Annotated in this window: 82 protein-coding genes (1 of these 82 cut by a window edge); 35 read left to right on the top strand and 47 right to left on the bottom strand. The window is 64.8% G+C overall.

Translation table 11 applies throughout. The features are described from left to right. Positions 1 to 471: 471 nt before the first annotated feature. Positions 472 to 1353 (top strand): formate/nitrite transporter family protein, encoded by an 882-nt coding sequence (locus tag L6D77_RS12415; RefSeq protein ID WP_232885303.1) that lies wholly within the window; start codon positions 472 to 474, stop codon positions 1351 to 1353. On the opposite strand, the gene L6D77_RS12410 is transcribed toward L6D77_RS12415, so the two are convergent. Further along, positions 1354 to 2448, bottom strand: a complete 1095-nt coding sequence (locus tag L6D77_RS12410) for an MBL fold metallo-hydrolase (protein ID WP_232885302.1) — start codon at positions 2446 to 2448, stop codon at positions 1354 to 1356. Positions 2449 to 2574: 126 nt separating this feature from the next. Here L6D77_RS12410 and L6D77_RS12405 point away from each other — a divergent pair, with 126 nt between their 5' ends. Further along, the gene (locus L6D77_RS12405) at positions 2575 to 3651 is read left to right on the top strand and encodes a diguanylate cyclase (RefSeq protein ID WP_232885301.1); all 1077 of its coding nucleotides are present in this window, start codon (positions 2575 to 2577) and stop codon (positions 3649 to 3651) included. 52 nt (positions 3652 to 3703) lie between these two features. Further along, a complete protein-coding gene (locus L6D77_RS12400; protein ID WP_232885300.1) occupies positions 3704 to 6286 on the top strand; it encodes a bifunctional diguanylate cyclase/phosphodiesterase in 2583 nt (860 codons plus the stop codon). Positions 6287 to 6293: 7 nt separating this feature from the next. Here L6D77_RS12400 and L6D77_RS12395 read toward each other — a convergent pair whose 3' ends face one another. Beyond that, positions 6294 to 6614, bottom strand: a complete 321-nt coding sequence (locus tag L6D77_RS12395; RefSeq protein WP_232885299.1) for a DUF2025 family protein — start codon at positions 6612 to 6614, stop codon at positions 6294 to 6296. Positions 6615 to 6718: 104 nt separating this feature from the next. Then, a complete protein-coding gene (locus tag L6D77_RS12390; RefSeq protein WP_232885298.1) occupies positions 6719 to 7630 on the bottom strand; it encodes a LysR family transcriptional regulator in 912 nt (303 codons plus the stop codon). Between the two features lie 115 nt (positions 7631 to 7745). Here L6D77_RS12390 and L6D77_RS12385 point away from each other — a divergent pair, with 115 nt between their 5' ends. After that, positions 7746 to 8501 carry an SDR family NAD(P)-dependent oxidoreductase gene (locus L6D77_RS12385; RefSeq protein WP_232885297.1) on the top strand — a complete coding sequence of 252 codons (756 nt, stop codon included), beginning with the start codon at positions 7746 to 7748 and terminating at the stop codon, positions 8499 to 8501. Here the strand turns inward: L6D77_RS12385 and L6D77_RS12380 are convergent. Beyond that, positions 8498 to 9277, bottom strand: coding sequence for a LysR family transcriptional regulator (locus L6D77_RS12380; RefSeq protein WP_232885296.1), 780 nt, complete (start codon positions 9275 to 9277; stop codon positions 8498 to 8500). The two genes, L6D77_RS12385 and L6D77_RS12380, sit on opposite strands and share 4 nt — an antisense overlap. Before the next feature lie 101 nt (positions 9278 to 9378). Between L6D77_RS12380 and L6D77_RS12375 the strand changes: the two genes are divergently transcribed. Next, on the top strand, positions 9379 to 10107 hold the full coding sequence (locus L6D77_RS12375) for an SDR family oxidoreductase (RefSeq protein WP_232885295.1): 729 nt from the start codon (positions 9379 to 9381) through the stop codon (positions 10105 to 10107). Positions 10108 to 10298: 191 nt separating this feature from the next. Here L6D77_RS12375 and L6D77_RS12370 read toward each other — a convergent pair whose 3' ends face one another. The 7 genes from L6D77_RS12370 to L6D77_RS12345 form a co-directional block, all read right to left on the bottom strand. After that, positions 10299 to 11168 (bottom strand): efflux RND transporter periplasmic adaptor subunit, encoded by an 870-nt coding sequence (locus L6D77_RS12370; RefSeq protein ID WP_232885294.1) that lies wholly within the window; start codon positions 11166 to 11168, stop codon positions 10299 to 10301. An 11-nt stretch (positions 11169 to 11179) separates the two neighbouring features. Beyond that, positions 11180 to 11386 carry a DUF1656 domain-containing protein gene (locus tag L6D77_RS12365; RefSeq protein ID WP_232885293.1) on the bottom strand — a complete coding sequence of 69 codons (207 nt, stop codon included), beginning with the start codon at positions 11384 to 11386 and terminating at the stop codon, positions 11180 to 11182. After that, positions 11373 to 13361, bottom strand: a complete 1989-nt coding sequence (locus tag L6D77_RS12360; RefSeq protein WP_232885292.1) for an FUSC family protein — start codon at positions 13359 to 13361, stop codon at positions 11373 to 11375. The genes L6D77_RS12365 and L6D77_RS12360 overlap by 14 nt, the downstream gene beginning before the upstream one ends. 353 nt (positions 13362 to 13714) lie before the next feature. Beyond that, positions 13715 to 13831 carry a cytochrome c oxidase subunit CcoM gene (gene ccoM, locus L6D77_RS27355; RefSeq protein WP_011532604.1) on the bottom strand — a complete coding sequence of 39 codons (117 nt, stop codon included), beginning with the start codon at positions 13829 to 13831 and terminating at the stop codon, positions 13715 to 13717. Positions 13832 to 13966: 135 nt separating this feature from the next. Beyond that, positions 13967 to 14128: a hypothetical protein gene (locus tag L6D77_RS12355; RefSeq protein WP_232885291.1), complete on the bottom strand. Its 162-nt coding sequence runs from the start codon at positions 14126 to 14128 to the stop codon at positions 13967 to 13969. Positions 14129 to 14215: 87 nt separating this feature from the next. Continuing rightward, positions 14216 to 14542, bottom strand: coding sequence for an aspartate-semialdehyde dehydrogenase (locus L6D77_RS12350; RefSeq protein ID WP_232885290.1), 327 nt, complete (start codon positions 14540 to 14542; stop codon positions 14216 to 14218). A 111-nt stretch (positions 14543 to 14653) separates the two neighbouring features. Then, the gene (locus L6D77_RS12345) at positions 14654 to 15349 is read right to left on the bottom strand and encodes a M949_RS01915 family surface polysaccharide biosynthesis protein (protein ID WP_232885289.1); all 696 of its coding nucleotides are present in this window, start codon (positions 15347 to 15349) and stop codon (positions 14654 to 14656) included. A 127-nt stretch (positions 15350 to 15476) separates the two neighbouring features. Here L6D77_RS12345 and rapA point away from each other — a divergent pair, with 127 nt between their 5' ends. Both rapA and L6D77_RS12335 read left to right on the top strand, forming a co-directional pair. After that, a complete protein-coding gene (rapA, locus tag L6D77_RS12340) occupies positions 15477 to 18323 on the top strand; it encodes an RNA polymerase-associated protein RapA (protein WP_232885288.1) in 2847 nt (948 codons plus the stop codon). Between the two features lie 240 nt (positions 18324 to 18563). Then, positions 18564 to 20828: a putative bifunctional diguanylate cyclase/phosphodiesterase gene (locus L6D77_RS12335; protein ID WP_232885287.1), complete on the top strand. Its 2265-nt coding sequence runs from the start codon at positions 18564 to 18566 to the stop codon at positions 20826 to 20828. Here the strand turns inward: L6D77_RS12335 and L6D77_RS12330 are convergent. After that, positions 20728 to 21615 (bottom strand): NAD(P)-dependent oxidoreductase, encoded by an 888-nt coding sequence (locus L6D77_RS12330; protein WP_232885286.1) that lies wholly within the window; start codon positions 21613 to 21615, stop codon positions 20728 to 20730. The two genes, L6D77_RS12335 and L6D77_RS12330, sit on opposite strands and share 101 nt — an antisense overlap. Before the next feature lie 199 nt (positions 21616 to 21814). On the opposite strand from L6D77_RS12330, the gene L6D77_RS12325 reads away from it, so the two are divergent. Then, positions 21815 to 23995 carry a hypothetical protein gene (locus tag L6D77_RS12325; protein WP_232885285.1) on the top strand — a complete coding sequence of 727 codons (2181 nt, stop codon included), beginning with the start codon at positions 21815 to 21817 and terminating at the stop codon, positions 23993 to 23995. Between the two features lie 336 nt (positions 23996 to 24331). Here the strand turns inward: L6D77_RS12325 and L6D77_RS12320 are convergent, their stop codons facing one another. After that, the gene (locus tag L6D77_RS12320) at positions 24332 to 24637 is read right to left on the bottom strand and encodes a DUF2288 domain-containing protein (protein ID WP_232885284.1); all 306 of its coding nucleotides are present in this window, start codon (positions 24635 to 24637) and stop codon (positions 24332 to 24334) included. A 359-nt stretch (positions 24638 to 24996) separates the two neighbouring features. Between L6D77_RS12320 and L6D77_RS12315 the strand changes: the two genes are divergently transcribed. The 8 genes from L6D77_RS12315 to nhaA all read left to right on the top strand — a co-directional run bounded on the left by L6D77_RS12315 (position 24997) and on the right by nhaA (position 34018). Beyond that, entirely contained in the window at positions 24997 to 26112 is a 1116-nt protein-coding gene (locus tag L6D77_RS12315; RefSeq protein WP_232885283.1) for a branched-chain amino acid ABC transporter substrate-binding protein, read from the top strand. 236 nt (positions 26113 to 26348) lie between these two features. After that, on the top strand, positions 26349 to 27272 hold the full coding sequence (gene livH, locus L6D77_RS12310; RefSeq protein WP_232885282.1) for a high-affinity branched-chain amino acid ABC transporter permease LivH: 924 nt from the start codon (positions 26349 to 26351) through the stop codon (positions 27270 to 27272). Continuing rightward, positions 27269 to 28525, top strand: a complete 1257-nt coding sequence (locus tag L6D77_RS12305; RefSeq protein WP_232885281.1) for a high-affinity branched-chain amino acid ABC transporter permease LivM — start codon at positions 27269 to 27271, stop codon at positions 28523 to 28525. The genes livH and L6D77_RS12305 overlap by 4 nt, the downstream gene beginning before the upstream one ends. Then, the gene (gene livG, locus L6D77_RS12300; RefSeq protein ID WP_125462912.1) at positions 28522 to 29289 is read left to right on the top strand and encodes a high-affinity branched-chain amino acid ABC transporter ATP-binding protein LivG; all 768 of its coding nucleotides are present in this window, start codon (positions 28522 to 28524) and stop codon (positions 29287 to 29289) included. The genes L6D77_RS12305 and livG overlap by 4 nt, the downstream gene beginning before the upstream one ends. After that, a complete protein-coding gene (locus L6D77_RS12295; protein WP_232885280.1) occupies positions 29290 to 29991 on the top strand; it encodes an ABC transporter ATP-binding protein in 702 nt (233 codons plus the stop codon). A 226-nt stretch (positions 29992 to 30217) separates the two neighbouring features. Next, complete coding sequence (locus L6D77_RS12290) at positions 30218 to 30892, top strand: COG3650 family protein (protein ID WP_232885279.1); 675 nt, start codon at positions 30218 to 30220, stop codon at positions 30890 to 30892. Between the two features lie 103 nt (positions 30893 to 30995). After that, positions 30996 to 32609 (top strand): NAD(P)/FAD-dependent oxidoreductase, encoded by a 1614-nt coding sequence (locus tag L6D77_RS12285; RefSeq protein ID WP_232885278.1) that lies wholly within the window; start codon positions 30996 to 30998, stop codon positions 32607 to 32609. 233 nt (positions 32610 to 32842) lie between these two features. Then, complete coding sequence (gene nhaA / locus L6D77_RS12280; protein WP_232885277.1) at positions 32843 to 34018, top strand: Na+/H+ antiporter NhaA; 1176 nt, start codon at positions 32843 to 32845, stop codon at positions 34016 to 34018. A gap of 64 nt (positions 34019 to 34082) precedes the next feature. On the opposite strand, the gene L6D77_RS12275 is transcribed toward nhaA, so the two are convergent. Next, on the bottom strand, positions 34083 to 34547 hold the full coding sequence (locus L6D77_RS12275) for an outer membrane lipoprotein (RefSeq protein WP_110996277.1): 465 nt from the start codon (positions 34545 to 34547) through the stop codon (positions 34083 to 34085). A 149-nt stretch (positions 34548 to 34696) separates the two neighbouring features. On the opposite strand from L6D77_RS12275, the gene L6D77_RS12270 reads away from it, so the two are divergent. Continuing rightward, positions 34697 to 34930 (top strand): hypothetical protein, encoded by a 234-nt coding sequence (locus tag L6D77_RS12270; RefSeq protein WP_232885276.1) that lies wholly within the window; start codon positions 34697 to 34699, stop codon positions 34928 to 34930. Here L6D77_RS12270 and pdxH read toward each other — a convergent pair. The 5 genes from pdxH to dinG all read right to left on the bottom strand — a co-directional run bounded on the left by pdxH (position 34927) and on the right by dinG (position 42394). Next, positions 34927 to 35574 carry a pyridoxamine 5'-phosphate oxidase gene (gene pdxH / locus L6D77_RS12265; protein WP_125462906.1) on the bottom strand — a complete coding sequence of 216 codons (648 nt, stop codon included), beginning with the start codon at positions 35572 to 35574 and terminating at the stop codon, positions 34927 to 34929. The two genes, L6D77_RS12270 and pdxH, sit on opposite strands and share 4 nt — an antisense overlap. Positions 35575 to 35593: 19 nt before the next feature. Next, complete coding sequence (locus L6D77_RS12260) at positions 35594 to 36574, bottom strand: OmpA family protein (RefSeq protein ID WP_232885275.1); 981 nt, start codon at positions 36572 to 36574, stop codon at positions 35594 to 35596. A 99-nt stretch (positions 36575 to 36673) separates the two neighbouring features. Continuing rightward, the gene (locus L6D77_RS12255) at positions 36674 to 37819 is read right to left on the bottom strand and encodes a serine hydrolase domain-containing protein (RefSeq protein WP_232885274.1); all 1146 of its coding nucleotides are present in this window, start codon (positions 37817 to 37819) and stop codon (positions 36674 to 36676) included. Between the two features lie 124 nt (positions 37820 to 37943). Further along, the gene (locus tag L6D77_RS12250) at positions 37944 to 40169 is read right to left on the bottom strand and encodes a beta-galactosidase (protein WP_236170058.1); all 2226 of its coding nucleotides are present in this window, start codon (positions 40167 to 40169) and stop codon (positions 37944 to 37946) included. An 80-nt stretch (positions 40170 to 40249) separates the two neighbouring features. After that, on the bottom strand, positions 40250 to 42394 hold the full coding sequence (dinG, locus tag L6D77_RS12245; protein WP_232885272.1) for an ATP-dependent DNA helicase DinG: 2145 nt from the start codon (positions 42392 to 42394) through the stop codon (positions 40250 to 40252). A gap of 98 nt (positions 42395 to 42492) precedes the next feature. Here dinG and L6D77_RS12240 point away from each other — a divergent pair, with 98 nt between their 5' ends. Continuing rightward, positions 42493 to 42957 (top strand): CopD family protein, encoded by a 465-nt coding sequence (locus L6D77_RS12240; protein ID WP_232885271.1) that lies wholly within the window; start codon positions 42493 to 42495, stop codon positions 42955 to 42957. Between the two features lie 846 nt (positions 42958 to 43803). Here L6D77_RS12240 and L6D77_RS12235 read toward each other — a convergent pair. Continuing rightward, positions 43804 to 44586, bottom strand: a complete 783-nt coding sequence (locus L6D77_RS12235; protein WP_232885304.1) for a class I SAM-dependent methyltransferase — start codon at positions 44584 to 44586, stop codon at positions 43804 to 43806. 95 nt (positions 44587 to 44681) lie between these two features. Here L6D77_RS12235 and L6D77_RS12230 point away from each other — a divergent pair, with 95 nt between their 5' ends. Then, the gene (locus tag L6D77_RS12230) at positions 44682 to 45302 is read left to right on the top strand and encodes an energy transducer TonB (RefSeq protein WP_232885305.1); all 621 of its coding nucleotides are present in this window, start codon (positions 44682 to 44684) and stop codon (positions 45300 to 45302) included. Between the two features lie 2 nt (positions 45303 to 45304). On the opposite strand, the gene L6D77_RS12225 is transcribed toward L6D77_RS12230, so the two are convergent. The 7 genes from L6D77_RS12225 to ppc form a co-directional block, all read right to left on the bottom strand. After that, a complete protein-coding gene (locus tag L6D77_RS12225; RefSeq protein WP_232885306.1) occupies positions 45305 to 45994 on the bottom strand; it encodes an extensin-like domain-containing protein in 690 nt (229 codons plus the stop codon). Between the two features lie 6 nt (positions 45995 to 46000). After that, positions 46001 to 46831 (bottom strand): isocitrate lyase/PEP mutase family protein, encoded by an 831-nt coding sequence (locus L6D77_RS12220; protein WP_232885307.1) that lies wholly within the window; start codon positions 46829 to 46831, stop codon positions 46001 to 46003. 31 nt (positions 46832 to 46862) lie between these two features. Continuing rightward, positions 46863 to 47732 carry a DUF72 domain-containing protein gene (locus tag L6D77_RS12215; RefSeq protein WP_232885308.1) on the bottom strand — a complete coding sequence of 290 codons (870 nt, stop codon included), beginning with the start codon at positions 47730 to 47732 and terminating at the stop codon, positions 46863 to 46865. 3 nt (positions 47733 to 47735) lie between these two features. Continuing rightward, positions 47736 to 48023, bottom strand: a complete 288-nt coding sequence (locus L6D77_RS12210) for a hypothetical protein (protein WP_232885334.1) — start codon at positions 48021 to 48023, stop codon at positions 47736 to 47738. Between the two features lie 130 nt (positions 48024 to 48153). Next, positions 48154 to 48828, bottom strand: a complete 675-nt coding sequence (gene tsaB / locus L6D77_RS12205; protein WP_232885309.1) for a tRNA (adenosine(37)-N6)-threonylcarbamoyltransferase complex dimerization subunit type 1 TsaB — start codon at positions 48826 to 48828, stop codon at positions 48154 to 48156. Between the two features lie 90 nt (positions 48829 to 48918). After that, entirely contained in the window at positions 48919 to 49569 is a 651-nt protein-coding gene (gene adk, locus L6D77_RS12200; RefSeq protein WP_186659995.1) for an adenylate kinase, read from the bottom strand. Positions 49570 to 49827: 258 nt separating this feature from the next. Next, positions 49828 to 52455: a phosphoenolpyruvate carboxylase gene (ppc, locus tag L6D77_RS12195; protein ID WP_236170057.1), complete on the bottom strand. Its 2628-nt coding sequence runs from the start codon at positions 52453 to 52455 to the stop codon at positions 49828 to 49830. A 144-nt stretch (positions 52456 to 52599) separates the two neighbouring features. Between ppc and L6D77_RS12190 the strand changes: the two genes are divergently transcribed. From L6D77_RS12190 to lptF, 3 genes are all read left to right on the top strand, one after another. Further along, positions 52600 to 52944 carry a pilin assembly protein gene (locus tag L6D77_RS12190; RefSeq protein WP_232885310.1) on the top strand — a complete coding sequence of 115 codons (345 nt, stop codon included), beginning with the start codon at positions 52600 to 52602 and terminating at the stop codon, positions 52942 to 52944. Between the two features lie 262 nt (positions 52945 to 53206). Further along, the gene (locus tag L6D77_RS12185) at positions 53207 to 53620 is read left to right on the top strand and encodes a DUF4398 domain-containing protein (protein ID WP_232885311.1); all 414 of its coding nucleotides are present in this window, start codon (positions 53207 to 53209) and stop codon (positions 53618 to 53620) included. A gap of 47 nt (positions 53621 to 53667) precedes the next feature. Continuing rightward, complete coding sequence (gene lptF / locus L6D77_RS12180; RefSeq protein WP_232885312.1) at positions 53668 to 54456, top strand: lipotoxin F family OmpA-related lipoprotein LptF; 789 nt, start codon at positions 53668 to 53670, stop codon at positions 54454 to 54456. Between the two features lie 220 nt (positions 54457 to 54676). Here the strand turns inward: lptF and L6D77_RS12175 are convergent, their stop codons facing one another. The 15 genes from L6D77_RS12175 to L6D77_RS12105 all read right to left on the bottom strand — a co-directional run bounded on the left by L6D77_RS12175 (position 54677) and on the right by L6D77_RS12105 (position 70928). Further along, positions 54677 to 55003 (bottom strand): PA3694 family proteiin, encoded by a 327-nt coding sequence (locus tag L6D77_RS12175; protein WP_125857655.1) that lies wholly within the window; start codon positions 55001 to 55003, stop codon positions 54677 to 54679. Then, positions 55000 to 55923 (bottom strand): alpha/beta hydrolase, encoded by a 924-nt coding sequence (locus L6D77_RS12170; RefSeq protein ID WP_232885313.1) that lies wholly within the window; start codon positions 55921 to 55923, stop codon positions 55000 to 55002. The genes L6D77_RS12175 and L6D77_RS12170 overlap by 4 nt, the downstream gene beginning before the upstream one ends. Next, positions 55895 to 57172 (bottom strand): flavohemoglobin expression-modulating QEGLA motif protein, encoded by a 1278-nt coding sequence (locus L6D77_RS12165; protein WP_110995533.1) that lies wholly within the window; start codon positions 57170 to 57172, stop codon positions 55895 to 55897. The genes L6D77_RS12170 and L6D77_RS12165 overlap by 29 nt, the downstream gene beginning before the upstream one ends. A gap of 135 nt (positions 57173 to 57307) precedes the next feature. Next, positions 57308 to 57856, bottom strand: a complete 549-nt coding sequence (locus tag L6D77_RS12160) for a LolA-like protein (protein WP_232885314.1) — start codon at positions 57854 to 57856, stop codon at positions 57308 to 57310. Positions 57857 to 57885: 29 nt separating this feature from the next. Continuing rightward, positions 57886 to 58590, bottom strand: coding sequence for a TetR/AcrR family transcriptional regulator (locus tag L6D77_RS12155; protein ID WP_232885315.1), 705 nt, complete (start codon positions 58588 to 58590; stop codon positions 57886 to 57888). A gap of 208 nt (positions 58591 to 58798) precedes the next feature. After that, positions 58799 to 60301 (bottom strand): lysine--tRNA ligase, encoded by a 1503-nt coding sequence (gene lysS / locus L6D77_RS12150; RefSeq protein WP_232885316.1) that lies wholly within the window; start codon positions 60299 to 60301, stop codon positions 58799 to 58801. Positions 60302 to 60394: 93 nt separating this feature from the next. Then, a protein-coding gene (gene prfB / locus L6D77_RS12145; protein WP_232885317.1) for a peptide chain release factor 2 occupies positions 60395 to 61490 on the bottom strand; the annotation gives its coding sequence in 2 pieces (ribosomal slippage) (positions 60395 to 61417 and positions 61419 to 61490; 1095 coding nt in all). A gap of 209 nt (positions 61491 to 61699) precedes the next feature. Beyond that, complete coding sequence (locus tag L6D77_RS12140; protein ID WP_236170056.1) at positions 61700 to 62704, bottom strand: response regulator; 1005 nt, start codon at positions 62702 to 62704, stop codon at positions 61700 to 61702. Positions 62705 to 62755: 51 nt separating this feature from the next. Beyond that, entirely contained in the window at positions 62756 to 63769 is a 1014-nt protein-coding gene (gene cheB / locus L6D77_RS12135) for a chemotaxis response regulator protein-glutamate methylesterase (RefSeq protein ID WP_232885319.1), read from the bottom strand. Beyond that, the gene (locus tag L6D77_RS12130; protein ID WP_232885320.1) at positions 63766 to 66054 is read right to left on the bottom strand and encodes a hybrid sensor histidine kinase/response regulator; all 2289 of its coding nucleotides are present in this window, start codon (positions 66052 to 66054) and stop codon (positions 63766 to 63768) included. Before L6D77_RS12130 ends, cheB begins: the two co-directional genes overlap by 4 nt. Continuing rightward, the gene (locus L6D77_RS12125; RefSeq protein WP_232885321.1) at positions 66051 to 66719 is read right to left on the bottom strand and encodes a chemotaxis protein CheW; all 669 of its coding nucleotides are present in this window, start codon (positions 66717 to 66719) and stop codon (positions 66051 to 66053) included. The genes L6D77_RS12130 and L6D77_RS12125 overlap by 4 nt, the downstream gene beginning before the upstream one ends. Next, positions 66716 to 67963 carry a CheR family methyltransferase gene (locus L6D77_RS12120; protein WP_236170055.1) on the bottom strand — a complete coding sequence of 416 codons (1248 nt, stop codon included), beginning with the start codon at positions 67961 to 67963 and terminating at the stop codon, positions 66716 to 66718. The genes L6D77_RS12125 and L6D77_RS12120 overlap by 4 nt, the downstream gene beginning before the upstream one ends. Further along, a complete protein-coding gene (locus tag L6D77_RS12115; RefSeq protein WP_232885323.1) occupies positions 67960 to 68481 on the bottom strand; it encodes a chemotaxis protein CheW in 522 nt (173 codons plus the stop codon). The genes L6D77_RS12120 and L6D77_RS12115 overlap by 4 nt, the downstream gene beginning before the upstream one ends. 5 nt (positions 68482 to 68486) lie before the next feature. Further along, positions 68487 to 70109 (bottom strand): methyl-accepting chemotaxis protein, encoded by a 1623-nt coding sequence (locus L6D77_RS12110; protein WP_232885335.1) that lies wholly within the window; start codon positions 70107 to 70109, stop codon positions 68487 to 68489. A gap of 129 nt (positions 70110 to 70238) precedes the next feature. Further along, a complete protein-coding gene (locus L6D77_RS12105; RefSeq protein WP_232885324.1) occupies positions 70239 to 70928 on the bottom strand; it encodes a tellurite resistance TerB family protein in 690 nt (229 codons plus the stop codon). Positions 70929 to 71142: 214 nt separating this feature from the next. Between L6D77_RS12105 and ydcS the strand changes: the two genes are divergently transcribed. From ydcS to L6D77_RS12070, 7 genes are all read left to right on the top strand, one after another. Then, positions 71143 to 72282, top strand: a complete 1140-nt coding sequence (ydcS, locus tag L6D77_RS12100) for a putative ABC transporter substrate-binding protein YdcS (protein WP_110995521.1) — start codon at positions 71143 to 71145, stop codon at positions 72280 to 72282. 176 nt (positions 72283 to 72458) lie between these two features. Further along, the gene (locus tag L6D77_RS12095; RefSeq protein WP_232885325.1) at positions 72459 to 73484 is read left to right on the top strand and encodes an ABC transporter ATP-binding protein; all 1026 of its coding nucleotides are present in this window, start codon (positions 72459 to 72461) and stop codon (positions 73482 to 73484) included. Then, positions 73481 to 74422, top strand: a complete 942-nt coding sequence (locus L6D77_RS12090) for an ABC transporter permease (RefSeq protein ID WP_232885326.1) — start codon at positions 73481 to 73483, stop codon at positions 74420 to 74422. The genes L6D77_RS12095 and L6D77_RS12090 overlap by 4 nt, the downstream gene beginning before the upstream one ends. Continuing rightward, a complete protein-coding gene (locus L6D77_RS12085; protein WP_232885327.1) occupies positions 74412 to 75218 on the top strand; it encodes an ABC transporter permease in 807 nt (268 codons plus the stop codon). The genes L6D77_RS12090 and L6D77_RS12085 overlap by 11 nt, the downstream gene beginning before the upstream one ends. A gap of 17 nt (positions 75219 to 75235) precedes the next feature. Beyond that, positions 75236 to 76660, top strand: a complete 1425-nt coding sequence (locus L6D77_RS12080) for a gamma-aminobutyraldehyde dehydrogenase (RefSeq protein ID WP_232885328.1) — start codon at positions 75236 to 75238, stop codon at positions 76658 to 76660. 143 nt (positions 76661 to 76803) lie between these two features. Further along, the gene (locus tag L6D77_RS12075) at positions 76804 to 77058 is read left to right on the top strand and encodes a type II toxin-antitoxin system HicA family toxin (protein ID WP_232885329.1); all 255 of its coding nucleotides are present in this window, start codon (positions 76804 to 76806) and stop codon (positions 77056 to 77058) included. Then, positions 77055 to 77387 carry a type II toxin-antitoxin system HicB family antitoxin gene (locus L6D77_RS12070; protein WP_232885330.1) on the top strand — a complete coding sequence of 111 codons (333 nt, stop codon included), beginning with the start codon at positions 77055 to 77057 and terminating at the stop codon, positions 77385 to 77387. Before L6D77_RS12075 ends, L6D77_RS12070 begins: the two co-directional genes overlap by 4 nt. Before the next feature lies 1 nt (position 77388). On the opposite strand, the gene L6D77_RS12065 is transcribed toward L6D77_RS12070, so the two are convergent. From L6D77_RS12065 to L6D77_RS12045, 5 genes are all read right to left on the bottom strand, one after another. Next, the gene (locus tag L6D77_RS12065) at positions 77389 to 78495 is read right to left on the bottom strand and encodes an NADH:flavin oxidoreductase/NADH oxidase (RefSeq protein ID WP_232885331.1); all 1107 of its coding nucleotides are present in this window, start codon (positions 78493 to 78495) and stop codon (positions 77389 to 77391) included. 177 nt (positions 78496 to 78672) lie between these two features. After that, positions 78673 to 79431, bottom strand: coding sequence for a collagen-like protein (locus L6D77_RS12060; RefSeq protein WP_232885332.1), 759 nt, complete (start codon positions 79429 to 79431; stop codon positions 78673 to 78675). 4 nt (positions 79432 to 79435) lie between these two features. Further along, positions 79436 to 79699, bottom strand: a complete 264-nt coding sequence (locus L6D77_RS12055) for a DUF1145 domain-containing protein (protein ID WP_232885333.1) — start codon at positions 79697 to 79699, stop codon at positions 79436 to 79438. A 96-nt stretch (positions 79700 to 79795) separates the two neighbouring features. Continuing rightward, a complete protein-coding gene (locus L6D77_RS12050; RefSeq protein ID WP_236170054.1) occupies positions 79796 to 80515 on the bottom strand; it encodes a PA1041 family peptidoglycan-binding anchor lipoprotein in 720 nt (239 codons plus the stop codon). Between the two features lie 89 nt (positions 80516 to 80604). Further along, on the bottom strand, positions 80605 to 81294 hold the full coding sequence (locus L6D77_RS12045) for a PA1041 family peptidoglycan-binding anchor lipoprotein (RefSeq protein WP_236170053.1): 690 nt from the start codon (positions 81292 to 81294) through the stop codon (positions 80605 to 80607). A gap of 160 nt (positions 81295 to 81454) precedes the next feature. On the opposite strand from L6D77_RS12045, the gene L6D77_RS12040 reads away from it, so the two are divergent. The 6 genes from L6D77_RS12040 to L6D77_RS12015 form a co-directional block, all read left to right on the top strand. Beyond that, the gene (locus L6D77_RS12040) at positions 81455 to 81949 is read left to right on the top strand and encodes a DUF6231 family protein (RefSeq protein WP_236170052.1); all 495 of its coding nucleotides are present in this window, start codon (positions 81455 to 81457) and stop codon (positions 81947 to 81949) included. Between the two features lie 4 nt (positions 81950 to 81953). After that, positions 81954 to 82430 (top strand): YchJ family protein, encoded by a 477-nt coding sequence (locus L6D77_RS12035; RefSeq protein WP_236170051.1) that lies wholly within the window; start codon positions 81954 to 81956, stop codon positions 82428 to 82430. A 2-nt stretch (positions 82431 to 82432) separates the two neighbouring features. Continuing rightward, a complete protein-coding gene (locus tag L6D77_RS12030; RefSeq protein WP_232883386.1) occupies positions 82433 to 82909 on the top strand; it encodes an LEA/WHy family protein in 477 nt (158 codons plus the stop codon). A gap of 7 nt (positions 82910 to 82916) precedes the next feature. Next, complete coding sequence (locus L6D77_RS12025) at positions 82917 to 83120, top strand: SEC-C metal-binding domain-containing protein (protein WP_232883385.1); 204 nt, start codon at positions 82917 to 82919, stop codon at positions 83118 to 83120. 188 nt (positions 83121 to 83308) lie between these two features. Further along, a complete protein-coding gene (locus L6D77_RS12020; protein WP_232883384.1) occupies positions 83309 to 85744 on the top strand; it encodes a penicillin acylase family protein in 2436 nt (811 codons plus the stop codon). A 170-nt stretch (positions 85745 to 85914) separates the two neighbouring features. Beyond that, positions 85915 to 86152, top strand: partial view of a ligase-associated DNA damage response exonuclease gene (locus L6D77_RS12015; RefSeq protein ID WP_232883383.1) — the 5' portion only. The gene runs 779 nt beyond the window's last position; 238 of the gene's 1017 nt are visible here — the first part of the coding sequence; its start codon is at positions 85915 to 85917; the stop codon falls past the right edge of the window.

Below are 86152 nucleotides of genomic sequence, written 5' to 3'. Positions count from 1 at the left end.
TAATCTTTTTGACTATCAGTCCGTACTCACAAGCACCCACACGAATTGCTTGATTCAATTTGTTAAAGAGCGTTTGGTTAAGAGCCTTTCGTCTCAACCGAGGCGCGCATTCTACGCTTTCCTCATTTGCTGTCAAGCGTTTATTTTGAAGTTTTTTTCCGAGAAACTCGTTTAGCTTCAACCGCTTAACTCGCCGCGATCTCTCGTAGCGGGAGGCGAATCATACAGCTTTACAACCTGCTGTCAACCACCTCGCTGAAGTTTTTTTTACGAAGCTGCTTATTTCAAAACACCTTCAACTTCAACAACTTACTGCTTGTCTCGCTGCGTTCAACGCTGCAAGGAGGCGAATAATACGCGCTTTGAATTCAGAGTCAACACCTTGATCTTGAAAAACTTTCGGACAGCGCCTGGCAACTATTGCCCGCCCCTTTCGCTCTGTAGATAAACACCCTGCGGAGCCTGGCAATCATGAGCGATGCACAAAGCGACAAGACCCCTGGCCTGTCGGCGGACGAAGAGCAGGAAGCAAGCCACAACCAGCCACCCCGCGCGGCCGTGCTGCACGAGATCATCCGCTCCCAGGGCGACCAGGAACTGGAGCGCACGCTCGCCGCGCTGTGGTGGTCGGCATTGGCAGCCGGTTTGACCATGGGCTTGTCACTGATGGCGATGGGCTTGTTCTATGCCCGGCTGCCCGAGGGCGACAGTGCCCAGGTGATCGCCAGCCTCGGTTACAGCGCAGGCTTCCTGGCAGTGATCCTCGCGCGCCAGCAGCTGTTTACCGAGAACACCCTGACCGCCGTGCTGCCGGTCATGACCACCCCCACCCTGGCCAACCTCGGCCGCCTCTTGCGGCTGTGGACCGTCGTCCTGCTCGGCAACCTGGCCGGCACCCTGCTGGTAGCCTGGGTGATGCTCGAACTGCCGATCTTCGACAGCAAGACCGATATTGCCTTCCTCGACGTGGGCCGCAAGGTCATGGAAAACGACCTCAACCAGATGTTTGCAAAGGGCATTGTCTCGGGCTGGATGATCGCCACCATGGTGTGGATGATCCCGTCCATGGAGCACGCCAAGATCTGGATCATCCTGATGATCACCTACCTGATGGCGCTGGGCGACTTCACCCATATAGTGGTGGGCTCGGTCGAGGTGTCCTACCTGGTCTGGGCCGGCGAAGAAACCTGGCGCACCTTCTGGCTCGACTTCGCCCTGCCCACCCTGGCCGGCAACATCATTGGCGGCAGCTTCATCTTCGCCCTGATCAGCCATGCCCAGGTACGCAGCGACAGTGGCAAGCCGCCCTCGCAGCTATTAAAGAAAGGCAAACCACCGGCGAACGAAAACTAGCTAACGCGCAGCCACCGCCCGCTCGGCAGACCTGCCCTGCCGACGCAACGGCTGCGGTCGCCACCAGTTCTGACCGGCGTGCGGCGAATCGAGGCTGACCCGCTCGCCCATCTGCGGGGTGCTCAGTTGTACCTGCGCGGCATTGGCCAAGGCCAGAATCCGTTCGAACGGTTCCTCCCAAGCGTGAATGGAGAGGTCGAAAGTACCGTTGTGAATCGGCAGCAACCAACGCCCACGCAGATCCAGGTGGGCCTGCAGGCTCTGCTCTGGCTGCATGTGCACATTGGGCCAGGCCAGGTTGTAGGCCCCCGTCTCCATCAACGTCAGATCGAATGGCCCATAGCGCTCGCCGATTTCACGGAAACCTTCGAAATACCCGGTGTCACCGCTGAAGAACAGCCGCAGCCCCTCGTCGATCATCACCCAGGACGCCCACAACCGCCGATTGCTGTCGAACAGCCCGCGCCCGGAAAAGTGCTGTGCAGGCGTAGCAATAAAACGTACCCCTTCGATTTCGGCCTGCTGCCACCAGTCCAACTGCCGCACCTTGGCCGCCGGCACTCCCCATTCGATCAGCAGGTCACCAACGCCCAGCGGCGCGAGGAAGTGCTCGGTGCGTGGCGCCAGGCGGCGAATCGCGTCTTCATCAAGATGATCGAAATGATCATGGGAAAGGATCACCGCGGTCAGCGCTGGCAAGTCATCGAGCGCCAGCGGTGGCGCGTGGAAGCGCAAGGGCCCGGCCCACTGCACCGGCGAGGCGCGCTCGGCAAAGACCGGGTCGGTAATAAAGAAGCGCCCGCGTAGCTTGAGCAGCACCGTGGAGTGGCCCAGCCGCCACAGGCTGTGGTCCGGTGCATCGAGCACCTGCTGGCGGGTCATGGGCTGCAGGCCTGGAGGCAAAGCCGGGCGGGTCTCGGGCGGTTTGCGCAGCAGCAGGTACTTGAAGCCGATGCGCAACTTCTTCCACACACCGTCCTGGGGCAGTTCGGCCTGGTTATGAAAGCGCCCGTCCCGGTGCGGGGCCGGCTCGCCGGCGGATGAAACCATGGGGGCCATGAGCAGGAGCACTCCGAGCAGCAAGAAAGCCTTCATGTTACCCCACGGGGTTTGCATCAACCGTGAATTGGCTTGCAAGGCCATTCTTAGCCCATGAACGATTGTTCAACAATATTCACACCACTTATGCGATAAACGGCGCATCTCAGAAGAACGACAAGCATGATCGACAACCGCAGCGGCAAGGGGCTTTCTTTCGTCAGGCGTATTTACCTGCCGCGCATCATCGGCCTGGGTATTGGCCTGTTCAGTGTCATGGCCGCCGTCGCGCCGTTACAGTTACCGCAATGGGCCTGGGCTTTGCTGCTGTTCAACGGCATCGTCTGGCCGCACCTGGCGTACCAATGGGCACGTCGCTCGGCCACCCCCTACCAGGCCGAACAGCGCAACCTCATGCTCGACTCGATGATGGGCGGCTTCTGGACCGCTGCCATGCAGTTCAACCCGCTGCCCAGTGTCACCATCCTGTCGATGATGACCATGAACAACGTCGCCGCCGGTGGCAAGCGCATGCTGCTGCGCGGCCTGCTGGCCCAGTTGGGCGGCATGGTCCTGGCCAGCGCGCTGCTCGGCACCGGCTTGCAGATGCAGACCACACCGTTGCAGGTCCTGGCCTGCTTGCCGATGCTCACCCTCTATCCGCTGGCATTGGGCTGGGTCTGCTACCAATTGGCAATCAAGCTGGCCGAGCACAAGCGCCGGCTCAGTGCCCTCAGCCGCATCGACAGCCTCACCGGCCTGCTCAACCACGGCTCATGGAAAGACCTGCTCCTGCTCAAGTTCCAGGCCTGCCAACTGCAACAGCTGCCTGCTGTGATTGCCCTGATCGACATCGACCACTTCAAGGCCATCAACGACACCTACGGCCACGTGGTCGGCGACTGCGTGCTGCGCCAGCTGAGCCAGGAGCTCAAGCGCAACCTGCGTGAAGACGACCTGGCCGGGCGCTATGGTGGCGACGAATTCTGCGTGATCCTCCCCGGCGCTCGGCAGGCCCAGGCCTGTCTGGCCATGGAGCGCCTGCGTGAACAGGTAGCAGCCTATCGCAACCCGCAGCTTCCGGACCTGCGTATCAGCCTGAGCATCGGCCTGTCGGCCTTCCACCCAGGCCTGCACACGCCCGAGCACTGGCTGGAAGAGGCCGACAAGGCGCTTTACACCGCCAAGCATCAGGGCCGCGATCAGGTCAATTTCGCCCACGGCGAAGTCACTGCGCTCAGGCTGGCCTATCCTGACTGAACCTTCGTCCAGGCCCTGGGCGTAAGGCTGCAGTTCAAGGAGCCGCACGTGTATGGACAGGAATGTCGACCGCTCTGCCACCCGCCCCACCTCTCACCTGCAGGTACGCCGCCTGGTCGGCGGTTTCTGCGCCCTGTTCAGCCTCGCCTGCCTGATAGCCCTTGGCGCCCTGTTCAACATTGCCGCCACCCTGGACCGCCAGGAGCAGGAGCGCAGCAGCTTCCAAGCCACCCAGGCACTGGAGCAAAGGCTACTGGCCTCACGCCAGTTCCTCTCCAGTTACGCGGTATGGGATGCCGCCTACGAGCATCTGGCCGGCAAGGTCGACTGGCAATGGGCCTATGAAGAGAAGAACGTCGGCGAATCCTTGTTCAGCGCCAGCGGCTACGAAGGGATATTCGTGGTCGAGGATGGCGGCACCACCTACGCCTTGTTCAAGGGCAAACCCACCGACTCACCCGCCACGGCCTACCTCGACACGCCGCTCGCGCCGATCCTCGCACAAGCGCGCAGCGCGGCGCCCGCACGCGAGCAGATCACCCAGTTCGTGCGTTTCAACGGCTGGCCGGCAGTGCTCATCGCCGCAGCCGTTCGCCCAGACAAGGATGTGCGCGAAGACGAGGTCCTTCATGCACCCGTCATGCTCTTCATCGACCAGTTGACCGAGGCCAAGCTCACCCACCTGGGCGAAGGCGCCGGCCTGGCCGGCATGCGCCTGGAGAAAAATGCGGGAACTGCCCGCCAGCAGCCGCATATCGACCTGGGCGATACCGGCTACCACCTGGCCTGGAACAGCCCGCAACCCGGCCACCAGTTGCTCTGGGCCTTCCTGCCACCGCTGCTTGGCGTGCTGCTGGTGATCGGCCTGGTGCTCCTGTACCTGTTCCGCCATGCCCTGCACAGCTCCCAAGCCATCGACCAGAGCCTGTTGCGCCTGCAGCAGAGCAACCAGGCGCTGGAAGCCAGCGAACAGCGTTTTCGCGCCGTCGCCGAAGCGGCATCCGACTGGATCTGGGAAACCGACCGGCATCACCGCCTGACCTATCTGTCGCAACGCTTCGTCAATGTCACCGGCTACCGCATCGAAGACTGGCTCGGCCAGCCCCTCAACCAACTGCTGTCCTGCGACACCACGCCCCTGCTGCCCTGGCTCGACACCCAGACCGACAGCGACCCACAGCAAATGGCCAACCTGCGCTGCAGCTACTGCGACCCCAACGGGCAAAGCCGCTATTGCCGGATCTCGGCGCGCTCGATCCTGTTCGACGGCCGCCTCGCCGGCTTCCGCGGCACCGCCAGCGACATCACCGACGAAGTTGCCGCCCATGCACGCATCCAGCACTTGTCCATGCATGACGCCCTCACCGGCCTGGCCAACCGCAACAAGCTCTCGCGCCACCTGGAGCAAGCCCTGCTGCGTGGCAACGACAGCCCGCCACTGACCCTGCTGCTGCTCGACCTGGACAGTTTCAAGCTGATCAACGACTCCCTCGGCCATACCGCTGGCGACGCGGTATTGCAGGAAGTCGCCGCGCGCTTGCGCGATGCCACCCGCGACGATGACCTGGTGGCGCGCCTGGGCGGTGACGAGTTTGTCCTGGTGCTGCATGGCCTGGACAACCGCAACGAGATCGACCGTTTCTGCGCACGCCTGATCGAACGCCTGCAGCAACCGATCCTGTTCGACGAGCAGCCCTTGCACATCGGCGCCAGCCTGGGGATCGCGCAAACCCGCACCCAGGGCTTCGATGCCGGCGAGCTGATCCGCTGCGCCGACATCGCCCTGTACCAGGCCAAGGCCGACGGCAAGAACACCTGGCGCTACTTCTCACCAGAAATGAACCAGCAGATCCAGTACCGTCGCCAGCTGGAGAACGATCTGCGCCGCGCCATCAAGCAGCACGAATTCGTGTTGCACTACCAACCACGCTATCGCCTGGATGACCTGCGCATCGTCTCGGTGGAGGCGCTGCTGCGCTGGCAGCATCCCCAGGAAGGCCTGCTCGGCCCCGACACCTTCATTCCCTTGGCCGAACAAACCGACCTGATCGTCCCGCTGGGCCGCTGGGTGCTTGGCGAAGCCTGCAGAACCGCCCGCGAGTGGCCCGATGAACTGCTGATCTCGGTCAACCTGTCCCCGGCGCAATTCTTGCGCAGTGACGTGGTGGCCGACGTGCGCGAAGCCCTGCTGGAAACCGGTTTCCCGGCCCAGCGCCTGGAGCTGGAGATCACCGAGAACGTCATGCTCAACGACATCGAAGGCGCCCTGGGCACCATGCTCGCCCTCAAAGAGCTGGGCGTGCGCCTGAACATGGACGACTTCGGCACCGGCTACTCATCGCTGGGCTACCTGCGCACCTACCCCTTCGACAGCATCAAGATCGACAAACGCTTCATCGCCGGCCTGAACAACCAGAGCGGCAATGACCGGGCCGTGGTGCAGGCGATCATCAACCTGGGCAAGGCCATGGGCCTCACCGTGACCGCCGAAGGCGTCGAAACCGAGCAACAGCTCAAGGCGCTGGGCAAGGAAAACTGCCATGAGGTGCAAGGCTACTACCTGAGCCGCCCGGTGGACCGTGAAGGCTTCGAGGCGCTGCTGGCAGGGCATGAGCAGCGCCACGATGCCGGCTGACGGGGGCTCAGCGCAGGCGGCGGTCGGCGACGATTTCCGGCAGGTCGGTGCGCCGCAGGTACAGGCGCAGCGGCTCGCCGATATTCAGCCGGTCATCCACATGCTGGTCGAGCAACAACGCCAGGCGCTCGCGGCACAAAGCCATGCGCTGCTCGGCCTCGGGCCGCCAGACGAACTCGTTGCAGGGGGTGATGCTGTCGTCGGCCACGTCCATGCCGAAGGCGTCTTCAGAAAAACGCACGATATGGGTGCCGCGCTTACCGTGGAAACCGACGAAGCCCTTGAGCTGATCGGCGGCGTTGCAGATGTCCTGGGAACTGATGGCCATGACGTAACCTCACAAAAAATTCGGAAGTGACGCACGCCGGGCGGGAACGGTTGCCTCTGGCGGGCAACGCGCGGATGCCAGCCTACCGCAATTGCCCAGGATTTTCAGCCCAGCGGCGGGTCGACCTGCGACGCGAGCAACGCCGCCAGCCAATTCATGAACGCCTGGACCCGCCGCGGCACATGGCGCTGCCGCGCATACAACAGTGACACCGGCATGGCCGGTGCCTGCCAGGGCTCGAGCAGTGATACCAGCTCGCCACGCTGCAGGTGCTCGGCAACGCCCACCGCCGGTACCTGGATCAGCCCGAGGCCCGCCAGGCAGGCGGCGGAATAGGCCTCGGCGTTGTTGACCGTCACCACCCCGGCCATGGCCTGGAAGCGCAGTTCGCCGTCGTGCAGGTACTCGAAGCCCTGGCTGCGCGCTCCGAGGCTGCGCACGTAGTGCACCAGCTGGTGCTGTGCCAGGTCTTCGAGCCTGCGCGGCACACCGTGGCGCTCCAAGTAGGCGGGGCTCGCGCAGTTACGCATGCTCAGGTACCCCACTGGCCGGGCGACCACGTCCAGGTCGCTCAATGCGCCGATGCGCATCACGCAATCAAAGCCCTCACGCAGCAGATCGACCTGGCGGTCGGTACAACTGATCTCCACTTCAAGCCGTGGAAACCGCTCGAGGAACTGTGGCAGTGCGGGCACGATGACTCGCCGCGCCATCATGGTCGGCAAGTCGATGCGCAGGCAGCCGGCAAGCTGGCTGTCGTCGGCGCGGAACAGGCTCTCGATCTCATCCATCCCCGACAACAGGTCCTTGCTGCGCTCGTACAGCAGCACCCCGTCCTGGGTAGCCTGCACCCGGCGCGTGGTGCGGTTGAACAAGCGCGTGCCAAGCAATTGCTCCAACGCCCGCACCTGCTCGGAGACGGTCGAGCGCGGCAACCCCAGGCTGTCGCCGGCCAGGGTGAAGCTGCTCAGCTCGCTGACCCGAACGAATGTGCGCAAGAGCTCCAGCTTGTTCATCGGCCACCTCGACTGTCCAGAAAAGACGAACAGTATTTCCGGTTTCGCCGGATTTAACAGCCTTCGACCGATCAATAACCTGTTCGCAACAGCCACCGCCCATGAGGTAACCGACATGACTCGCAAGATTGCCCTGATCACTGGCGCCAGCCGCGGCCTGGGCCGCAATACCGCCCAACACCTGGCCGCTCGCGGCATCGACATCATCGGTACCTACCACAGCAAGGCCGACGAGGCCCAGGCCGTGGCCGCCACGCTGCAAGCGGCCGGTATACGCGCCGCCATGCTGCAACTGGATGTCAGCGACAGTTCGAGCTTCGCCGCCTTCATCGAGCGCCTGGGCGACACCCTGCAGCAGTTCGGCCGCCGGCAGCTGGACTTCCTGGTGAACAACGCCGGGATCGGTTTGAACGTCCCGTTCAGCGACACCAGCGAGGCGCAGTTCGACCAGTTGCTGAATATCCAGCTCAAGGGCCCGTTCTTCCTGACCCAGCGTTTGCTGCCATTGCTCGCCGATGGCGGGCGCATCGTCAACATCTCCACCGGCCTGACCCGCTTCGCCCTCCCCGGCTACGCCGCCTATGCGGCGATGAAAGGCGCAATGGAAGTGCTGACCCGCTACCAAGCCAAGGAACTGGGTGCCCGTGGTATTCGCGTCAACATTCTTGCCCCGGGCGCCATCGAGACCGATTTCGGCGGTGGCGTGGTGCGTGACAACCCGCAGGTCAACGACTTCATCGCGGGCAATACCGCCCTGGGTCGGGTCGGCCAGCCCGACGACATTGGCGCGGCCATCGCCCTGCTGCTCGAAGACGGCAACGGCTGGATCACCGGCCAGCGCCTGGAAGTCTCCGGCGGCATGTTCCTCTAATCACCACCCAAGGCCTGGTGCAGGCTGGCCAACGCCGGCAGCGCCAGGGCTTCGCGGGTCAAACACAGGCCGATCCGGCGGCGCAGCGCCAGCCCAGGGCCTGGCTGCCAATACACACCCGGGTGGCGCTCGGCCAACGACTGCGGCAGCCACGCCGTGCCCAGGCCGGCAGCCACCATGGCCAGAGCCTGTTGCAACGAAGCGGCCTGCCCCACCTGCTCACCTTCGCCATAGGCGGCCATCAGGCGCTGGTGCGACGGGTGCTGCGGGCAACTGATCCAACGCCCATCGGGCTGGCTACCGGTGGCCGACACCAGGACGAACGCCTCCTCCCACAACGGCAGGAACAACTCGTCCTCGCAGCGCTGCGCCTCGTCGGCCAGCCGCGCATCACCGGCGCAGCCCTCGAGCAAGGTCAGTTGCAGCCGCTCCACCGCCTGGTTGGCCAGGCGCACACAGGCCTCGACCTGGGCTGGCGCGATATCCGCCTCGACCCCCAGCGTCAGCGGCACCTGTTCGCGGCCCTGGCGAAAACGCAGGCGCAGGGCGTCTGCCTCGGCCACCATCCGACAAGCCTGGGCATAAAGCGCGCGGGCCTGCTCGGTCACCTCGACGCCACGGGCCTGGCGCACGAACAGCTCGGCCCCCAGGTCATCCTCCAGTTGGCGAATGGTCACCGACAGCGTTGGCTGCGCCACACACAGGCGCTGGGCGGCCAGGGTGATGTTGCGCTCCTCGAACACCGCGATGAACGCTTTGAGATGACGAATATCCATAGTTAAAACCGATGCCAACCAAAGAAATAAGCCGTTTTTCAAGGTTTGAAGCACTGCCTAGAATTGCGACCATCGAAAACGATTATGCCTCGGAGACCATCATGCACAAGCCCCTCATCATCATCACCGGCGCCAGTTCCGGCATCGGCGCCGCCACCGCCCGCCTGTTCGCCGCCGCCGGCCACCCGCTGCTGCTGATCGCCCGGCGCATTGAGCGTTTGCAGGCGCTGGCGCTGCCCAACTGCCTGTGCCGTGCGGTGGATATCCGCGACCGCGCGGCGCTGGTTGCCGCCGTACACGAGGCCGAAGCCTTGCATGGCCCGGCCGATGCACTGGTGAACAACGCCGGTGTGATGCTGCTAGGGCAAATGCACGAGCAAGACCCTGAGCAGTGGGAGCGCATGTTCGACATCAACGTCAAAGGCCTGCTCAACGGCGTGCACGCGCTGGTCGGCGGCATGCGTGAGCGTCGCCATGGCACCTTGATCAACGTCAGCTCCGTGGCCGGGCGCAAGACCTTCCCCAACCATGTGGCCTATGTCGGCAGCAAATTTGCCGTGCATGGCCTGTCGGAGAACCTGCGCGAAGAACTGGCGCCGCACAATGTGCGGGTGGTGACCATCGCCCCGGGCGCGGTGGAAACCGAGTTGCTCGGGCATACCACCGATGAAGGCATCAAGCGCGACTATCAGGCATGGAAGGCCAACGACATGGGCGGCGTGGTGCTGGCCGCCGAGGATGTGGCCGGGGCGATCCTGTGGGCGTACCAGCAACCGCAGCAGGTGTGCATTCGCGAGATCGTGCTGGCGGCGACCGCGCAGCAGCCTTGAGACGGGTGCAGATCTAGGACGCACCAAGCTGGCGAATGCGCATGCGCCCTCTCCCTGTAGGAGCGGCCTTGTGCCGCGAAAGGGCTGCGTAGCAGCCCCGGCAATCTCAAGGTGTATTTGAAATCCTGGGGCCGCTACGCAGCCCTTTCGCGACACAAGGCCGCTCCTACAACACAATCAAGCCCGCAGCTTCACCGCGCCACCTGATCCTCACGCACCTGCACGCTCGCCGTCATCCCTGCGCTCAGGTTCACCCCCTCGGGGATCTGATCCAGCTGAATCCGCACCGGGATACGCTGCGCCAGCCTCACCCAGTTGAAGGTCGGCTCCACCTCCGGCAGCAATTGCCCGTCGGGCGTCGAGTTGCGGTCGGTGATGCCCCGGCTGATGCTTTGCACATGCCCGCTCATCGCCTCACCCGCCCCCATCAGCCACACCTTGACCGGGTCACCGACGCGAATGCGCGGGAGCTTGGTCTCTTCGAAATACGCCTGGATGTAGAAAGTGGCATCGTCCACCAGCGCCATTACCGATTGCCCGGTGGTGACGAAGTTGCCCTCGGCCAGGCGCAGGTTGGTGATGTGGCCGCTGCGCGGCGCGCGCACTTCGCTACGGGCCAGGTTGATCTTCGCCACCTTCAACTGGGCCTCGGCCTCGTGCAACTCGCCCCGGGCAACGGCCGCATTGATCTGGGCGTTCTCGCGCAGCTCGGCGCTGATCGCCTCGGGCCCCAGGGCCGTGCGCCGCGCCGCCTCGCGCTCGCGCAACCGCACCTGCTGGGTGCGGGTCTCGACCACCGCGCTGGCCTGGTCGAAGGCAGCCTGGAACCGCTCGCGGTCGATGCTCATCAACAGGTCACCGGCCTTGACCTGCTGGTTGTCGTGCACCTTCAGCGCACTCACCCAGCCGGACACATCAGGGGCGATCACCACCACGTCGGCGCGCACCCGGGCATCCCGGGTCCAGGGGGTGAGCATGTAGTACTGCCAGAGCTTCAAGCCTGCGAAGACGGCGAGGATCACCACACACAAGGTGACCAGGATACGTACGGCTGTACGCATGGACTTACTCCTTACAGAGGACCTAGCGAACGTACCACCAGGTACAGGACACAAACGAACAATGCCGCATCGAACAGCGCTTCGTGCCAGATCCAGCGCCCCAGCGGTGTGGCCTGCACAACAACGCGCAGCAGCCCGGTCAGCAACAGCGCCAGCACTACATAAATCAGAAACGGGCTGAGCAGCACGCCACCCAGCGCCCATTCACGCAACCCCATGGGCATCCTCCTGCCAACGGCACCATTTGCCCCAGCTCTTGCGCAGTTGCAGCACCGCACCCTCGGCCAGGCGCAGCGCATCGCTGGGCGGCTGACCATGCATCGCCTCGACGAACTGCGCGCTGGCAACATCCAGGCGCTGGCCACGGCCCGGTGCCGGGCCGCTGGCCAGCACCGCCTCGAGCTGCTGCAGGTACTGGCGCTCGGCGTTGGCCAAGGGCGCCTGGGCCACGGCCAGGCACATGCGCAGGTGCACCAGTTCGTCACCGATATCCAGGCTGTGCAGGCCCTCGTCCCAACGCTGGCGCTCAGTCTCTGGCACTTCGCTGGCGTGCCGGGCGAGTTGCATCAGGCGGTCGGCCATGCGCCCGCCAAACCAGGTGTCGGCACCGCGCAGGTCGCGCCGGGTCAGGCGCACCAGGTCGCCCAGGGTCGCCGCACGCAAGCGCCGCCCCAGCCAGGCCGGGTGACGCAGCACCACAAGACGGAAAGCCAATACCGCGGCGCTCACGCCAATCAGCATGGCCAGTGCGCTGTTGAGCATGCTCGCCACATCGAAATGCATGGCGTTGAGCGGTGCCACCAACACGATGAAGTGCAGGCAGTAAGACGTGGCGGTAGCGCCGGTGCGCGGATGGGCCATACCCAGGGCGCCGAAGAACAGCGGTACGCCCATGCCCAGGCAGAGCATGGCGAAGCTGCTCCACTGCGGCAGCAGGATCTGCCCGACCAGGAACGCCACGGGTACCGCCAGCAGGATCCCGCGCAAGAAGCTCAGGCCGATCTGCGCGCCGTTCTCGCGGCTGGCGAACAGGCTGCAGACCACACAGGTCAGCACCAGGCCACCCGGCGCCGAGGGCCAGGCGGTGGCCAGCCAGAAACTGCTCATCACCAGGAACGCCAGGGCACTGCGTGAGCCGAACAGCAGGGCCAGGGACAGGTCGCGGTGCACCGCCAGGCCCTGCACCTGTTCTTTGGGTGCCCGGCCCTGCTCCACATCGGCGAGCGCCTGGGTGGCCGCCATGGCGTAGTCCAGCAGCAACGCCAGGCGCGCCAGGCAGTAGTGTTCGGCGGAACTGATGTGCGTGTCCTGGGCGGCATCCCACACCCGTTGGCGCAACACCAGCAGGCTGGCCTGCTCGGGGGTGGCCAGCAACGTACGCACCTCACCCAGCCATGGCGCCAGGTGCCCGGCCTCGGTTTCGTCGAGCTGGCGCCACTGCCGGCGCACCGAGCGCGAGATGCGCAGCAACACCATCAGCTTCTGGCTCAGCCCCTGGATCGCCTTGGCCCGCTGGCGGCCGAGGCTGCCTTCGAACCAGGCATGCTCGCGCTGGGCGTCGATCGCCACGATGCGCCCGAGGCTTTCCAGCAGCCCTTTGCGCGCTTCATCCTCACCGCCCAGCATGGCGCTGGCCGCCTGCAGGCCGTTTTGCCAGGCCTGCCGCGCCTGGCCGGCAAGCTGCTGCTCGACCCGCATCGGCCAGATCAGCGCGCTGGTGGCGGTGGCGCAGCAAATGCCCAGGCAGATCTCGGTACAGCGCGCCACCGCCTGGTCGAACACCTGCAATGGGTGGTCGATCGCCGGCAGGGCGATAATCGCCGCGGTGTAGCCGGCCAACACGAAGGCATAGGCCCAGGCGCTGCGCAGTTGGGTCGAAGCGGCGGTACACAGGGCCAGCCAGAGCGCCAGCGTCAGCAGGAACAGCCAGGGCGTCTGGGCGAACATACCGATGAACACCACCGACATGAAGGTACCGACCAGCGTGCCGGCCAACCGTGCCAGGCCCTTCTGGATCACCATCCCCGACAGCGGCTGGGCAACGATGAACGCGGTCATCAGCGCCCAGGCCGGCTGCTCAAGGCCCCAGCGCATCGCCAGCCACAACGCCAGGCCACCGCCAAGCAGGGTCTTGATGGCGAACTTGAGGGCGAGGCTGCTGGGTGCGAACAGGGCCTGGAAGGTGATGGGCACGAATCGGACCTTGCGGGAGGAGACGGTATGAGAAGAACGATAGACAACTGGGGGGAGGATAAAGTGCGGACGATTAATTAGCTAGCTAATCATCTAGCATTGGCGCACGCCCTTGTAGGACCAACTGTCTTGCCCAGATTCTAAAAAGCCTACGCGATTCCTGTGGGAGCGGCGGTTCGCCGCTGCGACTTGCCCGCGAACACCGGCGCAGCCGGTGCCAGCCAGCGCGGTGGCTGCTTCGCGGGCAAGCCCGCTCCTACACGATGGTTGGCCATTGAGCCAAAAATCCGAGGCAAAAAAATGGGCGACCGAAGTCGCCCTAAATGCCTTGCGTGCTCGTGAATCGGGAAGAATCAGCGCTGCTTGCGCTTGTTCGAATCCTTCCAGATGAAAATGCCCAGACCGGCAAAGAAGGCCAACATCAGCCCGACCGTCACCACACCGGCGATAACCACGTTGTCGAAGAACATGTCGGCCCCTCCCTTGGTGTGCCGTCATCCGATGAGTGCACAGTAACCAAAGGCAGGCGGGGGGAAATTGACCAGAGTCAATGGTGCCCGGGGCCGGGCACGCAAGGCGGGTGCAGGGTTGACCTGCATCAAGTTTCAGCGCTTCTTGGGTTTGCCCTTGGGCTTTTTCTTTTTCCCAGGGGCCAGCGGCATGGCCTGCTCGAAGGCCTGGCGCATGTCGTTCAGGCGCTTGTCTTTGAGGTCGTGGATTCGTTTGGCGCGTTCAGCGCCGAAGTCGATCAGGTTGTCTTGGCTCATGGCGGGCTCGACGGACAGCAGAGGCACTCATGATGAAGGCAAGCATGAGCGCTGACTAGGCTTCGTGGCAAAAGACCTGTGTGCGCCTCAGACTTCGATGTCCACCAGCAGCCCCTGGCGCGTGCGTTCGCCCAGCGGCGCCACGGGTACGGTGTTGTCGGCGTTGAGCTCCTCACCGGCTACGACCACAAGGTGCTCTTCGTCCCCCTGGTTGCGCTGTTGCTGCTGGTGCCGTTGCTCTTCGCGCAACAGCAGGGCGCGCTCTGCGGGGTCACGGTGATGCTTGAGGTCGATGGCCCCTTCGCCGGCGGCAGGCTGTGTCGGTACCACCGGCGGGATGGCGGGCGGCGGCTTGACCGGGTCCTGTTGCGAAGTGACCGGGGCGGCGCTGAGCGGAATGATGGGCGGCAGCATGGAATGTTCTCCTGTAGCCACTGTGTCGGCTGGCACTACACCGCCTTGAACGCCTGTGGGCAAAGGTGAGCGGCGTATCACAACGCCGCACGGGCATGGGTCGGGCTGCGGTTACTGGTCTTCGCCGTCAGGGTCGTCGTCCGGTGGCGCGCTGGTTTCGCTCCAGGGCCGCTTGTAGACCTGCTGCCAGACCGCGTCCATATGCTCGCGCAGCACCTGCGGGGCATTTTTCAGCGAGGCGCTGTCTTCGCGCTCGCCACCAAAGGGTTCTTCACCGGCCGGGGTGATCAGCGACTGGCCGGTGATGCTGTACACCGCCTGGCCTTCGCGCATCTCGATGGCGATATCGTGCGGGTCGATGCCACCGCCGCAGAACGCGTGGCTGGCCACGGTCACTTCGGCGACGCCGTCCTTGTTCAGGTCACTGACATCACTGACATCGGTATAGAAGTCGACATCCAGGTCCAGGCCGGCGCAGGTGGTCTCCTGCTCGATCTGCCAGCGCGGCTTGAATACGTCAGCGCTGGCGGCACGGCCATACAGCGTGGCCTTGAGCACCACCTTGTCGACCTCCTCTTCGGTATCCGGGTCGCTGGCCTGGCCGTCGACCCGGCTCAGCACCAGCAGGCCTTCGCCCTCGCGATCATGGAAATGCACGCTCTTGATCGGGGTCTGCACGCCCAGCACTTCCAGCTGCTCGACCGGAATCGGTGGCAATACTTCGAAGGTTTTCTGTTCACAGGCGGCCAGCAGCGTGAAACTGCCAATGGCCAGGGAGAGGTTCAACCAGCGGTGCTTGGCAGCCATGTTGGCACTTGGCCCTCGTGACGGGACGGTGTTCGTCGATGAAAGCGCTAGACTCTTCACATTCATTGGTCTGGCGCAGCCGATCCGTTAACATACTCGGCTTTTTCATCGCGGGAGTTCAGGCAGTATGGCGCAGCAGTATCAACCGGGGCAACGCTGGATCAGCGACAGCGAAGCCGAGCTCGGTCTTGGGACCATCCTGGCCGAGGATGGTCGCTTGTTGACCGTGCTCTACCCGGCGACGGGGGAAACCCGCCAGTACTCGCTACGCAATGCGCCGCTGACCCGCGTGCGCTTCTCGCCGGGCGACCAGATCATCCACTTCGAAGGCTGGAAGCTGACCGTGCGCGAAGTCGAGGTCATCGACGGCCTGCTGATCTATCACGGCATCGACGCCCAGAACCAGGCCCATGTGCTGCCCGAGACCCAGCTGTCGAACTTCATCCAGTTCCGCCTGGCCAGTGACCGTCTGTTCGCCGGGCAGATCGATCCGCTGTCGTGGTTCTCCCTGCGCTACAACACCCTGCAGCACACCAGCAAGCAGATGCTGTCGTCGCTGTGGGGCCTGGGCGGCGTGCGTGCCCAACCGATCGCCCACCAGCTGCACATCGCCCGCGAAGTGGCCGACCGAATCGCCCCGCGCGTGCTGCTGGCCGACGAAGTGGGCCTGGGCAAGACCATCGAAGCGGGCCTGGTGATCCACCGCCAGCTGTTGTCCGGCCGCGCCAACCGGGTGCTGATCCTGGTGCCGGAGAACCTGCAGCACCAATGGCTGGTGGAGATGCGCCGCCGCTTCAACCTGCAGGTCGCCCTGTTCGACGCCGAGCGCTTCATCGAAAGCGACGCCACCAACCCCTTCGAAGACGCCCAGCTGGCGCTGGTCGCCCTGGAATGGCTGGTCGACGATGAAAAGGCCCAGGACGCGCTTTTCGCCGCCGGTTGGGACCTGATGGTGGTCGACGAGGCCCACCACCTGGTCTGGCACGAAGAACAGGCCAGCGCCGAATACGCCCTGGTCGAGCAACTGGCCGAAGTCGTCCCTGCCGTGCTGCTGCTTACCGCCACCCCTGAACAACTCGGCCAGGACAGCCACTTCGCCCGCCTGCGCCTGCTCGACCCCAACCGTTTCCACGACCTGGCCGCATTCCGCGCCGAAAGCGAAAACTATCGCCCGGTGGCCGAAGCCGTACAGGAGCTGCTCGACGAAGGCCGCCTGTCGCCGAAAGCCCACGCCACCATCCAGGGCTTCCTGGGCGCCGAGGGTGAAGCCCTGCTGGCCGCCGTTACCGATGGCGACAGCCAGGCCAGCGCGCGCCTGATCCGCGAGCTGCTCGACCGTCACGGTACCGGCCGCGTCCTGTTCCGCAACACCCGCGCAGCGATCCAGGGCTTCCCCGAGCGCAAACTGCACCCCTACCCGCTGGCCAACCCCGAGCCGTATGCGGCGCTGCCGGCTGGCGAGCGTGCCGAGCTGTACCCGGAAGTGGCCTTCCAGGCCCAGGGCGAGCCCGGCGACGACGAACGCTGGTGGCGCTTCGACCCGCGCGTCGACTGGCTGATCGACACCCTGAAGATGCTCAAGCGCACCAAGGTCCTGGTGATCTGCGCCCACGCCGAAACCGCCATGGACCTGGAAGACGCCCTGCGCGTACGCTCCGGCATCCCGGCCACGGTGTTCCACGAAGGCATGAGCATCCTTGAGCGCGACCGCGCCGCCGCCTACTTCGCCGACGAAGAGTTCGGCGCCCAGGTGCTGATCTGCTCCGAGATCGGCAGTGAAGGCCGCAACTTCCAGTTCGCCCACCACCTGGTGATGTTCGACCTGCCGGCACACCCGGACCTGCTCGAACAGCGCATCGGCCGCCTCGACCGGATCGGCCAGAAGCACACCATCGAGCTGCACATCCCGTACCTGCAGGACAGCCCGCAGGAGCGTCTGTTCCAGTGGTACCACGAAGGCCTCAACGCCTTCCTCAACACCTGCCCGACCGGCAACGCCCTGCAGCACCAGTTCGGCCCGCGCCTGCTGGCGCAACTGGTCGGTGGCGACGACAAGGGCTGGGCCAAGCTGGTTGCCGAAGCCCGCGCCGAGCGCGAGCGCCTGGAGGCCGAGCTGCACACCGGCCGCGACCGCCTGCTGGAACTCAACTCCGGCGGGGCTGGCGAAGGCCAGGCGCTGGTCGAGGCGATCCTCGAGCAAGACGACCAGTTCGCCCTGCCGATCTACATGGAAACCCTGTTCGACGCCTTTGGCATCGACAGCGAGGACCACTCCGAGAACGCCCTGGTATTGAAGCCGAGCGAGAAAATGCTCGACGCCAGCTTCCCCCTGGGCGACGACGAAGGCGTGACCATCACCTACGACCGCGCCCAGGCGCTGTCGCGCGAAGACATGCAGTTCCTCACCTGGGAACACCCGATGGTGCAGGGCGGCATGGACCTGGTGCTGTCCGGCTCGATGGGCAACACCGCCGTGGCGCTGATCAAGAACAAGGCACTCAAGCCCGGCACCGTGCTGCTCGAGCTGCTCTACGTCAGCGAAGTGGTCGCCCCGCGCAACCTGCAGATGGGCCGCTACCTGCCACCGGCGGCGCTGCGCTGCCTGCTCGATGCCAACGGCAACGACCTGGGCCCGCGCGTCGCCTTCGAAACCCTCAACGACCAGCTTGAAAGCGTGCCCAAGGCCAGCGCCAACAAGTTCGTCCAGGCCCAGCGTGATGTCCTGGCCAAGCGCATCAGCGCGGGTGAAGCCAAGGTCATTCCGGTCCATGAGGAACGGGTTGCCCAGGCCCGCCAACGCCTGGCCGCCGAGGCGGACGAAGAGCTGGCGCGCCTGACCGCGCTCAAGGCGGTCAACCCAAGCGTGCGCGACAGCGAAATCGACGCCCTGCGCCAGCAGCGCGACGACGGCATGGCCGCGCTGAACAAGGCTGCCCTGCGCCTGGAGGCCATCCGGGTTCTGGTCGCCGGCTGATTCGTTCGCCGTCATCGCGGGGCAGGCCCGCTCCCACACGCGTGGGAGCAGGCCTGCCCCGCTTTTTTTGGCGCCCGGAAAACTCGATTAGATCGATACGTTATTGGCGTCATATCCAAATGGTAGAGATCAAAGTGCCATTAATCAGGAAGGCTTAAACACAGCTTTCTATACTCCTGCAGGAACAGTCTCCAGCCGCGCTTCGTGGGGACCAGAGAGCACTCGACGAAGAGGCCTGCAATGGATTGGCTGGGACTGCAATTGTTCTCGGGATTACCGACGACCGGGCAGATCATTCTCGACTGCCGCCACAACCCCTACCTGGTGCTGTTGGCCTTTGCCGTGGCCAGTGCCGCCTGCTTCGCCACCCTGGACATGGCTGAGCGGCAAAGCCATTGCGAAGACCGCCTGGCCCGCCGGCAATGGCGAATACTGGGCGCCTGCTGCCTCGCCGGTGGCATCTGGGCGATGCACTTCATCAGCATGCTGGCCTTCCAGGCACCCCTGGACATTCACTACGACGCCGCCTTGACCGGCCTGTCCCTGCTGATCGCCCTGCTTGCCGCCTGGCTGGCGATGAACGGCCTCGACCGCAGTGAAATGCGCCCGCGCCATTACCTGCAGGCCGCCCTTTTTATCGGCCTCGGCATCAGCACCATGCACTACGTTGGCATGGCCGCCCTGCAGACCAGCGCCCAGCAGCATTACCAGACGCCCCTGTTGCTGGCCTCGATCGCCATCGCCGTGGCCACCAGCCTGGTAGCCCTGCTGATGGCCCGGCACTTTCGCCAGGGCAGTGGCACCTGGCACCTGCTGATGAAGTACGGCGCCAGCCTGCTGATGGCCGGCGGCATCGTCGTCACCCACTTCACCGGCATGGCTGCCATGACCCTGGTGATCCCCAACGAGACCGCCCTGCGCCTGGCCACCGGCGACAACAGCCTGCAACTGGCACTGACCATCGCCTTCATTACCCTGCTGATCAGCGGCAGCAGCATCAGCGCAGCCCTGTCGGACAAGAAGCTGCAAAGCAAGGAGCACGACCTGCGCCGGGTGAATGTGCTGCTCAGCCAGCTCGACCAGGCCCGCGCGTCACTGCAGCAGGCCGCGCACTACGACGCGTTGACCAACCTGGTCAACCGCCGGGGTTTCAACCAGGTGTTCGCCGAACGGCTGGCCGAGCACGCGGCCAGTGAAAGCATGCTCGCGGTGATGTTCCTCGACATCGACCACTTCAAGCGCATCAACGACAGCCTCGGCCATGCTGCCGGCGACGAACTGCTCAAGGTGATTGCCGGGCACATCAAGGCCGCGACCCGTGGCCACGATTTGGTGGCGCGCTTCGGTGGCGACGAGTTCTGCATCGTCACCGCGCTGAAGAACCGCGACGAAGCCCGTCACCTGGCGCAGCGGATCATGTTGCGCATGAAGGAGCCGATCGACCTGGCCGGCCGGCGCATGGTCATGACCACCAGTATCGGCATCAGCATTTTCCCGGACGACGGCCTGAGTACCGAAGAGCTGCTGAAAAATGCCGACCTTGCGCTGTACCAGTCCAAAGGCTGCGGGCGCAACAGCCTGAATTTCTTCAACAATGGCCTTAAGACCCGTGCCACCCTGGAGCTGCAGCTGGAAGAGGAACTGCGTGTGGCACTGTTCGAGGAACGCGGGTTGTGCGTGCACTACCAGCCGATCTACGACCTGCGCAGTGGCCGGGTGGCCAAGCTCGAAGCCCTGGTGCGCTGGCAGCATCCGCAACATGGCCTGCTCAGCCCCGACCGTTTCATCGGCATCGCCGAGGCCAATGGCCTGATCGCCGAGCTCGACCTGTGGGTCCTGCGCCGGGCCTGCGCAGACCTCGCCCTGCTCGGCCGCCAGGGCCATGACGAACTCAAGGTAACGGTGAACTGCTCTGCACTCACCCTCGGCCGCGAAGAGCTCGCCACCGAAGTCGAGTTGGCGTTGTTCCAGTCCGGCCTGGCCGCCCGCCAACTGGAGCTGGAGGTTACCGAGAATGCCCTGATGGGCGACATCCACCATACCGTCAATTTGCTCAAGCGCATTCGCGCCCAGGGCGTGGCCCTGTCGATCGACGATTTCGGCACGGGCTACTCATCGCTGGCCTACCTCAAGCGCCTGCCGCTGGACGTGCTGAAGATCGATCGCTCGTTCGTTCAGGACGTACCGGGCAACCAGAAAGACCGCGAAATCGTCCAGGCCATCATCATGATGGCGCATACCCTGCACCTGGAGGTGGTGACCGAAGGCGTCGAGACGCCAGAGCAGCGCGCCTTCCTTGCCGCCCATGGCTGCGACTACCTGCAGGGTTACCTGCTCAGCCGCCCGGTCCCCCTGGCCGAACTGCGCCCGGTGCTTGAACGGCTCGACCGCCAGGCCTATGTAATCACGCCTTGCTGCGATACAGCTCTACCAGCGTCGCCGGATCTTTTTGCAGATAGCCCTGGCTACCGTGCAGGCGCATCAATTGCGCGGCGAGGCCACTGAGCGGTGTCGCCGAGCCCTGCTCGCGGGAGAATCCAACGGCGGTGTCGAGGTCCTTGAGCAGGGTGCGCACATGCCACTTGATGGGCTCGAAGCGGCTCTCGGCCATTTGTGGCGCCAGGATCTGCAAGGGCTTTGAGTCGGCAAAGCCACCGGCCAGGGCCTCGGCGATCAGGCGCGCCTCGACCCCGGACTGCTCGGCAAGCGCCACCACCTCGGCGATCACCAGCGCATTGCAGGCCACGATCATCTGGTTGCACGCCTTGGTCACCTGACCGGCCCCCACACCGCCCATGTGCGTCACCCGCTGCCCCAGGGTGAGCAGCACCGGCCGGGCCCGCTCCAGGTCATCCGCCTCACCGCCGACCATGATTGCCAGGGTACCGGCTTCGGCCCCCGGTGTGCCGCCGGATACCGGGGCATCCAGCCAGGCCATGCCACACAGCGCGGCCAGCTCAGCGGCCATCTCGCGGGTCGCGGTCGGTTCGAGGCTGGAAAAGTCCACCAGCAGCTGACCGCTGCGCCCGCCCTGGGCGATGCCCTGCTCGCCGAATACGACCTCGCGCACCACCGCCGTGTCGGCCAGGCACAGCAGCAGCATGTCGCTGCCTTGGCAAAGCTCGGCCGGGCTTGCCGCAAGGCGCGCCCCTGCGGCCACCAGGTCGGCGCACTTGTCCGGGCTGCGGTTCCACACCGTCAGCGGGTAGCCGGCAGCCAGCAGTCGGCGGCACATCGGCAGCCCCATCAGGCCGATCCCGGCAAACCCCAGCGAAGGCAATGCAGTACTCATGAGCAACTCCAGCAAGAAGATTAAAGAACCGTGACAAACGGGCGATGCAGTGCGGTCGCGAAGAAAAACCCTTAGCAAGGCTAAGGAGATCCCCTATCGCGTAGGCAAAAGGCGCACTGATACAGTCGCGCAATTTCTCCGTGATGGCGCATTGATATGCCTCACCGGAAAGCTATCCACCCCAGGCAAATGGCGCACTATGACCTCTACCAACAATTCTGCCAATGCGGTCCTCGAGTCGTCGCTGACCCCCACCACGCTGGCCCTCGGCGGCGCGCGTGAGCTACCGGCCGCCCGCAGCCTGCCGGCGCAGTACCTGTATTTCACTGAACAGGACATCCAGCGCATCCTCGACAACCTCGACGGCCTGCGCGACCTGGTGTTCCCGCAGAACCTGCATGTGGAGGACGAGGACCAGCTGCGCCTGGAACAGCAGTTCCCGTCGGTGTGCCTGATCGGCCTGGGCCGCTGCGGCTCGAACATCGCCCTGGACGTGGCCGAGCTGGTCTACAACGCCCGCACCTTCTTCCTCAACGAGTTCAACAACGAGGACCGGGTCAAGGGCGAATCGGGCTACAGCCCGGCGCGCTGGATCCGTCAGAACCTGCGCCTGGTACAGAACAAGGGCGCCAAGCCGGTGTTCCTGGTGGAGCCCCTGGTGATGCTGGGCGACCTGGACAAGGACATTGCCGGGCGCATCCGCTTTTCGCGCAAGGGTGAGCGCGGCGGCTTTTTGCGTGACTACAGCAAGATGAAGATCATGGACCTGTCCGAGGTGCATGCCGGTGGGGCCGGTAACGCGCCGATCCTGGGCCAGTACCTGGCCAAGATCATCCTCAACAAGGACACCCAGCGCTTCTCCAGCGCCGACTGGAAGCTGATCCACTCGTACCTGATCGACTCCTGTGGCATCAAGGCCAACCAGTCGCGCCTGTACTTCTACATCTTCAGTGCCGGCGGCGGTACCGGTTCGGGCATGGCCTCGGAGTTCGGCCTGGCCCAGCAGTACTCGTACATGAACAAGACCTTCGACACCAAGCCGGCCGAGGAAAACGACGGCAAGAGCGGGCACTCGTTCGTGTTCGAGCCGATCTTCACCAGTGGCATCTGTGTGCTGCCGAACGCCTCCGACCACCGCAGTGAAATGTCCGAAGCCCTGCACATCAACGCCGGGCGCCTGCTGTGCAAATACCTTTCGGAAGAATGGGACTTCTCGTACAACTTCGACAACGAAGACAGCAGCGAAGCCAGTGTCCTGGGGCGCATCCGCCCGTGGAACGCCATGATGCTGATCTCCAACGACATCATGCGCTACGCCGAAGAAAGCGATGACGGCACGATCCAGAACATCGACGTCAACGCCATGGAGAAACACGCCAACCAGTACATCTCCCAGCAGATCTTCAACATCCTCACCGCCCAGGCAGTGACCACCGACTACGACCAGAACTACTTCCGCCGCGCCGGCATCGACATTGGCGAAACCATCCGCCTGGATGCCAACGACCTGTTCATGAGCCTGGCCGGCCCCGTGGCCATCGCCTATGCAGAATCCGTGGTGCCGGAAATCCCGCCGGCCGGGTCGGAAAAGTTCAAGGTGTTCGAGCGCGAGCAGCCACGGCTGGACATCGACGACCTGTTCTTCCGCTCCATCGACCTGCCGCACTTCAACAAGCAGACCCAGGCCATCGAAGGCATCAGCCTGCTGCCGATCGAGTCGAGCCGCTACCGCGCGGCGCTGGAGCAGTACCAGGCCTCGGGCTATGACGCCGCGGCGCTGCACGACCTGCACTTCTTCAAGAACTGCTCGTCGGTGGTGTCGATCGTCTCCCTGCCCAAGGACTACAAGCTGTCGTACATGGACCTGAACCGGCTCAAGACCCACCTCAACAGCCTGTTCCCCAACACCACGCTCAAGCGCTACGCACTGGTGATCGGTGCTTCGGCCAACCTGTCGCTGACCACGCTGATCGCCAAGAGCCCGTGCCTGTCGGACGATTTCCTGACCCTGATCGTGGCCTTCATCAAGCGCTGCTTCGCCCGCACGCCCTACCGTTTCGACGACACCCTGGACAACGCCATCCTCGAGTTCATCACCAGCGAGCATTTCGCCGAGGACCGCATCGACGACCTGCTCAACGAGTTCGAGAACCCGGCGAAGATCCTCGACACCAACTGGTACGCGATCAAGCCGATGTATGAGAAGAAGTACCGTGAGCTGATCAACGACAAGAGCCGTTTCGTCTCGATCAACGATATCCGCCTGTCGCGCGAATGCGTGAAGAAGGCGGTGAAGTACCTGCGCGAGATCTACCGCCACCGCATCGGCAAGACCCGGGTGATTTCGTTGAACAACCATACCGGGCGCGTGGACTACTGAAACCGCTGGGGGCGCTTTGCGGGTGGGAGCAGCTGTCTTGTCGTAGGAGCGGCCTCGTGCCGCGAAAGGGCTGCGCAGCAGCCCCGGCGAGTTGTGCATTCACACTGAAACCCTGGGGCCGCTCTGCGGCCCGTTCGCGGCACAAGGCCGCTCCTACAGCTCTTGCGCAATCCTTGCCGGTGATTGGGCTGAGCAGCAGCCCCATTACGCATGCCGTAAACTGTTACCGCCCCGCCGAATCATCCCGCCACTGTTACTTACTTCCACCTTACGTGAGCGTCAACGCGCACCATCGCGAGGCGCCTGTGCGATTTTGCGCACTAAAAAAGCGCGTGCTTATTCCGCTTTCTTTTCCTGAATCACGATGAACGGCGAAACGACCACTGCCCAGATCTCTGGATCGCGGGTTTGCAGGTCAAGCGCCTGCTCTGCCGAAACCGGTCCGACAGTGCCATCACTGCGCCACTTGGCGAAGATCTCGCTGCGATTCTCGGCCATTGCCTCGGCAACGACGATCAGGTCGATGCTCAGGTCGACCCAAATCAGGTCACCCTTGGCCCAGAAACGTTCCAGGGCTTTCCACTCGATGACAGCGGTCTCGCCGAGCAATTTGGCATAGAGGGTGCTTACTTGATCAGTCATGGGTTTACCTGCGCAAAAATCGGCCAAGAAAAAAGGCCGGCATTTTTGCAGAAAAACCCGGTTTCAAATACGTAATTTGGTCGATTCGCCGCGAACTTGTGGGGGCGCGCCGAGAGTGCAGGCAAAGTGATGGCGCTTTTCTGTATCTTTATGTCGATCAGGCGACACCCCAGGAAACAGACGCTTTTCGCCCGCTTTTCAAGCGCTCGGACGGCGCTCTACACTGTACCGGTACAGTTCCGGGACATGTTCCGGGGGAAGGTGGGGTTGCGGTTAGGCGTGGCCAACTGCGATTCCCGCCCGGTCTGTAGGCCTGGCCTCCAGGACTATAAGAATTACAACAGAATGAGTGGAGCACTATGATCAAGATTTCCAAGCTGTTCGCCGCAATGGTTCTGGCCGGGGTTGCCAGCCATTCGTTTGCCGCCGATACCATCAAGATCGGCATCGCCGGCCCCAAGACAGGTCCGGTCACCCAATACGGCGACATGCAGTTCATCGGCGCCAAACAGGCCATCAAGGACATCAACGCCAAGGGCGGCGTCGATGGCAAGATGCTCGAAGCCAAGGAATACGACGACGCGTGCGACCCTAAACAGGCCGTTGCAGTCGCCAACAAAGTGGTCAACGACGGCGTCAAGTTCGTGATCGGCCACCTGTGCTCCAGCTCCACCCAGCCTGCGTCCGACATCTACGAAGACGAAGGCGTGATCATGATCACCCCGGCCGCCACTTCGCCGGAAATCACCGCCCGTGGCTACAAGCTGATCTTCCGCACCATCGGCCTGGACAGCGCCCAGGGCCCGGCCGCCGGCAACTACATCGCCGACCACGTCAAACCGAAAGTGGTCGCGGTACTGCACGACAAGCAGCAGTACGGTGAAGGCATCGCCACCGCGGTCAAGCAGACCCTCGAGAAGAAAGGCACCAAGGTTGCCGTCTTCGAAGGCCTGAACGCCGGTGACAAGGACTTCTCCTCGATCATCCAGAAGCTCAAGCAGAACAACGTCGACTTCGTCTACTACGGCGGCTACCACCCAGAGCTGGGCCTGATCCTGCGCCAGGCGCAAGAGAAGGGCCTGAAAGCCAAGTTCATGGGCCCGGAAGGCGTGGGTAACGACTCCATCTCGCAGATCGCCCAGAACGCCTCCGAAGGCCTGCTGGTGACCCTGCCGAAGTCCTTCGACCAGGACCCGGAGAACAAGGCCATCGTCGACGCCATCAAGGCTGACGGCAAAGACCCAAGCGGCCCGTTCGTGTTCCCGGCCTACTCGGCCGTCGAGCTGATCGCCGAAGGCATCAAGGCCGCCAAGTCCGAAGACACCGACAAAGTGGCAGCCGCCATCCACGCCGGTTCCTTCAAGACCCCAACCGGCACCCTGTCCTACGACGAGAAAGGCGACCTGAAAGACTTCAAGTTCGTGGTCTACGAATGGCACTTCGGCAAGCCGAAGACCGAAGTCTCTCCTCAGTAACTGCGTGACTAATAGCTGACCGAGAAGCCCACTGTGCGAGCAGTGGGCTTTGTTTTACGAGGTTCTATGGGCCTGATCCCCGCGATCCGGGGGCCGGCCCACCTGAAAATCTTAAAACCGTCACCCGCGGTTTCCTGGCAGTGCCCGCAAAAGATCACGTGGCGAAGACCACGAGAACATGGGCCGGGGTCATCCCCCACCAGTGAAATGCAAATCAGGTTTTTAGGAGCGCTGTAATGCCTGAGATCTACCATTTCCTACAACAACTGGTTAACGGACTGACCATCGGCAGTACCTATGCCCTGATCGCCATCGGTTACACGATGGTGTACGGCATCATCGGCATGATCAACTTCGCCCACGGCGAGGTGTACATGATCGGTTCCTACGTGGCCTTCATCGCCCTCGCCGGGCTGGCCATGATGGGCATCCATTCGTTGCCGATCCTGATGACCGTGGCCTTCGTCGCCACCATCTGCGTCACCAGTGCCTACGGCTACAGCATCGAGCGGGTCGCCTACCGGCCGCTGCGCAACAGCAACCGGCTGATCCCGCTGATCTCCGCCATCGGCATGTCGATCTTCCTGCAGAACACCGTGTTGCTGTCCCAGGACTCCAAGGACAAATCCATCCCCAACCTGATCCCCGGGAACATTTCCTTCGGGCCGGGCGGCGCGGAGGAAGTCCTGATCAGCTACATGCAGATCCTGGTCTTCGTGGTGACGCTGATCGCCATGACCTGCCTCACCCTGTTCATCTCCCGTTCCCGCCTGGGCCGCGCCTGCCGCGCCTGCGCCGAGGACATCAAGATGGCCAACCTGCTGGGTATCAACACCAACAACATCATCGCCCTGACCTTCGTCATCGGTGCCGCGCTGGCGGCGGTGGCGGCCGTGCTGCTGAGCATGCAGTACGGGGTGATCAACCCCAACGCCGGTTTCCTGGTGGGCCTTAAGGCCTTCACCGCGGCGGTACTGGGCGGCATCGGCAGCATTCCGGGCGCCATGCTCGGCGGGCTGGTGCTGGGCGTGGCCGAAGCGTTCGGCGCCGACATCTTCGGCGACCAGTACAAGGACGTGGTGGCATTCGGTCTTTTGGTTCTTGTCCTGCTGTTCCGGCCGACCGGCATCCTGGGCCGCCCGGAGGTTGAAAAAGTATGAACAGAAATCTTAAACAGGCGTTCTTCAGCGCCTTGCTGGTCTGGGCCGTGGCCTTCCCGGTGCTGGGCCTGAAACTCAGCATCGACGGCATCAGCCTGATCGTTCACAGCCAGGGCTCGTTCACCATCAGCATCATCGCCGTGTGCTCGGTGCTGATGTTCCTGCGCGTGCTATTCGACAAGCAGTGGAGTGCGGTGATGGGCCGCCGCTCGGACCGCAAGCTGGTACCGCCGTCGGTGAGCAACTTCCTCACCCTGCCGAAAACCCAGCGCTGGGTGATCATGGGCCTGATCGTCGCCGCCCTGATCTGGCCGTTCTTCGGCTCGCGCGGCGCGGTCGACATCGCCACCCTGATCCTGATCTACGTGTTGCTGGGCCTGGGCCTGAACATCGTGGTCGGCCTGGCGGGCCTGCTCGACCTGGGTTATGTCGGCTTCTACGCCGTCGGCGCCTACAGCTACGCGATGCTCTCGCACTACCTGGGCTGGAGCTTCTGGGTGTGCCTGCCGATCGCCGGCCTGATGGCCGCCACCTTCGGCTTCCTGCTCGGTTTCCCGGTGCTGCGCCTGCGCGGCGACTACCTGGCAATCGTCACGCTGGGCTTCGGCGAGATCATTCGCCTGTTCCTGCGTAACCTCACCGACTGGACCGGCGGCCCCAACGGCATCAGCAACATCCCCAAGCCGGAGTTCTTCGGCCTGACCTTCGAACGCAAGGCTGCCGAAGGGATGCAGACCTTCCACGAGTTCTTCGGGCTGGAATACAACTCGATCAACAAGGTCATCTTCCTCTACCTGGTCGCCCTGCTGCTGGCCCTGCTGGCGCTGTTCGTCATCAACCGCCTGCTGCGCATGCCGATCGGCCGTGCGTGGGAAGCGCTGCGTGAAGACGAGATCGCCTGCCGTGCGCTGGGCCTGAACCCCACCGTGATCAAGCTCTCGGCCTTCACCCTGGGTGCCTGCTTCGCCGGATTCGCCGGCAGCTTCTTCGCCGCCCGCCAAGGGCTGGTGACACCGGAGTCGTTCACCTTCATCGAGTCGGCGATCATCCTCGCCATCGTCGTGCTGGGTGGCATGGGTTCACAGTTGGGCGTGATTCTCGCGGCCATCGTGATGATCCTGCTGCCGGAGATGATGCGTGAGTTCAGCGAATACCGGATGCTGATGTTCGGTGCGCTGATGGTGTTGATGATGATCTGGCGTCCGCAGGGCCTGCTGCCCATGCAACGTCCGCACATGGAGCTGCCTCGATGAGCCGCGAAATTCTGCAAGTCAGCGGCCTGAGCATGCGCTTCGGCGGCTTGTTGGCGGTCAACGGCGTGGGCCTGACCGTCAAGGAGAAACAGGTGGTGGCATTGATCGGCCCGAACGGCGCCGGCAAGACCACCGTGTTCAACTGCCTGACCGGCTTCTACAAGCCCAGCGGCGGCACCATCCTGCTCGACGGCCAGCCCATCCAGGGCCTGGCCGGCCATCAGATCGCCCGCAAGGGCGTGGTGCGGACCTTCCAGAACGTGCGCCTGTTCAAGGAAATGACCGCGCTGGAAAACCTGCTGATCGCCCAGCACCGCCACCTCAACACCAACTTCTTCGCCGGCCTGTTCAAGACCCCGAGCTTCCGCCGCAGCGAGAAGGAGGCCATGGAGCGCGCCCAGTACTGGCTGGAGAAGGTCAACCTGACCGAGTTCGCCAACCGTACCGCCGGCACCCTCGCCTACGGCCAGCAACGGCGCCTGGAAATCGCCCGCTGCATGATGACCCAGCCACGGATCATCATGCTCGACGAACCGGCCGCCGGCCTGAACCCCAAAGAGACCGAAGACCTCAAGGCGCTCATCAGCTACCTGCGTGAATCGCACAACGTGACCGTGCTGCTGATCGAGCACGACATGAAGCTGGTGATGAGCATCTCCGACCACATCGTGGTCATCAACCAGGGCACGCCCCTGGCCGATGGCACGCCGGAAGAGATTCGCGGCAACCCTGATGTGATCAAGGCCTACCTGGGGGAGGCGTAAATGCTGAAGTTCGAGAACGTTTCCACCTTCTACGGCAAGATCCAGGCGCTGCACAGCGTCAACGTGGAGATCAACCAGGGCGAGATCGTCACCCTGATCGGCGCCAACGGTGCCGGCAAGTCGACGCTGCTGATGACCCTCTGCGGTTCGCCCCAGGCCCACAGCGGCAGCATCAAGTACCTGGGTGAAGAGCTGGTCGGCCAGAGCTCCTCGCAGATCATGCGCAAGAGCATCGCGGTAGTGCCGGAAGGCCGCCGCGTGTTCTCCCGCCTGACCGTCGAGGAAAACCTGGCCATGGGCGGCTTTTTCACCGACAAGGGCGACTACCAGGAGCAGCTGGACAAAGTCCTGCAGCTGTTCCCGCGCCTGAAGGAGCGCTATATCCAGCGCGGCGGCACCATGTCCGGTGGCGAACAGCAGATGCTGGCCATTGGCCGTGCGCTGATGAGCAAGCCCAAGCTGTTGCTGCTCGACGAACCCTCGCTGGGCCTGGCGCCGATCATCATCCAGCAGATCTTCGACATCATCGAACAGCTGCGCCGCGATGGCGTGACGGTGTTCCTGGTGGAGCAGAACGCCAACCAGGCGCTGAAAATCGCTGATCGCGCCTATGTGCTGGAGAACGGCAAGGTGGTGATGCAGGGTACCGGTGAAGCACTGCTGACCGACCCGAAGGTGCGTGACGCGTACCTCGGGGGTTGAAAGATCAAAGGGCCTTCGGGCCCTTTTTTCTGCCTGCTAATCAGGCGTGTCTTCTTCGCGGGCAAGCCCGCTCCCACAGGTACTGCGCAATCCTGAACTACCGCTGATCCTGTGGGAGCGGGCTTGCCCGCGAAGAAGCACACGCGGATTGCCCTGATGCTTGTGATCCAGACGCACCCTGAGTAACGTGGCCAGCTCTTTTGCACAGTTCTCCGGAGCCCGCCCCATGCGCCTCACCCCTCCCCTGTTGCTCGCCGCCCTGCTGCCCCTGTTCGCCGGCTGCCAGGTGCTGGCCGAAAAACCGGTCGACCCCAACCTCGGCACCACGCGCATGCAGGGCGAACTGAGTGCCGGCGGCGGCCACCTGCTGTTCAAACCCTGCAACGAAGCCCGCCAGTTCATCATCAATGACGCCGGCAGCACCGCGATCCTGCAGGAAGCCGCCAACCTGGCCAAGGACTCCAAGGACAAACTGTTCAGCGACCTGCGCGGCCGCCTGACCGGCAGCAAGCAGGCCGGCAGCGATGGCCAGATCGACGTCACCCGCCTGTACCGCCTGGAGCCCACCGCCCACGGCTGCGAAGACCCCAACTTCAAGCAACTGACCCTGCGCGCGGGTGGCCACGAGCCGGACTGGGACATCAAGGCCAGTGGCAAGGGCATGGTGCTCAACCGCGTCGGCCAGGAACCCCTGCCGCTGCCATTCCTCGAAGAAGAGCTGCCCGGCGGCGGCCTGAGCCTGTCCAGCGAAGCCAACGGCCAGCGCGTCGAGCTGTGGGTTGCGCCGCAGCGCTGCGTCGACGTTGCCACCGGTGCCATCCGCCACCTCAAGGCCGAACTGCGCATCGACGGCAAGACCCTGAAGGGCTGCGCCTACTACGGCGGTGCCCGCGACCTCTGATCGCCGGGTGTTTTTATCCTGCCAGTCGGGGCGGCGAACAGCTTATACTTGGCGGTTTGTGTAAAGCCGCCGGCCGCCCATGGCCGGGATACTGGACCCTGCCATGCTACGAATCACCGAACTCAAGCTGCCCCTGGACCACTCCGACGACGAGCTGCGCACAGCCATCGTCCAGCGCCTGGGCATCGCGGATGAGCAACTGCTCGGCTTCACCCTGTTCAAGCGCAGCTACGATGCGCGCAAGAAGAACAGCGAGCTGCTGTTCATCTACACCATCGACCTCGAAGCCAGCAACGAAGACGAACTGCTGCGGGTGTTCGCCGACGATCCGAAAATCAGCGTCGCCCCGGATATCAGCTACAAGTTCGTTGGCCATGCCAAGGCCGACCAGCAGGCGCGCCCCATCGTGGTCGGCTTCGGCCCGTGCGGCATCTTCGCCGGCCTGCTGCTGGCACAGATGGGCTTCAAGCCGATCGTCCTCGAGCGCGGCAAGGAAGTGCGCCAGCGCACCAAGGACACCTGGGGCCTGTGGCGCAAAAGCGTGCTCAACCCCGAGTCCAACGTGCAGTTCGGCGAAGGCGGCGCCGGGACTTTCTCCGACGGCAAGCTGTACAGCCAGATCAAGGACCCGCAGCACCATGGCCGCAAGGTCCTGGAAGAGTTCGTCAAGGCCGGTGCGCCGGACGAAATCCTCTACATCAACAAGCCGCACATCGGCACCTTCCGCCTGACCAGCATGGTCGAGAAGATGCGCGAAGAGATCATCAGCCTGGGCGGCGAAGTGCGCTTCGAGCAGAAGGTCACCGACCTGCTGGTCGAGGGCGAGCAACTGACCGGCGTGGTCCTGCAAAGCGGTGAGCAACTGCTGTCGCGCCATGTGGTCCTGGCCTTGGGCCACAGCGCCCGCGACACCTTCCGCATGCTTCACGCCAAGGGCGTTTTCATGGAGGCCAAGCCGTTCTCGGTGGGTTTCCGCATCGAACACCCACAGTCGCTGATCGACAAGGCGCGCCTGGGCAAGTATGCCGGGCACCCGAAGCTGGGGGCCGCCGACTACAAGCTGGTGTACCACGCCAGCAACGGTCGCTCGGTCTACAGCTTCTGCATGTGCCCAGGTGGCACCGTGGTCGCCGCCACCAGCGAGCCGGGCCGCGTGGTCACCAACGGCATGAGCCAGTACTCGCGCAACGAGCGTAACGCCAACTCGGGCCTGGTGGTCGGCATCGACCCGGAGCGCGACTACCCGGGCAGCCCGCTGGCCGGCATTGAACTCCAGGAACGCCTGGAGTCCCACGCCTACGTGATGGGCGGCAGCAACTACCAGGCACCGGCGCAGCTGGTGGGTGACTTCGTGGCCGGGCGCGCCTCCACGGCGCTGGGCAGCGTCGAGCCGTCGTACAAGCCGGGCGTTACCCTCTGTGACCTGGCGGCGAGCCTGCCAGCCTTCGCCATCGAAGCCATCCGCGAGGCACTGCCGGCCTTCGACCGCCAGATCAAGGGCTACAGCCTGCACGATGCCGTGCTGACCGGGATCGAGACGCGCACCTCCTCGCCGCTGCGCATCACCCGTGACGACAGCTTCCAGAGCCTGAACCTCAAGGGCCTGTTCCCGGCGGGTGAAGGCGCGGGCTACGCCGGCGGCATCCTGTCCGCCGGTGTCGACGGCATCCGCATTGCCGAGGCCGTAGCACGGGACCTGCTGGGCCTGAACGACTGACCCTTCAACAGGCCTGTGTCGCCTTGACGGCACAGGCCTGTGGTCATTCTCGGATTTTTCTGACGCCACCCTGCGAAATACCTTCCTGCCCTTCTCCGCATTGCCGTCTAGGCTTGCCCCGCCAAACCCGCAACACCTTATAACAAAAACGAATATAGTTTTTGTTTTAAAGCATATCCCTACACGCTAGGGTGTACGCCCGTTTCAATCCAGCTATTGGAGAGCCCTCACCCGTGCGTAGCCTCTTCGCTCGTTTCTTCCAATTGGAAGCCGCCAGCGGCCTGCTGCTGATCGCCGCCGCCGTGCTGGCCCTGATCATCAACAATTCGCCGCTTTCCTACCTGTACAACGGCCTGCTCGAAGTCCCGGTAGCCGTGCAGGTCGGCGCCCTCGAGATCGCCAAGCCACTGCTGCTGTGGATCAACGACGGCCTGATGGCGCTGTTCTTCCTGCTCATTGGCCTTGAGGTCAAGCGCGAGGTGGTCGACGGTCATCTGTCCAAGCCTTCCCAGGTCATCCTGCCCGCCACTGCCGCCATCGGCGGCATGGTGGTGCCGGCGCTGATCTACTGGTTCATCAACCGCGACAACCCGGCCGCCGTGGCCGGTTGGGCGATCCCTACCGCCACCGACATCGCCTTTGCACTGGGCGTGCTCGCGCTGCTGGGCAAGCGTGTGCCGGTGTCGCTGAAGCTGTTCCTGATGACCCTGGCGATCATTGACGACCTGGGCGCGATCATCGTCATCGCCCTGTTCTACTCCGGCACCCTGTCCAGCCTGTCGCTGATGCTGGCCGGCGCCTGCCTGATCGCGTTGCTCGCCATGAATCGGCTGGGGGTGGTCAAGCTGGGCCCTTACCTGGTGATCGGCCTGGTCCTCTGGGTCTGCGTGCTCAAGAGCGGTGTGCACGCCACGCTTGCCGGCGTAGCCCTGGCCCTGTGCATCCCGCTGCGTACCAAGCACGCCGAAACCTCGCCGCTGCTGAGCCTGGAACACGCGCTGCACCCCTGGGTCGCCTACGCCATCCTGCCGCTGTTCGCCTTCGCCAATGCCGGGGTTTCGCTGGCCGGTGTCACCCTGGAAAGCTTCACCCACCCGGTGCCCATGGGCATCGCGCTCGGCCTGCTGGCCGGCAAGACCGTCGGGGTGTTCGGCCTGACCTGGATTGCCGTCAAGCTGCGCCTGGCCGCGCTGCCGGCCGAGGCCAACTGGGGCCAGGTGCTCGGGGTGGCGATCCTCTGCGGGATTGGTTTCACCATGAGCCTGTTCGTCGGCTCCCTGGCCTTCATACCGGGTAGCAGCGACTATGCGGGCATGGACCGCATGGGCATCCTCACCGGCTCGTTCTTCGCCGCCGTGGTCGGCTACCTGATCACTGCCATGGCAAGCCGCAAAGCCGCTGTCCGCTGAATCCAGCAGGCAAAAAGAAACCCCGACCGGCAAAGCCGTGTCGGGGTTTCTTTTTGCCTTGCGATCAGTGAGTGACGCGGCTGGTGCCATCGACAGTCATGATGCGCACACGCTCGCCAACGCGGAAGATTTCGTTCTGCTGCACTTGCTGCACATAGGCGCGCATGCTGCCATCGTCTTCACGCACGGTGATCTCGACGCCCTGGGTGCGGGTCAGGCCTTCTTCGGCGGCGGAGCCGGCCAGGCCACCGGCCACGGCGCCAATCACCGCGGCAACGATGCTGCCACGGCCACCGCCAACGGCGCTGCCGGCAACCCCACCGACAATGGCGCCAGCACCGCCACCGATTGGCGTCTTGGTGCCTTCGATCTTCACCGGGCGCAGCGATTCGATGGTGCCCATGCGCACGGTCTGCACGCGGCGGGCCTCATCACGGGAGTAGCTGTCACCGGTCAGCGACGACTGGCAGCCGCCCAGCAACAACGCCATGGTGGTGAAGCTCGCCACCAGCAAAACGGATTTACGCATGAGGACAATCTCCAAAAGTTTCAGGTGCTCATTAGACGCCTCGCCTTGACAGGTGTCACGGCGCAAACGTTATAAATTTGTTCCCATTCAGCTCAGGTACAGCCACCACCGGCTGTGCAACGGGCACTCAGGTTGGACCAAGGATAGCCATGGATTACTTCATCGTCGTGGTGACGACTGTCGCCGGCCTGTACTTCCACGGCTGGCTGTATGTGCGCATGAGGCGTTGGATGGACCGCGACCTGGCCATGTCACTGGCGGGGGAAGACCCGGCGAAGCGGGCATTCATGCTCCAGTTGCTGGAGCGGGCGCGGGCAGAAAAGATCAAGCGCAAAGCGCTGGCGGCCTGGCTGGAGCGCGAGGCCGCCGCGTTCAAGGGTTAGGGTGCCAGGCGCTCACGCTGCCACTGGCCATCCACCAGCCGATAGTTCAGGCGATCATGCAACCGGCTGGCGCGGCCCTGCCAGAACTCGATGCGCTCCGGCAGCAAGCGATAACCGCCCCAGTGTTCAGGGCAATGGGGCTGCGTGTCGCTGAAGCGCGCCTCGGTGGCCTTGACCAGCCCCTCCAGCTCCTCGCGGTCAGCGATCACCCGGCTTTGTGGTGACGCCCAGGCCCCCAGGCGGCTGCCCAGCGGGCGCACCTGGAAGTAGTCGTCCGACTCCTTGGCCGTGACCTTTTCCACCCGCCCCTCGATCCGCACCTGGCGCTCCAGCGCCGGCCAGAAGAAGGTCATCGCCGCAAACGGCCTGGCCGCGATGTGCTGGCCCTTGGCGCTTTCGTAGTTGGTGAAGAAGGTGAAACCTTGCGCATCCAGGGCCTTGAGCAGCAGCACCCGGCAATGCGGGCGACCGTCGGCATCGACAGTGGCCAGGGTCATGGCATTGGCTTCCACCGGCAGCTGCTCGGTTTTCACCGCGTCGGCGAACCATTGGTGGAACAGCGCGAACGGCTCACCCGGCGCCTGGGCTTCGGCCAGGCCATCACGGGTGTAGTCGCGGCGCATATCGGCCAGGGATTGGGTCATGGCTGCGTTTCCTTGACGATCAGTTGGTCTTCGCAGGGCTGTTGGCGGCGACTTTCTTGTCGGTGCTGGCCTTCTTCGCGGCAGGTTTGGCCGGAGCGGCTTTCTTTTTCGCAGCCGTGGTGGCCTTGGCCGGAGCCTTGGCTTTGGCGGCTGGTTTTTTCGCTGCAGGCTTGGCGGCCGGTTTGGCGGCTGCGGCCTTGGCTGCCGGCGCCTTGGTGTCCTGCACGGCAACCATCGGCGCTGCGGCTGGCGCAGGCGCTGCCTGCTGGTACTTGGCCAACAGGGCAACCATGGTGTCCTTTGGCGTCAGCAGCAATTCGACGCGACGGTTCAGGGCACGGCCCGGGGCGCTGTCGTTGGCGGCACGCGGCATGACCGAACCCATGCCTTTGAGCATCAGGCGATCACGCTGCAGGCCGCTGAGACGGAAAATCGCCGACACCGAAGCGGCACGCTCGAGGCTCAGCTTCTGGGTAGCGGCAGTGGCACCACTGCTGTCGCCATGGCCGAGGATGAGGATGGCGGTCTTGCTGTCGGTTTCGATGGCCTTGGCAACCTGGGTGATCGGGCTCAGGGTCATCGGCAGCAACATGTTGGGACGGTCCGGATTGTAGGAACCATCCACCGGGATGGTCACCGCCAGCACGTCTTCGCGGCGCTCCAACTCGAACTTGCTGCCCTTGATGGCTTCGCGCACCTTGGGTTCGTACTGGTCGAGCCAGGCCTGCGTGGCCTTCTGGTCGATCTTGGGCACGGCTGCAGCTTGCGTGGCTTTCTCGTCGCCCCCGAATGGCCACCACCAGCGGCTGCCGCTCTCGGACTTGGCATCAGCCTTGGCGACGCTTTCGGTCACGGCCGCTTTCACTTCCTTGTCGGCGACTTTATCCGAGCCGAAGGGCCACCAGCTCGAACCGCTGTCTTTCGAACTGTCCTGCGAGTGGCTGGCGCAGCCAGTCATGGTCAGGCACAGGGCGAGTGCTAAGGTTTTATGTGAAGACATCAGCGATACACCATGAAATTGAAAGAAATTCTACCCACACCTTTCAGGCGTTGGCACTGAGGATAGTCAAAGGGGCAAGGCAATACCCGCGCCACCCGATCAAAGGCAGCCGGCAAGCACACGCACCAGTTTTTGCGCGCGCGGGTCCATCAGCACGTACGGGCCCAGCGTGTTGGTCACGAAGCCGAAGGCCACGTCGTGTTCGGGGTCGGCAAAGCCAACCGAGCCGCCTGCGCCCGGATGCCCGAATGCCCGGGCACCAAGGCCGAAGGTGGCGTTGGCCACCTGGGGCTGATCAAGCATGCAGCCCAGGCCAAAGCGGGTCTGGGTCAGCAGGGTACGGTCCTGGCCGAGGCTGTGTTCGCGGGTCAGCTCGTCGAGCAGCTCGGACTCGAGCAGGCTGCCGTCGAGCAGGCCGGCGTAGAAGCCCGCCAGGCTGCGTGCGTTGCCGTGGCCATTGGCCGCCGGTTGCTGCATGCGCCGCCATTCAGGCTTGTTGGTGCTGGTGAGGATCGCCGGCGGGTTGGTGAAGGCGCGGGTCGACAGTGCTTCGGGCTCGCGCAGGGTCACCTGCAGCAGGCGCTGGGCCGCAGCATCCCCCGGGTTGCCCTTGCCGCGGGCGATGTGCGCCACGCGGTGAAATTCTTCATCCGCCAGGCCCACATGGAAATCCAGGCCCAGCGGCCTGGCGGTGCGCGCAACAATCGACTCGCCCGGCCCACGGCCATCGGCGCGGCGGATCAGCTCACCGATCAGCCAGCCATAGGTGATCGCGGCATAGCCATGCTCGGTGCCTGGGGTCCACCAGGGGGCCTCGGCGGCCAGCGCGTCGACCATTGCCTGCCAGTCGTACAGGGCTTCGGCCGGCAACAGCTCACGAATGGCCGGCAGGCCTGCGCGGTGGCTGAGCAGCTGGCGCAAGGTGACCTGCTCTTTACCGGCCTGGGCAAACTCCGGCCAGTAGCGTGCGACCGGTACATCCAGCGCCAGCTTGCCCTCGCCCACCAGTTGCAGGGCCGTGACGGCGGTAAATGTCTTGGTGCAGGAAAACAGGTTGGCGATGGTGTCGCTGTGCCAGGCCTCGCGCCCATCCTTGTCGGCACTGCCGGCCCACAGGTCGACCACGGTCTCGCCGCCGACCTGGATGCACAACGCCGCACCGCGCTCCTGGGGATCCTCGAACAACGCGGCGAAGGCTTCACGCACCGCCTCGAACTTCAGCTCATAGTGGCCCTGAATCTGCACCCGCCTGTTCTCCGTACGACCTTGCCGAAAAAGGCGTGCATTGTTTCAGTAGTTGGCCCTTTTGCCTACTGAATGTGGCTGGGTGGTCGCAAGGTAAAACCGATATTCGAGGGGCGCAGGGCAGTCACTGCGCGGGTTTGTCGAGGGTCTTGCGCAACTGACCAACGGCTTGCAGGTTGCTGCGGCGCACCGCTTCGACAAACCCCGGATAGGCCACATCAGTGATGGCCACCAGCCCCAGATGGCCGTTTTCGCCATCCAGCAGCCGCCCGCTGGCCGGTTGGTCGAGGTACTGGAACCAATGGGCGCCGACGATCATCGGCTGGGCCAGGGCCGCCTTGAGGAAGTTGCCGTAGGCCGGGCCACGGTCTTCCTCGCGGGCCACTTCCAACGGGCCGGGCCAGAATGGGCCACGGTCGCGGGAGCCGAACTGGAACTCCGAAACCAACACCGGCTTGTCCAGCTCGGCCAGCCTGGCGAAGTCATAACCGTCCTCGGGCTTGAGGGTATAGAAGTTGAAGCTCAGCACGTCGCAAAACTCGGCGCAGGCCTTGACCGCTTCCGGCGTGCTCACGGCGAAGCGCCCCCCCAGCAGCAGGTGATTGGGGGCATGCCATTTCAGCGAATCCGAGAGGGTCTTGAAGTAGGTCTGGGCGAACACCTGCTGGAAGTACTGGTAGTCGCGCTCGATTTCCGGATGCGCCGGGTCAGGCAGCGGCGCCTCGAAGCCGGGGTCTTCCATCAGTTCCCAGGCCTTCAGCTCGATGCCCCAGGCTTTCGACAGCCCTTCCTGGTTGCGGTACTTGTCGCGCAGCTGCTTGAGGAACGCGCGCTTGGCCGGCACATCGGTGGTCAGGCGCAGGGTGCCGTAGGCCAACCCATAGCGGGCCTTGGGGTCATCGCCCGGCGCGGCCCAGGCCAGTTCGTTGTCGGCGAAGTAGCCGATCAGCCAAGGGTCGTCACGGTGGTCACGGGCAGCGATGGCCACGGCACGCTCGGTGGCCATGGCGAAACGCGGGTCGAACGGGTCAGGCATGCGCCCCCACCAGTCCATGCCGGTGCTGATACTGGCGTAATCGCCGACGATCGACAGTGGCAGCGTGTACGGCATGCGCTTGGCCTGGGCAAAGCCTGGATCGCTCCAGTTGCCCAAGGTATTGAAGCCCCAGGCCTGCAGGCGGTCGAGGGTGTGTGCCTGCCAGCGCGTCAGGTCCAGAGCCAGGGGTGGGCAGGCAGGCTCGGCCGTCGCCGGGCACGGCTTGCCGTAGGTGCGCTGGAGGTTGGCCGCATAGAAATCGAACCAGCGCCCCTGCTTGAACTGGCGCCCCTGGGACGAGGTGTTGCCGTCATCGTTGTTGCCCTCGCCATAGAACGCCGCCAGTGCATCGCCATCAGCCGGCAGTGCCTTGAACATGCCTTCACGGCCGGCGACGTAAGTGCGCCCACCATCGGCGGCGACGGCATTGACGCCCAGGGAATAGAACGGGTGCCCGTCAGGCGTCACCAGGTACCAGCGCCCGTCGCGTTTTTCCGTACGGAAAAAGCCCTTGGCCTCGAAGGCTGGCCCGGCCAGCAGGCCGCCATAGGTGTCCAGGCCGAGCTTGTCGCGCTCGCCCAGCCAGCTTTTAAGCTGGGCCTGCTCGCGATTGTCGGCAGCCTTGAGCTGCTCGTCGCTGACGATCTTCTCCGGCCAGCGCCCACGGGTGGACTGGCCATAGCCGTCGATCAGCTCGCTGTAAGCAGCCTTGAACGCCTGATCGTCGTCCTGCAGGCCGACTTTCTCGATCAGCAGGCTCTGCGCCACTTTGGGGCTGGGGATACTCAGGCTGACCGAGGTGACTTGCTTGAGGTCGACCTCCCCCGCACTGCTGGTCAGCAGCAGGCGCTGGCCTTCATGGGCCCATGGCATCGGCGGGCCGGCGCGCATGCCCTGGCTGAGCGGCGAGCTGGCCTTGAGGGGGATCATCATCGTTTGAGCCGGCCCTGCCGGCAAGTCGATGCGGCTGGTGAGGGTGCGCCCATCGCTGCTCTGCACCACCACGTCAACGGTCAGCGCCCAGTCCATGCCGCTTTGCAGGCGCAGTGTCAGGGCCTGCCCGGCCGACCAGTCCCAGGCCCCACTGGGCGGCGCCAGGCGCAAGGTTGGCTGCGCCACCGGATTGAACACCACCCGCCGCAACACCTCGCCTTCAGCGGTCTGCTCCGCGTTGTACTGTGGCATCGCAGCGTCCTGGGTGGTCACGTTGACCACTGCGGCGGGGCGCACGAAGCTGAACAGTGTCTGTTGCCCGGCCAGCAACGGCGTACTGAACAACAGGGAGAACATCACAGGCAGGGTACGGCGGATCATAGGGCGGTGGCTCTCCTTCTGAGCCCGTCATGGGCTCACGATCGAGTATGGACAACGGGCAACGCGTCTTGCTCCGGCAGTCAGCCGATTTCCCGTCGGAATGGCGGCAGCGCATTGAGAATAGCCTTGCCGTAGCGCTGGGTGACCAGGCGCCGGTCGAGCAAGGTGATGACGCCGCGGTCCTGTTCGGTCCGCAGCAGCCGGCCGCAGGCCTGGATCAGGCGCAGCGAGGCATCGGGCACGGCGATTTCCATGAACGGGTTGCCGCCACGGGCCTCGATCCACTCGGCCAGGGCCGCTTCGACCGGATCGTCGGGCACGGCAAAGGGGATCTTGGCGATCACCACGTGCTCGCAATAGGCGCCCGGCAGGTCGACACCCTCGGCGAAACTGGCCAGGCCGAACAGTACGCTGTGCTGGCCGTCGTCGACCCGCGCCTTGTGCTTGTTCAGGGTTTCCTGTTTGGACAGGTTGCCCTGGATCAGCACCAGCTTGCGCCAGTCGCGGTCGAGGCCATCGAACACGTCCTGCATTTGTTTACGCGACGAGAACAGCACCAGTGCGCCCCGCGCACCTTCGACGATGTTCGGCAGTTCACGGATGATCGAGGCGGTGTGCGCCGTGGCATCGCGTGGGTCGGCGCCCAGGTCGGGCACCCGCAACAGGCCGGCATCGCCATGCACGAACGGGCTGGGCACCACGCACTGCACCGCGTCGCGCGGCAACCCGGAGCGCATGCGGAAGCGATCGAACTTGCCCAGCGCGGTCAGCGTCGCCGACGTCACCAGGGCGCCGTAGGCGACGTTCCACAGGCTTTTACGCAGCATCTCGGCGGCGAGAATCGGGCTGGCGTTGACCTCGATATCGAACAGCGCGCCACTTTCGGCCAGGGTCAACCAACGTGCCATGGGCGGGTTGTCTTCCGGGTCTTCGGCGGTGAACGCAGTCCACAGCTCCCAGTTGCCCTGGGCACGGGTCACCAGGCTGCCGAACAGCGGATACCACTCCTCGGCCTGGTGGCTGGCGATGCCGATGTTGTTCTCGCCATCCATGCCTTCCTTGAGCAGGTCGGCCAGGCGGGTGAACAGGTCGTTCAGGCGGGCGAAGCCTTTTTTCAGCTCGATGCCGACTTCGCGGATCTGCTCGGGCACCACGCCGCCTTCGAAGCGGTAGCGCGGGCGGTCGCGGCCTTCCATGTCTTCACCGGTGCGGAAGTCGGCCACCTGCTCGCACAGGGTGAACATGAACTGCTGTTGGGTACGCACCTCGCGGGCAAGCTCCGGCACCTGCTCGATGTAGCGCCCCAGGTCGCCCGGCAGCGGGTGCTGGGCCAGCAGCTTGGTGAGGTTCTTGGCGGTCTGCTCCAGCCAGTCGGCGGTGGAGCGCAAGCGCGAATAGTGGGCGAAATGGCCGATGGCCTTGTCCGGCAGGTGATGGCCTTCGTCGAACACGTACATGGTGTCGCGCGGGTCGGGCAGTACGGCGCCACCGCCCAGTGCGAGGTCGGCGAGAACCATGTCGTGGTTGGTGACGATCACATCGACCTTGCCCATGCCTTCGCGCGCCTTGTAGAACACGCACTGCTGGAAGTTCGGGCAATGCCGGCCGGTGCACTGGCTGTGGTCGGTGGTCAGGCGTGCCCAATCCTGGTCCTCGACGGCTTCCGACCAGCTGTCGCGGTCGCCGTCCCAACGGTTGCCGGCGAGCTTCTCGATCATGCTGTTGAACAGCTTCTGGCTGCGCTCGTCGACTTCGATGTGAAAACCTTCCTCCTCGAACAGCTGGGCGGTGGCCGACTGGGCGTGGCCTTCCTGCAGCAGGATGTCGAGTTTGGACAGGCACAGGTAGCGGCCACGGCCTTTGGCCAGGGCGAAGCTGAAGTTCAGCCCACTGTTGCGCATCAGGTCGGGCAGGTCCTTGAGCACGATCTGTTCCTGCAGCGCCACGGTCGCGGTGGCGATCACCAGGCGCTTGCCGGCGGCCTTGGCGGCCGGAATCGCGGCGAGGGCATAGGCGACGGTCTTGCCGGTACCGGTACCCGCCTCGACCGCCACCACGGCGGGCTCGCCGGCACGGCGCCCTTCGTCGTCGCAGGCGATATCGCCGAGCACCTTGGCTACTTCGGCAATCATCAGGCGCTGGCCATAGCGTGGCTTGAGGCTTTTGGCTTCGAGGAAACGCGAGTAGGCGCCCTGGATGGTGGCTTTGAGTTCGTTGCTGATCATGGTCTGCAGGCGCCCGGAGGGCTGGATATATTTTCAGTGTTTCGCATGGGCCGGCTATCATACCCCGCTATTGCCCTTTGTGCCGCATGGAGATCCGGATGCTCGCCTTTGCCCTGCCCTACACCTTGCATGTCCTTGCCGCCCTGGTCTGGGTCGGTGGCATGTTCTTCGCCTGGCTGATCCTGCGCCCGGCCACGGTTGCAGCCCTGGAGGGGCCGGCGCGGCTGCGTTTGTGGGTGGAGGTTTTCCAGCGGTTCTTCAGATGGGTCTGGCTGGCGGTGGCGGTGCTGGCTGTCAGCGGGGTGGGGATGATTCACCTGCGCTTTGCCGGGTTCGAGACGGCGCCGCGGTATGTTCAGGTGATGATCGGTGGCGGGATCGTGATGTTTGCCTTGTTCATGCGAATTCAGTCGTTGCTGCTGCCTGAATTGCGCACGGCGGTGCAGGCTGAGGATTGGGCGGCGGGGGCTGGGGTTCTCGGGCGGATTCGGCGGATGGTAGGGGTCAATCTGGCGATTGGGCTGGCGGTGGTGGTTGTGGCGAGTTCGCGGGTTTTGGTTTGAGTTCGGCTTCGGCTTCGGCTTCGGCTTCGGCTTCGGCTTCGGCTTTCAGAGTATTGGTTTTGGTAGATGTATGCGCATTCGGCGGCGATGGCGACTTATAGTCACCTTTGCGCCCTTACGGCGGCCTACTTTGGTCTTGGCCAAAGTAGGCAAAGCCGCTCGCTCCCATCATACGGCCCCTGCGCTGCGCTCCGGGGTCCCCTCGACTCCGGCGCCTTCCGGGCCCGCGCGGCCTCCTGAAGTCGCAATTTGTGCTGCCTGGACTATCGCGCGCTTAGAAGCAAAAGCAAAAACAGATCAAGAGCAGATCAAGAGCAGATCAAGAGCAGATCAAGAGCAGTGATGTTGCGATCTAGGTTTGACTGCTGTTGATGTGTTGTTTGATTGGGCCCTATCGCCGGCAAGCCGGCTCCCACAGGTACCGCGAAAGTCTGAAAGTTTCGCTCAAACCTGTGGGAGCTGGCTTGCCAGCGATTGCAATCCAGAGATCCCATAATCCCACTAGCGACAGCTAACGCCAGCCCAGGCGCCGCCCCTAACTTCGCGACTTCAGGAGGCTGAGCGCAGGCGTCTGGAGGGCCCTGGTGCGCAGCACCCTTCGGCGTAGCCGAAGGCGCGAGATGTAGACTTGCGCAGCAAGTCGGAGGCCGCGCGGGCCCGGAGGACGCCGGAGCGAAGGGACCCCGGAGCGCAGCGCAGGGGCCGTATGATGGGAGCGAGCGGCTTTGCTTACTTTGGCCAAGACCAAAGTAAGCCGCCGTAAGGGCGGAAAGGTGACTATGCGTCGACATCGCAAATGAATGCGCATACAACTTCCAAAACCAACAACCAACAACCAACAACAACTTAAAATTTCAAAGCCTTCTTCGGATAAATATCGTACCGACTCGATTTCCCCTCAAGGCTATGGCTCGGCTTGGGCCCATCGATAATGGGCGCCTTGCGCGGCCGCTTGACCACCACCCGGTGCGAAGCCAACGCCAACGCCGCCTCAAGCAACGCCGGCGCATCCAGGTCATCGCCCACCAACGGCCTGAACACCCGCATTTCCTTCTTCACCAACGCACTCTTGTCCCGGTGCGGAAACATCGGATCCAGGTAGATCACCTGAGGCGCCTCCCCTTCCCACCCACGCATGCGCTCGATGGCATTGCCGGTCAGCAGCCGCATGCGCTCGACGATCGCCCCCACCTCAAGATCCCCCCGCGCCCGTGCCAGGCCATCTTCCAGCAACGCCGCAATCAACGGCTGGCGCTCGATCAAGGTCATCTGGCAGCCCAGGCTGGCCAGCACGAACGCATCCTTGCCCAGCCCCGCCGTGGCATCGAGCACCTGCGGCCGCACGCCTTGGGCGATACCCACCGCCTTGGCGATCATCTGCCCGCTGCCACCACCGAACAATCGACGATGCGCCGCCTGCCCCTCGACAAAATCCACCCGCACAGGCCCGGGTGCCTGTGGGCCCAGTTGCTGGATCTGCAGGCCATCGGCACCGATCTGCACGGCAAACCCGGCCGCTTCGTCGGCCAACGGCAACCCCAGGCGTTCGGCCCATGCCAGCGCCTGCGCCTGGAATTCGGGGGCCAGTGCCTCAACCCTGATACCTGTGCCCAGCTCGTGTTCTACCATCGGATCCCGCACTCGAAATTAATTAATGAAACCGCGGCCACAGCCGATACACGCAGTATCCACTATTCTGCCAGAGCACAACGCGCGCGACTGCCATGTCAGACACTCTCCCTATCGGCTTGACCTACCTGTCGCCTGTCGGCAACTACGGTCGACAGAACTCCCAGGCACTGGGCGGCGTCAGCCACCTGTGGCAGGACTTCTTTGCCCGGGCCATGGCCGAGCAGCCGGAAGGGGAAATCGACAGCGTCAGCCAGGCGCTGGTGCAGTATGACAAGGAAAGTGGCGAACCTATCGGCGGTGCCAAGGCGCTGGCCTTGATCGACCTGCAGCGTGCCCTGCCGGTGCACGACACCGAAATCACGCCACCCGAACCGCTGTTCCTGCCCAAGGCGGAACTCGAGGCCCACCTGCTGGAGCCGGCCCCCGAACCCTTCAGCACCGCCGAACTGATCACCCAACAGCGCGAGCTCGACATCAGCAACAGCTGGCTGCGCCCGGTGGTCATGAGCCAGGGCCATCCGATTGCCGAACCCGGCCCCGCGCCATCGCCTCGCCCGCTGTTCCTGCCAATCGCCGAATTCGAGATGAACCTGCTCGACCCGGCGCCAGAACCATTCGACGAGCCGACCCTGGCCAAGCAGCAGAACGACCTCGAGTTCGACATCCACTGGGCGCGCCCGGTGGTGTTGAACAACGTGCGCGCCTACGCCTGAGCTCAGCGACAGAGCTGCCAGAGCCCCATATCCAGGTGAAAGTGATTGTGATGGGCGGCGTTGTAGTCCGGGCCCAGCACCGTACTGAAACTGTCACAGGCCGCTTCGCGCACCTGCCGCAAGAACTCGGCATGCCTGCCGCCGCCCTGCCAGTCCTGCGCCAGCACGATGCGCTGGCCGTCCTCCAAGCGAAAGCCGCTGATATCCAGGGCATTGGCCGTAGCGTGCTGGCTCAGTCGCCCTTGCTTGCGGTGATAGACGTTACGACAGGCGAAGCTGCCCAAGTGATCGACCTGCGCAACGGGCTGGCCGTACACCCGCTGCGCCGCTGGCTGCAGGCCGTGCACCTCGAACAATGCATAGGCCACCGCCAACGGGCAACTGGCGAGGAAACTGCTGCTCAGCCGCGCCTGCCCGCCTTCGATACGCCACACATTGTGTAGCGGGCAGGCGACATCGGCAGCGCTGTCGGCCTGCTGTCGATAGCGCAGGGCCGACGTCTGCAAGGCCTGCCGGCACAACGCCGGGTCACTGCGCAGGCGCGACAGCTTGTACGGTGTCAGCACATTCGGTGGCTGCTGCACATCCAGCACCGCCCAAGGGTTCCAGGCATCGGCCGGGCGCCACCCCAACTGCCAGGCCAGCCCCGTCACCAGCACGAGGCCGGCCAGCAGCAGGCACCCTATGCGCATGAAGCTTCAGCGGCGAAACAGGTCATTGAGCTGGGCAAAGGGCAGCGCTTGTTCGCCATAGCCGAACGTGCCCTGGTCGCGGATTTCCAGGGCCGCGCGCTGGAACGCGCCGAGCGCTGCACGGGCCAGTGACGAACCGACACTGATGCGCTTTACGCCCAAGTCCTGCAGCTGGTTGACGCCAAGGGGCACACCCGGCATGCCCATCAGCACGTTCACCGGCTTGGGCGCCACGGCCTGCACCACCGCGCGAATCTCATCGACGCTGCGCAGCCCAGGCGCATACAACACATCTGCGCCGGCTTCGGCATAGGCCTGCAAGCGCCGAATGGTGTCGTCCAGGTCCAGCTTGCCGTGCAGCAGGTTCTCGGCGCGGGCGCAGAGCGTGAACGGGAATGGCAGTTGCCGCGCGGCCTCCACGGCTGCGCGCACGCGCGCCACAGACAGGTCGAAATCGTAGATCGGCGCGTCGCCGCGGCCACTGGCGTCTTCGATCGAACCGCCCACCAGGCCGATTGCTGCGGCGCGCAGGATCGTCTGCGCACAGTCCTCGGGCAAATCGCCAAAGCCGTTTTCCAGGTCTGCCGCCACCGGCAGCGGTGTGGCATCCACGATGGCCTGGGCATTGACCAGGGTTTCGTCGAGGCTCAGGGCACCTTCGGCATCCGGGCGCCCCAGGCTGAACGCCAGCCCCGCGCTGGTGGTGGCCAACGCCTCGAAGCCAAGGGCCGCCAGCATCCTGGCCGAGCCTGCATCCCAAGGGTTGGGAATGACGAATGCGCCATCGCGTTCATGCAGCACCTTGAAGGCTTCGGCTCGCAGGGTTTGCACATCCATGGTTCAACCTCCGGCAGATGAAAAAGTGTCGTCAGAGTAGCCCTAGCTGTTCGACCTCGGGCGCGCGTGGCAATTCCGGCAATGCGGCCAACCCAGGCAGGCGTGCCATCAGCCGCTGGTGGAAACGTTGGGCAAGCGCTGCCGCCATGCGGTTGTCGGCGGTGTGCAGGAATACATAGGGGCTGCGGCCCTCCTCGACCCAGGCAGCGACCTTGTCGACCCAGGGGGTAAGGAAGGTTTCGTTGGCCGCAAGCTCGGGGTGACCGATAAAGCGCACTTGCGGGTGCTGGCTGAACGCACACGGGCGCGGCGGCACCTTGGGCTTCTTGGACTGCGCATGCAACACCCCTGGCTCGCGAGAAGTGCAGCTGAACAGCGCGCGTGGGTCCAGGCAGACGCGCTCGACACCCCGCTCATGCAACAACCGATTGAGCAGGCGCTCTTCATCGCCACGGGCGAAGAACGCATCGTTGCGCACCTCAACGGCCACCGGCACGCCAACCTCATCGAGAAAATGCGCCAGCTCGCCCATGCGCGAGGGGCCGAACTGTGCCGGCAACTGCAACCAGTAGGGCGACACGCGTTGGCCCAAGGGCGCCATCAACCGCGTGAAGTCGATCGCCGAATCAAGTTGCGCACGCAGATCCCCGGCATGGCTGACATCGCCTGGGAATTTGGCCGTGAAGCGAAAACCCGCTGGCATGATCTGCGCCCAACGCTCTACGGTCGCAGGTGCTGGCCGGGCATAAAAGGTGGTGTTGCCTTCAACGGCGTTGAATACCTGGCTGTACAAGCCGAGGAACTCAGCCGTGCGGGCATCGGCGGGATAGAGATACTCACGCCAGGCGTTTTCGCTCCAGGAGGGACAACCGAGAAAGTAAGGCAGGGGGGACGGAATCATCCGTCAAATGTACAGGTCCAGCCCCAGCACTTCCATCTCCCAGTCACTGGTGAAACCGGCGGTTGCCAGGTAGCTGGCCAGTGCCGTGGCTGTGCGCCGGTCACGGGCGCGGGGGAAGATCAGGTCCTGCTGACGGGCCGGCAGGTTGCCGCTGCGACGGCTGGCGCGGTTGGCCTGGAGTTCGGGCTCTTCGATGATCTCGGCGTCGTCGATCGCTTCGTCACGCACCGGCGCTTTGCGCGGCGGGCGCTTGATGGGGTAACTCTGCGAGGAGAAGCCGTCGATGCGCATGGCGTGGGCACTCAGGATCAATGATGGCAATTTAGCAGCATCAGAGATCCATCGCTAATGCCCGAACGATAACTGGACCACAGTTCGCGCAAAAGGTTTTATCGTGAACGGCGATAGCCGACGAACGACCTCAGCGCGCCTTGGGCGTTGCGACATTATCGCGCAGATACACCGGTTGCGCCTGCTCGGCGGCGACCGCTTCGCCACGGGCCCAGGCGTAGGTGGCCAGGGTGAGGATATCCAGAGCGTTGGGCAGCGCGTCGGCATCGCTGGCAGTAGCCTGCACCGCCAGGCGCTCGGCCAGGCTCCAACCCGTACCGGCACCGAACCACTCGCCGCCCAGGCCTTCAGGCAGGCTGACGCGCTCCGGTGCCACCACCACTTCCTGGCCGACCAGGCGCATCTCGCCCTGCTCCGCTCGATAGCAACCCCAGTACACCTCGTCCATGCGCGCATCGATGGAGGCGGCGACCTGCTGTACGCCACGCTCACGCAGCGCGCCCTGGGCCAGCGCGGCCAGGTTGGAGACAGGCAATACCGGGCGCTGGAGAGCGAAGGCCAGCCCCTGGACCACACCAATCGCAATCCGTACGCCGGTAAATGCACCCGGGCCGCGACCAAAGGCGATGGCATCCACGGCGCTCAGCGCCACGCCGGCATCGGCCAGCAACTGCTTGATCATCGGCAGCAGCTTCTGCGCGTGCAGGCGTGGGATCACCTCGTAATGGCTGGTCACCTTGCCGTCATGCAGCAGGGCAACGGAACAGGCTTCGGTGGCGGTATCCAGGGCCAGCAAGGTGGTCATCGAACGCGGTTTCCAAGGGACAGGGGAAAAAGAGCGGCAGTATAAACGACAACGGCCCGCAAGCGGGCCGTCGTGATGCACGGTGATGGATCAGCTCAGGGCTGCCAGCACCTTGGCGGTGATCGACTCAACCGAGCCGACGCCTTCGATGTGGCTGTACTTCGGTTTGCCGGCGTTGGCGGCCGACAGCTTCTGGTAGAAGTCCACCAGCGGTTTGGTCTGGCTGTGGTAGACCGACAGGCGATGACGCACGGTTTCTTCTTTATCGTCGTCGCGCTGGATCAGCTCTTCGCCGGTGACGTCGTCCTTGCCTTCCACTTTCGGCGGGTTGTACTGAATGTGGTAGGTGCGGCCCGAGGCCAGGTGCACGCGGCGGCCAGCCATGCGGCCGACGATTTCTTCGTCGTCCACGGCGATTTCGACCACGGCATCGATGTCGACACCGGCGGCGACCATGGCTTCAGCTTGCGGGATGGTGCGCGGGAAACCGTCGAACAGGCAGCCATTGGCGCAGTCCGGCTGGGCGATGCGCTCCTTGACCAGGCTGATGATCAGCTCGTCGGAGACCAGCTGGCCAGCATCCATGACTTTCTTCAGTTCCAGGCCCAGCGGGGTGCCGGCCTTGACGGCAGCACGCAGCATGTCGCCGGTGGAGATCTGGGGAATGCCGAACTTCTCGGTGATGAACTTTGCCTGAGTACCTTTACCGGCCCCGGGAGCTCCCAGCAGAATTACACGCATCTTGTGCTCCTCATATTTTTCTATGCAAATCAACGGATTCGGCGCACAAGGCCAACTCCGGAAAATCGGTCGAGACCGCAAAATCGGTCCAAAGGCTGCTCAAGATACACAGCGGCCGCCCCCCCGACAAGCATCCCAACGGGGCAGCAAAGTGTCCGGCGCAGCCCGGTGAGGCCCCGGTTGCGCCCGGCGCAACCAGCCCTCGGGCTCATGGCCGGCAGCTGTTGGTTCGCCGACCCTGAGCACCGGCTGGGCGCCTTAACCGGTATTGCGCAAACCCGCCGCGATGCCCGCCACGGTCACCAGCAGGGCCTGCTCCAACGGGCTGTCCAGAGCGGCTTCGCGGTTGCGCGAGCGGGCCAGCAGCTCGGCCTGAAGGCGGTGCAACGGGTCGAGGTAGGTGTTGCGCAAACGGATGAATTCCAGGGTATCCGGGCTGTGCGCCAGTAGCACCGACTGCCCGGTCAGGCCCAGCACCACCTGGCACGACTGCGACAATAGGTCGCGCAGGTGCGCACCCAATGGCAGCAGCTGCGGTTGCACTAGACGTTGGTCGTAGGCCTCGGCGATCTGCGCATCGGCCTTGGCCAGCACCATTTCGAGCATGTCGATGCGGGTGCGGAAGAACGGCCACTGCTCGCGCATCTGCGCCAGCAGTTCGCCCTGGCCACGGGCCAGGGCATTGCTCAGCGCCGTTTCCCAGCCGAGCCAGGCCGGCAGCATGAGGCGGGTCTGGGTCCAGCCGAAAATCCAGGGGATCGCCCGCAGGCTCTCGATGCCACCGGCACGCCGCTTGGCCGGGCGGCTGCCCAGCGGCAGGCGGCCAAGCTCCTGCTCCGGGGTGGACTGGCGGAAGTACTCGACAAAGTCAGGGTTTTCCCGCACCACACCGCGGTAGGCCTTGACCCCATCGGCGGCCAACTGGTCCATCAGCGCGCGCCAGGCCGGTTGCGGCGGCGGTGGCGGCAGCAGGGTCGCCTCCAGCACCGCGGCCAGGTAGAGGTTGAGGTTCTGCTCGGCAATCCCCGGCAGGCCGAACTTGAAGCGGATCATCTCGCCCTGCTCGGTGGTACGGAAACGCCCGCCCACCGACCCCGGCGGCTGCGACAGGATGGCCGCATGGGCCGGGCCGCCACCACGCCCCACGGTACCGCCACGGCCATGGAACAGCAGCAGTTCGACCTGGTGTTCGCGGCAGATGCGCACCAACTGCTCCTGGGCGCGGTACTGCGCCCAGGCCGCCGCCGTGGTGCCGGCGTCCTTGGCCGAGTCGGAGTAGCCGATCATCACTTCCTGCGGCCCATGCAGCCCGGCCCGGTAACCCGGCAGCCCGAGCAGGCGCTCCATCACCGGCCCGGCGTTGTCCAGGTCGGCGAGGGTTTCGAACAGCGGCACCACACGCATCGGCCGGGTCAGCCCGGCCTCTTTGAGCAGCAGTTGCACCGCCAGCACGTCGGAGGCCGCGCCTGCCATGGAGATCACATAGGAGCCCAGCGAGGCAGCAGGCGCAGCGGCGATCTCGCGGCAGGTGGCCAGTACTTCAGCCGTGTCGGCCTGGGGCTTGAAATGCCCGGGCAGCAACGGGCGGCGATTCTTCAGCTCCGCCTGCAGGAACTCGATGCGCCGCGCTTCATCCCATTCGGCGTAGCGCCCGAGGCCCAGGTAATCGGTGATCTCGCTCAACGCATCGCGATGGCGGGCGGCATCCTGGCGCACGTCCAGGCGCACCAGGAACAGGCCGAAGGTCACTGCCCGGCGCAGGCAGTCGAGCAACGGGCCGTCGGCGATCACCCCCATGCCGCATTCATGCAGCGACTGGAAGCACAGCTCCAGCGGCGCGATCAGCTCGCGGTTGTCGACCAGCACGGCGGCGCTGGCCGGTTGCGCAGTGGCCAACGAGGCCTGGGCCCAGGCGCGGGTGGCGCGCAGGCGGTCGCGCAGTTGCTTGAGCAACGCGCGGTACGGTTCGGCGCTGTCGCCGACCTGTTCGCGCAAGGCAGCGCTGGCCTGTTGCATCGACAGCTCGGCAGCCAGGTTTTCGATATCGCGCAGGAACAGGTCGGCAGCCATCCAGCGTGCCAGCAGCAGCACTTCGCGGGTCACGGTGGCGGTGACATTGGGGTTGCCGTCACGGTCGCCGCCCATCCACGAGGCGAAGCGGATCGGTGCGGCCTCCAGCGGCAGGCGCAGGCCGGTGGCCTGGAACAATGCCGCATCGACCTTGCGCAGGTGGCTGGGGATGGCCTGCCACAGCGAATGCTCGATCACCGCGAAGCCCCATTTGGCTTCGTCCACCGGCGTGGGCCGGGTGCGGCGGATTTCTTCGGTGTGCCAGGCCTCGGCGATCAGCCGGCGCAGGCGCTCGCGCACCTGGCCGCGCTCGGCGGGGCTCAGGTCGCGATGGTCCTGGGCCGCCAGTTGCGCGGCGATGGCGTCGTATTTCTGGATCAGGGTACGGCGGGCGACTTCGGTGGGGTGGGCGGTGAGCACCAGCTGGATATCGAGCTTGGCCAACTGCCGGGCCAGTGCATCGTCGCTGTGCCCGGCCGACTTGAGCCGGGCCAGCAGTTCGGGCAACACCTGCGCCTCGAAAGGCTGCGGCTGGTCGGCATCGCGGCGGCGAATCAACTGGTACTGCTCGGCGATGTTGGCCAGGTTGAGGAACTGGTTGAAAGCCCGCGCCACGGGTAGCAGGTCCTCCTCGGCCAGGTCGGCCAAAGTCGAGCTCAGCTTTTCGCCCTCTACCAGTCGGTCGGCCTTGGCACTGTGGCGAATGTCCTCGATTTTCTGCAGGAACGCCTCGCCATGCTGCTGGCGGATGGTCTCGCCCAGCAGCTCCCCCAAAAGGTGCACATCCTCGCGCAAACGCAGATCGATATCGCTCATCAAACCTCTCCACTCAAGGAAACAGCAGGTCCCAAGAGTGCCCACTCCTGGCCGCGCCTGGCAAGCCGGACACGGGCAAAGCAACTAAAGTGAAGAGTGGTCATCCGAAGCAATGCCACCTTCAAGGCTTTGACAGAGGTCATCATGAAAATCCGCGAACTCGCCCAGCACTGGGAACAGAATGCCGCCGGACGCTTGAGCCCTACCGGGCATGTCCTGCACCTGGACATGGAAGCCGAGGCGCGCCTGGCCGCGCTGACCGAGATGTACCCCAAGCGCAGCCCTGAGGCGCTGCTTGGCGAACTGGTCGCCGCCGCGCTCGAGGAGCTGGAAGCCAGCTTCCCGTACATCCAGGGCCGGCAAGTGATCGCTACCGACGAGGAAGGCGATCCACTGTACGAGGACATCGGCCCGACACCTCGATTCCTCGCGCTCTCGCGCCGTCATCTGGCCGCCCTCGGCAGTGCTGGAAAAGGCGAACGCCACTAGCCCTCCCCTACCTGCGGGCCTTGTTCCATAAGGCCCGCATACCTCCCCGGCAGCGCAAAGTTCCGCACTTTTCGCGCTGACCAAGCAGTCAGAAAAAAACTTCGTTAGCACACCAATTTTTCTGAACTATCCAAAAAACGCCTCGGTCACAGCCAGTAGCCATCACGGCAAAACCCTGCAAACACGGGCGTTGCAGCGCACGCCTTGGCTGGGGAACAACGATGGACCGGTCGCGGACATCGTCGTTAACAGGAGTGACCCAATGGAGTTGACCACCATGAAGACCCGCATCGCAAAACCCTCGTCCACTCACCTGCGCGGGCTGAAGCTGGCCGCATTGGCCCTGGGCAGCAGCCTGGTACTGGCCGGTTGCGCCGGCAAGCCGCCTACTGAGCAATACGCCGTCAGCCAGTCGGCGGTGAATTCCGCGGTCAGTGCCGGCGGTACCGAGTTCGCCGCCGTGGAAATGAAAGCGGCCCAGGACAAGTTCAAGCAGGCCGAGATCGCCATGCACGACAAGCAGTACGACCAGGCCCGCATGCTCGCCGAACAGGCCGAATGGGACGCCCGTGTCGCTGAACGCAAGGCTCAGGCCGCCAAGGCCCAGAAGGCCGTGCAGGATGCCCGCCAGGGTGTCCAGGACATACGTGAAGAAGGCCTGCGCAGCGCCCAATAGGCCTGCCGCGCCCCCAAGCCTTCGTTAACGATCAAAGGATGAACACTATGCGCAACTACGTCATGATTCCCGCCCTGCTGGCCCTGAGCGTCGGCCTTGCCGCCTGTTCCCACGACCCGAACGCCAACCTCGAATCGGCCCGCACCAACTTCTCGGCGCTGCAGAGCGACCCACAGTCGAGCAAGGTGGCCGCGCTCGAGACCAAGGATGCCCAGGACTGGCTGAACAAGGCCGACAAGGCCTACATGGAGCGTGAGGACAGCAAGAAGGTCGACCAGCTCGCCTACCTCACCAACCAGCGTGTCGAAGTGGCCAAGCAGACCATCACCCTGCGCACGGCCGAGGCCGAACTGAAAAACTCCGCCGCGCAACGCGCCCAAGCCAAGCTCGATGCCCGTGACGCGCAGATCAAGAAGCTGCAGGACAGCCTCAATGCCAAGCAGACCGACCGCGGCACGCTGGTGACCTTCGGCGACGTACTGTTCGACTTCAACAAGGCCGAACTCAAGAGCAGTGCCTACCCCAACGTGACCAAACTGGCGCAGTTCCTCCAGGAGAACCCGGAGCGCAAGGTGATCGTCGAGGGCTACACCGACAGCGTTGGCTCGGCCAACTACAACCAGAGCCTGTCCGAGCGCCGCGCAGGTAGCGTGCGCATGGCACTGGTGCGTGCCGGGGTGGACCCTGCGCGCATCGTCGCCCAGGGCTACGGCAAGGAGTATCCGGTGGCCGACAACGGCAGCAACTCCGGCCGTGCGCAGAACCGTCGAGTGGAGGTGACCATCTCCAACGATAACCAGCCGGTGATGCCGCGGGCGGTGAGCCAGGTGCAGTAAGGCCTGCCGTCTGAAGTGAAAACCCCGCCTTGATGGCGGGGTTTTTCTTGCCTGCACCGGCCTCTTCGCGGGCAAGCCCGCTCCCACACCGACCGCACCGACGCCCAGCTCAGCGCTAACCCTGTGGGAGCCGGCTTGCCGGCGATGAGGCCGCTAGAGACGACACAACAGAATTGCTCGCAATGGCTTGGAGCGTCATCGCGGCCAGCAGATGTGAAACTCACTGCACCTGCTGCGGCGTCTCCTCGCCCATGCAGCGCACCGCGCGCTTGCGGTTGTCCACCAGCACACCGGTCAGGCCCTTCTGCTGGGTGTCGAACAGCACCAGCACGCCATCCAGGCATTGCGCCACCTGCGGCGCCGGGTCCAGCGAGACCTTGTAGTCCTCGCCCGGTATGGTCTTGAGCATGGTGAAGTCCTGCAGCAACAGGGCGTCTTCAGGCTTGGCGAAATGCAGGTAGCCGTAGTACCAGAGGGCCCCCACCGTCACGATGATGCTGCCGACACCGGTCAGGATCAGCGGGATGGCGTTGCGTTCTTCACTCATTGCTTGTTCTTCTCGTCAGGGTAGTTGGGGACTTCGGCCAGGCGGCGCAGGCCATTGAAATGCGTAGGGTCGTCCAGGAAGCGCAACATCACCTGGCGCCAGGTCGGGTCGGCGAAGGTCTGCACATGGCCGCCGCGGGTCAGTTGCAGCACCCGAGGTGGCGGCGCCTGCTGGTACAGGCGGATGCCGTTGTCCAGCGGCACCAGCTGGTCATCGATACTGTGGAAGAACAGCTTCGGCGGGCTGGCCAGCTGTGCGATGGAGCGGATCGCGCTGTCGCCATCGGGCACCAACCACGACAGCGGCACCTGCAGCGGCCAGGTCATCCACGAGGTACTGAGGGCATAGCGGCCCACCGCCCGATAACTGGCCGGCACACCGTCGAACACCAGCGCGCTGAAGCGCTCGCGCTGCTGCGGGTGCGCCGCCAGGTAGTGGATGGCCATCGCACCGCCCAGGCTCTGGCCCAGCAGCACCAATGGCTTGCCTTGCACCTCGGGCGCGCGGTCCAGCCAGGCCATGGCCGCCGCGAGGTCTTCATAGACCTCCGGCAGGGTCGCCTTGCCCTGGGACAGGCCGTAACCCCGGTAGTCGATCATCAACACCTGGTACCCCTGCTCCGGCAACCAATAGCTGCCGCCCAGATGGCCCGGCAGGTTGCCGCCGTTGCCATGCAGGTGCAGTACCGTGCCCTTGACCTCGACACCGGCCTTGGCTGGCAGCCACCAGCCGTGCAGGCGCACGCCGTCAGCGGTGGTCAGGGTGACATCGCGGTAGTCGAGTTTCGCCCGCTCAGGGGTGAACGGCTGGCCGGGCTCGGGATAGAACAGCAGGCTGCTGCAGCCACTCAACAGCAGCAGCCCGAGGCCGAAGGCGAGGTGACGGCAGGCGTCAGAGAATGTTCGCGTAGTCGGCTTCAATGCGGTCCAGGCTCAGGTGGTTGAGGAAGTTGGAGAAGCACATCCAGGCCGACAGCGCGTTGAGGTCGCGGAACTGCTCCGGGAGGTACTTGGGTGGCTCCACCAACCCTTCTTCGACCAGTTGGCGCAGCGTGCGCATGTCCTCAAGGGTGGTCTTGCCGCAGAACAGCAACGGGATTTGCTCCAGCTTGCCCTTCTTCACGGCCAACTGAATGTAGTTGTAAACCATGATGAAGCCCTTGAGGTAGGACAAGTCCTTGGTGAATGGCAGGCCATTGGGCACCGAGCCGCGGAACACTCGGCTGGCGTTGCTGTAGCTCTGCCCCATTTCGAAGCCCTGGCCACGGAAGAATTCGTAGACCTGCATGAAATCCGCGCCCTCCTCGACCATGTGGATGGCCCGGGTACGGTTGGTAAGCTTGCGCAGGCGGCTGGGGTAGGAGGCGAAGGCGATCACTTCCATCAGGATCGCCAGGCCCTCCTGGGTCACCGTGGACGAGGGTGGGCCCTTGGCCAGGAAGGTACAGATCGGCTGGTTCAGGCCATTGAGGGTGGTGCCGACATGCACCAGGCCTTCGTGGACTTCCAGGGCGCGCACGTCGCGGTTGTTGAACATCGCGTCGGCGCGCACCTTGATGTAGTCGGCGCCGGCCGCCGCGTCGGCGACGATGCCGTCGGACTCGAATACCCGGATGGTTTCCTCGGCCTCGCCGAATACCTTGTTCAGGCGGCGCTGGAGGATTTCCACCGCTTCCTTGGCCGTGAGGTTTTTCGGCTCGTCCTTGAGGTCGCCACGGCCGTCGATGTTGTTCAGGTAATCCGAGAGCATCAACCCCAGGTCGGCGAGGGTCGGGTCACCGGCATGGAACGCATCCGAGGCGGCGCCGTACAGCTCCTGGGAGATCAGCCCGAAGTCTTCGGTGCCGCGCGCTTCGAGCATGCGCACCACCATGCGGTACTCCTTGCACATGCGCCGCATGATCTGCCCGACCGGGTTGAACTGGCCAAGCTGGCGGGTGATGTCCCGCTCGATGCTCTGGAACTCGGCCTTCACCGCGCTGGAGTCGAACGACAAGGGCCGGTTCTGGTAGTAGGCCCGGTCCACCGCTGGCGGCTCCTTGCCTTTGGCCTTGAGGAAGCCTTGGCGGATGCCGTCGTCCCATTTCACTGCATCGAGCACCCGAATGGGGGTTTGCGCGGCCACGATGCGGTCGGACAACGTACGTATGGTCTGCTGGTACTCGTCCACCGGGGACTCCTTTCAAGAACAAGACACCTGAACCGGCCTCTTCGCGGCTGAAGCCGCTCCTACAGCGGTTTCGCAGCCCTCAGGCCTGGCACTGCACCCGTGGGAGCGGCTTTAGCCGCGAAGAGGCCGACACGGTCATTTGCCGGAACGCTGGAAGCGCGCCACCTCGACGAACAGATCGGAGTTGGCCGGATCGTCCAGGTACGCCAGCACACGCGCCGACGGGCTGTCGATCAACACACCCTCGCCATTCTCTTCGGGGACTTCGATGCTTCGCCCACTCAGTTCCTTCTTCTCGACGGCCTGCTGCACTTGTTCGACATCGAGGTTGTAGACCACCAGTTCCTTGCCATCGACGATATCGAAGCCGCCAATCAGGAAGTTGCCCCCCAGCCGCTTGGGCACGCCGGCCGACATGTACCAGCGGTTGCCATGGCGCGACACCGTGAACACATACTCTTGCGGGGCCTTGCCCTTGGCGGTCGCCACCGCCTTGTAGGCATCGCCGCCGCTGCGGCTGATCACAAGCTTCAGGGGCTCGCCCCAGGCGTCCTTGCTGCTCCACTTGCCGAGCAGCGCCTTGGGCGCGGCCTGGTTGCTCGGCAGTGGTTCATGGAAGGCCACCAGACAACCGCCCAGCAGGAGGAATGACAACGTCAACAACACCACACGCCAGGCTTTCATCGGGTTCTCCTTGAAGATTCGTTCGCCGCTCAAGCCGAGGCCAGCACCATCTGCAGGTATCGGACAAGGATAGCGAGCATCTGCTCATCGGCCTGCGCATTCACGTCCTTGAGCAGGCCCTGATATTCCATCTGCTCGATTATCGCCGTCAACATCTGGGCATCCTGCTCGGGCTGGCGCGAGCCGACCACCTGCAGTATCTGGCGCGCGCCGTGCAGCAGGATCTGCTCGTGGGCCTGCACCAGCTCGGCCAGGCGTGGGCACAGCAGCGCCTCCTGGCGGAAGGCCTGCTCGGCCATGAGGAAGTCGCGGCGGTTGTTCAGTTGGCGCAGGACGTAGTCGGCCAGCATGCGCGCCACTTCATCGGCCAGGCGTGCCCGGGCCTCGGGCGTGCCGTCGCCCTGGGCCAGCAACTGGCGCAGCACGCCTTCGGTATTGGTCCACAGCTTGGCCATGTAGGCCGCGCTGCGTTCGACGTACTGGGCGAAGGTATCGGCCAGCAAGTCCTGGATGTCCTTGAAGTAATAGGTGGTGGCCGACAGCGGCACGCCGGCCTCGGCGGCCACGGCACGGTGGCGAACACCGCGCACGCCATCGCGCACGACGATGCGCATGGCGGCATCGAGGATCTGCTGGCGGCGCTGCTCGCTGCCCTGGCGGGCGGTCTTGCGGCCTTGGTACTGCACGCTCTCGGCGACGGCGGTGGCGATGCCGGCGGCGCCTTGTGGGGGCATGGCGGGTGTCACGGGAGTACCTCACAAAACAGTGGTTTGCCAGTGCCGGCCTCTTCGCGGGTAAACCCGCTCCCACAGGGTTCGCCACAGCCCTCAGGAACTGTGCAAATCCCTGTGGGAGCGGGTTCACCCGCGAAAGGGCCAGTACAGCCAATACAAGTGTACAGGCAAGAAAAAGCCGCCTCGAAAGGCGGCTTGTTCAGATCACTCAGGCCTGCGGACGCATGTGCGGGAACAGGATCACGTCGCGGATCGATGGCGAGTTGGTCAGCAGCATGACCAGGCGATCGATACCGATGCCTTCACCGGCGGTCGGCGGCATGCCGTATTCCAGGGCACGAACGAAGTCGGCGTCATAGTGCATGGCTTCGTCGTCACCGGCGTCTTTCTCGGCCACCTGGGCCAGGAAGCGCTCGGCCTGGTCTTCGGCATCGTTGAGCTCGGAGTAGGCGTTGGCGATCTCGCGGCCACCGATGAACAGTTCGAAGCGGTCGGTCACGGACGGGTTGTCGTCATTGCGACGGGCCAGCGGCGACACTTCGAACGGGTACTCGGTGATGAAGTGTGGCTGCTCCAGCTTGTGCTCCACCAGCTCTTCGAAAATCATCACCTGCAGCTTGCCCAGGCCTTCATGGCCGAGCACCTTGGCACCGGCTTTCTTGGCAATGGCGCGGGCCTTGTCGACATCCTGCAGGTCGGCAGCGGTCAGCTCAGGGTTGTACTTGAGGATCGAGTCGAACACCGACAGGCGCACGAACGGCTCGCCGAAGTGGAACACCTTGTCGCCGTACGGCACGTCGGTGCTGCCCAGCACCAGCTGTGCCAGCTCGCGGAACAGCTCTTCGGTGAGGTCCATGTTGTCGTTGTAGTCGGCGTAGGCCTGGTAGAACTCGAGCATGGTGAACTCGGGGTTGTGCCGGGTCGAGACGCCTTCGTTACGGAAGTTGCGGTTGATCTCGAAGACTTTCTCGAAACCACCGACCACCAGGCGCTTGAGGTACAGCTCCGGGGCGATACGCAGGAACATGGCCATGTCCAGTGCGTTGTGGTGGGTTTCGAACGGCTTGGCCGCGGCGCCGCCGGGGATGGTCTGCAGCATCGGCGTTTCGACTTCGAGGAAGTCACGCTCGATGAGGAACTTGCGGATGTGCGAGATCACCTGCGAGCGCACACGGAAGGTGTGGCGGGTTTCTTCGTTGACCATCAGGTCGACGTAGCGCTGGCGGTAGCGCTGCTCGGTGTCGGTCAGGCCGTGGTGCTTGTCCGGCAGCGGGCGCAGCGACTTGGTCAGCAGGCGCACGTTGGTCATCTCGACGTACAGGTCGCCCTTGCCGGAACGGGCCAGGGTGCCTTCGGCGCTGATGATGTCGCCCAGGTCCCAGGTCTTGACCGCGGCCAAGGTGTCCTCGGACAGGGTCTTGCGGTTGACGTAGACCTGGATGCGACCGGTCATGTCCTGGATCACCATGAACGAGCCACGGTTGAGCATGATGCGGCCAGCCACCTTGACCGGGATCGCGGCTGCTTCCAGCTCTTCCTTGGTCTTGTCCGCGTACTGTTTCTGCAGGTCGTTGCAGTAGCTGTCGCGACGGAAGTCGTTGGGGAAGGCATTGCCCTTGGCGCGCTCGGCGGCAAGCTTTTCCTTGCGCAGCGCGATGAGGGCGTTTTCTTCCTGTTGCAGGTCTTGCGATTCGGTCTTGAGGTCGCTCATGTCGTCATTCTTTCCATCAGGTGTTCGTTGCCCCTGTCGGGCAGGGCACGCAAAACCGGGCAAAGGCCCGGTAATGCGGCGGTGGTGTGCGGTTTACAGCCCCTGCTTGAGGCTCGCTTCCAGGTACTCGTCGAGGTCGCCGTCAAGCACCTTCTGGCAGTCGCTGCGCTCAACGCCGGTACGCAGGTCCTTGATACGCGAGTCATCCAGCACGTAGGAACGGATCTGGTGGCCCCAGCCGATGTCCGACTTGCTGTCTTCCAGGGCCTGCGAGGCGGCGTTGCGTTTCTGCATTTCCAGCTCGTACAACTTGGCCCGCAGCATTTTCATGGCGGTGTCCTTGTTGGCGTGCTGGGAACGTTCGTTCTGGCAGGCCACCACGGTGTTGGTCGGCACGTGGGTGATACGCACCGCCGAGTCGGTGGTGTTGACGTGCTGGCCGCCCGCGCCGGAGGAGCGGTAGGTGTCGATGCGCAGGTCAGACGGGTTGATCTCGATCTCGACCTTGTCGTCGATCTCGGGCGAGACGAACACCGCCGAGAACGAGGTGTGGCGACGCGCGCCGGAGTCGAACGGGCTCTTGCGCACCAGGCGGTGCACGCCGATCTCGGTGCGCAGCCAGCCGAAGGCGTACTCGCCCTTGATGTGCACGGTGGCACCCTTGATGCCGGCGACTTCACCTTCGGACAGCTCGATGATGGTGGCGTCGAAGCCACGCTTGTCGGCCCAGCGCAGGTACATGCGCAGCAGGATGTTGGCCCAGTCCTGGGCCTCGGTGCCGCCGGAGCCGGCCTGGATGTCCAGGTAGGCGTTGTTCGGGTCCATCTCGCCGCTGAACATGCGACGGAACTCGAGCAGGGCGAGGGATTCCTCCAGCCCTTGCAGCTCGGTCACGACATCGCTGACGGCGCCTTCGTCACCTTCCTCGACGGCCATGTCGAGCAGGTCCTTGCAGTCGCCCAGGCCATTGGCCAGCTTGTCGAGCGTTTCGACGACCTGCGCCAGCATGGCGCGCTCGCGGCCCAGGGCCTGGGCGTACTCGGGCTTGTTCCAGACGGCGGCGTCTTCCAGCTCGCGGTTTACTTCGACCAGACGATCATGCTTGTGATCGTAGTCAAAGATACCCCCGAATAGACTGGGAACGCTCGGTGAGGTCCTTGATGGTGTTCAGGATCGGTTGGATTTCCATGGGCGGGCAGCTCTCGTGCGAATTCGGTGAAAAGCCCGCGAGTATAACCGAGTCCGCGCCATGGCGGCAGATCCGTCTGTAGGAGCGGCCTTGTGCCGCGAAGGGGCGCAAAGCGGCCCCGGCGGTAGCGGCGTTGACACTTAGATCCCGGGCCCTTCGCGGCACAAGGCCGCTCCTACAGGGTATGGCTTCAGCGTGAAGAGCCCCGATCAGGCGATCCCCACCTGGTTACGGCCGTTGTTCTTGGCCTGGTACAGCCCCTTGTCCGCCGCCGAGATCAGCTGCCGGCAATGGCTGCCAACGCTTGGGGTCTGCGTGGCCAGGCCGATGCTCACGGTCAGGCTGGAGCCAGGTTCAGGCATGCTGTGGGCGATGCTCATCGCCATGATGGTCTGGCGCAGCTTCTCGGCGACCAGCCGCGCCCCGCCAGGCGAGGTGTTGGGCAGCACCAGGGCGAACTCCTCGCCACCGTAGCGCGCCGGCAGGTCGCTGGGCCTCGAGCAGCTGCCGCGGATGGCTTCCGCCACCTGGCGCAGGGCCTCGTCGCCGGCCAGATGGCCGAAACTGTCGTTGAACGCCTTGAAGTAGTCGACATCGATCATCAGCAGCGACAGTTGCTGCTGCTCGCGAATGGCCCGACGCCACTCCAGCTCCAGGTACTCGTCGAAGTGACGGCGGTTGGACAGCCCGGTCAGGCCGTCGGAGTTCATCAGCCGCTGCAGCATCAGGTTGGTGTCGAGCAACTGCTGCTGGCTCACGCGCAGGGCGCGGTAGGCTTCGTCACGCTGCAGCAGCGTCAGGTACGAGCGCGAGTGGTAGCGGATGCGCGCCACCAGCTCGATGGTGTCGGGGAGTTTCACCAGGTAGTCGTTGGCCCCGGCGGCAAAGGCCGCGCTCTTGACCAGCGGGTCTTCCTTGGTCGACAGGACGATGATCGGGATGTCCTGGGTGGCCGGGTTGTTGCGGTACTCGCGCACCAGGGTCAGGCCATCGAGGCCCGGCATGATCAGGTCCTGGAGGATCACCGTGGGCTTGATCCGCATGGCCTGGGCCACCGCCTGGTGCGGGTCGCCACAGAAATGGAAGTCGATGTTCTCTTCATGGGCCAGGCCACGGCGCACCGCTTCGCCGATCATTGCCTGATCGTCCACCAGCAGGACCATCGCCGCGCCTTCGTTGATGGTCGTGAAACCTTCGATCGGTAGATCAGTCATTGCGGGTCACCCGGTCACGTCGCGCCAGGCGGCGTGCCTCAATACGTGTCGTCATTTCGAAAAGAGTTCCGTCAGTCGCCCGGCGATGCGTTCCAGCGGGCGGATTTCCACTGCAGCGTCGATGGCTGCAGCGGCCTTGGGCATGCCGTACACCGCACTGCTCTGCTGGTCCTGGGCGATGGTCAGAAACCCCTGCTGACGCATCAGCTTCAGGCCCTGGGCACCATCGCGGCCCATGCCGGTGAGCAGCACGCCCACCGCATCGCCCGACCAGTAGCGCGCCACGCTTTCGAAGAACACATCGATCGAAGGCCGGTAGATTTCATTGACCGGCTCGGCAGTGTAGGCCAACTGGCCGTTATGCAGCAGGCGAATATGGTGGTTGGTGCCGGCCAGCAGGACCTGCCCCGGCTGCGGCGGTTCGCCCTCACGGGCCAGGCGTACCGGCAGGCCGCTCGCCGTGCTGAGCCATTCGGCCATGCCGCCGGCGAACACCTGGTCAACGTGCTGGACCAGTACGATAGCCGCCGGGAAGGCCTTGGGCAGCCCTTTGAGCAGTATTTCCAGCGCCGCTGGCCCGCCAGCCGAAGAGCCGATGGCCACCAGGCCGCGGCGCTGGGACGCCTCACGCAACGGCGTACGCACGGCCGGCGGTGCGCTGGGCCGTTGCTGGCCGATCAGCCAACCGATATTGAGGATCTTGCGCAGCAACGGCGCCGCCGCCTCACGGGCATCGCCCGCACCCAGCGCCGGCGTGTCGACCACATCCAGCGCGCCATGGCCCATGGCCTCGAAGACCCGGTGCACGTTCTGCTTGCGGTCGACCGTGACGATGACGATGGCGCAGGGGGTCTCGGCCATGATCCGCCGGGTCGCCTCCACACCGTCCATCACCGGCATGATCAGGTCCATCAGGATCAGGTCCGGGAGCTGCTCGGCACAGCGCTGCACCGCCTCGGCGCCGTTGCCGGCGACCCACACCACCTCATGCGCAGGCTCGAAGGCCAGCGCCCGACGCAGGGCCTCCACAGCCATGGGCATGTCATTGACGATGGCGATCTTCATCCCTGGGCACCTCCGATCAGCTCCTCTACGGCGTCCAGCAACGCATCGTCATGGAAGCTGGCCTTGGCCAGATAATAGTCGGCGCCGGCATCAAGTCCACGACGCCGGTCTTCTTCCCGGTCCTTGTACGACACCACCATCACCGGCAACGATTGCAGGCGCTGGTCGCGGCGCACCAGGGTGACCAGTTCGATACCGTCCATGCGCGGCATGTCGATGTCGGTGATCAGCAGGTCGAAGTCATCGCTGCGCAGGGCGTTCCAGCCATCCATGCCGTCCACCGCCACGGCCACTTCGTAGCCACGGTTGCCAAGCAGCTTGCGTTGCAGCTCGCGCACGGTAAGCGAGTCATCGACCACCAGCACACGCCGGCGTGCAATGCCCCGGCCGTGCTGGCCGCCACGTTCGATGCGCTCCAGGCGGCCAGTGCTGAGCAGCTTGTCCACCGAGCGCAGCAGGTCCTCGACATCGATGATCAGCACGACCGAGCCATCGTCGAGCAAGGCGCCGGCAGAAATGTCCTGGACCTTGCCCAGGCGCGGGTCGAGCGGCATCACCACCAGCACCCGTTCGCCGATCAGGCGCTCGACGGCCACGCCGTAGAGCTGGTCTCGCTCGCGAATCACCACCACCCGCAGGTTCTGGCCTGAGTCCTGCGCCGCCGGCCGATTGAGCAACTGGCTGGCGGCGACCAGGCCGATGTGGCGATCCTCATGCCAGAAATGCTGGCGCCCTTCGATCTGCACGATGTTTTCTGCCGGCACATCGAGGGTGCGCTCGATATGCGCCAGCGGGAAGGCATAGGCCTCACCGCCCACCTCCACCACCAGGCTGCGCACCACCGACAGTGTCAGCGGCACCTCCAGGTGGAAGCAGCAGCCCTGCCCGGCCACCTGGGTCAGCTCGATCGAGCCGCGCAGTTCGCGGACCATGTGCTGCACCGCATCCAGGCCGACCCCGCGCCCGGACACTTCGGTGACCGTGTCGCGCAGGCTGAAGCCGGGCAGGAACAGGAAGGTGAGCAACTCGGCCTCGCTCATCTGCGCCACGGTTTCGGCCGGCGACAGCGCGCGTTCGACAATACTGCGGCGCAAGCGCTCAAGGTCGATGCCGGCGCCATCGTCAGCCAGTTCGAGGATCAGCAGCCCGGCCTGGTGTGAGGCCCGCAGGCGCACCGTGCCTTCGTCGGGCTTACCGGCCAGCAGGCGCCTTTCGGGCAGTTCGATGCCATGGTCGACGGCGTTGCGCAGCAGGTGGGTCAGCGGCGCTTCGAGTTTTTCCAGCACGTCGCGATCGACCTGGGTCTTCTCGCCTTCGACCACCAGCCGCACCGGCTTGTCCAGCGAACGCCCCAGGTCCCGCACCATGCGGCTCTGCCCGGTCAGCACATCGGCAAACGGACGCATGCGGCAGGCCAATGCGGTGTCGTACAGCAACTGGGCACGCTGGCTGGCCTGCCAGCCGAACTCGTCGAGATCGGCGGCCTGCTGCAACAGGATCTGCTGGGTTTCGGCCAGCAGTTGCTGGGTCTGGGCCAGGGCCTCGAGCACTTCCGGGCCCTGGCCACTGTCTTCGAGCTGGGTTTTCAGCCCATCCAGGGCGCGCATGCCCTGGCCGTGCATGCGCTTGAGGCGCTGCAAGGTCGCCAGGTAGGGCTTCAGGCGCTGGGTTTCGACCAGCGACTTGCTCGACAGGTCGAGCAGGCTGTTGAGTCGGTCGGCGGTGACCCGCAGCACCCGCTCGCCACCTTCGCCACCGCGTTTGCCGGCCCTCGGCCGGACTACAGGCTCAGGCTCCGGCTCGACGACCGGCTCCGGCTCGATGGCCGACGGCGGCGCAGCCATGGCTGGCGGCGTTGCACTCGACAAGGGCGCCGCGACCGGCGTGGCCGACGGCGGCGAATCCAGTAGCCCGGCCATCTGCGCGAGGAACACCGGCACCAGGTTTTCGCCTGCCGCATCGCCCGGCGTGGCGATGCGCATCAACAAGTCGGTGCCTTGCAGCAGCGCGTCGATATGCTCCGGGCGCAACAGCAGGCGCCCTTCCTGCGCAGCCACCAGGCAGTCTTCCATCACGTGGGCGACGCTGACGCCGGCATCGATTCCGACGATCCGCGCCGCGCCCTTGAGCGAGTGGGCCGCGCGCATGCAGGCCTCGAGCTGGTCGGCCTGGCCGGGGTTGCGCTCCAGTGCCATCAGGCCGGCACTGAGCACCTGAGTCTGGGCTTCGGCCTCCAGGCTGAACAGCTCCAGCAACGAAGCGTCGCGCATTTGCTCCGGGGTCATGACAGGCTCCGCTTCACGGCTTGCAGAAGGTGTTGCTCATCCAGGACCCGCACGCTGCGGCCTCGCCACTGCAGCACCGCGGCAGTGAAGTGGGCGGTGTCACGGCCCTCGTGCAACTGCCCGGGGTCCAGCCGATGGATGCCGTCGATCTCCTCTACCGGTACCACCACCGGACCGCCTTGGGCAGCCAGGATCAGCATGCGCGGCATGGCTCGCCCGCTACGCTCGCTGCTGGCCTCACCCGGCACGCTCAACAGCTCCGCCAGTGACAGGCACGGCACCAGCGCACCGCGCACGTTGGCCACCCCCTGCAGCACGCGCGAGCGTTGATGCGGCAACGAATGCACCGGCTGCAGCGGGGCGATTTCGGCCAGGCAGGCCGTGGCCAGCGCCAACCATTCCTCACCCAGCCGGAACAGCAGCATGGAGCGCCCGACTGCGCACTCGGCCAGCGGCAGCGTTTGCTCCTGTTCGTCGAGCACCTGCGCGTAGCGATCCAGCAAACGCGTGGCCGCCGCCGCATGCACCTCGCAATTACGGCAGTGGATATGCCGCTCCAGCAGCGGGCACTGCTTGTCGCCGTGTACCCCGATGCGGTTCCAGCAATCGTCGATGGCTTCGCCATCGTCTTGGGCGATCAGTTGCATGTCGTATCCGCTGCTCATCGTTCAGCCTCCCGGCCGGCCCGCGCCGCGCGCTCCTGCAGGCGTCGGGCGCCCGCCTCGTCACCTTGCGAGGCCAGCAGGGCAGCCAGGTGCACCAGCGCTTCCGGGTGCTGGGGCTGCAAGTACAGCGCCTTGCGGTAATGGGTGATGGCCTGCGTGGCATCGCCGTCGGTATCGCTGAGCAGCCCCAGCCAGTAATACACCTGCGCCTTGGGTTCGAACTGGCGCAGGTAGCGCTCGCAGTCGGCCCGGGCCTGCTGGCTGTCGCCGGCGTTAGCGTGCCTTGCGATGGCCGCCAGCAGTTGCGCTTCGCTTTCACGCGGTTCGGCAGTGACCGGGGCGGCCATCGACGGCCTCGCCGGGCGCAAGGGCTGCGTCACCAGCTTGGGCAACGGCGGCAACGGGGGGCGAATGGTCGGCAGCGGTTTGTCCGCCGGGGCTGGCGCGGGGTCAGCCTGGCGCACATAGGCGAATGACTGGGCAATGCCCAGCGGCCGCATGCCCAGGCGCGCCAGCAGGCTGCCCTCGGCCGGGCCGATGAACAGCACGCCCTCGGCATGGGTCAGTTGCTTGAGCACCTCGAACACCCGTTGCTGGGTGGGCACATCGAAATAGATCAACAGGTTGCGGCAGAACACGAAATCGTACTGGCCGTCACGGGCCTTGAGCGCCGGGTCCAGCACGTTGCCGACTTTCAGGTTGACCTGCTGGCGCACCCGCTCGTCAAGCCGGTGTACGTCGCCGGCTTCGCTGAAATGCCGCCCGCGGAAGGCCAGCTCGCTGCCACGGAACGAATTGCGCCCGTACAACGCCTGTTCGGCCCTGGCTACCGAGTTGGGGCTGATATCGATGCCATCGACCGCGAAGGCGTGCGCTGCGACCCCGCCGTCGAGCAGGGCCATGGCGATGGAATACGGCTCCTCACCGGTCGAACACGGCAGGCTGAGGATACGCAGCGGCCGGGCACCGGCCAGTTCAGCCACGCGCTTGTGAGCCAGCTCCACCAGCGCGGTAAAGGATTCGGGGTAACGAAAGAACCAGGTTTCCGGGACGATGACCGCCTCGATCAGGGCCTGCTGCTCGCTCGCCGACTGCTGCAGGCGCAGCCAGTAATCGTCCAGGTCGCTGGCCTGCAAGGCAACGCAGCGCTGGCGCAGGGCCCGCTCGATCATCGGCGCGCCGACCGACTCCACGTCCAGGCCGATACGTTCCTGCAGGAAGCGGAAGAAACGTTGCCCGGTCATGTTGGCACCTGCCCCACTTCGCTGGGGTACAACAGCTGGCGTACCGTGGCCGGCAGCAGGTCGTCGACACGGATACGCTGCACCAACCCCTGCACGTCCTGGCGCACCGGCCCCAGGTAAGGGGCCTCGGCGTTGTCCAGGCCATAGGGCTGGAACTCGTCGGGCCGGCAACGCAGGGTCTCGGTGGCCTGTTCCAGGATCAACCCCAACTGCAGGTCAGGGCGCTGCGGGTCGCCGCGGTAGTGCACCAGCACCAGGCGGGTGCTGCCGCGTGAAACCGCCGGGGTGCCAAAACTCAGTGCCGACACATCGATCACCGGCACCAGCGCGCCACGGTGGGCGAGCACGCCGACGACCCAGGCCGGGGCCTGGGCGATGGGTTTGAGCGGGCGCCGCGGCAGTACCTCGATCACTTCGCGCACGTCCAGGGCGAAGCGTTGCGCGGCGATCCGGAACTGCAGGTAGAGCGCGCCCTTGTCGGTGGCCGCGCGGTCCTCACGGGGATGCAGGTCGGTCATCGGCGTCAGACTTTGAAGCGCGACACACCGCCACGCAGCCCGGCGGCCACCTGGCTCAGCTCGTCGATGGCGAAGCTGGCCTGGCGCAGCGATTCCACGGTCTGGGTGCTGGCATCGCTGAGCTGGGCCAGGGCCTGGTTGATCTGTTCGGCGCCGGTGGCCTGGGCCTGCATGCCTTCGTTGACCATCAGCACGCGCGGTGCCAGGGCCTGTACCTGGTTGATGATCTGGCTGAGCTGTTCGCCCACCTGCTGCACCTCGAACATGCCGCGGCGCACCTCTTCGGAGAACTTGTCCATGCCCATCACCCCGGCCGAAACGGCCGACTGGATCTCGCGCACCATCTGTTCGATGTCGTAGGTGGCCACGGCGGTCTGGTCGGCCAGGCGGCGCACTTCGGTGGCCACCACGGCGAAGCCACGGCCGTATTCGCCGGCCTTTTCCGCTTCGATGGCGGCATTGAGCGACAGCAGGTTGGTCTGGTCGGCGACCTTGACGATGGTCACCACCATCTGGGTGATATTGCTGGCCTTCTCGTTGAGGATCGCCAGCTTGGCATTGACCAGGTCGGCGGCGCCCATCACCTGGTGCATGGTCTCTTCCATGCGCGCCAGGCCCTGCTGCCCGGCACCGGCCAGGCTCGAGGCCTGGTCGGCCGACGAGGTGACTTCGGTCATGGTGCGCACCAGGTCACGGGAGGTGGCGGCGATCTCACGGGAGGTGGCGCCGATCTCGGTGGTGGTGGCGGCGGTTTCGGTGGCGGTGGCCTGCTGCTGCTTGGAAGTGGCGGCGATTTCGGTGACCGAGGTGGTTACCTGCACCGACGAGCGCTGGGCCTGCGACACCAGGCCGGCCAGCGACTCGGCCATCTCGTTGAAGCCGCCCTCGATGGCGCCGAACTCGTCCTTGCGGTCCAGGCTCAGGCGCATGCTCAAGTCGCCCGAACGCAGGCGGTCGAGGGCATGCACGATGCGCTGCATGGGCGCGCTGATCGCGCGCATCAGCAGCAAGCCGCAGATACCCGCGGCGACGATCGCCAGCAGCAGCGAGACGATCATGCTGCCCTTGGCGGTAGCCACGGCGCTGACAATGTCGTTGGTGGCGGCATCGGCCGATTCACGGTTGCGCTCGATCACGCCGTTCAGGTGCTTGCGCCCATCCACCCAGGCCGGGGTCAGCACCTCGGCAATCAGGCGCTGGGCCTCGACGTAGTTCTTCTGGCGGTAAGTCTCCAGGACCTGGTCGACGATCTTCACATAGCCCTCTTCAAGGCGCGTGAAGTCGTCGAAGGCAGCCTGGTCGGCGGGGTCACGAATGGTGGCCTGATAGCTGGCCATGTGCTGCTTGAGGCGGTCATCGAAGCTCTTGAACAGCTCCATGTCGGCCGAGGTGATTTCGCGGTGGTTGGACAACCCCACCAGCTGCTGGCTGGTGACGTAGCTGTCGACCCAGGCGCTGCGGATCATCGAGCTGTAGTAGACGCCGGGAATGCTGTCGGACCCAACGGCTTCCTCACTGGACTCGATCGCCACCAGCCGCGAATAGGCGGCCACGATCATCAGCAGCATGATGGCGATGATCACGGCGAAACTTGCCAGGATCCGTTGGCGCAAGGTCCAGTTCTTCAACATTCAGCCCTCAGGAATTCGATACGAGCGGGAAAAATCGCCGAAGTATAGCCCAGGCTTCCTACGCTTTTGCGGCTGAATGCTGCTGTATTCAGGCCTTCATGCCTATTGAAGTGGCCAAGTACCTGTTCACTGGCCCGCGGCAAGCCTGACCTGATTCTCCAGTTCCTGGCGCAAGGCAGGGTCCAGGCGCAGCTGGCGCGCCAGTTCGTCGAGGTAGGCGCGCTCCATGAAGTTTTCCTGGTCGACCATCATCACGCTGGCCAGGTACATCTCGGCGGCCATTTCCGGAGTTTGCGCGGCGCGGGCCACCTCGGCAGGGTCCAACGGCTTGTTCAGCTCGGCATGCAGCCAGTGCTGCAGCTCACGGTCGCTGTCCAGGCGGGTGAACTCACCTTCGATCAATGCCCGCTCACGCTCGTCGATATGGCCGTCGGACTTGGCCGCCGCCACCAGCGCCCGCAGCACCGCCTGGCTGTGCTGCTCGGCCTGGGCCGGGGGCAGGCGGTCCAGTGTCTGGGGCGGCTGGTCGCCTGCACCCTGGCGCGCCTGCCAGTTGCCATAAGCCTTGTAGGCCAGCACGCCGAGCGCGGCCAGGCCACCGTAGGTGAGCGCCTTGCCGCCGTATTTGCGGGCCTTCTTGTTACCCAGCAGCAAACCCATGGCGCCGGCCGCCAGGGCGCCACCACCGGCACCGGAGAGCAGGCTGCCCAGGCCGCCGTTGCCTGCCGGCTTGTGCCCGGCACTTTTGCCAGCCTGGTTGTTGAGCAGTTCCTGGCCGGACTTGAGCAGTTGGTCGAGCAGACCTCGGGTGTTCATCTGGTGTGCCTCCACGGGTACGAAAAAGTGGCCACCAGAGTAGGACGGCGCGCAGGTTTCTCCACCTGTGCAAATGCTTCCGGATGTTGCATCAGCGATCGATAAAAGCGATCTAGACTCGATTCAGTCGCTAAACCTTATAAGCACTCAGCCACATGACCACCGCTTTGCTTGACGTCTGCCCCGATCACAATTGCCAACAAGAGGGAACAACATGTCAGTGCACAAGACCGTTTTGCTCGGCGCCCTGCTCGCCAGTGCCGGCGCCCAGGCCGCTGGGCTGCCCCAGAAGCTCGGTGCCGGCGAGGGGCAGCTGGATATCATTGCCTGGCCCGGCTACATCGAACGCGGTGAAAGCGACAAGGCCTACGACTGGGTCACCGGCTTCGAAAAGGAAACCGGCTGCAAGGTCAGCGTGAAGACCGCTGCCACCTCCGACGAAATGGTCAGCCTGATGACCAAGGGCGGCTACGACCTGGTGACCGCCTCGGGCGACGCTTCGCTGCGGCTGATCGCCGGCAAGCGGGTGCAGCCGATCAACACCGCGCTGATTCCCAACTGGAAGAACCTCGACCCGCGCCTGCACAACGGCGCCTGGTACGTGGTCAAGGACCAGGTGTACGGCACGCCCTACCAGTGGGGCCCGAACGTGCTGCTGTACAACACCAACGTGTTCAAGCAGCCGCCGACCAGCTGGAGCGTGGTGTTCGAACCGCAGAACCTGCCTGACGGCAAACCCAACAAAGGCCGGGTGCAGGCCTACGACGGGCCGATCTACATCGCCGACGCGGCGCTCTATCTCAAATCGGCCAAGCCTGAACTGGGTATCCAGAATCCCTACGAACTCACCGAAGCGCAATACAAGGCCGTGCTCGACCTGCTGCGTCAGCAACAGCCGCTGATCCACCGCTATTGGCACGATGCGACCGTGCAGATGAGCGACGTGAAGAACGAGGGCGTGGCCGCCACCAGTTCGTGGGGCTACATGGTCAACGGGCTGCAGGCCGACAAGCAGCCGGTGGCCTCGGTGGTGCCGAAGGAAGGCGCCACCGGCTGGGCCGACACCACCATGCTGCACAGCGAGGCCAAGCACCCCAATTGCGCCTACAAATGGATGGACTGGTCGCTGCAGCCCAAGGTGCAGGGCGACGTGGCAGCCTGGTTCGGCTCGTTGCCGGCGGTGCCGGCGGCCTGTACCGGCAGCGAACTGCTGGGGGCCGAGGGCTGCAAGACCAACGGCTTCGACAACTTCGACAAGATCGCCTTCTGGAAGACCCCGCAGGCCGAGGGCGGCAAGTTCGTGCCCTATAGCCGCTGGACCCAAGACTACATCGCGATCATGGGCGGGCGGTGAGAGCGACCTGCTGCATTAGAAGTCGTCTGCGAAATTTTGGGGCAGCTGCGCTGCCCTTTCCGGCCGGTCCGGCAAGGCCGGCGCCTACAGGTGCCTACGCAATGCCTTCTGCAGGAGCGGCCTTGAGCCGCGAAAGGGGCGCAAAGCGCCCCCGGAAATCACCGCCGGAGTAACCAATGCCCCTAGCCGTACAGTTCACCCAGGTTTCCCGCACCTTCGGCGAGGTCAAGGCCGTCGACCAGGTCAGCATCGACATCGAGGACGGCGAGTTCTTCTCCATGCTCGGCCCCTCGGGTTCGGGCAAGACCACCTGCCTGCGCCTGATCGCCGGCTTCGAGCAGCCCAGCAGCGGCTCGATCCGCATCCACGGCAGCGAGGCCGCCGGGCTGCCGCCGTACCAGCGTGACGTCAACACCGTGTTCCAGGACTACGCACTGTTCCCGCACATGAACGTGCGCGACAACGTCGCCTATGGCCTGAAAGTCAAAGGCGTGGCCAAGGCCGAACGCCATGCCCGCGCCGACGAGGCACTGGCCATGGTCGCCCTGGACGGCTACGGCGCACGCAAGCCGGCGCAGCTGTCCGGCGGCCAGCGCCAGCGCGTCGCCCTGGCCCGCGCTCTGGTCAACCGCCCCCGGGTGCTGCTGCTCGATGAACCGCTCGGCGCCCTCGACCTCAAGCTGCGCGAGCAGATGCAGGGCGAGCTGAAAAAGCTCCAGCGCCAGCTGGGCATCACCTTCATCTTCGTCACCCACGACCAGACCGAGGCGCTGTCGATGTCCGACCGGGTGGCGGTGTTCAACCGCGGGCGCATCGAGCAGGTCGACACGCCCCGCAACCTGTACATGCAGCCGGCGACCACCTTCGTCGCCGAGTTCGTCGGCACCTCCAACGTGCTGCGCGGGGAACTGGCGCAACAGCTCAATGGCAGTGCTTCGCCCTTCTCCATCCGCCCCGAGCACATCCGCCTCGACGGCCAGCCCGCCAGCGGCGACGTACAGGTCGGCGGGGTGCTGCACGATATCCAGTACCAGGGCAGCGCCACCCGCTTCGAGGTGAAGCTGGACAGCGGCCAACTGCTCGCCGTAAGCCAGGCCAACGACCGCTGGCAGGCACAGGCGCACCCCTGGCAGGCCGGCCAGCGGGTGCTGGCCAGCTGGCCCCGTGAGGCAATGACCGCGTTGCGGGAAACCCAGCCATGAACCTGGCCGTGGAAAAAGCAACCGGCGGCTCGCCGCTGCGGCGCCTGAGCGACCTTTTGTACCGGCGCCCCAACCTGTACCTGCTGATGCTGCTGATCCCGCCGCTGCTGTGGTTCGGCGCCATCTACCTGGGCTCGTTGCTGAACCTGTTGTGGCAAGGTTTCTACACCTTCGACGACTTCACCATGGCGGTGACGCCGGACCTGACCCTGGCCAACTTCGCCGCGCTGTTCAACCCCGCCAACTTCGACATCATCCTGCGCACCCTGAGCATGGCCGTGGCGGTGTCGCTGGCCAGCGCCGTGCTGGCCTTCCCCATCGCGTACTACATGGCGCGCTACACCACCGGCCGCACCAAGGCGTTCTTCTACATCGCGGTGATGATGCCGATGTGGGCCAGCTACATCGTCAAGACCTACGCCTGGACCCTGCTGCTGGCCAAGGGCGGCGTTGCCCAATGGTTCATCCAGCAACTGCACCTGCAGCCGCTGTTGCAGCTGGTGCTGGACACGCCTGGCGTGGGCGGCAGTACCCTGTCGACCTCGCACCTGGGGCGCTTTCTGGTGTTCGTCTATATCTGGCTGCCGTTCATGATCCTGCCGATCCAGGCGGCGCTGGAGCGCCTGCCGCCATCGCTGCTGCAGGCCTCGGCCGACCTCGGCGCCAAACCCCGGCAGACGTTCATGCAGGTGATCCTGCCGCTGTCCGTCCCGGGCATCGCCGCCGGCTCGATCTTCACCTTCTCGTTGACCCTGGGCGACTTCATCGTGCCGCAACTGGTCGGCCCGCCCGGCTATTTCATCGGCAGCATGGTGTATGCCCAGCAAGGGGCGATCGGCAACATGCCCATGGCGGCCGCCTTTACCCTGGTACCGATCGTGCTGATCGCGGTGTACCTGTCCATCGTCAAACGCCTGGGGGCCTTCGATGCACTCTGAAAAAGCCTCGACGGGCCTGCGCCTGGCGGCCTGGGGCGGGCTGGTGTTCCTGCACTTCCCGATCCTGATCATCCTGCTCTATGCCTTCAATACCGAAGACGCAGCGTTCAGCTTCCCGCCCAAGGGCTTCACACTGAAGTGGTTCGCCGTGGCCTTCGCCCGCCCCGACGTGCTCGAGGCGATCAAGCTGTCATTGCAGGTGGCCTGCCTGGCCACCCTGATCGCCTTGGTACTGGGCACGCTGGCCTCGGCGGCGCTGTACCGGCGTAGCTTTTTCGGCAAGGAGAGCATCTCGCTGATGCTGATCCTGCCGATCGCCCTGCCCGGCATCATCACCGGCATCGCCCTGCTCTCGGCATTCAAGCGACTGGGGATAGAACCCGGCCTGTTCACCATCGTCGTCGGCCACGCCACGTTCTGCGTGGTGATCGTCTACAACAACGTCATCGCCCGCCTGCGCCGCACCTCGCAGAGCCTGATCGAAGCCTCGATGGACCTGGGCGCCGACGGTTGGCAGACCTTCCGCTACATCATCCTGCCCAACCTCGGTTCGGCGTTGCTGGCCGGCGGCATGCTGGCCTTCGCCCTGTCGTTCGACGAAATCATCGTCACCACCTTCACCGCCGGCAACGAACGCACATTGCCGATCTGGCTGCTCAACCAGCTCAGCCGCCCGCGCGACGTGCCGGTGACCAACGTGGTCGCCATGCTGGTGATGCTGGTGACCATGCTGCCGATCCTTGGCGCCTATTACCTGACCCGCGGCGGTGAAAGCGTCGCGGGCAGCGGCAAATGACCCTGGAGGAGTCCCCGATGCAAACCCGAATGCTGATCAATGGCCAGCTTGTCGCTGGCGAAGGCCCGGCCTGGACCGTGCTCGACCCGGCCAAGGGCACGGCCGTGGCGCAGATCAACGAAGCCACCGAAGCCCAGGTGGACAGCGCCGTGCGTGCGGCCGACAAAGCGTTCGGCGACTGGTCGCAGAGCACGCCGAAAGAGCGTTCGACCGCGCTGCTGGCCATTGCCGACGTCATCGAACAGCACGGCGAGGCGCTGGCCCGGCTGGAGTCGAACAACTGCGGCAAACCCTACGCTGCCGCACTCAATGACGAGATCCCGGCCATCGCCGACGTGTTCCGCTACTTCGCCGGCGCGGCGCGCTGCCTGGGTGGCTCGGCGGCGGGCGAATACCTGCCCGGGCACACCTCGATGATCCGCCGAGACCCGCTGGGCGTAGTAGCGTCCATCGCGCCGTGGAACTACCCACTGATGATGCTGGCGTGGAAGATCGCTCCGGCGTTGGCTGCGGGCAACACCGTAGTAATCAAGCCTTCGGAGCTGACCCCGCTCACCGCCCTGCACCTGGGTGATCTGATCAAGGACCTGCTGCCGGCAGGCGTACTCAACATTCTGTTCGGCCGTGGCCAGACCGTCGGCAACCCGCTGGTCACCCACCCCAAGGTGCGCATGGTGTCGCTGACCGGCTCCATCCCCACCGGCGCGCACATCATCAAGGCCACCGCCGACAGCGTGAAGCGCATGCACATGGAACTGGGCGGCAAGGCCCCGGTGATCGTGTTCGACGATGCCGACCTCGATGCCGCCATCGACGGTATCCGCACTTTCGGCTTCTACAACGCCGGGCAGGACTGTACTGCGGCCTGCCGCCTGTACGTGCAGGACGGTGTCTACGAGCGTTTCGTCGAACGCCTGGGCGAGGCGGTGGCCAGCATCCAGCACGGCCCGCAGAACGACCCGACCACCGAGCTCGGCCCGCTGATCAGCGCCCAGCACCGCGACAAGGTCGCCGGGCTGGTAGAGCGTGCCATCGCTCAGCCGCACATCCGCCTGGTCACCGGCGGCAAGGCGGTGCCGGGGGACGGGTTCTTCTTCGAGCCCACCGTGCTGGCCGACACCCTGCAGGATGACGAGATCGTCCGCCATGAAGTGTTCGGGCCGGTGGTGTCGGTGACCCGCTTCACCGACGAGGCCCAGGCGCTGGAATGGGCCAACGACTCCGAGTACGGCCTGGCTTCGTCGGTGTGGACCCGCGACAGCGGCCGCGCTCATCGCCTGGCTGCACGGCTGCATTACGGCTGCACCTGGGTCAACACCCACTTCATGCTGGTTAGTGAGATGCCCCATGGCGGGCAGAAGCATTCGGGGTACGGCAAGGATATGTCGATGTACGGGCTGGAGGACTACACCTGTGTGCGGCATGTGATGTTCAAGCATTGAGGCACGGATGACAGAAGCCGACTGGCTGTGACGGCCAGTCGGCTTTTTGCTGGCTTTCATGCAGAACTTTCCTGCGAACTGCAGCCGCCGCAGCCTACCGCCAAGGCGTTGAGCAAAATAAACTGGTATCACAGACTGATACCATGAATAATCACCAACGTGCTTTACTCGAACTCGTTTTCAACAAACCTGTACCCAGAACCCTGGACTGGATACGCCTGGAATCGCTGCTGGTATCGCTTGGCGCCAGAACGGTCGAAGGCAGGGGCTCACGCGTGCGGTTCGAACTCAACGGGGCGGTCGCCACCTTCCACCGCCCTCACCCGGACCGCTGCGCCAAAGCTTATCAAGTGAAGGATGCCCGCCAGTTCCTGGAGCAGGCAGGAGTGACACCATGAATGTGATGAATTACCGCGGCTATGCCGCCCGCATCGAATACAGCGACGAAGACCAACTGCTGGTGGGCCACGTCGCCGGCATCCACGACATGATCGGCTTCCATGGCGAGTCGATCAGCGAACTGCGCCAGGCCTTCGAGGAGGCCGTCGACGACTACCTCGAAACCTGTCAGCGCCTGGGGCGTGAACCGCAAAAAACCTACTCCGGCAAGCTCAGCCTGCGCCTGGAGCCCACGCTCCACGCCAGCGTGGCGGCCCAGGCGGAGCTTGCGCAGAAAAGCATCAACCAATGGGTGAGCGACATCCTCAGCAAGGCCGCCTACCGCTGAGTCAATCGCGCAGGTCCGACTCGTGGATCGGGTTGGCCCGGCTGGTCGCCCGCTGGTACTGCGCCGGCCAAGTGGCCTTGTTGCCGCCCAGGTCATCGTCGGCGTGCAGTGGCCAGTACGGGTCACGCAGCAGTTCACGGGCCAGGAAGATCACGTCGGCCTGGCCGGTGCGCAGGATGTGTTCGGCCTGGGCGGGCTCGGTAATCATGCCAACGGTGCCGGTGGCGATTTCCGACTCTTTGCGTACCCGTTCGGCAAAGCGGGTCTGGTAGCCGGGGCCGGTGGGGATCTCGGCGTTGACCGAGGTGCCGCCCGACGAAACGTCGATCAGGTCGGCACCCAGGACGCGTAGTCGGCGCGCCAATTCGACGGTTTCATCCGGGTTCCAGCCATCCTCCACCCAGTCGGTGGCCGATACGCGGACGAACAAAGGCAGTTCCTGCGGCCACACCTTGCGCACTGCCTCGGTGACTTGCAGGGTCAGGCGAATGCGGTTTTCGAAGCAACTGCCATAGTCGTCGCGGCGCTGATTGCTCAGCGGCGACAGGAACTGGTGCAGCAGGTAGCCATGGGCGGCGTGGATTTCCACCACCTTGAAACCCGCCATCAATGCGCGCTCGGTCGCGGCCACAAACGCGGCCACCACGTCCTGGATCTCATCCTTGCTCAACTCGCGCGGTGCGGTGTGCTGTGGGTCGAAGGCGATCTTCGATGGGCCGACCGGCTGCCATCCACCGTCTTCGAGCTTGACGCTGCCCTGCTTGCCCAACCAGGGCCGATACGTGCTGGCCTTGCGTCCGGCGTGGGCCAGCTGGATACCGGGCACGGCACCCTGAGCAGTGATGAAGCGGGTGATGCGCTGCAACGGGGCGATTTGTTCGTCGTTCCACAGGCCGAGGTCTTCGGCGGTGATGCGACCATCGGCGGTGACCGCGACGGCTTCGCTGATCACCAGGCCCGCGCCTCCGACGGCCCGGCTGCCCAGGTGCACCAGGTGCCAGTCGTTGGCCAGGCCATCCGCGGCGGAGTACTGGCACATGGGGGAAACGGCGATGCGGTTGGGCAGGGTTAGCTGACGCAGGGTATACGGCTCTAGCAGCAGGCTCATGAGAGCACCTCCCGGGGGACTCCAATGGTTGTCCGGTCCGGGCACTTGTAGTGGGAGCTTGGCCGGTACCGGTCTTTTTCAGACTAGACCATGGGTGTAGGAGGTGTCTGACCGTTAGGTGGGGAGTCGCTGGCAAGCCTGCCTGATAACACCTCAAGCAGGCTCCGCTTGCGGCGCTTACAAGCGCTGAAGGATCAACTCCCCGGCAGCACCGGCGGCACCTGGCTCGCCAGGCTGCCCTGGCAGGCCATTGGCGCCGGCAGAAGTGCTGTACACCAGGCAGCCCTTGCTCACCCCGCCTTTACCGGCTTTACCCGCTGCGCCCGGCTTGCCGGGCGCACCGCCCTCCAGCCGGACCACGATACGTTCCTGGGCGAATCCGTCTGGCAGCGCCAGGCGAATCCGCCCGCCGGGGGCACCATCGTGCCCATTGCCACCGTTGTCGCCATTGGCCCCTCGGCTGGCCTGCCCCCAGGTGCAGCCGCCCGGTTTGCCATTACCGCCATCGAGGCCGACATAGCCCGGCGCGCCAGCGCCGCCACGGGCATCGATGACCAGTTGCTCGGCCTCAAGCGCCTGCAGGCGCAAGTCGAGGTTACGGCCCGCACGGGCTGCCCGCTCATAAGTGCCCGGCGCTCCCGGCGCACTGATTTCACTGCCTGCGCCCAGGTGGGCACTGGCAGCACTGATACTCAGGTCGCGCTCGGCGGGCGCGATGGCGATGCGTGCATCGCGGCCCAGTTCCAGGCGGTCGATCTTCAATTCAGTGAGGGTGGCCGGCAACAGCAGGGTCGCCGAATCGGCGACACGCAGTTGCTGAAGGTGCACGCTGGCCGATTTGTTCGGCAGGCGCAGCATCGAGTGAGCGGCAACGTCCAGGCTTTCTGCCTGAGCCAGGGGCGCGGCCAAGGCGGCCAGCAACATCAATTTACGCATGGCTCTAGGCCTTATTAGGTTTGGGGATGGACATGACGTGGAAGATGCCGGTCAAAAGGATCTGCAACCGATCAAACCAGCGGTGGCTGCGCCCACGCAGGCTGGCGTTGAAAAACAGCACCTCAAGCACATGCAGCGACAGCAGGAGGATGCCGGCGGCATGGATCAGCAGATTGAGCGGCACTGGCTGCGGCATGAACAGATTGAACAGCACCACCCACCAGAACAGTACCGTCAGGACCTTGCCCAGGCCCAGGATGAACTTCATACCCCGCCCCCACTGTTTTTTGTTATGCCAGCGCGGCCCGTTCGAGCGGACCGCGCTGGCAACAGTACCCTTACTGCGATGGGCGCGCCAGAGGGGTCAGTTGAGGTGCAGTTCCACCCGTCGGTTGCGTGCACGGCCTTCTTCGCTGTCGTTGTCAGCAACCGGATCAGCCTCGCCACGGCCCTGGCTGGTCACCTTGTTCGGTGCCAGCCCCTGGCTGATCAGGTACTCGGCGACGCTGCTGGCACGGCGCTCGGACAGGCCCTGGTTGTAGCTGTCGGAGCCGACGCTGTCGGTGAAGCCGATGACCTTGACGCTGGCCACGCCCGGCTCGTTCAGCCTGGGCAGCACCTCGTGCAGACGCTGCCGGGCGCCCGCCGCGAGCTCTGCGGAGTCGAAGGCGAACAGCACCTGCCCCTGGTCATCGAGGGTGATCACCTCGGAGGCCGCAGCGGGTTCAGGTTGCGGTTGCGAGGGTGGGTACTGGGGCAACGGGCAGCCGATGTGGTTGACCTGGGTGCCAGCGGGCGTGTCCGGGCAACGGTCACGGCGGTCGAAGACGCCATCGCCATCCTCATCGCCATCCTGGGCGTAGCAGATCAGGCCGCCGGCAATGGCTCCCAGAGCGCCGCCACCGGCCGCCCACGTGGAGCTCTCGATGGCCCCCAGGCCGCCGCCGACCAGCCCACCCAGCAGGCTGCAGAGGGGCCAGGTCCTTTGATTGAGGGGCGCGCTGCCATCGCTGTGGGTCGCGCAACCGGCCAGCAGGCTGGTGGCCAGCAACAGCGGCAGCGCCGCCTTGGACGAAACACGCATGCTGAATGCTCCTGAGTTACCGGCCGCTACCGGTCACCCAGGAGTAAAGACGCGCCCGCGCCACTTCTCAAGGCGCGGGCGCAGGGCCGTCAACGCTGGATCTTGATCTCGGTACGGCGGTTCATGGCGCGGCCGTCAGCCGTGGCGTTGTCCGCCACCGGTTGGGTCTCGCCGGCACCTACGACCGAGACGAAGCTGCTGCGCGGTACGCCTTGTTCGACCAGGTAATCGGTCACCGAATGGGCACGGCGCTCGGACAGTTTCTGGTTGTAGCTGTCGGAGCCGACGCTGTCGGTGTGGCCGGTTACGCTCAGGCGGGCGCTCGGGGCCTCCTGCTTAAGGCGTGTGGCAATGGTATTGAGGCGCTGCTTGTCGGTGGCGGTCAGGCGTGCCGAGTCGAACTCGAAGCGCACATCGCGGATGACGATGACTTCTTCCTTCTGTACCACGACCTCTTCGACCACTGGGGGTGGCGGCGGGCAGCCGTTGGCATCGACCTGGACGCCGCGCGGCGTGCCCGGGCACTTGTCGCGGCTGTCCGGCACACCATCGCCGTCTTCGTCGCCATCGCCGTGGGCCCAGCAATAACCGGCCGCCAGACCACCACCGAGCAACGCCCCCCAGCCAGCCCAGCTGGAGCTCTCGATGGCGCCCAGGGCCGCGCCGCCCACGCCCCCGACGGCAGCACACTTCGGCCAGTCGGTTTTTTGCAAACCTGCACAACCAGTCAACACACTGGTGAGCAGAACCAGGGGTATCGCTGTGCGTACTATGCTCATCTTGTTGCTTCTCCTAGGGGGAATCGGTGCAAAACCGATGCTCTGGAAGTAAAGACCGCTGTTTCCCGCTCTGCCAGCAATAAGCCACGACGCGGCGCCTTGCCTCTATGCCAGGCGGGCCGGGGCCGCTAGTCTTGAGCGACCTGAACGAGGAATGGCAATGACCGACGCTTTCTCACAACGCACGCCGCAGCAGGCCCTGGCCGCCCTGCTGGAGCGTTTCACGCCACACAAGCTGTTGCTGGTGGGCACGCGCTTCCCGGCCCTGGACGCCTTCGCTGCCGAGCACCCGGACACCCTTATAGAAGTCGCCGCACCCGGCCCGCTGCCGGCCGAACTGGCCGCCCAGCGCTTCGACCTGGCGGTGCTGGTGGACTGCCTTGAACACCTGCCCAAACGCAGTGGCCTGGAGTTGCTGGGTGGCATCCGCAACCTCAACGCCAGCCGGGTCGCGGTACTCGCCGACCTGGGTGCCTGCGGCTGGCACGACACCGACTTTTTCGCGCTGGCGCTGTCGGCCAGCGAGAAATTCCAGCGCGGCGAACAGGTGCTCAGCCTGTTCACCTATGATCTGCATGACTACAAACAGGTACCGGACTGGCTGAATGCCAAGTTCTGGGCCAACCCACAAAACTTCGGCAAGTACTGGTGGTGACGCCATGAGTGTTTCGGTCTGCCCTTGCGGCAGTGGCAACCTGCTCGACGCCTGCTGCGGGCATTATCACGCCGGCACCCCGGCACCGGATGCACAGACGCTGATGCGCTCACGCTACAGCGCCTACGTGCTGGGGCTGGTGGATTATCTGGTAGGCACTACGCTACCGGCCCAGCAGGCCGGCCTGGACCGCGCCGCCATGGCGGCCTGGAGCGCCCAGAGCACCTGGCTGGGGCTCGAGGTGGAAAACGCCGAGGTGCTCGGTGGGCAGCCCGAACACGCCTTCGTCACCTTCACCGCGCGCTGGCACGACAGCCAAGGCGACCACCAGCACCGCGAACGTTCGGCCTTCGTCCAGCACAGCGGGCGCTGGTACTTCATTGACCCAACCGTGGAACTGAAAGTCGGGCGCAATGACTCCTGCCCCTGCGCCAGCGGGCAGAAATTCAAGAAATGCTGCGCCAGCTATTTCGGTAACTGACCATGCGCGCCCTCGCCCGCCTGATGCTGCTGGCTTTACTGCTGAGCGGGCTGGCGGGCTGCGCCAGCTGGGGCGACGACAGCTGGCGCCAGCCAGAGGTGCATCTGCTGAAGGTGGAAAAAGTCAGCATGCGCCTGCACCAGCAAGAATTCGTGCTGCACCTGCAGGTCATCAACCCCAACGACAGCCGCCTGTTCATCCGCAACCTGCACTACGCCGTGCATCTGGGCGACATCCTGCTGGCCGAAGAGGATGTCAGCCTCTGGCGCAGCGTCGGCGGCCATGCCCGGCGCACCTTCAAGATCACCGCGCGGACCAACCTCTGGCAGCACCTCAAGCCACTGGCGAAACTGCTGAAAAGCAAACAGCCACTGCATTACCGACTGCAAGGTGACCTGGCCACCGGGCTGATCATCCCCCGGGACCTGCACTTGTCGCGCAGTGGTGAGATAATGCCCGGCGATTTTCTACCGGAGTAAGCCCGCAATGACCCAGCAACCCCATGTTCACGGCCCCGACTGCAACCACGGCCACGATCATCATCACGATCACGATCACGGCCATGTGCATGGCCCGCACTGCAACCACGGCCACCATGAGCCGGTACGCAACGCCCTGAAGGACGTCGGCCGCAACGACCCGTGCCCGTGCGGCAGCGAGAAAAAATTCAAGAAGTGCCACGGCGCTTGAAGCAGCCCTGAGCGGCAAGCTTCAAGCCGCAAGATGTAACGGGCCGGTGCAACGCCGGCTTTTTCTTGGGGCTTGCAGCTTGCGGCTTGCCGTTCGTAAATAAAGCGCTCCGGCACCTTGCACGGCGACTGCGCGCTCACTACCTTAGCGCCTTTCGAAACCCCGCCACGCCCTGCAGGAGCCCAGTCATGGCCGCGCCCGTCCTTCCTCCCTTCCGCCCCCGCTTCGCCAGCGCCGCCGCGATGCTCGGCATGCTTGCGCTGACCGGCTGCCAGATGGGTGGCATGCAGGACAGCGTACCGCCCACCACCGGCGTCCAGCCGCTCAAGGGCCTGGCACAGAATGTATCGGTGCGGCGCAACGCCATGGGCGCCCCGCTGATCGAAAGCAGCAACTTCCACGACGCACTGTTCAGCCTGGGCTATATCCATGCCGGGGACCGCATCGAGCAGATGGTCACAATGCGCCTGCTCGCCCAAGGCCGCCTGGCCGAACTGGCAGGCCCCGAGGCGCTGGAAATCGACCGCCTGATGCGCGCCGCCAATCTCAAGCAGAGCGCCGGCCAGCTGTACGCCGACGCCTCGCCACGGCTCAAGCGCTTCTTCGAGGTGTACGCCCGCGGGGTCAACGCCTACCTGTTCCGCTACCGCGACAAACTGCCGGCCGAACTGGCCCGCAGCGGCTATCGCCCGGAGTACTGGAAGCCCGAGGATTCGGCGCTGATCTTCAGCCTGTACGCCTTCAGCCAGTCGGTGAACCTGCAGGAAGAGCTCTCGGCCCTGACCCTGGCGCAGAAGGTCGGCGCAGACAAACTGGCCTGGCTGCTGCCCGGCGCCCCCGACGAGGCCCTGGCCGAAAGCGAAGTCGACAAGCTCAAGGGCCTGAACCTGGCCAGCCAGCTGCCGGGCCTTGCCGCGCTCGCCGCCGCCGGCCAGCAACTGGCCGACCTTGGCCTGCTCGGCAACCCCGGCTCGTCCAACCTCGCCCTCGGGCCGCAGCGCAGCCGCAGCGGCAAGAGCCTGCTGGCCAGCGACAGCCGGGCGCCCTGGGCACTGAGCCCGGTGCAGATCCATACCGGCAAGTACCAGGTCGCCGGCCTGTCGCTGCCGGGCCTGCCGATCGTGCTGGCCGGCTACAACGGCAAAGTGGCATGGAGCGCCAGCGCGGTGATGGCCGACAACCAGGACCTGTTCCTCGAACAGGTACGCCGCCAGGGCAGCCAGCTGACCTACCTGGCCGACGGCAAGTGGCAGCAGGCCCGCGCACGTAGCGAGACCTTCTTCGTTCGTGGCCAGCGCCCGCAACGCGAGGTGCTGTACGACACCCGCCATGGCACCCTGCTGCCGGGCCACGGCAGCCTGGCCCTGGCCTTGCACCTGCCGCAGCTCAAGGACGATCGCAGCCTCGACGCGTTGTTCGACCTGACCCGCGCCAGCAACATCGAGCGGGCCTTCGACAGCACCCGTGAAATCGGCGCGGCAGCCCTGAACTTCGTATTCGCCGAACCCGAACACATCGGCTGGCAAGTCAGTGGCCGCTACCCCAACCGCCGCGACGGCCAGGGCCTGCTGCCCTCGCCGGGCTGGGACGGGCGCTATGACTGGGACGGCTACGCCGATGCCATGCTCCACCCCTATGACCAGGACCCGGCCGCCGGTTTCATCGGCCACGCCAGCCAGCGCAGCCAGCCCAAGGGCTACGGCATGCAGCTGTCGAGCAGCTGGTACTACCCCGAGCGCGCCGAGCGCCTGGCCCAGCTGGCGGGCAACGGCCGCCACGACAGCCGCAGCCTGATGGCCCTGCAAAACGACCAGGTGACGCTGCTGGCCGACAAGCTCAAGCAGATGTTCGATGCGCCCGGCATGGCCCAGCCCCTCAAACAGGCCATCGACGCCTTGCCCGCTGCCCAACGCGACAAAGCCCGCGACGCCCTGGCCCGGCTCAAGGCCTTCGATGGCCGGCTGAGCCCGGTGTCGGCCGATGCCGCGCTGTATGAGCTGTTCCTCCAGGAAGTCACCCGGCAGACCTTCCTTGACGACCTCGGCCCCGAGTCCAGTCCGGCCTGGCAGGCCTTCGTCGGCAACGCCCAACTGTCCTACTCGGCCCAGGCCGACCACCTGCTGGGCCGTGAGGACAGCCCGTTCTGGGATGATCGCGGCTCCCCGCAGAAGGAAGACAAACCCGCCATCCTCGCCCGCAGCCTGGCGGCGGCGATCGATACCGGCACCGCCCAGCTCGGCGCCGACCGCCGTGCCTGGCAGTGGGGCAAGCTGCACCAGTACCGCTGGCCGGCCCCGAACTACCGTGGCCTGGGCGACAGCCTCAGCCGCTCGCCAATGGCTGGCGGCGGTGACTTCAGCACCCTGGCACTCACCCCCTACGCCTGGGGCAGTAACTTCGACACCCGCCTGCCGGCCTCGGCGCGGATGATCGTCGACTTCGGCCAGGCCGAACCGCTGCAACTGCTGACCAGCAACGGCCAGTCCGGCAACCCGGCCAGCCGCCATTACGGCGACGGGCTGGATGCCTGGTTCAAAGGGCGCTTCATGAGCTTGCCGCTGCAGCCGCAAAACTTCGGCCGGGTTTATGGCAGCCAACGGCTGACGCTGGTGCCGGGTAAATAGGCCCTGATAACAATGAACGAGCCGCCTGAATAGGCGGCTTTTTTTTGCTGCTTCAGGTAGCTACGACTGGCTATTTCAGTCTTGGCATCAAGATGGGCCGCAGGGCATCCGAACTTTCACAACCAGAGTTCACTCCCACCTTGTAACGCCCACCACCTGCGTTGCGAACCATGGACCTCATCATCGCCCGTCCCGAAGGCCTGTACTGCCCGCCCGGCGATTTCTACATCGACCCCTGGCGCCCGGTGGCGCGCGCGGTGATCACCCATGGCCATGGCGACCACGCCCGGCGCGGCAACGGCCACTACCTCACCGCCAGCCCTGGCGCCGGTGTGCTGCGTAGCCGCCTGGGCCAGGATATCGACCTGCAGCTGCTGCCCTACGGCGAACGCCTGCTGCACCTCGGCG

It is taken from the genome of Pseudomonas parasichuanensis (genome assembly GCF_021601385.1).
Taxonomy (GTDB): domain Bacteria; phylum Pseudomonadota; class Gammaproteobacteria; order Pseudomonadales; family Pseudomonadaceae; genus Aquipseudomonas; species Aquipseudomonas parasichuanensis.
Note: the sequence above shows the minus strand (reverse complement) of the source record. Positions and strands in the feature narration are given on the sequence as shown.

Coding starts and splice junctions, on each gene's coding strand:
- L6D77_RS12060 (WP_232885332.1), bottom strand. CDS start 79,431: ATGCGTAAATTGATGTTGCTGGCCGCCTTGGCCGCGCCCCTGGCTCAG.
- cheB (WP_232885319.1), bottom strand. CDS start 63,769: ATGAAGATCGCCATCGTCAATGACATGCCCATGGCTGTGGAGGCCCTG.
- L6D77_RS12105 (WP_232885324.1), bottom strand. CDS start 70,928: ATGAACACCCGAGGTCTGCTCGACCAACTGCTCAAGTCCGGCCAGGAA.
- L6D77_RS12390 (WP_232885298.1), bottom strand. CDS start 7,630: ATGAACAAGCTGGAGCTCTTGCGCACATTCGTTCGGGTCAGCGAGCTG.
- L6D77_RS12120 (WP_236170055.1), bottom strand. CDS start 67,963: ATGACCGGGCAACGTTTCTTCCGCTTCCTGCAGGAACGTATCGGCCTG.
- L6D77_RS12375 (WP_232885295.1), top strand. CDS start 9,379: ATGCACAAGCCCCTCATCATCATCACCGGCGCCAGTTCCGGCATCGGC.
- L6D77_RS12305 (WP_232885281.1), top strand. CDS start 27,269: ATGAACAGAAATCTTAAACAGGCGTTCTTCAGCGCCTTGCTGGTCTGG.
- L6D77_RS12030 (WP_232883386.1), top strand. CDS start 82,433: ATGCGCGCCCTCGCCCGCCTGATGCTGCTGGCTTTACTGCTGAGCGGG.
- L6D77_RS12220 (WP_232885307.1), bottom strand. CDS start 46,831: ATGGATGTGCAAACCCTGCGAGCCGAAGCCTTCAAGGTGCTGCATGAA.
- L6D77_RS12345 (WP_232885289.1), bottom strand. CDS start 15,349: ATGGCTGCCAAGCACCGCTGGTTGAACCTCTCCCTGGCCATTGGCAGT.
- L6D77_RS12355 (WP_232885291.1), bottom strand. CDS start 14,128: ATGAGCCAAGACAACCTGATCGACTTCGGCGCTGAACGCGCCAAACGA.
- L6D77_RS12295 (WP_232885280.1), top strand. CDS start 29,290: ATGCTGAAGTTCGAGAACGTTTCCACCTTCTACGGCAAGATCCAGGCG.
- L6D77_RS12215 (WP_232885308.1), bottom strand. CDS start 47,732: ATGATTCCGTCCCCCCTGCCTTACTTTCTCGGTTGTCCCTCCTGGAGC.
- L6D77_RS12330 (WP_232885286.1), bottom strand. CDS start 21,615: ATGAGTACTGCATTGCCTTCGCTGGGGTTTGCCGGGATCGGCCTGATG.
- L6D77_RS12250 (WP_236170058.1), bottom strand. CDS start 40,169: ATGATCCGCCGTACCCTGCCTGTGATGTTCTCCCTGTTGTTCAGTACG.
- L6D77_RS12090 (WP_232885326.1), top strand. CDS start 73,481: ATGAACCTGGCCGTGGAAAAAGCAACCGGCGGCTCGCCGCTGCGGCGC.
- ccoM (WP_011532604.1), bottom strand. CDS start 13,831: ATGTTCTTCGACAACGTGGTTATCGCCGGTGTGGTGACGGTCGGGCTG.
- L6D77_RS12225 (WP_232885306.1), bottom strand. CDS start 45,994: ATGCGCATAGGGTGCCTGCTGCTGGCCGGCCTCGTGCTGGTGACGGGG.
- L6D77_RS12335 (WP_232885287.1), top strand. CDS start 18,564: ATGGATTGGCTGGGACTGCAATTGTTCTCGGGATTACCGACGACCGGG.
- L6D77_RS12065 (WP_232885331.1), bottom strand. CDS start 78,495: ATGAGCCTGCTGCTAGAGCCGTATACCCTGCGTCAGCTAACCCTGCCC.
- livG (WP_125462912.1), top strand. CDS start 28,522: ATGAGCCGCGAAATTCTGCAAGTCAGCGGCCTGAGCATGCGCTTCGGC.
- lysS (WP_232885316.1), bottom strand. CDS start 60,301: ATGAGCGACCTCAAGACCGAATCGCAAGACCTGCAACAGGAAGAAAAC.
- lptF (WP_232885312.1), top strand. CDS start 53,668: ATGCGCAACTACGTCATGATTCCCGCCCTGCTGGCCCTGAGCGTCGGC.
- L6D77_RS12405 (WP_232885301.1), top strand. CDS start 2,575: ATGATCGACAACCGCAGCGGCAAGGGGCTTTCTTTCGTCAGGCGTATT.
- L6D77_RS12160 (WP_232885314.1), bottom strand. CDS start 57,856: ATGAAAGCCTGGCGTGTGGTGTTGTTGACGTTGTCATTCCTCCTGCTG.
- L6D77_RS12020 (WP_232883384.1), top strand. CDS start 83,309: ATGGCCGCGCCCGTCCTTCCTCCCTTCCGCCCCCGCTTCGCCAGCGCC.
- adk (WP_186659995.1), bottom strand. CDS start 49,569: ATGCGTGTAATTCTGCTGGGAGCTCCCGGGGCCGGTAAAGGTACTCAG.
- ydcS (WP_110995521.1), top strand. CDS start 71,143: ATGTCAGTGCACAAGACCGTTTTGCTCGGCGCCCTGCTCGCCAGTGCC.
- L6D77_RS12035 (WP_236170051.1), top strand. CDS start 81,954: ATGAGTGTTTCGGTCTGCCCTTGCGGCAGTGGCAACCTGCTCGACGCC.
- L6D77_RS12380 (WP_232885296.1), bottom strand. CDS start 9,277: ATGGATATTCGTCATCTCAAAGCGTTCATCGCGGTGTTCGAGGAGCGC.
- L6D77_RS12385 (WP_232885297.1), top strand. CDS start 7,746: ATGACTCGCAAGATTGCCCTGATCACTGGCGCCAGCCGCGGCCTGGGC.
- L6D77_RS12070 (WP_232885330.1), top strand. CDS start 77,055: ATGAATGTGATGAATTACCGCGGCTATGCCGCCCGCATCGAATACAGC.
- L6D77_RS12230 (WP_232885305.1), top strand. CDS start 44,682: ATGTCAGACACTCTCCCTATCGGCTTGACCTACCTGTCGCCTGTCGGC.
- L6D77_RS12040 (WP_236170052.1), top strand. CDS start 81,455: ATGACCGACGCTTTCTCACAACGCACGCCGCAGCAGGCCCTGGCCGCC.
- L6D77_RS12320 (WP_232885284.1), bottom strand. CDS start 24,637: ATGACTGATCAAGTAAGCACCCTCTATGCCAAATTGCTCGGCGAGACC.
- L6D77_RS12350 (WP_232885290.1), bottom strand. CDS start 14,542: ATGCTGCCGCCCATCATTCCGCTCAGCGCCGCCCCGGTCACTTCGCAA.
- L6D77_RS12290 (WP_232885279.1), top strand. CDS start 30,218: ATGCGCCTCACCCCTCCCCTGTTGCTCGCCGCCCTGCTGCCCCTGTTC.
- livH (WP_232885282.1), top strand. CDS start 26,349: ATGCCTGAGATCTACCATTTCCTACAACAACTGGTTAACGGACTGACC.
- L6D77_RS12395 (WP_232885299.1), bottom strand. CDS start 6,614: ATGGCCATCAGTTCCCAGGACATCTGCAACGCCGCCGATCAGCTCAAG.
- ppc (WP_236170057.1), bottom strand. CDS start 52,455: ATGAGCGATATCGATCTGCGTTTGCGCGAGGATGTGCACCTTTTGGGG.
- L6D77_RS12240 (WP_232885271.1), top strand. CDS start 42,493: ATGCTCGCCTTTGCCCTGCCCTACACCTTGCATGTCCTTGCCGCCCTG.
- L6D77_RS12370 (WP_232885294.1), bottom strand. CDS start 11,168: ATGCGTACAGCCGTACGTATCCTGGTCACCTTGTGTGTGGTGATCCTC.
- L6D77_RS12115 (WP_232885323.1), bottom strand. CDS start 68,481: ATGACCGACCTGCATCCCCGTGAGGACCGCGCGGCCACCGACAAGGGC.
- rapA (WP_232885288.1), top strand. CDS start 15,477: ATGGCGCAGCAGTATCAACCGGGGCAACGCTGGATCAGCGACAGCGAA.
- L6D77_RS12155 (WP_232885315.1), bottom strand. CDS start 58,590: ATGCCCCCACAAGGCGCCGCCGGCATCGCCACCGCCGTCGCCGAGAGC.
- L6D77_RS12050 (WP_236170054.1), bottom strand. CDS start 80,515: ATGCGTGTTTCGTCCAAGGCGGCGCTGCCGCTGTTGCTGGCCACCAGC.
- L6D77_RS12175 (WP_125857655.1), bottom strand. CDS start 55,003: ATGAGTGAAGAACGCAACGCCATCCCGCTGATCCTGACCGGTGTCGGC.
- L6D77_RS12210 (WP_232885334.1), bottom strand. CDS start 48,023: ATGCGCATCGACGGCTTCTCCTCGCAGAGTTACCCCATCAAGCGCCCG.
- L6D77_RS12400 (WP_232885300.1), top strand. CDS start 3,704: ATGGACAGGAATGTCGACCGCTCTGCCACCCGCCCCACCTCTCACCTG.
- L6D77_RS12130 (WP_232885320.1), bottom strand. CDS start 66,054: ATGACCCCGGAGCAAATGCGCGACGCTTCGTTGCTGGAGCTGTTCAGC.
- L6D77_RS12415 (WP_232885303.1), top strand. CDS start 472: ATGAGCGATGCACAAAGCGACAAGACCCCTGGCCTGTCGGCGGACGAA.
- dinG (WP_232885272.1), bottom strand. CDS start 42,394: ATGATCAGCAACGAACTCAAAGCCACCATCCAGGGCGCCTACTCGCGT.
- L6D77_RS12095 (WP_232885325.1), top strand. CDS start 72,459: ATGCCCCTAGCCGTACAGTTCACCCAGGTTTCCCGCACCTTCGGCGAG.
- L6D77_RS12260 (WP_232885275.1), bottom strand. CDS start 36,574: ATGTCTTCACATAAAACCTTAGCACTCGCCCTGTGCCTGACCATGACT.
- L6D77_RS12125 (WP_232885321.1), bottom strand. CDS start 66,719: ATGAGCAGCGGATACGACATGCAACTGATCGCCCAAGACGATGGCGAA.
- L6D77_RS12190 (WP_232885310.1), top strand. CDS start 52,600: ATGAAAATCCGCGAACTCGCCCAGCACTGGGAACAGAATGCCGCCGGA.
- L6D77_RS12075 (WP_232885329.1), top strand. CDS start 76,804: ATGAATAATCACCAACGTGCTTTACTCGAACTCGTTTTCAACAAACCT.
- L6D77_RS12185 (WP_232885311.1), top strand. CDS start 53,207: ATGGAGTTGACCACCATGAAGACCCGCATCGCAAAACCCTCGTCCACT.
- L6D77_RS12410 (WP_232885302.1), bottom strand. CDS start 2,448: ATGAAGGCTTTCTTGCTGCTCGGAGTGCTCCTGCTCATGGCCCCCATG.
- L6D77_RS12365 (WP_232885293.1), bottom strand. CDS start 11,386: ATGGGGTTGCGTGAATGGGCGCTGGGTGGCGTGCTGCTCAGCCCGTTT.
- L6D77_RS12140 (WP_236170056.1), bottom strand. CDS start 62,704: ATGACTGATCTACCGATCGAAGGTTTCACGACCATCAACGAAGGCGCG.
- pdxH (WP_125462906.1), bottom strand. CDS start 35,574: ATGACCCAATCCCTGGCCGATATGCGCCGCGACTACACCCGTGATGGC.
- L6D77_RS12325 (WP_232885285.1), top strand. CDS start 21,815: ATGACCTCTACCAACAATTCTGCCAATGCGGTCCTCGAGTCGTCGCTG.
- L6D77_RS12045 (WP_236170053.1), bottom strand. CDS start 81,294: ATGAGCATAGTACGCACAGCGATACCCCTGGTTCTGCTCACCAGTGTG.
- L6D77_RS12085 (WP_232885327.1), top strand. CDS start 74,412: ATGCACTCTGAAAAAGCCTCGACGGGCCTGCGCCTGGCGGCCTGGGGC.
- L6D77_RS12055 (WP_232885333.1), bottom strand. CDS start 79,699: ATGAAGTTCATCCTGGGCCTGGGCAAGGTCCTGACGGTACTGTTCTGG.
- L6D77_RS12235 (WP_232885304.1), bottom strand. CDS start 44,586: ATGGTAGAACACGAGCTGGGCACAGGTATCAGGGTTGAGGCACTGGCC.
- L6D77_RS12275 (WP_110996277.1), bottom strand. CDS start 34,547: ATGCGTAAATCCGTTTTGCTGGTGGCGAGCTTCACCACCATGGCGTTG.
- tsaB (WP_232885309.1), bottom strand. CDS start 48,828: ATGACCACCTTGCTGGCCCTGGATACCGCCACCGAAGCCTGTTCCGTT.
- L6D77_RS12080 (WP_232885328.1), top strand. CDS start 75,236: ATGCAAACCCGAATGCTGATCAATGGCCAGCTTGTCGCTGGCGAAGGC.
- L6D77_RS12315 (WP_232885283.1), top strand. CDS start 24,997: ATGATCAAGATTTCCAAGCTGTTCGCCGCAATGGTTCTGGCCGGGGTT.
- L6D77_RS12285 (WP_232885278.1), top strand. CDS start 30,996: ATGCTACGAATCACCGAACTCAAGCTGCCCCTGGACCACTCCGACGAC.
- L6D77_RS12270 (WP_232885276.1), top strand. CDS start 34,697: ATGGATTACTTCATCGTCGTGGTGACGACTGTCGCCGGCCTGTACTTC.
- L6D77_RS12025 (WP_232883385.1), top strand. CDS start 82,917: ATGACCCAGCAACCCCATGTTCACGGCCCCGACTGCAACCACGGCCAC.